This window comes from Thiohalorhabdus sp. Cl-TMA (assembly GCF_041821045.1).
Taxonomy (GTDB): domain Bacteria; phylum Pseudomonadota; class Gammaproteobacteria; order Thiohalorhabdales; family Thiohalorhabdaceae; genus Thiohalorhabdus; species Thiohalorhabdus methylotropha.
In genome coordinates this window covers 229,630-341,159 of the sequence record NZ_JBGUAW010000001.1, presented here as the reverse complement: position 1 = coordinate 341,159, position 111,530 = coordinate 229,630, and the positions used below count along the sequence as shown (strand labels likewise).

Genomic DNA, 111,530 nt, shown 5'->3' with positions numbered 1-111,530 from the left:
CATTTTCCTAAACTCTTTCTTTTCTCCCTCTGGAGCCCTATCAAAGTAATCTTCTACCCCTTCGGGAACATCTAAACCAAAAAAGTTTTCCGCTACTTGCCCATCCCCTTGAAAAACAAAATCTTCGAGGTTCGGAAGCGAATAATCTTCATTATTATCCTCCAAGACATCTCGAACTATCCCTTTGATAATACTAATATTGTCTGCAATATTTTTGTATTTATCCTCTAAATCATCACCCCAGTATTCATACACATCAAAAAAATCCCGATTTTCCCCCTCTAGTTCTTGTACGTAATTAAAAATCAGAGAGGCTATTGGGGAACGGTACTTCGCATAATCTCTTTCCAAGGCCCAAAGGTCCTCAATTTCACGTATAACCCTTGGGTAGTACCTGTATATTTCGTCTTCTGCCCATTCTTTATCCAAAATTAATGTTCGTTTTAGGGTAGACAATTCTTCCCTAGCTGCTCGCAATATCCAATCACCTAATATTTCCTCACTTGCAATTGAGCTCATTTTCTTTCGGATTAAATCATGAAGGATTAAATTAATTAATAGCAAAGTAGAAAGTCTTTGCTGCCCATCAATAATGGACATTACCTGGCCCGGCGCCTCCAATCTTTGGTGGGCCGGTATAGCTCTATTATCCTGCACCCTTATAGTGATTACGCTTCCTAGAAATTTTAAACCAACTTTGCCGTCGGCAATTTGGTTTGCCTCATAGCTAATATCTTCGAATAACCTTTTTATATTTTCCTGATCCCAAGAATAGGGACGTTGATACGATGGGATAAAGAGCCCCAAACCTTCAGTTTTTAGGAACTCGGACACAGTTTGAGCGTTTGCATCAAAAATCTGTCTTACTTGAGCGGGTCGCATACAAGAATCCCTTTCACAAATGGCAAATCGCACAACTATCTATTTCATCTGGATTTTTAACTTGGTACCTTTCCTCTAAGTTTTCAATTTGGCCTAGAGAGCGATCCTGGTTCCAAGTAAAATGCTTTCCTGATTCTATTTTTTCGTATTTTTTAGCCTTCTCAAATAACTCAGGATGGTTTTCCTGTAATCCCTGCCATTCCCCTAATTGCTGGTAGAAGCAGAAGTAACAACCAGACCTTGAACGCCATTCGTAATAATCGGGCAGGCCCACTCCGTTAGCTTCTAGGACGCTCTTGATATCCGCAATACCTAGCTCATCATCCTTAAACGGATAGACGGGGACGATATTGTTTTTATCCGATATCTTTGGAGGCTTTTGGTCCTTTCCCAGATACCCTTCCCGATCCTCGTCCCCCCTGATCCCGATGTAACTGAAGGCCCTGTCCTCGCCGATATAATCCTCAAAAGGCTTAATCTTCAGAACGCGGGTACACCAACGGGCCCCGGGATTGGGCAGATAGCCCCCGTAATATTCATTGAGCCAAATATCGAAGGGATTACGGCCCGGCTTTTTCTTCATGCCCAGGAGGTCCAAGGCATTCAGGCGCACGATCTCCTGACCCAAGATCGCTTCTAGGCGGTCCAGGTATTCATAGGTTTCCGGAAGCTCCACCCCCGTATCACAAAAGACATATTCTGCAGGGAGCTGCGGATATTCTTGAGCCAGGTAAATTGCTAGGGCCGCCGAATCCTTGCCGCCGCTGATATTCACAATGTGGCGGAAGCTTCCGTCTTCTATGGTTTCTAAGGCCTCATTAAGAGTCGCCATTTTCCGGCTCCGATTTGCGCACCTGGTTTCGCAGGAAGCGTTCGGTTTCTTCGGGGCCGAGCAGGCGAGTCAGGCGGTCAACCAGGGTGCTTACCCGGTCCTCCACCAAACCGGCCAAGGCGTCGGCCCCTTCCGTGTTCGGGTCCACCTGTCCTACGGCGGAAAGGGCTGCATCTTCCGCCTTGCGGGCCGCCCGCTCGAAATCCCGTTCGAAGGTATGTCGCGTGCTGTCATCCCACCGCTTTAGGGGTTTCCCGAGCAGGCCTTGCGATAGAGCATTCAAAAGGAGCTCGTCGCTTTTGTAACTGCGGGCCATCTGCGTAATCAAGGCCTTTACCGACGCGTCCTTAATCTCGTCGACGACAAATTTCGGAAAAGCATTGGCCCACTCATTGGCCACCACGGACAGGGGCAGGTCGGTTTCCTTGCCGGGGGCAATTACCTTGCGCATGGATTCGCCGGCCATTTTCCCCAGGTAGAGATGGACGCTTTCCAGCTCTTCCTTTACGTCCCGCAATCCAGCCAAGGCCTCATTCGGCGTTTCCTCCGAAACCCCGAGGATTTTTGGGATTTCACTGAAGAGAAGGCGGACGGGATCCAATTCCGCCTGGATGGCCTTCTGGAAGGCGCGAGCCTCTTTGCTCAATTGGCTGGAATAGTAGGCCGCCACCGGAAGGTCCAACTTCCACGCCTGGAAGGCCTCGAAGCAAGTCCGTATCAGGTCGTCGACCCGATCCTCTTCGGCCAAATCTTCGCCAGTAAAAATTTCGTAGAAGCCAAGCAAATATTGGGTCTTGGCCTCGTCGATGCCCAACACCTGGAGCCGATACCGCTCTGGGCTGCGGAATATCGTCTCGACTTCCGAGGGGAGGATGTCCTCCACATACACCCCATCCCGGAGCAGGGATATGGCATTGGGGAAGGCCTTGAAGGCCGCTGCTAAGAAGACCGGGAACAGGCCATTGCGAACGCCATAGGGAGGCTGTTTTAGGCGGGTAAACAGGTCTTCAAAGGCCTTGGGGTAATCCTCCGGTTCAGTGAAGAACGCCTCGAATTCCTGCCAAACCTTGGTTAGGCCCGGGTCCTGTAGCTCATCCGCGCGCGCAAAACGGTTCGTTTCCCCATCCGGCCCATAGAGACCGGTCTGGGCCAGCACGGTTCGATACATGGAGACATCAGGCGTCTTGCCCTGCAGGCCTAGATCCTCCGTTCCGGCCCGCTCCAGGATGCCCAGGACCAACTTCTTCCGGGCATTGATGATGATCCGAGAAGGCTTTTTGCGGACGATCAGCTCATTATTGATGCGCGGCGTATCCGGGTAGGTCTCCCGCATGATCCCGGAAAGGGTCTTGCGGAGCTTCTTGGCGTTACCTATCGCGACCTCTCTACCCCGGTGGTACCACGTCGGTCCCTCGGCGCCGGGATAAAGCAGGCGGTGGGCCATCCGCTTCAGATGCGCGCGGGCGTCGTCGGCCATCTGGCGAAGCTCGGGAAGGATCAGCGGGTCCGCTCCCACCAGCTCGCTGTCATGCTGCATATGGGTAAGGCACCAAACCTCCAAGGCCGCTTCTGTTAGGGGCAGGGCCTCCGAAGGGAAAGCGAACACCAGGCGGGAGTTCGTCTCCTGGCCCTTCAGGAGCTGTTCCGCTTCGCTCAGCTCCTTTGGCGACTCCACCAGCAGATACAGGACCTTGCCGTCCGTATCGAGCGGCAGGGCCACTGGATGCGCCTCGGTATCCAGGTAGGGGGTAATGGTGTCGAGGGTGTGGAATTCCCCAGTGAAGTAGCGCCGGATCCGGTAATCGTCGTTGTACTCCACTGGGCGCCAGGCCGGGGCGGGAAGCTCTTCCTCCAGGAAGGCGCGGAGATCGAACTGCGCCCGTTTGGCGGCCTTTTCTTCTTCGAGCTTGCCGCGCAGGTCGGCATCCGTTCCATGCCACACGGAGACGGAATCGCTATGACGCCGGTGCAGGAGCAGCTTTTGCTCGATTAGGGCGTTGATGGCCTCTTCGGCCTCCAATTCCTCGTTCCGATACCCCCCAACGGCGGTTACCAGGAGCGGATGATTGGCCCGGGCCCGCTCACCGCTCGCGCCCAAGCCGAGCAGGCAAGTGGTCTTAAGGGCATCCCGCGTCAGGTCACTGTCCCCCACCTTGGCGAGGGCGCTCTCCGTTTCCAGCCATTGCCGGTAGGTCCCGCCCACACCGGTGTCGGCCCGCATGGCCTCCGAGAAGTAGTCGTACAGATCGGCTGGCGTGATTGGGCCATCCAACCGGGTTTGGTAGAGGAACCCGAACAAGGTGCGCTCGTTCTGGGCCACCCGCCCGGCGACTCGGGGGAGAAGCTCCAGGGTGAGCGGCTCCAAGGGATAAGCATCGGCTAGGAGAGCCGCCAACTCTCCTTGCGAGAACTCCTTGAACCGGCCTAGCTCCTGTAGCTTCCGGGCCGCCTCGGGAAAATCCGATTCGGGCGGTGTATCGAAGGGGCGCTGTTCCGTTGCGATCTGGGCGATCAGCCGATAGATCTCCTTGCTGTCATCCAGATACTGGATGCTCTGGAAGCGGCCTTCGATCTTGGTCCATTCCTTCCGCACGCCTTGAGGGATTTCCGAGGCGTAGTGAAGGAGACCCTGGTGCAGGAAGAGCCCCAGGGTAACGGGGGGGTCTTGGGTCCGGGCGGCGTATTCCGCGAGCACCTGGATATCCACCAGGTCGGCGGCTTTGCCTTCGGCCACCAAGGAATCCACATGCCGCCCGAACTCATCCCACAGGATGGCGATACGGTCGTAGCCCTTCTCGACCCCCTCTTCCTGGAGCCATCTCAGGATGGCCACCGCCTCGTCCATGGTGCCCACCTGCTCCTTCTCCAACTTGCGGGCCTCCCGGCCGAGCTTCACCCGGCGCATGGCGGCGAGGGCGGCTTCCTTTAGGGCTTCCGGCAGGGAAGGGCAATAGCCGTGGAGGGCGAGAACCAAGCCGCCCGCTTGGTCCTCGCTGCGGGCCTGTGCAAATTCGCCCAGGCCCCCATCCACATCAGCCAGCCGGGCGCTGATGTTGTTAAGAACCGGCCGGGCCTCTTTGCGGTTCTCGATGAGGTGCAAGGCATAGGCAGCCGTCAGCGACTTCCCGGAGCCATACGGGGCAATAACGAAGTAAGCCCGATCTGCTTCCTGGCCCAGCACGGCCCGGAGCAGGGAGACGCATTTGCTCGTGGGGTAGAAGTGGGCGATGCGCTCAGGGGCGTCCGCATCGTAGGGGAGGTTGATGGAGCGCAGGAACGCCTCGCGGCCTTCCGGATTGTCCGAGGGCCAAAGGGAGTCTTGGTTAGGCGGCATCTTCGGTTCCCTCTTCCATCCGGTCGTAGTAACGAGCAAGCCATTCCAGGGGCGTCCGCCGGGTAATTCGTACGGCCCGTTCTCCGGCAAGGCCGCTAATCTGGATTTCTCCCCCTCCGGACTCCCGCTCGGCCTCTAAGATCGTGTCGAACAAGCCTTCCGGGGTAAGCACGAAGACCCGCCCAGGTCCCCCTGTATTGCCTTGGGCATCATCGAGGCGGATATCGATGCGTCCTTCGCCCTCTTGGGCGTCCGGAAACGCGGCGGCCAAGGTGTAGCCGAGGAGCTCGAAGGGGACGGGCTTGGTCTCCCGATTGAGCTCGTAGTGGCCGGAGGAGCGGTAGTGGCGTAGCAGGTCCAGGTCGACGAAGGGGCAATGCGGCTCTTCTTCAGGGTCTTCCTGCCGGGGCGGGATTCCCTGGGCATAGGAATGCAGGAGACAGGTAAGGTCCCGTTCCAGGGTGTTCAGGCTGGCCTGCCTCACCTGGCGGAGCTGGAGGAATTGGCGCAGATTTTCCAGGCAGGCACTGCGCTCGAACCGCGAAAGGTTGAAGAAGTTAAAAAACCAGAACCAGGAGCCAGCCTCGGTACCGTTGACCAGGTTGGCGTGCAAGGCCCAAAGGGACCCCGGTTCGAGGAAATAAGGGTCCCGCTCGCGGATTAGCTCGGCTAGTTCGGTTGGATGCATCAGGCGGGGGCCAGAGCCGGAGGGCTTGGGGCCAAACTCGGCTAAGTCAGTCACTTGCAGCCAGTGACGAATGGATTTGGCCATGTTCTGGCCGACACCAAGTTCATCGGCCGCATTGGGACCGACCAAACCCTCCGGGTCTTCAAACAGGAGCTCAAGGCCTTTATGAAGCCAGCCCTCCCGAATTGGAAAGGTTTCATGGCCACTAAAACGCATCTTCAACTCCCTTTGGCTTAGGCCCCGAACCGGAGAAAGGCCCGCAGACGCTCTACGATCTCTGCAACCTGGTCGACCGCCCGATCCACTTCATCCGCGGTATTCAGCTCCGAGAAGCTGAACCGCACCGAGGCATAGGCCTCCTCTTCGGGAAGGCCCATGGCACGAAGGACATAAGAAGGCTCCGGACGGCTGTTTGTACAAGCGGAGCTTTGCGAACAGAGGATGCCGCTTTGGTCCAAGCGGGCCATTAAGGCCTGGCCCTCTACCCCCCGAAAGAGCAGATTGGAGGTGTTGGGAACCCGCTGTTCAGGGGCACCATTCACCTCCACCTCGGGGACTTCTTGAAGGACCCCCTTTTCAAAGCGGTCCCGGAGCCGGGACATTTTCTCGCAAATGTCCGCCAAACGCTGCCCCCGCATTGCGGCAGCCTGTCCAAAGCCGACAATGCCCGGGAGGTTCTCCGTACCGGGCCGCCGGCCGGATTCTTGCCCTCCACCATAGAACAAATTGAGAACCTCTGCACCCGGATGCGCAACTAAAGTACCGACTCCTTGGGGACCGTGTAGCTTGTGGGCGGTAAAGGTTAGATAGTCGGGGGCCACCTGGTCCCAAGCCATGGGGCCCTTGCCGATTGCCTGGGCGCCATCCGTATGAAAAGGCACGCCCTGTTCTCGGCAAAATTGGGCGATCTCCTCGACGGGCTGGAACACCCCCGTCTCGTTATTTACCCATTGCACCGAGACCACCGCGGTATCCGGGGTTACAAGTCCCTTCAGCCCTTCCAGGTCAACTTGTCCATCAGGCCTAACCGGGACATAGCACACCTCCATCCCCTTGGCCTGTTCAAGATGGCGGACCATGGCCAGGACGGAGGAGTGCTCAATGGGGGTGGTAACCAATCGCTTGCGGTCCGGGTGCTGGGCGACGGCGGACAAAATGGCCCAGTTGTTCGCCTCCGTCCCGCTTCCGGAAAAGTAGAGATTTTCCGGCCTAGCCCCTGCCAGGGTGGCTACTTGCTCGCGGGCATTGTTCAAAAGGCGCTTTCCACGTCCACCTAAGGAATGGGCGCTGGAGGGATTTCCGAACTCCGCGCCCATGGCCGTTAACATGGCCTCACGGACTTCCGGCAAGGGCGGCGTTGAGGCATTGTTATCGAGGTAGATTTCTTCGAATTCAGCCTGACTCATAATTCGCCTCAAGCCCGCGTATCAAGGACAAGCGGTTAATTAACTCACCGAAACTGGGCAGGGGCTCACCGCCAAGAACCTAGTTTGGGTGACTCCCACCATCTAACAGGTTTTCCACAGGATTTTGTATCCTGTCTCCACAGGACCTCAAGATTTTGGGGTATACCGCCCCTTGCCGCATACGGTGCACCCTGTTTTTCACAGGTTCAACCTCCCCCAGAAACCTCTCGATAAGGGCCCTGACGATGACGGTTCAACGTGAACGGGCAGCAAAATTCCGCGGAGAAGTTTCCCGACCAGCGCGGCTCGTGTTGGAGACCGGCCTACTCAGGGAAGGAGACCGGTTTTTCGATTACGGGTGTGGGCGCGGGGTGGATGTCCACTGGATCTCCAAGCTGGGCTTCTCAGCCCATGGCTGGGATCCGGCCTACGCCCCGGATGAAGCATTTATCGAAGCCGAAATCGTCAATCTGGGCTTCGTCATCAATGTCATAGAAGACCCGGATGAGCGAAGGGAAACCCTCCGTTCGGCTTGGGAATTAACGCAGCGCGCCTTGGTGGTGGCGGTGCGGCTTCACTCCGAGAAGGGGGAGGAGAATTGGGAGCCCTATCGCGACGGTTGGCTTACGGCTTGGAAGACGTTCCAGAAACTATTCAGCCAGCAAGAGCTGAAGGATTTCGTCGAATCCACCCTGGGGGTGCAGCCGGTCTCCCTGGCTCCCGGAATCGTTCTGGCATTTCCCGATCCCGCCGACCGGCAGCAATTCCTGCAGGAGGGCCGCTCCCACCGCCTGGCCGGGCAACTTGCTCCCCGCCGCAGTGACGAGCTATTCGAGAAATACCAGACGGAACTAGAGTCCTTAACCCGCTTCCTCGAAGCCCATGGAAGGCTCCCGGAACCAGACGAGTTCTCCACCGGAGCTCAGATCCTTGAAGAGCTAGGCAGTATAAAAAAGGCTGCCGGGATTATCCGGCGGGTAGCGGGCGACGAGGCGTGGGAGGAGGCCAGGGAAGCTCGGACCCAGGACCTGTTAGTGCACTTGGGTTTGGAACGGCTTTCCGGCTTGCCCAAATTCTCCGATCTGCCCGTCGCCCTTCAGCGGGATATCAAGGCCTTCTTCGGGAGCTACAAAAAAGCCCAGGAGGAAGCCGAAAAACTCTTATTCAAAGCGGGGAGCACCGAAGAGGTGGCCAAGGCCTGTAAGGAGGCCCAATGCGGCAAGCTCACCCCCGAAGCCTTGTATCTCCATAAAAGCGCCGTGGAAACCCTGCCTCCGGTGCTCCGAATCTATGAAGGGTGCGCCCGGGTGCTGCTTGGTGACATCGAGGCCGAATATCTAATCAAGCTAAACCGAACTAAGCCCAAGATCTCCTACCTCCTTTATCCGGAGTTCGAACAAGACCCTCATCCGGCCCTAAAGGAATCCTGGGTGGTTTCCCTCCATGAGCTTTCGGAAAAGCACTATAGCTTTGAGGAGCGGGAGAATCCGCCCATCCTCCACCGCAAGGAAACTTTTATTCCGGAGAGCCACCCTTTTTGGGAGAAGTTCGCCCGGCTCACAAGGCAGGAGGAGAAGTGGGACCTGTTTGATGAGCCCCAAGCCATCGGAACCCGAAATGGCTGGGCTGCAAAATTGGAAGAGAAGGGAGCGCAGCTCCGAGGGCACCGTTTGGTGCGGCAGTGAGCATTTTTTTTACCCATCGGAGCCCGCCTCGTAGACAATATCGAACTGCTTCACCTTATAGCTCTTGGTGATCACCATCAGATGGATGTCCGTGCGGCCGTTGTCCCAGTCCACCTTGTAGCCCTCGCCGCTGCTGGTCCTTTTCGTCGGCTCGCCGTACTTGCGGCTCAGGGCGTCGCGGACTTTTTCGGTCTTCTTCAGGCCCTCGCTGAAGGTCATCTCGCCCTGCGGGATCAGCTCCAGCACCACGCGCTCCAGCCGGCCGTCCCGGAAGTAGAAATGGCCCCTATAGGGATCCCCGGCGATCTGAACGCGGGGGATGCGTACCAGCTCCTCGCCGCCTTCCGGGCCCTTCTTGGCGCGCTGGTCGGGGCTCGTACGCTGGGCTTCGGGGAAGAAGCGGAGGATTTCCTCCGGGCTCATGCCGGTGTAGGCATCCTCCCAGAGCGGTATTCCCGCCGGGGCCGCCGTGGCAGGCAGCGCTACCAGGAGGGCGGCTAACAGAATCAGGGTCCGCATCACGGCAATCTCCATACTGAACCGGTGCGCATGGGCCAACGGATCGGATTCCGGAGACATCCAAGCGCAATCTTGCGGTACGAGTCTAGTGGGGGGCCCGGTCCCCGTCCATGCCTGGGCCCGCCCGGCGCGATGGTTGCGCCGTTGCACGGCGTTCATGTTGGACTGAAGGTTTCCCAGCCTGGCCCCGGAACGGGCCGGCCGGGGGCTTGTATTCACCACCGGCACGGAGGGAGCGCATCCCATGGCGGAAGAGGGCTCGGAGGACATTCGCCGCATTCTCTACGAGATCGCGGCCGAGCGCGGGGGCGGCAAGACCATCGACGCCCTGCGGGATGGCTACGCCGAGCTACTGGAGGAGATCCTGGAGGCGGCGCAGGACGATATCGGCCGCAGCGCCGCCGCCTCGGCCCTGCATTCAGCCATGGTGCGGGCCGGGCTGGACGAATAGGCCGGCGAGGAAGGACCGGCTTAGAGGGAGAAGCGGGGAAACGGCAGGCGCTCAGGGCTCCTCGCAATACTGGCAGAAGGCCTGCGCGGCCTCGGAGAAGTCCTTGCCGTAGAATTTGCGGTCCTTCTCCTTCACGTAGGCCCGGCTTTTCCGGCAGAAAGCCGACCACCCCTCCCGCTCCTTCTGTATCTTTCCCGCCCGGGTACCGTTTATGTACATCTCGTGGACGGTTTCGCCTTTCAGAGGGGAAGTACAGGTCCAACCCCGCGCCGGCCCCGCCAGGCATAACGGTAGAACGGCGACCAAGAAAACAAGCCGCATCGGCATAGCTTGCCCCTTTTGCCTACGAACCCCCCTCAACGAAAATATACCCGCATCCACTCCCGGGCAACACCCTCAAGTCGTTGATCAGTTTTACTTTTCCCTATTTTTCTTTTGCCCCCGAGCGCCGCACCAGTGCGCAGAGCGTCTCTACATACCTGTAATGCAGCCCTTGGAACCGCCCTTCATTGCCTCTCCCCCAGCGGATCACCCTTCCCGACCCTCTCCCGTACCCGGTAGCCCACCGGATAGACGGCCTCGCGCGGGTATGGCCCATTGGTATAAAGGGTTTATATTCACCTTGAAAGACAATGCGCTATCCCCATCTTCCCGAATGCGCAATAAACCAGTAACCGCCCCGGGAGGTTCCCCATGGCCGGAGCGAGCGAGTCGTATCACGAGCCACTGGATCGGCTGTCCGAGCACACCATGAACATGCATCGGGCCCTGGTCTCTCTCCAGGAAGAGCTGGAGGCCGTGGACTGGTATCAGCAGCGTGCCGACGGCACGCCGGATCAGGCGCTGAAGGAGATCCTGCTGCACAACATGCGGGAGGAGATCGAGCACGCGTCCATGGTTCTGGAATGGCTGCGGCGCAGCAGCCCCGATTTCGACGCCCAGCTGCGCGACTATCTGTTCACCGAAGGGCCCATTACCGAACTGGAAGAAGAGGCCAACGGCGGCGGGGAGGATTCCGGCGACGAGGATGGCCCCGACGAGCGCCAATCCACCATCGGTCCTCTGAAAGGAGAGTGAGCCGTGAGCTACCTGAATCGAGCGCAGGCCGCGTTGCCGCAAGAGCTGTGGGGCCAGATCGATGAAACCGCCCGCAGCGCCGCCCGGGACCGGCTAACCGGCCGCCGCTTCCTGGACCTGGACGGCCCCTACGGACTCGGCCTGACCTCCATCGAGGTGGGAACGGACGATTACTGCCGCACGCCGGGGAAGGGCGAGGCCGGGGCGGTAATGAGCCACGCCATCTCCGTGCCCATGCTGCGCAAGACCTGCCAGCTTTCGGTGCGGCGGATCCAGGCGTACATGGACATGGGCCAGCTCCTGGACCTTTCCCCGGTGGAGGACGCCGCCGAGGCGGTGGCCGACCGCGAAGAGGAGTTCATCTACTACGGCCAGCCGGACTTCCATCTCTACGGCCTGATGAACGCCCCGGAACGCCACGAGGGCAAGCTCAGCGACTGGTCCCAGAGCGACCAGGCCCTGAACGACGTGCTCGCCGCGGTGGAAAAGCTGGAGGAATCCGGCTATCACGGGCCCTACGCGCTGGTGGCCGGCCACACCTACTACAACAACCTGTTCCGCCGCTACGAGAACACCGACATGCTCCAGCTCCAGCACCTGAACAACCTGTGCGAGCTGGGCGTCTACAAGGCCCCGGTGGAGGGTGTGGCCGTGGTGGACTCCCATGTGGGCCGCCTGGTGCAGGGCCAGGACCTCATGGTGGGCTACGAGTCCAACGACGGCATCCACTACCACCTGTTCGTCAACGAGAGCATCGTGCTCCAGCTCCAGGAGCCCCAGGCGGTGTGCACCATGACCGACTGAGGGGCGCTCCGTAGGCTCGACGGGCGCGGCCGTCCCGCCGGGACGGCCGTTTTCCGTCCCAGCGGCGAAATCCGCCGCCCTTCCCGCCCGCGCACCCCCGTTCGCTCCCAAAAACTTCCTGCCATTTTTCAATTACATGCCTTCTCCTCCGCGTGCCGGATTTGATCCCGAACAGGTGGAGGGACACGCACCGTTGTCAGGCCCCGGGAACAGCGCCAACTTGTCTGAATGTCCCCGGGCTTCGCCATGCCCGGCATCGAAAGGGGGGTAACATGATCGGGAAACGCGTGCTCGCGGCGCTGACGCTGGTGCTGCCGGTGGCCTCCGCCGCGGACAACGAGGAAGGTATCGGAGCGCATATGGACGCCAATTCGGTAACGGCCGAAACCCCTACCAAATGCATCCGGGACGGCGATTCCTGGACCTATTCGGTAACCGGATTCTTCGCCGGCGGCTTCCGGGTCTGTCCCCTATCCGGGAAGCTGCGCTATGCCGCCTCTTCCAGCGCCCGCGTGGTGCCGGAGAGCCCGGAGGTGCTCGCCCTGTCCTACGACCTGGACCTGGCGGGCGGGGGCCGGCCCTTCCCGGACCGGGGCGTGATCTACCTCCACCAGCACCGCGACGGCACCCTGGTGGAGCACGGCACCGAGGCCGACGGCTGGATCGAAAGGGGACCCGTCCAATACCTGCCCGGAACCCTGTCCACCGGCTTCCGCAGCGAGCGGGATTTCACCTACGTCAACGGGGCCGCGGAGCGCGGCGTCATCAATGTCGCCGCCTTCCGGGAGATCGAGACCCCTGCCGGGGAATACAGGGGCTTCAAGGTGGAGGACCGCCACAGACGCACGGAGCCGGACGGCGCCTATTCCAAGGTCAATGACACGGGCTGGTTCGTGCCGGAGCTGGGCTTTTTCGCCCGGGGCACGGTCACCATCCGAAGCTACGACGCCCAGGGCCGATTCCAGCACTTCCAGCTGCACGGGTTCCAGCTGGAGCGCACCACCGTCACCGAGTGATCGGCGTAGGGGAGGGGGGACGGACCCGCACCCGCCCTCCTCCCCGTTTATTTCGACCACCGCCTAGCCGTCGATGGCGTGGGCCTTGAGGTCCGCGAGCCGTACCACCTCCAGGGCGTTCTCCTCCGTGGACGCCAGGCGGACGGGCGGGGCCTGTCCCGCCTCCAGGGCTTCCTGCCAGCGCGCGGCGCACAGACACCAGCGGTCACCCGGCTCCAGGCCCGGGAAGCCGAACTCCGGGACGGGCGTGGCTAGGTCATTGCCCCGGGCGGCGGTGTACTCGAGAAAATCCTGGGTCACCTCGGCGCATACGGAATGGTTGCCGAGATCCTGAATGCCGGTATCACAGCGGCCGGTCCGGTAGAAGCCCGCCGGCGGATCGATCCCGCAGGGCTCCAGCTCGCCGCCCAGCACGTTCCGCGCTTTCTGTTCGCTCATGTCTCCCTCTCGGCTCTGCAATTTTCTCCGGCCGTTGCCGGAGCCACTTGATTCGAGTCTAGTCGGGCAGGCACATGCCCTTCAATCCGGCCGGACACGCCCGGCGCGCTAGCGGCGGGCCGGACCCGATTCCTTGTGGATTGGTTATGATGGCATTTATGTTCTTCGGCGCCGCCGCCGGGCGGACCGCCCCTTCTCAACCCAGCGTAACGGAACCGACCCATGTCCGAGGGCCCCATCGGACCCATCCTCTTCGCCCGCGGCGCGGACGCGGAAAGCACCGCCTTCTCGGCCCTGCTGGTGCTGCCGGAGGATAGCCCCGCACCGCCCCTGCACCCCGAGGGCGGGGAGGCGGTACCCCCCGAGCAGATCCACCACTGCGTTGGCGTCCGGGCGTGGCGCTATGATTTCCGCCTCCCGGCGCGCCGGAGGGCCACCTATGCGCTGGAAGGGCGGAGCTACGAGGTGGCCACCGACCTCACCGGCGACCTGCGCATCGCCTACGTCTCCTGCAACGGCAAGGAGGACGGGGACATGGACCGTCCCGCCGCGGAGCGCAACGCGCTGTGGCGGATCCTGCGCGAGGAGCACGACGCCGACCCGTTCCAGCTCATGCTCCACGGCGGCGACCAGCTCTACGCCGACGAGGTCATGGACGCGCACCCCGATCTGCACGCCTGGCACCGCAGCGACCAGGAGGAGCAGGAGCGGGGCCGGTTCACCCGCGACATGGCGGATTCGGCCGCGCGCTTCTTCCTGGCGCGCTACCGGGATGTCTACACCGCCGAGGACACCGCCTACCTGGTGGCCCGGGTGCCCTCCATGATGATGTGGGACGACCACGACATCATAGACGGCTGGGGCAGCCATCCCCGCTGGTACCACGACAACGACGTGGCCCAGGGCGTCTTCCGGACCGCCCGGACCTTCTTCCGGCTCTTCCAACAGGGAGAAGGGCCGGCCACCCTGCCGGCGGAGTCCGACGCGGAGAACCACCCCTCCCTGACCTGCTGGTGGCGTTTTCCGGGTCTCGGGGTGATCGCCCCGGACCTGCGCTCCCAGCGCCTGCCCAACCGGGTGATGGACGAGGACGGCTGGGGCCTCTTCGAGCAGGGCCTCGCGGAGCTCGCCGGCGAACCCCGAGTACTGGTGCTGTCCAGCGTCCCCGGACTCGGCCCGCGTCTGTCCTACGTGGAGCGCTTCCTCCACCTCATTCCCGGGGCGCAGAAATACGAGGACGACCTCCGCGACCAGTGGCAGAGCCCCGCCCACCGGGCGGAATGGTGCCGATTCCTGGAGGCCCTGGAGGAACAGGGCAAGCGTCCCGGCCACCGCCTCACCCTGCTGTCCGGCGAGATCCACCTGGCCACCCGGGGCGTGCTCCTGACCGAGCCCGAGCCCATCCACCAGCTGGTGTCCTCCGGCATCGCCCACCCCCCGCCGCCGACCCTGTACGCCCGCGCCCTGGGCGCCCTGGCCAGGCTGGGCGAGGACCCCCTGCCGGGCCGGCCCATCCGCATGTACCCCCTGCCCGGACGCAAGGGCATCTACACCAACGAGCGCAATTTCCTGGTGCTGACCCGCAGGAACGGGAAGTGGACCGCTTATTGGGAGACCGAGGGGGGAGGTCCCACCGGGCCGTTGGCGATCTGACCCTTGGAAAGCACCTTGCCCCTTTGCCCGCTAGAGCAGGCGCCTACCGGGCTTCGCTTGGCAGTGTGATATGGAAGGCGGCGCCGGGGCCGGGCTCGTTGGCCCCCACCCACAACCTGCCTCCATGTTTCTGGACCACTGACCGGCAGATGGACAGTCCCAGACCCGTGCCTTCCTCCTTGGAGGTGAACAAGGGCCGGAAAATCTCCTCCTCAAGGCCGGGCGGGATCCCCGGGCCGTTATCCCGGACCACCACTTCCACCTCGCTGCCTCGGCGCCGGGTGGTGATGGCGACCCGGCCCTCGGCCCCCCGGTTCGACCGGACCGCATCCACGGCGTTATTCACCAAGTTCAGCAGGCACTCCTGCAAGGCGATGGGGTCGCCCGGCACATCGGCAAGGTCGGCGGCGAGGTCCAGCTTGAAGTGGCAGGGCGGCTCGGTGGTGGCCGGGCCACGCGCCGGGAGTACCGAGCGCAGCAGGGAGTTGATGTCCGTGGGCCGCAATTCAGGCCGTTCGCCACGCAGGTAGTGGCGGACATCGTCCACGATGCCGGAGGCCCGTTCCACCTGGCTCCGCATCTCGCGTAGGCCCCGCTCTAGCTCGCCGAGATCGGGGTGCTCCCGGCGCAAACGCTGCAGGGCCCCCTCCACGTAGGAACCGATGGCCGCCAGCGGCTGGTTGAGCTGATGGGCAAGGATGCGTCCCATCTCACCGACGGAGGATGCGCGACGCTGGCGTTCGCTCTCCAGCAGCTTGCGATCGGTCAGGTCGGAGAAGGTGGCCACGTAACGGGCCACCCGGCCTGACTGGTCGGGCACCGCCGTGATGGTCTGCCACTGGGGGTAATGGCTGCCGTCCTTGCGGCGGTTCCAGATCTCCCCCTCCCAATAGCCTTCTTGCTCCAGCTGCTTCCAGAGCGCCCGGTAGAACTCTTCGCCATGAAAGCGGGATTTCAGGAACCCGGGGGTCCCGCCCAACACCTCCTCGGGGCGGTAGCCGGTCACCTCGCAGAAGCCTTCGTTGACGCGCAGGATCCTTCCCAGGGCGTCGGTAATCATGACGGCGTTTCCGGCGCGAAACACCTGCGCCAGCAGCCGCAGCTCCTCGAGCAGCTCGCGGTTTTCGGTGACATCCTCCACCATCCCCAGAAACCAGGGCCTCTGCTGGTCGTTCCATCCGGGAAGGGTGGAGGCGGACAGCCGCCCCCACACCACTCGCCCGTCCCCGGTCAGGTAGCGCTTCTCCATGCCGTAGCTCTCGCGGCGCCCCGCCACCAGCTCCTCGAAGGCCTCGCGGTCGGCTTGCCGATCCTCCGGGTGGGTTACCTCCAGGAAGCTAGTACTCGTTAGCTCCTCGGCAGAGCGCCCCAGCATGCGCTCCAGTGCGGGGTTCACGCGCCATGGGTGCCCCTCCGGGTCCACCACGGCAATGCCGAGGGCGGCCCGCTCGAAAACGGCGCGGAACCGCTGTTCGCTGACCCGCAGGTCTTTCTCGGCCCGTTTTTGCTCGGTGATGTCCCGGTAGAACCAGGACCGCCCCCAGTAGCTACCCCGCTCATCCTGCACACCGCGGGAATGGCGCTCCAGGACCCGACCGTCCTTCAAGGTGATTTCCACCTGGGTCTCGGCCTCTTCCAAATGTTCATAGAGGCGTTTGATCTCCGCCCGGAACGGCTCCGGCTCGACCACTTGGTCGAGTACCCTCTGTACGGCGGCGCGGCCGTCTCCAGCGGCCATCACCTCCTCGGAGATTCCCCACATCTCCCGGAAACGCCGGTTCCAAGTCAGCATCCGATAGTGCCGGTCGGCAACCAGGATGCCATCGGGGGAGGTCTCCAGCTGGGCGTTCAACAGGGCGTTGGAATAGAGCAGCTGCTCTTCGGAATGAGCCTTAGGGTCCTTGCTTCGCACGGCAAACCTCTTCCGGGGGGCGAACCTGCAAATCCCTATTGGGAGTAATGCCTATTCCTTTAGAGAGTATTCCGGTGGAAAAAGGTTCACTCAGTAAGAGGGTCGGAAGAGTCTGCAGTAAGGCTTGCCAGCGAGGGTGAACGGAGATCCTAAAGGGGGGACTCCCTAGGGGATTGCCCAGACTTCACTCCACAGGAGCAAACGGAATGTCAAGGGCCGCGTGGATTCAGCACACGCGGGAGATTACGATTAAGGCTCTGTTTTTTAAGGATTTTTTCTGCACAGATTCTGGGCAGCCCCCCATACCCCCCGTCCAGCCGCCCTTTCCGCAACCTTCTTCCACAGAGTTTTCCACAGGCTGGGTGGAAAACTCCCATCGGAAAGGAGCCAGCCCCTAGGGGCTAGCGCTTCTCCAGGGCGAGCTCCTTGTTGGCCTTGTCCAGGGCGAGGAGAGCGCGGGCGATGTTCGCCCGGCATTCGGGATCGAACCGCAGCTCCAGCCGCTTCTCCAGGCCCGCCCGGCGATAGGCGGCGCGGAAGTCGGAGAACAGGGCGCGGATGACGAGGAGGTACTGGGACCAGCTGAACAGCAGCTCGGGATCCTCGTCCGCCTCGCCCACCGGCAGGGTATTGATGATGCGCTGGGCGAAGAGGCCGTAGTGCTGCGCGGGGTTGGTGAACAGGGGCGCCACGTGGGCGACGAAGTCATTGACCAGGTCCCGCGCCCGCGGGTCCTCGGCCAAATGCTCCCAAAGGCCGCTGCTGCCCTGCTCGGTGACGATCTCCTCGCAGATCTCCCGGGCCCGCTCCCGGCAGCCCTCCAGGAAGGCCGTCCCCGCCAGGTCCTCCAGCGCCCGGAACAGGCCCGGAAGGAGGCGGCGGGAGATGCGGGGCTCCTCCGGACTGGTAAGGCCCGGGGGCACTTCCTCCAGGAAGGCCTCGAACCGCCCCACCACGATGCGCTCGAACAGGAGCTGGCGGCGGTTGGTCAGCATGCCTTCGCTACCCATGGCCGAGAGGTAGGCGGGCCCCTTCAAGTGCCCGAGCTCCTCCAGGAAGGCATTGGTGATCCGGGCCAAGGCCTCCGGGTCCAGACGATGGTCGGGCTCCTGCATGGCCGCCGACACCAGGCGGTTGCGCAGCAGCTGCACGGCCTGCTCGGCGGTTCCGCAACTGGTCAGGGACGGGCAGTTGCTGGGGGGACAGAGCTGTCCGGAGGCATAGAAGGAGTGCGTCAAGGCGGCCTACCTGCCAGTGAGCGTGGAAGAATTTTGTCCGCGTCAACTATAACGCAAAAATTCTTCCCCTTGCCTCCCCCGCCCGGTCGCTAGGGCAGCACTCCCAGGGTTCGACCGACGCCACCGCGCCCGGTGGTGTAGAAGGTCTCCAGCACCCGGATCAGGGCCCCGTGGTCGAAGGTTCCCGCGCTCTCGCGCAGGGAGTGCATGGCCCACATGGGATTGCCCACGTCCACGGTGCGCAGGCCGAGCCGGGCGGCCATCATGGGTCCGATGGTGGAGCCGCAGGGCAGGTCGTTGCGGTGGATGTACTTCTGGCAGGGTATGCCCGTCTCCTCACAGAGGCGGGCGAAATAGGCCTCCCCCAGCTCGTCGGTGGCGTAGCGCTGGGCGGCGTTGATCTTGATCACCGGCCCCTCGTTGACCTTCACGGGATGCTGGGGCTCGTGATGGCTCGGGAAGTGCGGATGGGTGGCGTGCGCCATGTCCGCGGACAGCAGCCAGCTCCGCGCCAGGGCCGCGCGGTACTGGCCCTCGCTGAGCGACAGCTCCTCGGCGATGCGCGCCAGGATGCTCTCCAGGAAATTGCCCGCGGCCCCCTTGTAGGACTCGCTGCCCACCTCCTCGTGATCGAACAGCGCCGCCACGGCCACCCCGGCGTCGGCGGTCTCCTCGGGGAGGGCGGCCAGAGCCGCGTGACAGGAGGCCAGATTGTCGAGCTGACTGTTGGCGATGAACTCATTCTCCGGGCCCCAGAAGGCGCCGGCCTGGGTATCCGCCACCGCCAGCCCCCAGGAGACCAGCTCCTCGGGATCGGCGCCCGCCTGCTCCGCAAGGAGGCGCCGGAACTTCTGCTCCGGCGGCAGCTCCTCGGACAGGGCGCTCAGAAACAGGGGAAGCTGCTCCTGGTAGTCGAACTTCAGGCCCTCCCGGTTCACGTCTCGGTTCATGTGGATGGCCAGGTTGGGCAGGCGCAGCAGCGGCCGGTCGAAATGGACGAGCCGGGGCGAGACACCCGATTCCGCGTGCTCGTCGCGGACGAAAACCCGCCCGGCCAGGGTCAGATCGCGATCGGCGAAGGTTGCCAGGATGGGGCCGCCGTAGATCTCCGTGCCCAGCGCGGCGAGCGGGCCCTTGGCGTGGGCGGCGTTGGGCTTGACCCGGAAGCCGGGGGAGTCCGTGTGGGCGCCGACGATCCGGAACCCGGCGTCCTCCAGGGCGGCGTCGCCGATGCGGAAGGCGATGAGGCTGGAGTCGTCGCGGACCACGTAGTAGGCCCGCCCGGGATGCAGATCCCAGGTCTCCGCCTCCCGCAACCGCTGGAACCCGCGGCGGTCCAGGATTTCCATGGCGTTGGCCACGGCGTGCCACGGGCTGGGGCTGGCATCGATGTAGCCGAGGAGGTCCCGGGCGGTCTGGTGGCGATCCTGCTCGTTCATTCCCTGCGCCTTTTGCGGTGAAAGCCCCCATCCTACCCCACAATCCCCGGGGGCGAGGACCCGGGCCGGTGCCGACGCGCGCGGGCCCTTCCTTGCCTTGTACGGCACCGTTCGGGCCTTGGGAAGGGCCGCGGGTGCAGTTGCTCCCCGCAGCCCGTACAATTGGCGCCCTCCGGAACCGATGGAAGCCCATGCGCGTCGACGAATTCGATTTCCACCTCCCCGAGGACCACATCGCCCAGCACCCCGCCCGGCCGGCGGATGCCGCGCGGCTGCTCGAGGTGCGTCCGGACCGCTTCGGCGACCATGGGGTCCGCGACCTGCCGGGCCTGTTGCGACCGGGCGACCTGCTGGTGTTCAACGATACCCAGGTCATCCCGGCGCGCCTGGTGGGCCGCCGCGACGCGGTGCGCATCGAGCTGACCCTGCACAAGCCCCTGGCCGGACCGCGCTGGGCGGCCTTCGCCCGGCCCGCCAAGCGCCTCAAGACCGGCCAGACGGTGCGCTTCAGCGAGGATTTCACCGCCGAGGTCGCCGAGAAGCGCGAGGGCGGCGAGGTGGTGCTGGAATTCGACCGCGACGGGGCCGCCCTCATGGCGGCCCTGGAGACCCACGGCCACATGCCCCTGCCGCCCTACATCCGCGGCGGCGAGGACGAGGCGACCGACCGCGCCGACTACCAGACCCGCTTCGCCGCCAAGCCCGGGGCCGTGGCCGCCCCCACGGCGGCCCTGCATTTCACCGACCGGCTCATGGCCGAGCTGGAGGCCGCCGGCATCGCGTGGACCACCGTAACCCTGCACGTGGGGGCGGGGACCTTCCTGCCTGTGAAGGTGGAGGATACGGCGGAGCATGTCATGCACGCCGAGTACGGGGTGGTGGAGGCGGCCACCGCGGAGCGCATCAACGCGACGCGTCGGGCCGGCGGGCGGATCGTGCCGGTGGGCACCACGAGCCTGCGGCTGCTGGAGACCGCGGCGGGGGAGGACGGGGAGCTGCGGCCCTGGAGCGGCGAGACCGACATCTTCATCACCCCCGGCTACCGCTTCAAGCTGGCCGACCTCATGATCACCAACTTCCACCTGCCCAAGTCCACGCTGCTCATGCTGGTGGCCGCCTTCGCCGGCCTGGAGCGCATCAAGAGCGCCTACGCCCACGCCGTCGAGGCGGGGTACCGGTTCTATTCCTACGGCGACGCGTGCCTGCTGCACCCGGCCGGTGACTGAAAAGCCAAGGACGGCTAACGGCTAAAGACGGTGAAAAATGCCCAAACGTTGTAGGAGCGGCCTCCCGGCCGCTCCTACGGGACCCATTACCAACATTTGGCGATTCACACCGGAGTCGCCGTTTTTCGGATTTTTCAGGGATCTCCGTGACCGATACCCCCGACTTCCAATTCCACCTCCTCGCCACCGACGGCGCGGCCCGGCGCGGGCGGGTGCAAACCGGGCGCGGCCCCATCGACACCCCCGCCTTCATGCCGGTGGGCACCGGCGCCACGGTGAAGGGCATGCTTCCGGACCAGGTGGCAGCCACCGGCGCCCAGGTCCTGCTCGGCAACGCCTACCACCTCATGCTGCGCCCGGGCGCGGAGCGGGTGGCGGAGTTCGGCGGCCTGCACCGTTTCATGAACTGGGACGGCCCCATCCTCACCGATTCCGGGGGCTTCCAGGTGCTGTCGCTCAGCAACCTGCGCAAGCTGGACGAGAACGGCGTCACCTTCCGCAGCCACATCGACGGCAGCTACTGGGAGATGACTCCGGAGTCCTCGGTGGAGATCCAGCGCCTGCTCGACGCCGACATCACCATGGTCTTCGACGAGTGCCCGCCGTACCCCTGCGAGGCGGACGAGGCCAAGCAGTCCCTGGACCTCACCATGCGCTGGGCGGAGCGCTCCAAGACTGCTTTCGAAGAGCGGCCCGGCTACGGGCTGTTCGGCATCGTTCAGGGCGGCGTGCACGACCATCTGCGCGAGGAATCGGCGCGGCGGCTGGTGGAGCTGGGCTTCCACGGCTACGCCGTGGGCGGCCTGGCGGTGGGCGAGCCGGCGGAAGAGCGCAACCACACCCTGGAGGTGACCACCCCGGTCCTGCCGGCCGACAAGCCGCGCTACCTCATGGGAGTGGGCAAGCCGCTGGACCTGCTGGACGCGGTGGAGCGCGGCATCGACATGTTCGACTGCGTGCTGCCCACCCGCTCCGGCCGCCGCGGCCTGGCCTTCACCTGGGACGGGGACCGCAAGCTCACCAACGCCCGATATCGCGACGACCACGAGCCCCTGGACCCGAATTCAAGCTGCCCCGCCTCCCGCGACTACTCCAAGGGCTACCTGCACCACCTGTTCCGTTCCGGCGAGCTGCTGGGCTGGGTGCTGCTCACCTGGCATAACCTGCACTTCTACCAGGAGCTCATGGCCGCCATGCGGGCGGCCGTGGAGGAGGGACGATTTGAGGACTTCGCCGCCGCGCTCCGGGAGCGGCAGGCGAAGCCGAGGCAGCCCCGGGAATAGGGCCCGCCGCCACCATGGGGCCGGACGCCCTTCAGCGGTAGCGCCCTCCGGCCGCTCCCTCCCCATCTCCCCAAGCCGGCCACCCCACCGCGCGTCCCTACCCCATATGCTGAAGGCCACCCGGCGGACCGCTCGGGATGCACGCTTCCGCCCCAGCCCCCTCCCCTCACGGGAGTGCCGAATTTTCCGATCAAAACGTTCACGCAACTGCCCGGCGCGCAATTATCTTATGGAAGTGACCACGTACAAACCTGGATAAAAATAAAAATTTATTCGGAAATTTTATTGACGGGGGTCCCGGGCGGTGGTAGCTCTATGCACTCAAAACGTTCAAATCGTTCACATGCATAGCACAGGAGCCAGCCCATGGAACGGGTAAGTTTCGATCAGGCGGACGTGGACAACGCCCTCGCCAATATGGACGACCGCGACCTCGACAATCTGGCCTTCGGCGCCGTCCAGGTGGATGCCCAAGGCAAGATCCTCGCCTACAACGCGGCGGAGAGCGACATCACCGGGCGTCAGGCCGGGGACGTAATCGGCAAGAACTTCTTCGAGGAAGTGGCGCCGTGCACCAAGAGCCCCGAATTCCAGGGCAAATTCAAGGAAGGGGTGGAGAAGGGCGAGCTGGACGCCATGTTCGAGTACACCTTCGACTACAACATGCAGCCTACCAAGGTGAAGGTGCACATGAAGAAGGCGCTCGTCGGTGAATCCTTCTGGATCCTGGTGAAGCGGATCTGAATAGCGATACCGGGGCTCCGGCCCCGGCCTTTCATCGGAGGCACAGCATGCTTCTATCCGAATCCGCCCTGTTCCGCGTCCTGCGGGACCTGGTCACCAACGAGCTGCCGCACACCCACGCCACCGACGCCACGCCCCTGGATTCCGCCGCCTGGACTCTGGCCACCGCCCTCGACGGCGACCGGGTAGGCGCCGACTCCCTGGATCTCACCACCCTGGCCACGGCCGTCAATGAGCGCTTCCGTATTCACGAGGTGGGAATCGAGGACTTCCTGCTGCGCTACCGGACCCTGGGCGATTGGGTTGGTGTCGTTCGCGAGGCCCTCAAGGAGGGAACCAGCGGGATCGGTTTCCGCACCTCGGGGACCACCGGCCCCGCCAAGCTGATCACCCACCCGTGGGAGGCCATGGAAGCCGAGCTGCAGGCCCTCGTGCACCTCTTCCCGGAGGTCCGGCGGGTGGTGGCCCTGGCGCCGGCCCACCATATCTACGGCTTCCTCTATACCGCCGCCCTGCCCGACCGCTGGGGCGTTCCCGTGCTTGACGGCGAGGCGGCCTGGGCCACGGCCCACTCGGACCTCCAGGCCGGGGATCTGGTGGTTACCTTTCCCGAGCGGTGGCGCTACCTGGCCAGCGTCCATGAGCGCTTCCCCGCCGGGGTGCGCGGCGTCTGCTCCACCGCGCCGCTGCCGGAGGCGGTCTTCCAGACCCTGCTGGAACGGGGGCTCCATTCCCTGCTGGAGGTATACGGTGCCACCGAGACCGGCGGCGTGGGCTACCGCACCCGCCCCGGCGACTCCTACACCCTGCTTGCCCATTGGAACCCCGGTCCGGACGGGGGCCTCCTCCGCGACCGCGGGACCGAGGGCGCGGCGGAAGCCCGCCCCATGGACCACCTGCGCTGGACGGGCGCCCGAACCTTCATTCCCGAGGGCCGCGCCGACGGCGCCGTCCAGGTGGGCGGGACCAATGTCCATCCGGGGGAGATCGCCCGCCGGCTGCGCGAGCACGCCTGGGTGGCGGAGGCCACGGTCCGCCCCATGGCCCCGGAGGAGGGCCAGCGGCTCAAGGCGCACATCGTGCTCACCGGCGATGCCCCGGGCGAGGAGACCGCCCGCCCGGAGCTGCAGCGCTGGATCGACGGCGAGCTCCCGGCGCCGCAGCGTCCCCGCCTGCTGACCTTCGCCACGCGGACTGCCCCGGAGCCCACCGAACCATCCCCCCATCCGCCGCGGGAGGCCCCCAGTGGAGCTCCGGCCCGATAGCTGCCCGACGCCCGAGGACGTGGAGCGCCTCGCGCGCGGTGAGGAAGGGCTCACCCTCCACGCGGAGGCCCGGCACCGAGTCGCCGAAAGCCACCGCTTCGTGGGCCGCCTGCAGGCCGAGAACCGCCGCATCTACGGGCTGACCACGGGGTTCGGACCCCTGGCCGATACCCGGGTGGCGGGGCACCAGGACGGCCGTCACCAGAAGAACCTGATCTACCATCTGGCCACCGGCACGGGCCCAGCCCTGGCGCCGCCCACCGCCCGCGCGGTGCTGGCCACCCGGATCCTGAGCCTGGCCCGCGGCCACTCGGGCATCCGTCCGGAGGCCCTGGATCTTCTGGTGGCGGTGCTGAACGGCCATCTGGCGCCGGCCATCCCCGCCCGGGGCACCGTGGGCGCCAGCGGCGATCTGACACCGCTCTCCCACCTGGCCCTGGCGGTCATGGGGGAAGGGCAGATGGTGGGGCCGGAGGGCCCGGAGCCCGCGGACCGCGCCCTGGAAGCCGCCGGCCTGACGCCCCTGGTGCCCACCGGGCGGGACGCCCTGGCCCTGGTCAACGGCACCAGCGCCATGACCGGGATCGCCGCCCTGAACGCGGCGGAGGCGGCCCGCGCCGTGGAGCTGGCTGCCCTGCTGGCCGCCGTCAATGCCGAGGTGTTCGGTGCCCATGCGGGATTCCTCAACCCCGGGCTGGGGCAAGTCCGTCCCCACCCCGGCCAGGCCTGGGCGCACCGGGCCCTCGGCGCGCTGACCGCCGACAGCGGGCGGCTGCAGCCGGACCGTCAGCCCCCGCCGCCGCTGGAAGGCCTGCCGGAGGAGGGGGCGGGCGTCCTGCCCGGCCAGTCCCTGCCCCAGGACCCCTATACCATCCGCTGCGCGCCCCAGCTCCTCGGCGCGGTGCGCGACAGCCTGGACTTCCACGCGCAGACGGTGACGCGGGAGCTGCAGGCGGTCACCGACAACCCGGTCTTCGCCCACGAGGTGGAGGAGGTCTGGCACGGCGGCAATTTCTACGGCCAGCACGTTTCCTTCGCCTCGGATGCCCTGGCCAACGCCGCCATCAAGCTCGCCGTGCACGGCGAGCGGGTCGTCGCCCGGCTCACGGACCCGGTGCGGAACAACGACCTGCCAGCCTTTTTGCAGGGCGACGCAACCGGCCTGCAGAGCGGCTTCATGGGCGCCCAGGTCTCCGCTTCGGCGCTGGTGGCGGAGATGCGGAGCCTGGCCACCCCGGCCTCCATCCAGTCCATCCCCACCAACGCCGACAACCAGGACGTGGTCACCATGGGCACCATCGGCGCCCGGCAGGCGGCGGACCTCCTGGGCCTGTTGTTCGAGGTGCAGGCCATCCAGGCGCTGACGCTGACCCAGGCCATGGAGCTGACCGCCGAGCGCACGGGATGGGCCGACTTCTCCACCGCCGCCTGCGACCTGCACCGCCTGGTGCGCGGGCACGCCGCGCCGCTGCGGCGGGACCGCCCCCTCTCCGCCGAGATCACCCACCTGGCGTCGGTGCTCCGCGCGCCCCGGCGCCGGACCGATATCCTCGCCCCCATCCCCTAGACCCTTGCCGGCATCGCCCCCGCTCCGTAGCGTGGACCTATGGTCCCTCGCCACGGAGCGCGCTATGGAGGGCAACGCCCGCCTGCTGATCACCTGCACCGACCGCCCGGGGATCGTTGCGGCCGTATCGGGCTTCCTGACCCAGTACGGCGGCAACATCACCGAGCTCGATCAGCACACCACCGACCCCGACCGGGGCTCCTTCTTCATGCGCGTGGCCTTCCGGATCCGGGATGCGGAGCCGCCGGCCCATTGGCTGAAGACCGAGTTCCGCCAGGAGGTGGCCGAGCCCTTCGGCATGGACTGGCAGCTCTCCTTCACCACGGAGCACAAGCGCACGGCCATCCTGGTATCCCGGCCGAACCATGCCCTGCTGGAGCTTCTGTGGCGCTGGTCGCGCCGGGAGCTGCCAGCGGCGCTCACCGGCGTGATCAGCAACCACCCCGACCACCGCGAGCCGGTGGAGGGCTTCGGGCTGCCATACCGGCACATACCGATGGAGCAGGGCGGCCAGCAGGCCGCCGAGGCGGCCATGCTCGAGCAGCTGCGCGACTGGCGGGTGGATCTGGTGGTGCTGGCCCGCTACATGCGCATCCTTTCGCCGAGCTTCATCGCCCACTATCCCAGCCGCATCATCAACATCCACCATTCCTTCCTGCCCGCCTTCGCCGGCGCCGACCCCTACCGGCAGGCCTTCGAGCGCGGCGTGAAGCTCATCGGCGCCACCGCCCATTACGCCACCAGCGAGCTGGACGCCGGTCCGGTGATCGACCAGGACGTCATCCGCGTATCCCATCGCGACGACGTGGCCCACCTGCGGGAGCGCGGTCGCGAAGTGGAGCGCAGCGTCCTGGCCCGGGCGGTTCGCTGGCATCTGGAGGACCGCATCGCGGTTTGGGGCAACCGTACCGTGGTCTTCGGGACCTGAACCCCGCCCTCATCCCAATTGTTCAGCCCCGGACGACCTGCTAACTGCTTGGAGAGCTCTTGGCAATTCGGGAGGAATGCCCCATGGCACGGGCGCTGATTACCGGGGCGAGCGGCGACCTTGGGCGGACGCTCGCCGATCGCCTCCACGCGGCGGGCTGGCAATTGGCCCTTGCCACCCGGACCCCGGAGGCCATAGCCGACCACGCGTCGGCATGGGACGCCCAGCTCCTGCACGAGGATGTGGCCACCCCCGAGGGCGCCCAGGCCGCGGTGGCGAACGCCACCGATGGGGACGGACCGCCCCGGGCGCTGGCCCATTGCGCGGGCAGCCTGCTCACGCAGCCTTTTCATCGCACCGATGTCGCCACCTACCGGAACTGCCTGACGGCCAACCTGGACAGCGCTTTCTTCACCCTGCAGGCCTGGATAGCCGCCCTGCGCCAGGCCGGGGGCGGCGGGGCGGCGGTGCTGGTAAGCTCCACGGCGGTCGGTACGGGGGTGCCCAGCCACGAAGCCATGGCCGCGGCCAAGGGCGGGGTGGAAGGTTTGGTCCGCAGCGCGGCGGCGTCCTACGCCCGGAGCGGCATCCGGATCAACGCCATCGCGCCCGGCTTGATGCGCGGACCGGCCACCGAGCGCCTGTTCCGCTCGCCCCAGGCAGAGCAGGGTATCGCCGATCAATACCCCATGGGTCGCTACGGGACCTCCGCCGATGCCGCCGCGGCCATGGCCTGGCTCCTTTCCGGGGAAGCGAGCTGGATCACCGGGGAGGTGCTCGCCGTGGACGGCGGCTTTGGCAACCTGCGGACCCCGGCGGGCCGCTCCCGGTGAGGACCTTGCCGGGCCGTCCGCAGCCCCGTAGCGTGGGAAAAAGATATTCAGGGAGCGCTGCATGGCCGTCGTTCTCGCGCCCAAGCTAGCCTGGCCGCGGCAGGGAGCCCCCCGCCCCGGTTTCGACATAGGCATCGTGGCCCGCGCACGGAGCATGGAGGCGTGACGGTCGGTGCCATGGGCGCGGCCATGTGGCTGGGCAGAAACGCCCCCATTACCGTCCCGCCGCCACCGGAGGTGCCCTCGGAGCCCCGGGCCCTGGAGCGCTACCTCGCCGAGCACGAGGCCGCCGTATCCCGCCTGCGGCCCCAGCTGGCGAAGACCGTCCGATGGGCGGAACCGAGCCGGCCCGCGCGCACGCCCGTTTCCGTGGTCTACCTGCACGGCTACGCCGGCTCCCATTACGAGCTGGACCCCGTCTGCGCGCGTCTGGCCCGGGGATGGGGCGCCAATGTCTTCTATACCCGCCTGGCCGGACACGGGCGCGACGGCGCGGCCATGGCGGAGGTGGGCATGGCGGATTGGCTGCACGACGCCCGCGAGGCGCTCGCCGTCGGCCAGCGGCTGGGGGAGCGGGTGGTGGTGGTGGGTACCTCCACCGGGGGCACGTTGGCGGCCTGGCTGGCGGCCAACGTGGACCAGACGGGGGTGGCAGGGTACCACCTGATCTCGCCCAACTTCGGCCCCCGCCATCCCCTGGCGGAGCTCCTGCTCCTGCCGGGCGCGGAGACCTGGTCGACCTGGATCCACGGCCCCGTGCACCGCTTCAATCCGGTGACCGAGGACCACGCCCGCTACGCAACCGCCGAATTCCCCACCCCGGCCCTGATCCCCATGATGCGGCTGGTGGCGCGGGTCCGCGCCCTGGACCTGGGCAGGGCCTGCCGCCCGGTCCAGGTGCTGTACTGCCCCCGGGACCGGGTGGTGGCGCCGTCCACCATCCGGGCCGCCTACCAGCGCCTGGGCGGCCCCCGCAAGGAGCTGTTGGCCGTGGAGGACCCGGGGGACCCCGCCCTGCACCTGCTCGCCGGGGACCTGCTGAGCCCCGGCACCAACCGGCAGGTGGTGGAGGCCATGCGCGCCTTCATGGACCCGGTTGTGTCCGAAACGGCCGCCCCGGCCTGAGCTCCGATCGGGTATGCCCGCCCCCCAGGCCGGAAGGACCCGCAACAAGCACCACCACCCCGGTGACCAGCAACAGGAAAGAGGCCTGTAGCAGGGCCTGTCTGGGACCGAGACCCAATGCCTCGCCGGTGAAATTCGCCGCGAAGTGGAAGACGATGGCCGCCAGCACGGACCCGCCGGTATGATTGTAGACCCAGGCCATGAGCACCGACAGGGCCAGCAGGACCGGTACGAAATCGCCCCAGAAGCGGATGGTGCCGAGACCGATGACGGCCTCCTGGTAGGTACCGGGGATGAGGAAAAGAGGCAGGTGCCACAGGGCCCACAGGGCGCCCAGCAACAGCGCCGCCCCCAGCGCGGGGAGGCGCTCCTGAAGCCGCTCCAGGGCGTAGCCCCGCCAGCCGGGCTCCTCGGGCAGCGGCCCGAAAACCAGCAGGTACCCGGTCATGATGGTCAGGGAGGCGGGCTCCCCCAGCCAGGCGGCCGGGGCGGCCCCCCGGGCGCCCGGAAGCCCCTGGTCCACCAGGAGCGCCGCCAGCGCGGTGGCCGGCGGGATACCCAGGGCGGCGGCCCAGAACGGTCCCGGGACGCGGTGCGGGTCCACCAGACGGCGCAGGAAGTCCCGCCGGGCGGCGGGTCCCTCGCGGGCCAGCCGGACACCCGCCGCCAGCGCGGGGCCCAGACCGCCGACGGCGATCAGCACCGCCACCTCCGCCCCCGAAAGGAGCCCGCGGGCGGCCGCGGCCGTACCCCAGAAGAGCCACGTCCAGCCGAAAGCGAACAGAAAAAACGCGACAACCGGCCACTGCCGAACAGGCATGGCATCCCCCCCTTATTGTAGCCTCCGCGCCGATTCTAGCGGCTATGGCCGTCGGCCGGGAGCCCGGGGGAGCGAGGCCCGTCGGTTCCGCAAACGCAGGAGGCGATCATGCCCATCACCCGAATCGACGATACCCGCCTGGATGCCTTGCGCGGGGAGGCCCGCGACCGGGACCGGCTGCGGGCCAACGACAACCTGCACCCGGAGCTGACCGACCCCGTGCAGCGCATGCTGAACGCCTTCGAGCCGGGCACCTATGTGCGCCCGCACCGCCACGGCTCGCCGCCCAAGTGGGAGCTGTTCCTGGCCCTGTCCGGGGCCGCGGCCTGCCTGACCTTCGACGATTCGGGGATGGTGACGGAGCGCTGCGAGATCCGCGCCGGCGGCCCCCTGTACGGGGCGGAGATCCCGGCCGGTACCTGGCACAGCCTCGCGGCCCTGGCGCCGGGTACCGTCCTGTTCGAGATCAAGCCGGGGCCGTACGCGCCCCTGACGGACAAGGACTTCGCCGACTGGGCCCCGGAGGAGGGCGGCGCGGAGGCAGCGGCCCTGGAGGCCTGGATGCGCGGCGCCGAGGAAGGGGAGCGCTGGTCGAGATAAGGCCGGGGAGTCAGGAGCCGCGGGCGTTGTACACGGCCCCGCCGCGGGCCACATAGTCCCGGATCACCTGGGCGGCCTCGTTCCGCAGGACGTCGCGGTGCACGGCGATGCCCCGGGCCTCCAGGTGCGCCACCCAGTCCGCGGGCTTGGGACCCTCGTCGAAGCCCACTGCCTCGGCGTCCGCGGAGCGCGCGCCGCACACCACCGAGCGGACCCCCGCCCAGATGGCGGCGCCGAAGCACTGGATACAGGGCTCCGCGCTGGTCACCAGCTCGTAATCCCACTCCGGACGGCCGCCCAGGTCATAGCTGCCGAGCCGCTGCTGGGCGAGGGACAGGGCCACCACCTCGGCGTGGGCGATGGAGAGATTGGCCGGCTCCACCAGGTTCACCCCGGAAGCCACCAGCCGCCCGCTGGTCCGCTCCACCACCACCGCGCCGAAGGGGCCGCCGCCGTGGGCGACATTGGCGTCGGCCAGCGCCACGGCCAAGCGCATGCGGGCCTCGGCGTCGGGCATGCAGGCGTCGCGGGGCGCCATGGCCTCCAGCCATCCGGGGATATCGAGCTGCAACCGGTCGTCTACCATGGGAATCCTCGCCTCGGCATTGCGCGGGCATTCTCCTACAGGGCCGCGTGCCGGGCCAGACTTTACGCGGGCCGGGCGCCGGAGGGGTCAGGGATCGTCCACCTCTTCCAGGTGGGCCACCGTCATGGTCTGGTTGTGCAGGAGGCTGCGCGGCTCCCGGCGGCCGGGACACATCTCGCCGTTGGAATAGAACCCGGTCAGGACCGCCTCGGGGCCGAAGGCCCGGCTCACCGCTTCCACCTCATCGGCCACCCGCCGACCGAGGACCAGCTTGCGCCCCACGCAGCTCACCAGCAGGGCCAGCCCGGAGCCGGAGCCCGCTTCCCCCAGCGCGCTCCGCCCCGACTCCCCGGCGCTCTGGATGAGCTGGTGCTCGGTGCTGCGGCAGATCCGGATGCGGGCGTCCTGCTTGATATTGCCGGCGAAGACCAGGCTCTGCTCCTTCTCGTCCACGCCCAGCAGCGTCCGGACCAGCTGGATCTCCGCCTCCTCCCCAGCGCCCTCGCCATCCATCACCGCTACCGGGTAGGAGAGCCCGCTGCCAGGAAGCCGGCCGGCCTCGGTGCCCAGGTACTCCTTGTACACCTCCAGCGCGGGCCGCCCGTCGATCTCGTAGACCGTATTGCGCAGCGAGCGCGTCACCGTGTGGAGGGCACCGAAGGGCTCCCAGCCGCTCAGCGACCCGGAGCCGACCCGCAGACCCCGGCCGTAGAGGCCCACGGCCACGGCGTATCCGGACTGCACCCTGTCGTTATGCAGGACCACGGTGTGCGTGAAGGCCGCGTTGTCCCCGGCCAGTCCGCCCAGGACGGGCACCTCCGGCGGCAGGACCTGCTGCAGGCCCACCAGCAGGTCCGAGCCGTTCACCGCCAAGCCGTCCGCCAGCAGCAGGACGGCGGCCAGATCCGGCCCCGCGAGCCGCTCTCCGAGCTGCCAGCCGGCGTTGAAGGAAAGCCCCATGTCCCGAGCTCGTGCCTCCTCCACCCGCATGTGCGTGCGGCTCCAGTGGACGGCGGTAACCGTCACCGGGTCCTCGGTGACCCCCTCCGCCGAGCTGATCTCGCCGGAAGTGCTGCAGCCGATGACCTCCGCATCGGGATAATGCTCCCGAAGGAGCCTGGGGAGACCGCTGCTCTGCATCTTCTTCAGCGGCCCGAAGACCATGACCAAGTGGGCGTCGGACAGCGCGTCCTGGAGCATGGACTGCCTACCGAACTTGAACGCCGGGATCTTGCCCGGAATGACGGCCTGCTGGACCTGCATTTCCCCCCTCCTCCGTTCTTCATCGCCCCGGTACAACCGCAGCTCAGGGGCAGAAGCATGTTTTATGGGCCTATTTCTACTTCTAGTGACAGATGGGAGCAACCATGGACCCACTTCCGTCCGTATGTCGGGGTATCCACGGACGGTTCGGCCCGGCCCTTTCGGGAACCTCCGGGCAGGCAAGCGCTGACTAAACCGGTACCATGCGAGGTGCCCGGGGACCCCGCCCGCCGGCATTGCGATGATTTCCAGCCACACGAGGCCCGCACCGTGCACGACTGCAAGGACGCCATCCGCGCCAAGGCCCTGGAAGTGGGCTTCGACGCCGTGGGCTTCGCCCGCGCCGAGCTGTCGGAGCAGGCCCGGGCGGGGCTGGCCGACTACCTGGCCCGGGGCCGCCACGGGGACATGGGCTGGCTGGCCCGGCATGCGGACCGGCGCGGCGATCCGCGCACCCTGTGGCCGGAGGCGGCCACGGTGATCGTCGTGGGCATGAACTACGGCCCCGACCATGACCCGCTGGAGGACCTGGAGCACCCGGATACGGGAATGATCTCCGTCTACGCCCGCGGCCGGGACTACCACGACGTGATCAAGAAGCGGCTGAAGCAGCTGGGACGCTGGCTCATCGCGGAATTCGGCGGAGAGATCAAGGTGTTCGTGGATACCGCCCCGGTCATGGAGAAACCGCTAGCCCAGGCGGCCGGGCTGGGCTGGCAGGGCAAGCACACCAACGCCGTCTCCCGGACGTTCGGCTCCTGGCTGTTCCTGGGAGAGGTCTTCACCACCCTGGCGCTGGAGCCCGACGACGCGGAGGCGGACTTCTGCGGGAGCTGCCGCCGCTGCCTCGACGTCTGTCCCACGGACGCCTTCCCGGCGCCCTATCAGCTCGACGCCACCCGCTGCATCTCCTACCTGACCATCGAGCACGGCGGCCACATCCCGCGGCCGCTCCGTCCCGCCATGGGCAACCGGATCTACGGCTGCGACGACTGCCTGGCCGTCTGCCCCTGGAACAAGTTCGCCGCCACCGCCCGCAACGAGTGGCTCCAGGCCCGGGAGGCCCTGAACCGCCCCGCCCTGGCTGAGCTGGCACGCCTCGACGACGACGCCTTCCGGACCCTATTCTCCGGTTCTCCCGTCAAACGCCTGGGCCGTGACCGCTTCGTGCGCAACGTGGTGATCGCCGTGGGCAACAGCGGCGACCGGGGACTGGTGCCGGTGGCGGCGGAGCTGCTGGACGACGGATCCGAGCTGGTGCGGGCCATGGCGGTATGGGCCCTGGGACGGCTCTCCCCGGAGCGGCTGGAGGCGGAGGCGCCGACCCGCCGGGACACGGAGGCGGACATGGCTGTCCGGGAGGAATGGGAGGCGGCGCTTGCGGAGTGCGGAAGCTAGGAGAGTGTGCCATTCCGGCGAAAAATAAGTAACTACAGATAATTACAATAAGGCTGTAGCCCTTGCCGCCGGGCCGGGCCTTTCCCACCTTCCCCGCGGGCGCCGTTCTACGTTTTCATTTTTAAGGGAAAACCCCTAGGGGTTTTCCCTTATTCCTGGTACAAACGGACTACTCCCGTTCAGCGGTACCGGATGGGGGTCCGGTGCCCAAAAGGACTGTTATGCCCGCATCCCTGGAGCACCTTCTCGGTCAGCCGCTTCTGCAAGAGACACCCAACGCAGTGGTGCTCATCGATGACCGGCAGCACATACGCTACTTCAACCCGGCGGCGGAGCGGATTTTCGGCTATTCCCGGGACGAAGTCCTGGGCCGGCCCCTCGACTGGCTGATCCCCGACGCGGTTCGCGCGGTTCACCGGGATATGGTGGATCGCTTTGTCCACGGCGGGGAGGGGACGCGCCGCATGGGCGAGCGGGGGGAGATATGCGGCCGCCGCAAGGACGGGATCCTCTTTCCCGCGGCGGCCAGCATCGCCCGCATCCAGCTGAACGGTGAGCCGCACTTCGTGGCCATCCTCAACGAGCTCACCGACCAGCGGAGCCTCCAGGAGCAGCGTCAGCGCCTGGCGGAGATCCTGGAGGCCACCCCGGATTTCGTGGGCATCGCGGACACGGACGGCCGGGTCCTCTACCACAACCGCGCGGCCCAGCGGCTTTTGGGGCTCCCCGAGAAGGAGCCCATCCGGCAATGGCGCATGGCCGACTCGCATCCGAATTGGGCCATTCAGACCATTGCCCACAAGGCCCTGCCCGAGGCCAGGGAGGTGGGCTACTGGGAGGGGGAGACCGCCTTCCTGGACGCGGGGGGCACGGAGATCCCGGTCTGGCAGACCATCCTGGCCCACCACGCGCCCGACGGCACGCTCCGCTATTTCTCCACCATCGCCCGCGACCTGCGCCCCTCCCGGGAGGCCCAGGAGGAGCTACGCAAGCTGTCCCGGGCCCTCAACCAGGCCGCGGACATGGTCTGGATCACGGACACCGACGGCCGGCTGGAATACGTCAACCCGGCCTTCGAGGCGGCCACCGGCTACGCCGCGGAGGAGGCCCTGGGGCACACGGTGGGCGAGCTGCTGCAGTCGGGGTGGCACGACCAGAGCTTCTACGCCCGCCTTGGCAAGAATCTCCGCCACGAACAGCCCCACCGGGAGATCTCCATCAACCGGACCCGGGACGGCCGGAAGATCCATATCGACGAGACCATCTCCCCGGTGCACAACGAGGCTGGGGAGGTGACCCACTATATCGCCACGGGCCGGGACGTGACGGAGCGGCTGGCCCTGGAGGAGCGCCTGCGCCAGCTGGCCTATTTCGACCCGCTGACGAGCCTCCCCAACCGCGCCCAGCTCGAGGAGCGCCTGACGCACGCCCTCACCGAGCGGACCGGCGAGCATCAGGCCCTCATCCTGCTGGACCTGGACCGTTTCAAGTACCTGAACGACACCCTCGGCCACCCCGCGGGGGACGACCTGCTGCATCAGGTGGCCCGGCGCCTGGAGGCCCAGGTGCGGTCCACGGACCTGGTGGCCCGCCTCGGCGGGGACGAGTTCGTCCTGTTCCTCGATCACCTGGAGGGCACGGAGGGCGCCGTGCAGGTGGCGGAGAAGGTGCTCACCGTCCTCCGTTCGCCCTTCGAGGTGGCGGGCCATTCCCTGTTCGCGGGGGCCAGCCTCGGCATCTCGCTGTTTCCCGATGACGGGCAGGACGCCCCCACGCTCCTGCAGCATGCGGACACGGCCATGTTCGAGGCCAAGAAAGCGGGCGGCAGCCAGTACCGGTTCTTCTCCCGGGGCCTCTCGGAAGCCACCGCGGAGCGGTTCTTCGTGGAGAAGGGCATCCGCCGGGCCCTGGACAACGGGACGGTGCAGGCCTACTTCCAGCCCATCCTGGATCTCGCCCGGGGGCGCATCGTCGGCGCCGAGGCCCTGGCCCGCTGCTGGTTCTCCGACGAAGGCTGGATCCCCCCCGGCCGGTTCATCCCGGTGGCCGAGGAAACGGGGCTGATCCACGAGCTCGGCGAGCAGATCCTGGACCAGGCGTGCGCCGCCTTCCGAACCTGGTGGGACAACGGCTTCCTGCTGGAACGGGTGGCCGTGAACCTCTCGCCCATCCAGCTGGACTCGGAATCCCTGCCCGACCGCATCCAGGCCATCCTCGACCACCACGACCTGGCGCCCTGCCACCTGGAGCTGGAGGTCACGGAGGAGGCCCTCCTGCGCGACGAGTCGGCCCACCTCCACCAGCTTCGCCGCCTGCAGGGCATGGGCGTCGCCATCGCCCTGGACGATTTCGGAACCGGCTTCTCGTCGCCGGCCTACCTGAAGCGCTTCCCGGCCAGCCGCATGAAGATCGACCGCACCTTCATCAACGGCATCGACGCCGACCCCGACAATCAGACCATCCTCCAGTCCCTGCTCGTTCTGGCTGACGGATTCGGCTTCCGCGTCACCGCCGAGGGCGTGGAGACCCAGGCGGAGGCGGACTACCTGGCGGACCTCTTCTGTCAGGAGGTGCAGGGCTTCCTGTTCGCGCGGCCACAAGCCCCGCAGGATTTCCAGCGCACCCTCCAGCGCATCGGCACCTCCCCCGGCTCCTGAGCCGCGGCCGCCCGTCCGCGCCCCGGACCGCCTAGCGGCAATGGGGCGCGTCTATGCGATAATTCCGGAACCTTGGCGCGCCGCTCCGCTCCAAGGAGAAGCTTCCCACGCAAGGATACGGACGCATGCCGACGCTGGTGGTCTGCTCGGGTGGACTGGACTCGGTTACGCTCGCGGAGATGGTGGCCGCCGAGGGCGACCTGGCGGGTCTGGTCACCTTCGATTACGGCCAGCGCCACCGCAAGGAGCTGGACTTCGCCCGGCGCGCCGCCGAGCGGCTGGGCGCCTCCCACGACGTGGTGGACCTCGCCGCCCTGGGCCGGCACCTCTCCGGCTCTGCGCTCACCGATACCGTGGACGTGCCCGAGGGCCATTACGCCGCGGAGAACATGGCGGTTACCGTGGTGCCCAACCGCAACGCCATCCTGTTCACCATCGCCTTCGGCATGGCCAATGCCCGGGGCTGGGATCGGGTGGCGGCCGCGGTGCACGGCGGCGACCACTTCGTCTATCCCGACTGCCGGCCGGGATTCGTGACGGCCTTCGCCGAGATGGAGAACCGCGCCCTGGAGGGGCTGGGGGAGGTGGCCTTCCACACCCCCTTCGTGGAGCGCTCCAAGGCGGAGATCGTCGCCGAGGGGGCGCGTCTCGGCGTACCCTTCGCGGAGACTTGGTCCTGCTATCAGGGCAGGGAGCTGCACTGCGGGCGCTGCGGCACCTGCGTGGAGCGCCGGGAGGCCTTCCACCTGGCGGGGGTAACCGACCCCACCCGCTACGCCGACCCGGATTACTGGCGGCAAGCCCTGCGCGAGAGAGCCTGAGCCATGTTCACCCTGGCCTTCACCCGCCGCTACAGCATGAGCCACCGGCTCCTGTCCCTCTACAACGGCCCGTGCGGCGTGCCGCACGGGCACAACGAGCTCGTCACCGTCCGCCTGCAGGCGCGCCACCCCGAACCGCTGGACGGCCAGGCCAACATGGTCACCCCCTTCCATGCCGCCAAGAAGCGCTGGCACGCCTGGATCGACGAGCGGGTGGACCACACCCTGCAGCTCTCCGACCAGGATCCGCTCCTGACCTATTTCCGCGAACAGGAGCCTTCGCTGCTCGATCGCATCCTCGTCACCCCCGGCGACCCCTCCACGGAAGCCCTGGCCGCCTGCTTCATGGCCAAAGTGAGCACCTTCCTGGCGGAGCAGGGCGGCGATCTGCGCTGCGTGGAGGTGACCATCGAGGAGACCCCCACCAATACGGTCACCTTCGAAGGCGATCCGGACCTGGTCCTGCCAGCGGACCGCTTTCCGGAGCCGCCCTGGTGGAAGCGCCCGGACGGCAGCATCAATGACCTCTAGCGCCGGCGCGCCCGGCCGGGAGGAGCGCCTGCGCATCTCGGAGATCTTCGGCCCCACCGTCCAGGGGGAGGGACGGCACATGGGCCGGCCCACGGTGTTCGTCCGCACCGGGGGATGCGACTACCGCTGCAAATGGTGCGACACGCTGTTCGCCGTGCTCCCCGAGCACCGCCAGGAATGGACCTCCATGGCCGCCGGGACAATCCTGTCCGAGGTGGACCGCCTCGCGGGCGGGCCGATCCTGGTGAGCGTTTCCGGGGGCAATCCGGCCCTGCAGCCCCTGGGCGGCCTGATCGAGGCCGGCCACGAGAGGGGCCATACCTTCACCCTGGAGACCCAGGGCTCCGTGGCCGCGGACTGGTTTTCCGCCCTGGACAGCCTGACGCTGTCCCCCAAGGGCCCGTCCAGCGGCCATGTCACCGGCCTCGCCGAGCTGGAAGCCTGCCTGGACGCCGCCGGGAACGGTCCAGAGACCACCTTCAAGGTAGTGGTCTTCAACGAGGCCGACTACGGCTACGCCCGGGAGCTGGCCGCCAACTATCCCGGGCACCCCTTCTACCTCCAGGTGGGCAACCCCGAGCCCGCGGGCGCGCCCGACTCGGAGGACCTCATGGACCGCTTCCGCTGGCTGGTGGAGCGGACCAACGCCGACCGCTGGTACGCGGCCTCCGTGCTTCCGCAGCTCCATGTCCTGGCCTGGGGCAACCGCCGGGGCGTGTAGTCCGTCCCGACCCCGGCCGGTGTAGGGGCTCTCCCGCCCTTCCCGGGAGCCCGTCCCAATTGGTGTCCCCGTCAGCCGTGCCTAGAGTGGATAAGACATTCGGGACTTCGAGGACGGGGACCAATCATGCGCATCCGCAAGCGCCACATGGGCCTGGGCGCCGCCCTCCTGCTGGCTTCCGGGGGCGCGGCGGCGCAGTACGCCGATCATCACCACCGGCAGCTGGGCTGGCAGGGCTTCTACCTGGGAGCGGGCGCCGGCGACTTCCGCTATGAGGAAGAAGGCCGAGTGCAGGACAACACCTACACCTTCGATGAGTCGGACACCGCCTACAAGCTGTTCGCCGGTTTCCGCTTCAACCCCTTCCTCGGCATCGAGGCCGCCTACGCCGACCTGGGCGAGCCCGGCGGCAGCGTGGGGGGTGACGTATTCGGAGGCCGCAACAAGGTTGATATCCAGGCTTGGTTCGGCTACCTGGTGGGGTATCTGCCGGTGTCGGACGGCTTCGATTTCTTCGGCAAGGTGGGCGCCGCGGTCTGGGAAGTGGACACGGACCTGGAAACGGGAAATAACCAGGCGGACTTCAGCGTCTCCCATGACGGCACGGACTTCGCCTGGGGCCTCGGGGCGCAGGTGAATCTGCCCTGGCCCATTTCCATCCGCGGCGAGTACGAACAGATCGAGCACGACGGCAACGAGGAGCGGATCCGCAGCCGCGACAGCTCCCTGATCAGCGCCTCCCTCCTGTTCCACTTCTGAGCACGCCGGGGCGGGGCGCTTTCCCCGCCGCCTCCTGGTATCATGGCCCGCAGCGGGAACGGCCCGCTGCGGGCCCCTCCGCGGGCCCGTCGACGCAACCCAACCCCGGCCTTCGTCGATCATGCCCGACTACCAAGACCTGCACTACCTCGGCGGTACGGATTCGCCGCTGCCCGGGAGTCCGGAGGAGGCCCGCCTGGAGGCGGTTCCGGACCCGCACGCGGATAGGGATTACCTGGTCCGCTTCACGGTGCCCGAGTTCACCTCCCTGTGCCCGGTGACGGGCCAGCCGGATTTCGCCCACTTGATGGTGGACTACGTGCCCGACGGGTACATCGTGGAGAGCAAGTCGCTGAAGCTGTTCCTGGGCGCCTTCCGTAACCACGGCGCCTTCCACGAGGACTGCACCCTGACCATCGCCAAGCGCCTCCAGGCCGCCGTCCGGCCCAAGTGGCTTCGCATCGGCGGCTACTGGTATCCTCGGGGCGGCATTCCCATCGATATCTTCTATCAGACCGGGGAGCCGCCCGCGGGAGTATGGATCCCCGAGCAGGGGGTGCCCAGCTACCGCGGCCGGGGATGACACCGAAGACGAGGCCATGACCACCGATCACCGCGCGCGGGATCCCTACAGCCAGCTTGCGGACACCGAGGATTGCGGCCTGCGCATCCTGCGGCGGGCCGTGGACGCCGCGCCCAACGGGATCCTGATCACCGACAACACCCGGCCGGACAACCCCATTGTCTACGCCAACCCCGCTTTCGAGCGGATGACCGGGTACACCGCCGGGGAGATCCTGGGCCGCAACTGCCGCTTCCTGCAGGGCGACGACCGGGACCAGCCGGGGATCGCCGAGCTGCGCGCCGCCTTCACCGCCGGCGGAACCGCCACCGTCCTGCTGCGCAACTACTGCAAGGACGGCTCCCTGTTCTGGAACCGTCTGCACATCTCGCCAGTCCGCGACGACCAGGGGGCCCTCACCCACTACGTGGGCATCCAGGAGGACGTCACCCGCGAACGGGAGGAGGAGGCCGCCCGCCGCCAGCTCCTGGAGATCGTCGAGACCACCCCCGACCTGGTGGTCATTACCGCCCCCGACGGCACCATCCTCTACCGCAACCGCAGCGGCCTGGCGGCCATGGGCCTGAGCGGGACCGCCCCCGAGCCCGGCGAAACCCTGGAGGACCTGCTCGCACCATGGGCCCGCCAGCGGCTTCGCGAGGAGGGCCTAGCCACCGCCGTGCGCGAGGGCTTTTGGCAGGGTCCCGGTGCCCTGCTGGATTCCGGCCGCGAGATCCCGGTCTCCCTGGTACTGCTCGCCCACTACGACGGCTACGGCGAGGTGGAGCGCCTGTCGGCGGTCATGCGGGCCGGCGACAGCGCCGCCGAGCCGCCGAGCGCCGCCTCCAGCCAGGCCATGTACCGGGAGATCGTGGAGGCCGCCCGCGAGGGGTTCGACCGCATGCGCCGGGAGGATACCGGGCCGGGCTTCCACAGGCTGCCGGTGGACAGCAGCGGCGACATCGCCTTCCTCGATCCCGAGCGGGTGCGCTTCTTCCAGGCGGAGGGCAACTACGCCTTGGCCTTCACCGAGCGCGACCATCACCTCGCCAACCTGTCCCTGGCCGATCTGGAACGCCGCCTTGAGAGCCGGGGCTTCCTGCGCAGCCACCGCAGCTACCTGGTGAACCTGGACCACGTGACCACCCTCAAGACCCTGGACGGCCAGACCTATCTGGTCATGGACACCGAGCAGGGCGACCGTGTCCCGGTGAGCCGCCGCAACCTGGACACGGTACGCACGGCCCTCGGTCTGGCCTGATCCCCCCGCCGCCGCTCATCCGCGCCGGACACCGCTGACATTCGTCCGGCCGCCGTCCGTCACTCCGTCCTTCCCGACCGTGCCCCCTCCGGATAATATCCCGCCTGCAGAAAGGGGGCCTTCGAGCACTGCGGGAGCCATCACCATGCGCTGGAACACCATCGCCATCCGCGCCAGCCTCACCGGCGGCGCCATCTTCGCTATTATCATCGCCGTCCTGTTCGCCCTCTACAGCGCCGACCAGTACCGCAAGGCGGAAGAGGCCGCCACCACCGAGGCGCGGGCCCTGGTGCTCATGGCGGAGGCCACCCGCAACCAGGTCGCGGAGAAATGGGCGCAAGGCCTGTTCTCCACCGAGCGCCTGCGCCGCTGGATGGCCGAGGCGCCCAGCCAGGAAGCCGGCATGGAGAAGGTGCTGTCGGCGGTGCCGGTGGTAACCGCCTGGCGCGCCGCCCAGGCCAAGGCCGAGGAAGCCGGCTTCGAGTTCCGGCCCATCCGCGAGAACCCCCGGGACTCCGACCACAAGGCCACGTCGACCGAGATGCGGGCGCTCCGCCACTTCCGGGACAACCCGGGTGCCGAGGAGTATTCCTTCGTGGACAAGTCCGCCAACGCCGTACGCTACTTCCGCCCCGTTCGCCTGGGCGAGGTCTGCATGAACTGCCACGGCGACCCAGCGCGCTCCGAAGAGCTATGGGGCAACTCCGACGGCACGGACATCACCGGTCACAGGATGGAAGACAAGGAGGTGGGCGACCTGCACGGCGCCTTCGAGGTGATCATTCCCCTCGACAAGGCGGACGCCCAGGCAGCGGCCAGTATGTGGCGCGGGGCAGGGGTCTCGGTGCTGCTGCTGGTGCTGGGGCTGGGCGTACTGGCGTGGTCCCTGCGCCGCACCGTCTCGCAGCCGGTGAACCAGGTAGTGGAAGGACTGCGCCACGTCACCGACGACTGGGACCTGACCCACCGGCTGCCGGAGAAGGGCCTGGCGGAGGTTCGCGCCCTGGGCCACGGCTTCAACCACTTTACCGATTCCTTGGGGGGCATCCTCCAGGACTGGCGCGACCGCAGCTCGCAGCTGGCCTCCGCCAACCAGGAGCTGTCCGCCACCGCCGACGAGCTGGCCAGCAGCGCTTCCGCCGCCAACCAGCGGGTCGATGACGTGAGCAGCTCCGCCCAGGAGGTCAATCAGGTGGTGCAGGACGTTGCCAACAACATCCAGGAGGTCTCGCAGTCGGCCTCGGCCAGCACCGAGCAGACCCGCAGCGGCATGGAATCGGTGGAGCAGGCCTCAGACCGCATCGGCCAGCTGCAGGAGTCCAGCAAGCGGGTGGACCAGATCATGGAGACCATCCAGAGCATCGCCAAGCAGACCGACCTGCTGGCCCTCAACGCCGCCATCGAGGCGGCCAACGCCGGCGAGCACGGCAAGGGCTTCGCCGTGGTGGCCGACGAGGTGCGCAAGCTCGCCGAGCAGACCTCCCAGGCCACGGAGCAGGTGAGCGACATCGTCTCCGAGCTGCGCAGCCAGTCGGATTCCTCGGTATCGGCCATGAGCCACGTCACCGAGCAGATGCAGGGGGTGATGGAGCAGATCCAGAGCACGGAGGGCAACGCCAACCAGATCGCCACCGCCGCCGAGGAGCTCGCCGCCACCATGGGCGAGACCACCGACAACATGGGCGATATCTCCGGGAACGTGGACCAGGTGGCCGGAAGCGTTTCCCAGCTCGAATCCGCGGCCCGGGAGCTGGAGGAGCTGGCCAGCGGCCTGGACGGCGACCTCAACAAGTTTCGGCTGGAGTAGTCCATGTCGACCCGACTACCGATCCAGCTGGCCGGCGCGCTGGTGGAGCGTCTTCCGGATCCGGTGGTGACCGTGGATCCCGCGGGCCGGATCCAGGCCATCAATCCCGCCGCGGGACGGTGCTTCGGCTGGCAGCCGGAGGAGGCGGCAGGCCAGCCCCTGGAGCTGCTGCTGCCGGTGGCCCCCGAGATCCTCGGGCTGGACGGCGAGGAATCGGCCCCGGAGCCGGACCTGCCCCTGACCCTGCGCGCCCAGAGCCGCACCGGCCGCCCCTTCCTGATCACCCTGACGGGGCTGATCCGGGACGGGCTGACCGCCCTGCTGCTGTCCCCGCCGGCCGCCCCCGCGGACCATGCCGAGGGCCGCCACCGGCTCCTCGGCCAGGCCCTGGAGCAGCTGGGCGATATGGTCTGGATCACCGACCGGCGGGGGCGCATCGAGTACGTGAACCCTGCCTTCGAGCGGGTTACCGGCTACACCGCCTCCGAGGCGGTGGGCCAGCCCAACGCGGAGATACTCGGAGCCGATTACGAGGACGACGCCTTCTACCGGCGGCTGAGCACTGCCCTGGAGGCCGGGCGCGCTTTCCGCGACGTCTTCACCAACCGCACCCGGTGGGGCGAGCTGGTCTACCTGGACGAGACCATCACCCCTGTTCTGGAGCCGGACGGCAGCATCAGCCGCTTCGTGGCCACCGCCCGCGACATCACCCGGCGGCTGGCGCTGGAGGAGCGCCTGCAGCGGATGGCCTTCCACGACCCGCTTACCGGGCTGGCCAACCGCGACCTGCTCCTCAACCGGGCCGACCGGGCCATCATTCGGGCCCGTCACGACCAACAGGCGGTGGCCCTGGTGCTCGTGGACCTGCGGCAGTTCCGCGACATCAACCAGAGCCTCGGCCACGCGATAGGCGACGAGGTGCTGAAGGCAGTGGGCGAGCGGCTCCAGGAGGGTCTGAGCGAGAGCGACACCGCCGCCCGGGTGGGCTCGGACCGTTACCTGCTGCTGCTCGAGGGACTGCACAGCAGCCGCTGGGCCTGCCGCATCACCCAGCGCCTGCTGGGTCGGCTCGAGGAGCCCCTGGAAGTGGCCGACCAGGAGTTCTTCCTGGGAGCCTGGTGCGGGGTGGGGGTCTATCCGGAGGACGGCGACGACGCCGCCTCGGTGCTCAGCCGGGCCGAGACCGCCCTGGGCCGGGCCCGCAGCGAGCGCGTCCGGGGGCCGGTATTCTTCTCACCGGAGCGGGACGAGCAGGCCCAACATCGCCATGCCCTGGAGGTGGAGCTCCACCGGGCCCTGGAGCAGGACCAGCTCCACCTGTGCTACCAGCCTCAGTACCGGCTGAGCGACGGCGTTCTGGTGGGCGTAGAGACCCTGCTGCGCTGGCGGCACCCCCGTCTGGGGCCGGTCTCTCCCGCGGAGTTCATCCCGCTGCTGGAGGACACCGGCCTGATCCATCCGGTCGGCGACTGGGTGCTGCGCACCGCCTGCGCGCAGATGGCCCGGTGGCGGCAGGAGGGCCTGACCGGGGTGGACCTGGCGGTGAACCTCTCCCCCGAGCAGTTCCGCCACCCCCGGCTTCTGGCCCGCATCCAGCAGATCCTGGAGGAGACCGGCATGGCCGAGGAGCGGCTGGAGCTGGAGGTCACCGAGAGCCTGCTGATCGAGAACCCGCCGGACGTGCTCCGCAACCTGCAGGTCCTGCGCGGCATGGGGATCACCATGGCCCTGGACGACTTCGGCACCGGCTACAGCGCCCTGAGCTATCTCCAGGACTTCCCCATCGACGTGCTCAAGCTGGACCGCTCGCTGACCGACGGCCTGGAACGCAACCTGGCACGCAGCCCGGGCCTGATCCGGGGGGTTATCGAGCTGGCCCAGAGCCTGGGCATGGCGGTGGTGGCGGAGGGGATCGAGTCCAACGCGCAGCTGCAGTTTCTGCAGTCGCTGGCCTGTGAGCGGGGGCAGGGCTTCGGCCTGGAGCGGCCCAGGCCACCGGAGGCCATCCCGGCACTGGCCGGGGCGGCGCCTCCGGGCGGGGCGTTCTGAAGGGCGGCCTCAGGCGGACTGCTGCGGGGGCTCGGACTGGGCGAAGCAGTAGAATGGCAGGGCGATGGCCGCCAGCACCACGACCGTTGCGAGGCCGAAAGGCACGTTGGCCGCGATCACCATGAGGATCGCCTCGATCACGAGCTGAACCGGGAACTGACAGAACGCCTTGGGCTGCTGGGGAGCCTCCGTGGTCATTTGCGTCTCCGCTTTGTGGTGGATTCGGGGGCCAATAGACTAGCCATTTCCGGTGGGCGGGGTCGACCCCCTTTGGACATTTTTGCCGCGGTGACCGGGATATTGGCCCACTAGCCCATGGCCACGCGCTCCACCGCGGTTTCCAGACCGCCGTCCGCGCCCAGACGGAGCCAGCGGAAGCCGGGCGGCCGGTCGTCGTAGCTGGATACCGCGGCTCCGGGTCTGAACTGCAGGCAGGTGGAGGGGCTGGCCAGGTAGCGCACGCCGTTGCGGACGGTCTCGAATTGCTGGTGCACATGGCCGAAGACCACCGCCCGCACCGCCGGATGACGGTCGAGCACCTCCAGCAGCGCTGGCGCGTTGTCCACCCGCATGGCGTCCATCCAGGGGCTGTTCACGGAGACCGGCGGGTGGTGGAGCACCACCAGGGCAGCGCGGTCCGGGTGCTCCGCCAGGCAGGCCTCCAGGAAGGTCAGCTCCTCCGCCTCGAGATGTCCGCCCGGCTCCGGCGGCCGTGCGGAATCCAGCAGCACGAGCTGCCATCCCGGCACCAGGATCCGGCGGTCGCACCGCAGCCGCCCCCGCGCGCACTGCTCGGCGAGGAGCGCCTTGTCCTCGTGGTTGCCCGGCAGGCAGTAGACCGGGGCGGGCAGGGCGGCCAGGTGCTCGTCCAGGCGCGTGTAGCTGGCCGCCACCTCCTCTTGGGCCAGATCCCCGCTGGCCAGGACCAGCTCGGCGTCGCCGTGGTCGCGCCGTACGGCGGCAAGCACGGCGGTCAGCGACGCGTCCACGTCCACCTCCCCGAGGCGGCCGTGCGCCTCGGCGAAGAGGTGCGTATCCGTGATCTGGACGATCTTTGTCATGGGGCTCCCCCGCTAGGGCCGGCTACTTATTCCTTATTTGAATTACTTATTTCCGGGTTGCATAGGCTTCGGCGGCCTGCTAAACAATGCGTCCTTTTGAATACTCCCAGGAGCCGAGATGAATAGAGAGGGGGATTTCCAGGCCCCGCTCGAGCCCACCTTCGAGCGCATCGCCACCCCGTTCGAGGAGTTCATACACCAACAGACCACGAGCGGCCTGCTGCTCATCGCCACCACCCTGCTGGCGCTGGTGGCCGCCAACAGCGTGGTGGCCCATTTCTACCAGGAGCTGCTGCACACCCATATCGCCATCAGCCTGGGACCGTGGGTTCTGGACCACACCCTGCACCACTGGATCAACGATGGCCTCATGGCCCTGTTCTTCTTCGTGGTGGGGCTGGAGATCAAGCGCGAGATCCTGGTGGGCGAGCTCGCCTCCCTGCGCCAGGCCGCCCTGCCCATCGTGGCGGCCATCGGCGGCATGGTGGTGCCGGCGGCGCTGTACGTCGCCCTCAACCCCTCGGGACCCATGGCCGCGGGCTGGGCGATCCCCATGGCCACGGACATCGCCTTCGCCGTGGGGGTGATGGTCCTGCTGGGCTCCCGCATCCCCAAGGCGCTGTTCACCTTCCTGGTGGCCCTGGCCATCGTCGACGACCTGGGCGCGGTGGTGGTGATCGCCCTGTTCTACACCGAGAACATTGTCCTCGGCGCCCTGGGCTGGGCGGCGCTGTGGCTGGCCGTGCTGGTGGCCTTCAACCTGTTCGGCATCCGCCGGCCGCTGCCCTATTTCCTCGTGGGCGGGCTGCTGTGGCTGGCCATGCTGGAATCCGGCGTCCACGCCACCCTGGCGGGCATCCTCACCGCCTGGACCATTCCGGCGCGTCCCAAGTTCGACCCCCGCACCTTCAGCAAGCTGGTACGCGAGCTCATGGACCGCTTCGATCGCAAGACGAGCCCCGGTTACAGCCTGATCCACAACCCCGACCAGCGCGCCCTGGTCCAGACCCTGGAAAACGGCGTCCACAAGGTGGAAACCCCCCTGCAGCGCCTGGAGCACCTCTTCCACCTGCCCGTGGCACTGCTGGTGATTCCGATCTTCGCCTTCGCCAACGCCGGCGTCCCCCTCCATCCGGAGCAGTTGGGCACGGTACTCACCCAGCCGGTGACCCTGGGCATCATCCTGGGCCTGGTGCTGGGCAAGACCGTCGGCATCGCCGGCAGCGCCCTGCTGGCCGCCCGGCTGGGCATCGGTCAGCTGCCCACGGGCACCGGACCGGCCCACATCATCGGCGTGGGCCTGCTCGGCGGGATCGGCTTCACCATGTCCATCTTCATCGCCAATCTGGGCTTCGCGGGCATGGAGGAGACCATCGTCCTCGCCAAGACCGGCATCCTGGCCGCCTCCCTGGTGGCGGGCCTGGGCGGGCTGCTGTGGCTCGCCCTGGTGCCCGGACGCCCTCGACCGGCCTGACCGCCGGCCTACGGGCCCGCCCGGGCCCGGGCCGCGCGGCTGTCGCCCAGCCGCAGTCCGAGCAGGGCCAGGAGCAGGGCGCCGGCGATATAGGCGAGCAGCAGCAGGGCCACCGCCTCCATGCTGACCCCCGCGTCGATCAGCACCCCCACGGCGGCGGGCGAGGCGGCGGTGGACAGCACCATGGCCGACTGCACCACCGCCCGGATGGCGCCCAGATGGGCCACGCCGTAGAGCTCCGGCCACAGGGCGCCAAGCAAGGTGCCCGTAGCGCCCATGGATAACCCGGTGAGGGTCAGGTAGACGGGGGCCGCGGCGAAGTGATCGAAGCCCGCCAGCACCCCCAGCCCGACGGCCATGGGCAGCAGGAACACAGGAAGCAGGCGACGGGCACCGAAACGATCCACCACGGGCCCGAAGAACAGCAGCCCGAGCACGTGGGTGGCGGCGAAGCCCACGAAGCTTGTGGCCAGCCAGGCCAGGGTCCAGCCCTTGGCCGCGGCCAGGTGGACCTGGTGGAAGAACAGCGCGGTAACGATGAAGGGCGCCGCCAGCACCGCCGGCAGGATCAGATAGAAGCGTGGATCGCGCAGCACCTGCCCCCGGGTCCACTGGGCGCGCTCCGGCTCCCCGCCGCCGTCCCGGCCCGCCTGCCGTTCCTCCAGGGCACTGCGGCGCGTGCCGTGGCCGCGCAGCAGCCACAGGAGCAGGGGCAGGGCGCCGCCGGCCAGCAGGACGGCCGCGAGGCTCCAGGTGCCCCGCCAGCCCAGGGCGGCGGTCACGGCCACCGCCGCGGAGGGCAGTACCGCCTCGCCCAGGGGCAGCCCCATGCCGGCAATGCTCACCGCCTTGCCCCGTCCCGCCTCGAAATAGCGGCCCATGGTGGTGAAGGCCATGTGGGTCATGAGCCCCTGTCCGGCGAACCGGAGCAGGAACATGGCCCCGCCGACGGCCGCCACCGAGCCCGCCGCCGCCATGAGCAGGCTCCCCGAGGCGACGCCCAGCACCACGAGCACCGCGAACACTCGCAGATCCAGGCGATCCAGCTGCTGGCCCGCCCACAGAAGGAGCACCCCGCTTCCCAGCGTAGCCGCCGAGTACAGCAGGCCGAAGTCCCCGTGGCTCAGGGCATAGGCCGCGCGGATCTGTCCGCCGAACAGGGAGATGAAGTAGGTCTGTCCGAATCCGGACAGGGCCACGGCCACCAGGCCGAAGGCGAGGAAGCGGGCATGGCCGCGGACGAAGTGCAGATATTCCAAGAAGGTGCCCCCGAGAGCCCGGACGGAACGGGCTCCGGATTGTACAGAAAAGGGGCTTCCCGGACATCGCCGGCCGGGTCAATTGACGCCGCATTGCGCCGGACCGTACGTTGCCAGTAGGGGGCTCGGACACGCCCCCGCAATTCAGTCCCTCGCCCCGCCCCGGGAGCGAGGACGAAAGGGAGGCGTCATGGCGATTAACCGCGTTGCAGCGAGCCGGGGATTCGGCTGGTACGCCGAAGGGTGGTCCGCCTTCCGGGAGGCGATGGGCTCCTGGGTGCTGGCCGCCGTGGGCTACCTGCTCATCATGCTGGTCCTGAACTTCCTCCCCCTGCTGGGCCCCATCGTCGGGGCCATGATCGGTCCCGGGCTGCTGGCGGGCTTCCTGGTCATGGCGCGGGCGGCCCGGGGCGCGGAGGAGGTGCGCGCGGGCATGCTGTTCCGAGGCCTGTCCAACGGGGACACCCGCGGGCCGCTCCTGGTTCTGGGCGCGGTGGCCCTGGCCGGGACCCTGCTGGCCGGCCTGATCCTGGTCTACACCAGCACCGGCGAGATCGCCCCGGGCGGCGCGGGCACCGGCACTCCGCAGACCGGGGGTGCCATGCCGGCGGCCTCCGCCTCGCTGGGCGGGATCATCGGCGCCGTCCTGGTGGCCCTGCTGGTGACTTTCGCGCTACTCTTCGCCATCCCCCTGGTAACCTTCCAGGATATGGACCCGGCAACGGCCATGCGCCAGAGCTTCATGGCCAGCATCCGGAATCTCGCCCCGGTGCTGCTGTTCCTGGTGCTCTATCTGATCCTGGGATTCATTGCCATGATTCCCGTTGGCCTCGGCTTCCTCGTGCTCCTGCCGGTGGGGGCGGCCGCTGCCTATCAGGGATACCGGGAGATCTTCCCCGAGCCCGCGCCGGCCGATTAGCCCTTGCCGGGGCGCCGGCCCCGTCCGGTGGCCAGGAAGACGAAGGGCAGGGCGAGCGGCCCGAAGAAGAAGCCCAAGCCGCCCCACAGGACGGGGTTCCCGCCCCGGCGGGCGGCCAGCCAGGCCAGGAGGGCGGCGAAGGCCGCCGAGGCGAGCCAGATCCAGAGATTGCCCACGGGGATGGCGGCTCCGTGCATCGGCCATGCCTTCCTCCACGATGCACGTTCCCGAGCATCTCGTCACCGGAGGTGTCCATGTACGCCATCATTGTCCACGGCGGGGCCGGAAGCTGGCCTCCGGAACGTGAGCGGGAGCTCACCTTCGGCGTCCGCACGGCGGCGGAGAACGGCGGCAAGCGGCTGGCGGAGGGCAGCTCCGCCCTGGAGGCGGTGATCTCCGCCGTCGGCGTCCTCGAGGACGACCCGCTTTTCAACGCCGGGACCGGATCCACACTGAACCTGACGGGTGAGGCAGAGATGGATGCCGGGGTCATGTGGGGCCCGACCCTCGCCGCGGGCAACGTCGCCGCGCTCACCCGGGTGCGCAGCCCGGTGCGGGTGGCCCGGTCGATCATGGAGCACACCGACCACGTCCTGCTCGCGGGCCCGGCGGCCCTGCGCCTCGCCCGGAGCCTGGGCTATCCCGACTACGATCCGATCACCTCCGCCGCCCGGAACCGCTGGAACCGGCTCCGCGCCCGCATGGACGACGCCCCGGAGGAGTTCGGCCGGCTCCCCGGACTGCTGCGGGACCACCCCGACCTGGGCGGTGACACCGTGGGCGCCGTGGCCCTGGACAGCCAGGGCGCCCTGGCATGCGCCACCTCCACGGGCGGCATCGCCCTCAAGCTCCCCGGGCGGGTGGGGGACGCTCCCCTGCCCGGGGCGGGCCATTTCGCCGATGCCCATTGCGCGGTGGCCGCCACCGGCCACGGTGAGCTGATGATGCGGCACGGCACGGCGCGCGCCGTCACCTGCCGGGTCGCTGCAGGCATGCCGCTGGAAGCCGCCCTCTCCGAGGTGCTGGACGAGCTGGGCCGGGAACTGGGCTCGGAGGCGGGGCTGATCGGCATCGACGGCAACGGGGCTCCCTGTGTCGACCACCGGTCCAAGCACATGCCCCACGCCGTGGTGCGCTCCGGGGTGGAGGGCATCCACGGCGCCCTGAAGGTCGGCGGCGAAGACGGGGCGTAGGCCCTCCCCATAGCAAGCTTCGCGCTCCCCCGCGCATGCACCCATCCACAAGCGAGCATTCACTTAGCCAGGCTCCCCGGCAATTCATTGCGATTCAGTTACATGCACACAAATAACTGTTTTTAAAAAATAAATATAATGCCTACAAACTGATCCAAACCGCCCCGGCGCCATCCGGATGCGGCTTCAGGGGCACTATCCCGGGAGTTTCCACAAGGTTTTCCACAGGACCTGTGGGGAAACGGATACTCCGGATTCCCCCCTGTCGCGCTGCGGGTTTCCCCGGCGTACGCTTCCAACCGGCTCCCGCAGCCCGCAGGGAGGCCACACCAGTCACTGGGTCCCCGGACGCTGCACGGGCGGGCCGTCCGGCGCTCCCCTTTCGGGTACCGAGGTCCGGGCAGGCCCGTGCCCCGCTGTCTCGTCCGCCTAGGGGGACCGCCGGTACGGGCCCCGCCCATTCACCCATCCACAAGCGAGTATTCACTTATTCCTCCGGCCGCAGGATCCGGACCGAGCCTGGAGCGGAAACATAAGATACTGTTATTAAAGTGATATTTTTATGCCTAGAAATTGAGCCAATCCGCCGGAGCGCCCACCTGCCGGGGCTTCAGGAATGCTTTCCCGGGATATTCCACAAAGTTTTCCACAAGCTCTGTGGGGAAAAAACGACTCGGGCCTCCTCCTATCACTCATCCGGGAAAGCCCGGAATCATCCGTCCCACCCCGTAGGGGATAGCCACGCCCGTCAGGGGCCGGGCCTACCCGCACCAACCGTCCTCATCGCCCCAGGATCCGCGTACAATACGGCGGCACCGAAAACCGGACCGCCGCCCGCGTTTCCGAAGCGGGCGAAAAGGGAAGCTTCATGGAACCGCAACGAATCGGCATTGGCCGGGCCTTTTCCTGGTTTGGCGCCGGGTGGCGCAATTTCCGCGCCCAGCCGGCCCAATGGATTGCCCTCATCCTGCTGTACGTGGTGCTGCTACTGGTCCTGAACCTGGTACCGGTGCTGGGCGGGCTGCTGGGCACGGTACTGACCCCGGCCCTGGGCGCCGGCCTGCTGCTCGGGGCGCAATCCGGCGCCCGCGGCGACCCGGTGCGCCTCGACCACCTGTTCGCCGGCCTGACCGATTCCCGGACCCGGCTTCCGCTATTGCTTCTCGGGGGCCTCGCCCTGGCCACCACCTTCCTGCTGGCCGCGCTCTATCTGAGCATGGCGGATGCCCTTCCCGCCCCGGGAGCCCCCGCCCACGAGGCGCCCTTTGCCCTGGAGAGCGGCCTTGGTGGCCTGCTCGTCCTCGTGCTTGGACTGGTTGCCGTGCTGGCCTTCTACTTCGCCGCTCCGCTGGTGGTCTTCGCCGCCCTCGGAATCCCGGCCGCCCTGGGGACCAGCCTACGGGCCGCCGCACGCAACCTGCTCCCCATCGCGCTGTTCGGTCTGGTCTACGCTCTGTTGGCCGTACCGGCCGCCATCCCCTTCGGACTGGGGTTCCTGGTGCTCGGCCCGGTGGGGATCGCCGCGACCTACGCCGCCTTCACGGAGATCTTCCCCGGGCCCCCTGGTACCGAGGCCGGGCACTCCGCTTGAGCGCCGGAGCCACCACGGCGATACCGTATTCCTCCACAAAGTTGTCCACAGGCCGGTGGGAAGTGAAACCCGCTGACCCGCAGAGGTCTTGCCCACTACAGGGCTTACCTCTAGGGTAGCTGGAAAACCTCGGGTACCAAGTAAAGGGGGGGACCCGATGCGCACGGACCGCTGCACCAACCACACGGAGCAGCCGGCGGAGCGGTACTGCTCCGCATGCCGACGGCCGCTTTGCGATCGCTGCCTGACCGATGACCCGCCACATTGCCCCTGCCGGCGGGAAACACCGGAGCCCCCGGAGGCGCAGGGACCGACCCGGGGCGAGGGGATGCTGCGGCTGCTAACCTTCCCGTTCCGGCCCCGGCCCCTGGCCTTGCTGGCGGGATCCGCCGCCCTGGCCCCGGCCACCGTCATCCCCGCCGGCGGCCCGGCAGTGGGCCTGCTCATGGCCGTGACCCTCCTCCATTTCGGGTTCCGCCTCCTGGACCAGACCGTCCTCGGCATGGCTCCCGCGCCGCGCCCCACCCTGCGTCCGGACGGTCCGGCGCTGGTCCGGACCGTTGCCCTGTTGGGGACGCTCATGGCCTACGGGGCCCTGGGCCTGACCCTGCTGGTCCTTACCAGGCCGGTGGTGCTGGGCCTGTTCCTGCCGATGATGGCCGCCCTCCTGCCAGCCGTCATCCTGGTGACCGGTCGGGAGCGGCGTCTTTTTTCCGCCCTGCTCGCCGGGCTGCATCCGGTGCTGCTGGGGCGCACCATCCGACTCCTCGGCCGCCCCTATTGGGCCCCGGTGGCCGTCCTGCTCCTGCTCGTCGCCGGCGGGGCGGGGGCCGCGCTCGCCGAGCCGCTGCCCCTGTGGGCCCTGCTGGCCGGGGGCGGGTTCTGGGCCGGCTACGGTATGCTGTTCCTCTTCCGCGCAGCCGGCGGGCTCGGCGCGGTGTGGGCCCGCGGGCTGGGCTATCCCGCCGTCGGCCGGCCCGCCGTGCTGCCGACTCCGCCCGCGAAGGCGGAGCCCGTGCGCCGCGAGCGGGTGGCCGAGCTGGTGCGGGAGAACCGCCTGACCGAGGCGGCCCGCCTGTTGCGGGAGGAGGTCCTGGAAGCCCCCGAGGACCTGAATCGATGGGAGCGGCTCTACGGCGTGCTGCGGGCCCTGGAGCAGGACGGCCCGTTCCTGGCGGGAAGCCGCGCCTTCATTACGGCATTGCTGCGGGCCGGGCGCGAGGAGCGGGCCCTGGAGGTGGCCCAGGACGGCCTCAACCGGGACCCGGCCTTCCGCCCCAGCCGTCCCGAGCAGGTGCACCCCCTGGCCCTGGCCGCCCGCACGGCGGGACGCCCCCGGCTGGCCCTGCGGCTGATGAACCGTTTCAGCCACCGCTACCCGGACCATCCGGACGTGCCCGCCGTGGTGCTGCTCTCGGGGCGTATCCTCAAGGAGGATTTCCGGCAAGGGGAACGGGCCCGCAGGACGCTGGCGTCCCTGCTGCGGCGCTATCCCGACCACCCCGCGGCCGCGGAGGCACGGACGCTGCTCAGCGGGCTTGCGGAGGCGTCCTGAGCACCCCGGCGCGCCGAGTCAGTTGCCGTCCAGGGCCGCGTCGACCCATTCCACCCAATGGCGGACGGGACGGTCGGAGCCGGCGGCCAGATGATGGAGGCAGCCGATGTTGGCGGTGAGGATGGCCTCCGGATCGCCGGCGGTGAGAGTGGCGAGCTTGCGCGCACGCAGGGAGCCGGCCAGCTCCGGCTGCAGGATGGAGTAGGTACCCGCGGAGCCGCAGCAGAGATGGGGCTCGTCGACCGGGGCCAATTCCACCCCGAGGCGCCGCAGGACCCCCTCCACCACCCCGTTCAGGCCCTGGGCATGCTGCAGGGTGCAGGGGCACTGGAAGGCGATGCGGCCCGGCCCGGCGGGCTGAAGGGGGGTGAGGTCCTCGTCGGCCAGGATCTCGCCCAGATCCCGGGTGAGCGCGCTGATCCGGGCGGCCCGCTCCGCGTACTCGGGATCGTCGCGGAGGTGGTAGGCATACTCGCGCACCAGCGCCCCGCAGCCGCTGGCGGTCATTACCACGGCCTCGGCCCCGGCCTCCACATGGGGCCACCAGGCGTCGATGTTGGCGCGCATGCGGTCGGCCGCCGTATCCGGGGCTCCCAGGTGCTGATCCACGGCGCCGCAGCACCCCGCCCCCGCCGCCGTCACCAGGGAGATGCCCAGGCGGTCCAGCACGCGGGCCGCCCGGGCATTGATCTGGGGCGACAGGGCGGGCTGCACGCAGCCCTCCAGGACCAGCATCCGCCGCGCGTGGCGCGGCTCGGGCCAGGCGGGCGCCTCGACCCGCTCCGGCACCTTCGCCTTCAGGGCGGCAGGCAGGAGCGGCCGCACCGCCTGCCCGGTGTGCAGCAGCGGCCCGAAGCGGCCGGGCTCGGGCAGCACCCGGCGCAGCACCCCCCGGAACAGGCGCTCGTGCCAGGGCCGCTTCACCCGCTGCTCCACCATCTCGCGGCCGATATCCACGAGCTTGCCGTACTCCACCCCCGAGGGACAGGTGGTCTCGCAGTTGCGGCAGGTTAGGCAGCGGTCCAGGTGCCGCTGGGTGCGTTTGCTCACCTCGCCGCCCTCGAGCATGTCCTTCATCAGGTAGATGCGCCCGCGCGGGCCGTCCAGCTCGTCACCGAGGAGCTGGTAGGTGGGGCAGGTGGCGTTGCAGAAGCCGCAGTGCACGCAGTTGCGGAGTATGCGCTCGGCCTCCGCGCCCTCCACGGTCTCCTGCAGCTCTTCGAGGATATTGGTCTGCATGGGAAGAGGCCTGTTTATAATTAACCGCCAAGGACACCAAGCGCGCCAAGAACGGCGGGAGAAAACGCCAAGAAGCCAAGCAAAGGCAAAATGAGAATTATGGGCTCGCTGCTTCTTCCCTGACCTTGGCTTCTTGGCGCCCTGGGATTTTCAGGTCTTTTCTCTTGGCGTACTTGGCGTTTCGCTAGAGCCAGCCGTACATCCGGCCCGGATTGAACAGTCCGTGCGGATCCAGGGACCGCTTGAGGTTGCGGTGGACGGTCATCAGCGGACCGCTCAGCGGCGCGAATACCTCGCCGGTACGGTCCCCACCCCGGAACAGGACGGCGTGGCCGCCGGCCTCCCCCGCCGCCTCCCGGATGGTCTCCGCCGGCGCCTCGCTGCGCAGCCAGCGCTGGGCACCGCCCCAATCGATCAATAAGGGCTCCCGGCCTTCGCCGAGGGGTGCGGCCGGGGGAACGCTCAGCCGCCACAGGGGTGTTTCCCCGGCGAAGAAGGGCAGTCGCTGCTCGCGCAGATCCATCCAGAAACCGGTGCCGTCCGCCGGCTCCTCGCCGCCCAGACGCTCCCCGGCCTCGGTCACCGCCGCCTCGTTGCCCGCCAGACGCAGGTACAGCCGGCCGTCGAGATGGGCGGCGCCGGTGACGGGCAGAGGCTGACGGCCCCATGGGGCGAGGCGCTCCAGGGCCTCCCGGCCGTCCAGCTCCAGCACCCGGGTGCAGACCATGGCCGGCCGGGGAAGGACCTTCAGGGAGACCTCCAGGAGCACGCCGAGGGTCCCCAGGGAGCCGGCCATCAGCCGCGACAGATCGTAGCCGGCGACGTTCTTCATGACCTCGCCGCCGAAGCGCAGCACCTCGCCGGAGCCGTTCAGCAGCCGCGCGCCGAGCACGGCGTCCCGCACCGCGCCACCCCAGGGCCGCCTCGGCCCGGCCAGACCGGCGGCCACCATGCCACCTACAGTGGCCGCCGTCCCGAAATGCGGCGGCTCACAGGCGAGCTGCTGACCGTGCTCGGCCAGCAGGGCCTCCAGGTCGGCGAGCCGGGTTCCCGAGCGCACGGTGACCACGAGCTCGGTGGGATCGTAGTTCACTATCCCGGAGTGGCCACTCACTTCTAGCGGCTGGCCGGTGCCCGCTCGACCGTAGAAGGCCTTGGTGCCGCCGCCGCGAACGGCCAGGGGCTCCCGGTCGGCCAGGGCGGCGCGCACGGCGGCCTGGAGCTCCTCGGTGCGGTCGTTTTCGGGGATCTCGGGCATGATTCACCGTATCGGTTTTTGAACCGCCAAGCGCGCCATGAATGGCGGGAAAAAACGCCAAGAAGCCAAGACACCTAAGGAAAACACAGAAAAATCTGTCCATAATTGCCGTTTCCGTGCTTGGCTTCCTGGTGCCTTGCCGTCTTTGGGTCGTTTTTCTCGGCGGTATTGGCGTCCTTGGCGGTTACATAAGCCGTTTTTCAGAACCGCGGCAGCTCCGGGAAGGGCAGCTCGCCCCGGTGTACGTGCATGCCGCCGTACTCGGCGCAGCGCTTGAGGCTGGGCACCGCCTTGCCGGGGTTGAGGAGCCCCTGAGGGTCGAAGGCCGCCTTGATCGCATGGAACTGCTCCAGCTCCGGCCCGGCGAACTGGCCGCACATGGCGTCGAGCTTCTCCACGCCCACGCCGTGCTCGCCGGTGATGGTGCCACCCTTCTCCACGCACAGCTGCAGGATTCGCAGTCCGGCGACCTCCGCCCGTTCCAGGTCCCCCTCCTTGTTGGCGTCGTAGAGGACCAGGGGATGGAGGTTGCCGTCCCCCGCGTGGAAGACATTGGCCGCCTGCAGGCCGTGCTCGCGGCAGATCTCGCCGATGCGGGTGAGCACCTCGCCCAGGTGCTTGCGGGGAATGGTGCCGTCGATGCAGTAGTAGTCCGGCGCCAGGCGGCCAGTGGCCGGGAAAGCGGCCTTGCGCCCCGACCAGAAGGTGGCGGCCTGCTCCGGGGTCTCCGCCGTCCGTACCTCGGTGGCCCCCGCGCGGTTGAGGATTTCGCGCACCCGCGCCACTTCCTCGGAGACCTCGCGGTTGGTGCCGTCCAGCTCGCACAGGAGGATGGCGGCCGCATCGGTGGGGTAGCCGGCCCGTACGTAGTCCTCGGCGGCGCGGATGGCCGGATTGTCCATCATCTCCAGCCCCGCCGGCAGCACCCCTTCGGCGATGACGTCCGCCACCGCCTGGCCGGCGGCCTCCAGGTCGTCGAAGGCGGCCAGCAGGACCTGCTCCCGCTCCGGCACCGGCGTGAGGCGCACGGTGGCCTCCATCACCAGGCCGAGCATGCCTTCCGAGCCGTTCATCAGGGCCAGCAGGTCGTAGCCGGGGCCGTCCGGGCCCTTGCCGCCCAGCTCCAGCCATTCGCCCTCCATGGTGAGCACCCGGAGGCCGAGGACGTTGTGCACAGTGAGTCCGTATTTCAGACAATGCACCCCCCCGGAGTTCTCCGCCACGTTACCGCCGATGGTGCAGGCGATCTGGGAGGAGGGGTCGGGGGCGTAGAACAGCCCGTGGGGCTGGGCAGCCTGGGACACGGCCAGATTGCGGACCCCCGGCTCCACGCGGGCGCAGCGGTTATCCGGGTCCACTTCCAGGATGCGGTTGAACTTGGCCAGGGAAAGGAGCACGCCCCGCTCCAGGGGCATGGCGCCGCCGGACAGGCTGGTTCCCGCCCCGCGGGCCACCACCGGCACCCGGAGCTCGCTGCACACGGCGAGCACCTGGCTGACCTGGTCGTGCGTCTCGGGGATCACCACCACCATGGGCAGCTGCCGGTAGGCGGAGAGCCCGTCGCACTCGTAGGGACGCAGCTCTTCCTCCTCCGTGATCACCGCTTCCGGGGGCAGAAAACGCCGGAAGCGACGGGCCAGGAGATCTATCTCGGCGGATTCCGGGGCTTCGGCGGTTCGGGGCATTGGAGACGCACGTATTCCTCAGAGGGGAGGTCAAGTATAATCCACCACCCGAACCATGAACAGCCGGGTGGATCTGATACCGTCTTTTTATGAACCATGCAAGATGGGGCGCGCCCCCAGCTTGCTCCGGTTTCATGGGCAACTTTAAAATCATTCCCATTTTCCGAGCCAAGCAAACGACTACACAAGGCATTCCCCATGACTGCTAATTCCTTCCACCCGCCGGAACGCACCCTGATGGGACCCGGACCCTCGGATGTCCATCCGCGCATCCTGGAGGCCCTGTCCCGCCCCACCATCGGCCACCTCGACCCGGTCTTCGTGGGCATGATGGAAGAGGTGAAGGGCCTGCTGCAGTATGCCTTCCAGACCGAGAACCCCCTGACCTTCCCGGTCTCCGCCCCCGGCTCGGCGGGCATGGAGATGTGCTTCGCCAACCTGGTGGAGCCGGGCGACACCGTCGTGGTGTGCAAGAACGGCGTGTTCGGCGAGCGCATGAAGGAGAACGTGGAGCGCTGCGGCGGCACACCGGTGATGGTGGAGGAGGAATGGGGTGCCCCGGTGAATCCGGATCGCGCCGAGGCGGCGCTCAAGGAGCACCCCGAGGCCAAGATACTGGCCTTCGTCCACGCCGAGACCTCCACCGGCGCCCAGTCCGACGCCGCCGCGCTGGCCAAGCTGGCCCGGGACCATGACTGCCTGACCATCATGGACACGGTCACCTCCCTGGGCGGCTCCCCGCTCAAGGTGGACGAGTGGGACGTGGACGCCGTCTACAGCGGCACCCAGAAGTGCCTGTCCTGCGTCCCCGGCATATCCCCGGTGACCTTCAGCCAGCGCGCCGTGGACGCCATCGAGGCGCGGTCCACCAAGGTGCAGAGCTGGTTCCTTGACCTCAACCTGGTGATGGGCTATTGGGGCAGCGGCGGGGGCAAGCGTGCCTACCACCACACCGCGCCCATCAACCCCCTCTACGCGCTCCATGAGGCCTTGACCATCCTCCAGGAGGAGGGGCTGGAGAACGCCTGGGACCGGCACCAGCGCATGCACCAGGCCCTGAAGGCCGGCATCGAGGCCATGGGGCTGTCCTTCTTCGTGGAGGAGCCCTACCGCCTGCCGCAGCTCAACTCCGTGACCGTCCCGGACGGCGTGGACGAAGCGGCGGTGCGCTCCCGCCTGCTGGAGCAGTACAACCTGGAGATCGGCGCTGGGCTCGGCTCCATGGCCGGCAAGATCTGGCGCATCGGCCTCATGGGCCACTCCGCCAACCCCACCAACGTGCTCAACTGCCTGGGCGCGCTGGAGGGCGTGCTGTCGGACATGGGCGCCGACATCACCACCGGCAAGGCGGTTTCCGCGGCCATGGCCAAGCTCGGCTGAGCCGGACGCCATGCCATCGAAAAAGGCGGCCTCCGGGCCGCCTTTTCTGTTTCGGGCCCGAACATGCGGGGCACTTGGCGATCCCGGGCATCGCCCGAGCCCGAGGGGCATTTCCGGAGGAGCGCGGGCCGCCGCGGACGGCTTCGGCAGCCCGCGCTTTCGACCCTCAGTGTTGGGAATCGGAGCCTTCGGAGGGGGGCATGTTGGCGAACAGCTGCTCGGCGTCCACGGCATCGAAGACGTAGGCCTTGCCGCAAAAATCGCAGTTCACCCGCACCTCGCCCTCCTGTTCCAGGGTCTCCTGGACCTCCCGGCGCCCCAGACCGCGCAGCATGCCCGCCACCTTCTCCCGGGAGCAGCCGCAGCGGAAGTTCACGTACTCGGGGTCGAAGACCCGGACCTCCTCCTCGTGGAAGAGCCGATAGAGCAGGTCGTTGGTGGGCAGCCCCAGGAGCTCCCGGTCGGTTAGGGTGCTGGCGAGATGCACGGTCCGGTCCCAGGCATCCGGATCCTGCTCGGCCTGGTCGGGCATGCGCTGCAGGAGCAGACCGCCAGCCTGGCCGTCGTCGGTGGCCAGCCAGATGCGGGTGGGGAGCTGCTCGGAGCGAACGAAGTACTCTTCCAGGGCCGCGGCCACGCTGCCCCCTTCCAGGCCCACGATGCCCTGATACATCTGCCCCTCGTCGGCCGGCTCCAGCGTCAGCACCAGGTAACCGCTCTCGCCCATGCGCTCCTCCAGGCCGCCGTCGGCGGGCACCGGGCCCTGCCAGCGGGCCAGACCCCGGACGGTTTTCTCGCTGGAGGCCTGGACCACCACGAGGGACAGCGGGCCGTCGCCGCGCGCTTCCACCTTCAGGGTGCCCCGGAACTTCAGGGTTCCGATGAGCAGCACCGAGGCGGCCATGAGCTCGCCCAGCACCTCACGCACCGGCGCCGGGTAGTCGGTGTTCTCCAGGGCCGCCTTCCAGGTGGCGTCCAGGGCCACGTGCCGGCCCCGGACGTTGGTGTTGTCGAACATGAAGCGGTTGAGGGTATCGTGCATAGTGCCTTCTACGACGGGCCGGTGAATGGGAAGTCCCCATTTTCCCCCACATGGAACCGGGGGTCGATCTTCCGGGCCGGCACGCGAAGCGCCCGGCGGGCCGGGCCCGCCGGGCGCATGCCGAGCTGCCGCGGGGCGTGGCGGCTATTCCACGGTGATGTGGCGCCGCTTGGCCTGCTCACGCTTGGGCAGGGTCAGCTCCAGGATGCCGTCCTCGAACTTCGCCTTGGCGTTATCGCTGTCCACCTCGGACGGCAGGGCCACGGTCCGGGAGAAGGCGCCGGTGGAGATCTCGCGGCGATAGTATTCGCCCTCCCGCTCGCCTTCCTCTTCCTCCCGGCGGCTGGTGGCCTTGATGGTTACCGTGTGCTCGGAGAGGGACACGTCCAGGTCGTCCTTCTTCACCCCGGGCAGCTCCGCGCGCACCAGGATTTCGCTCTCTTGGTCCTGCACATCCACCCGCGGCCAGCGGCCCTCGAAGGCCTCCATCTCACCGAGGCGGGGCCAGCCGCCGCGGAAGGGCCGCATCCAGCCGCGCGGCATGAGCTCCTCGAACATCCGTTCCATTTCATCGAAGGGGGTCATCCCCCGGGAAGGGACACGCTGTACCTCTTGTTGACCCTGCTGCTGTCCTTCCGCCATGGCACATCCTCCTTACAGTTGTGGCCGTCGTCTCGACCCTGTGTACTCTCGAATTAAGGTCCAGACCTTGCGAAGACAACCCCCGGGAAGCCCCCTAAAGGGACTCCCTAAAAGGCGGTGGCGCCGCCGCCGGCTACTTGGCACCCATCTCCCTTGCGCTGTTGACCCGCTCGGAAAGGCGCTGATGGGGCGGGCGGAGGTGGCCGGTCTCCACCTCCCAGATCCAGCCGCTCACGGTGACGTGGTCGGGAATCAACGGATGGCCGCGCACGTACTCCATCTGCTGCGCGCAGATGTCGTCCACCGAGTGGCTATCGAACATGCGGATCCACTTGCCGAACGCCCCCTGTTCCAGCTTGAGCTCCGGGGTAGCGGGATCCACCTGGACACCATCCGTGTCCATGCCCATGTCCTTGAAGGCCTGCAGGAGGGTCTCGGTGTGCGCCGACATCATGCCGCATTCGGTGTGGTTGATGATTACGATCTCCTCCGTTCCGAAGAAGTTGCAGGTGAGCATGGCCGAGCGGATGGCATCGTCGGTGATGATGCCGCCGGCGTTGCGGAAGACGTGGGCGTCGCCATGGTCACCCCGGATGCCCAGGGCCTCGTCCACGGGCAGCCGCTCGTCCATGCAGGCGCATACCCAGAGGCGGCGGTTGTTGGGAATTCCCATCTGGCGGCGGAGGGACCAGTTGCTCTGCTGCCGGAACTCGCTTTCGAGCTGATGCTTGAGGGTCATGGCATGCTCCTTCGAAACGGGGAAGAACGGTCGGGTCCGGCCCTTCTTTCCGTACCAGCATACGGCGCCCTTTCCCACAGACCCATCAGGGTTTCTACCATCCAGGATCGGGAGGGAGGCACCGCGCGGCGGGAGCCGAAAGGGGAGCGGTATTAGGCGGGCTCGGAGTCCGAATCCTGCCGGAACAGGCGCGGGTTCTTCGCCACGAGGCGGCGCAGCAGGCGATCCGCCACCAGGGAATCGCCGTCGCGGACGTAGTGGAAGCCGATCCAGGCGGCCACGGCCGCGCCGCCCACGTCGACCATGAGGTCGGTCATGGTGTCGGGGAGCCCCGACTTCTGCATGTTGAAGCCGAATCCCCAGTCCATGAGGAACTCGAAGATCTCCCACAGGGTGCCGAGGGTCACGGCGAAGCCGAAGGCGGTAAAGGCGAAATAGAGGGGCGGCAGCACCACCCGGCGGGTCTGGTGGAAGGTGTAGACCAGCAGGAAGCCGATGATGCCCATGACCAGGGCGGAAACGCTGTGCAGCAGGAGGTCCCACCACCAGAAGCGGTGATAGAACCGCTGGACCTCCCCCAGGCCGAAGGCGGCGTACAGGAACAGGCAGGTGGCCAGGGTGAACTCGATGGGGAGCTGGATGGCCAGCTGACGCTCGATGACGGCGGGCAGGTAGGTGAGCACCAGGACCACCAAGGCGGTGAAGGCCACCAGCCAGCGCTCCTCCTCCAGGGCGCCGAAGAAGACGCCCAGCAGGGCGAGCTGCAGCAGCAGGGCGATCAGGAACTGCAGGCGCTCCGGCCATTCCCACCCGGCCCAGCGGGCCTTGAACCGACTCCAGGGACCGCGCGTGGTGTTCATCGGCGCCTCCGGGACTCTTCCAACGGCAACCAACGCCCTCATGACACCACGGTCCGGCGGCCGCTACTACCCGGGAGCCCGGCGCGAAAACGGCGTCGGGGAGGGGGATAGCCCGGCAGGCTCAGCCGGTTAGGAGCTCGGCCAGGGCAACTCCGGGATCGGGGGCGCGCATGAACCACTCCCCCACCAGGAAGGCGGGAATGCCGGCGGACCGGAGCTGGTCGATGTCGGAACGGCTGTGGATGCCGCTCTCGGCCACCAGGGTGATGCCTTCCGGAGCACGGTCGGCCAGCTCCAGGCTGGTGGCCAGCCGGGTCTCGAAGGTATGCAGATCGCGGTTATTCACGCCCACCAGCTCGGCGCCCAGGCCCAGGGCCCGGTCGAGCTCGGCGGCGTCATGGACCTCCACCAGGGCGGCGATGCCCTCTTCGGCGGCGCGGTCCAGGCAGGCGGCCAGGGTATCGTCGTCCAGGGCGGCGACGATGAGCAGCACACAGTCCGCGCCCAGCAGGCGGGCCTCGCTCACCTGGTAGGGATCGATGGTGAAGTCCTTGCGCAGGGCGGGCAGGCCGCTGGCCTCGCGGGCCTGGCGCAGGTAGTCGTCGCTGCCGCCAAAGAAATCGCGGTCCGTGAGCACGGAAAGGGCGGCGGCCCCGCCCCGGGCATAGGCGGTGCCGATGGCGACGGGGTCGAAGTCGGTGCGGATCACGCCCGCCGAGGGGCTGGCCCGCTTCACCTCGGCGATCACCGCCGGTCGGGCCTGGCGCTCCTTGGCCTGCAACGCCCCCATGAAATCCCGCAGAGGCGGGGCATCTCCCGCGGCCAGCCGCTCCCGCAGCTCAGGCTCGGGGAGGGCGGCGCGGCGCTCGGCCAGCTCCTCCGCCTTGCGGCCCAGGATCTCCTCCAGGATGGTGGCGCGTCCGCTGCCGCTCATTCCGCTTTCCGAGCCGCTTGGGTGAAGTCGGCCAGCTGATCCAGCTTGCCCTTGGCCGCGCCGCTGTCGATGGAGCGGGCGGCCGCCTCCACGCCCTCCTCCAGGCTGGCGGTCACGCCGCTGGCGTACACCGCAGCGCCGGCGTTCAGGAGCACGATGTCCCGTTGCGGCCCGCCTTCCCCCGCGAGCACGCCGCGCAGGATAGCGGCGTTCTCCTCGGCATCCCCGGCCCGCAGGGCGGCGGGATCGGGCCGTTCGAGGCCGAACTGCTCCGGATCCACGTCGTGGTGGAGGATGTCGCCGTCGAAGAGCTCCGCCATGCGGGTGGGGCCGAGGGTGGAGAGCTCGTCCATGCCGTCGTCGGCGTGGACCACCAGCACGTGGTGGCTGCCCAGCTCCCGAAGCACCTGGGCCAGCGGCTCCAGCCACGCGCTGTCGAACACGCCCAGCACTTGGTTGGGGGCGAGCGCCGGGTTGGCCAGCGGCCCGAGCACATTGAACAGGGTCCGGACGCCCAGCGCCTGGCGTGGCCCTACGGCGTATTTCATGGCGCCGTGGTGGCGGGGTGCGAACAGGAAGCCGATGCCCACTTCCTCGATGGCCCGGGCCACTTCCTCGGTCTGGATATCCAGGTCCACGCCCAGGGCCATGAGCACGTCGGCGCTACCCGACTTGGAGGACACCGAGCGGTTGCCGTGCTTGGCAACGGTGGCCCCGGCGCCGGCGGCCACGAAGGCGCTCGTGGTGGAGATGTTGAAGGTGCCCTGCAGATCGCCGCCGGTCCCGCAGGTGTCCACCAAATGGGGGCGGTCCACCTCGATGCGCGTGGCGAACTCCCGCATCACCGAAACCGCGCCGGTGATCTCGTCCACCGTCTCGCCCTTCATGCGCAGCGCGGTCAGGAAGCCGGCAATCTCCTCCGGCGCCGCCTGGCCGCTCATGATCTCGCGCATCACCGCTTCCATGTCCGCCCGGGGCAGGTCCTCACGCTCAACCAGGCGGGCGATGGCCGATTTGGTGCGGGCTGCCAGCTCCATTTCGCGGGGCATACACATACTCTCCGTCTGCGGGAATTCCGGGGCGGACCCTCCGCGCCTTCGCCGGCGCTAGGCCTCCACCGGCCGGGCTGCGGCCGGGTGGCCGGTCCGAGCCAGGAAGTTGGCCAGCAGGTCTTTGCCGTAACCGGTGAGAATGGATTCCGGGTGGAACTGCACCCCCTCCACATCCAGCTCGCGGTGGCGAAGGCCCATGATGATGCCGTCCTCGGTCCAGGCATGAACCGCCAGCTCCGCGGGCAGGGTGGCCCGTTCCACGATCAGGCTGTGGTAGCGGGTGGCCTCGAAGGGATTGGGCAGGCCGGTGAACACCCCGGTGTCCTCGTGGAGGATCTCCGAGGTCTTGCCGTGCATGACCTCGTCGGCGCGCACCACGTCGCCGCCGTAGGCCGCGGCGATGGACTGGTGACCCAGGCACACGCCGAGGATGGGGATCCGGCCGGCGTAGGCCTTCACCGTCTCCACCGAGATCCCCGCCTCGCTGGGCGAGCAGGGGCCCGGGGAAATGACGATGCCGTCCGGGGCCATATCCGCGATGTCGGCCACGCCGATGGCGTCGTTGCGGTGCACCCGCACCTCCGCGCCCAGCTCGCCGAGGTACTGGACGAGGTTGTAGGTGAAGGAATCGTAGTTATCGATCATCAAGATCATGGCGGCCCTGACCTCCTGGGTTGCCGGGGCCCGGCCCGGGAAGGCCGGGGACCCGCCCCCGCTCGCCCTCCCTTGCCGGCGGGGAGGGAAGAAACCGGGCGGAGGCATAAAATGGTATCACGACCGTGGACGGCGGGGGTGCCTGGAAGTCCAGGCGGGCAGGGCGGGCTCAAAAGCCATTCTCGGCGGCCGCTTCCCGGAAGCGGGGGCTGGTGAGGGCGCGCAGGAAGGCCACCAGGTCCTCCTTCTGTTGCTCGGTGAGCCCCAGGGGCCGGATCCGGCGGTCCAGATAGGGATTGTCGTTGCCACCCTGGTTATAGAACTCCACCACCTCCATCAGGGTCGCCATGCTGCCGTCGTGCATGTACGGCCCGGTGGCGGCCACGTTGCGCAGGGTGGGGGTCTTGAAGGCGCCGATGTCCGCTTTTTCCAGGGTAGCGGCGAACCGGCCATCGTAGCCCTGTTCGAACCACCAACGGTCGAAAGGCGAATTCCCGGCCACCAGGGTCCGCTCGTAGGCGGCGATGGCCTTGGCCACGTGCCGCATAGTGATCTCCCGGGGGGCCACCGTGGTTCCCCTGGCGAACGGTAGCAAAGCCGTCTGGCTAGCGTGCCGTGGAATCGGGCACCGGCAAGGAGCTCTTCGCGCCGGTGGGCACCACGGACTCCGCGCCGAGGGCACGGCCCACCGCTGCACCGGCCAGGCCCCCCTCCCTCGCACAGCAATGCCCAGAAAGCGGCGTCGTCCGGGCTTCGGATCGGGATTGCGCATGGCGGTCTCCCCTGGCTATCAGCCCCGTTTGGAGGGGCGCATACTCGGGGCTTCCCAACCCCGAACGGGGCGCAGGGCTCCGATCAGGTTCCGGATATTGCTCGGAAAAGGACTGCGGCGCCAAGTGCTGTAGGCGGGGAAATCCCCGCGGGCGCTTCAGCCTACGGGGCGGAAGGGGTCTCCAGGCCCTGGGCGGCCATGGCCGCCGCCCGGAACAGGGCCCGGCTCTTGCTCATGGTCTCCTCGTATTCCGTGGCCGGGTCGGAGTCGGCCACGATGCCCGCGCCGCTCTGCACATGGAACCAGCCGTCCTTGATCACGGCCGTGCGGATGGCGATGGCGGTATCCATCTGGTGGGATGCGTGGCTGATGTGGCCCACGGCGCCGCCGTATACCCCGCGCCGCAGACCCTCGAGCTCCTCGATGATCTCCATGGCCCGTACCTTGGGGGCCCCGGACAGGGTCCCCGCCGGAAGCGCCGCCCGCAGGGCATCGAAAGCGTCGCAATCGGGACGGATGTGGCCGGCCACGTTGGATTCCATGTGCATGACGTGGGAGTACCGCTCCACGGAGAAGGGATCGTCAACCGCCACGGTCCCGGTGACCGAAACCCGGCCCACGTCGTTGCGCGCCAAGTCCAGCAGCATCAGATGCTCGGCCCGTTCCTTGGGGTCGGCGAGCAGCTCCTGCTCCAGGTAGCGGTCCTCCTCCTCGGACCGGCCCCGGCGCCGGGTGCCGGCGATGGGCCGAACCGTTACCCGCCCGCCCTCCAGGCGCACCAGGATCTCCGGGGAGCTGCCGACGATCTGGGCCTCGCCGGTATCCAGGAAATACATGTAGGGGCTGGGGTTCAGGGTCCGCAAGGCGCGATAGACGTCGAAGGGCGGTGCGGAGAAGGGCACCGAGAAGCGCTGCGAGAGCACCACCTGCATGATGTCTCCCGCCCGGATGTACTCCTTGGCGCGCTCGACGCCCGCCTCGAAATCGGCCCGGCTGGTGTGGTGGTGAAAATCGCTCTCCCGCATGGCCATCGGCGAGGGCATGGAGCGCTCGGGCAGGGGACGCCGCAGGGCGGCCACGCTCGCCTCGATCTGCTCGCAGGCCCCCACGTAGGCGGCCTCCGGATCATCCCCGGGGTCGGCGGGCTGGATCAGCTGCAGCTTGCCGGTGAGATTGTCGAACACCAGCAGCTGCTCGGTCCGCACCAGAAAGGCGTCGGCCATGCCCAGGGGATCCGGGTTGGCCTCCGGGATGGCCTCGATGTAGCGCACCGTATCGTAGCTGAAGTAGCCCACGGCCCCGCCGGCGAAGCGCGGCAGGCCCTCCACCGGCGCCACGTGCACGCCGTTCACCCACGCCCGCAGCCGGCCCAGGGGATCCTCCTCGGTCACCTCCTCCACCACTCGCCCGTCGAAATAGCGGGTGAAGGTACCGCCGCGCAGGGTCACCCACTCCCGGGCGGGGAGGCCGAGTATGGAGTACCGCCCCCATTTCTCGCCGCCCTCCACGGACTCCAGCAGGAAGGAGCGCGGCTTGCCCGCCAGCTTGAGGAAGGCCGAAACCGGGGTCTCGAGGTCCGAAAGGATCTCGCGCACCACCGGAATGCGATCGTAGCCCTGCTCGGCGTAGGCGCGGAACTGTTCCCGGGAGGGGGTGTACATGGGGCGGTTACCGATAGCCTTGGCAGTGTCGGTGCTCAGGCGGATTCGACGGCGCGGTCGCCCGGCTGGATGAGATCCCGGACGGCCGAGAAGCTGTCCACGAGCCGCTGGGCGCCCAGGGTGGAGACGTCCTCGCCCCGGTTGTAGCCGTAGGTGACGCAGACCACCCGGCATCCCGCGGCGAGCCCCGCCTCCACATCGTTGCGGGAATCGCCCACCAGGACGGCCTGATCGGCCTCCAGGCCCATCCGCTCCAGGGCGGCCCGGATCGGGGCCGGATCCGGCTTCTTGCGCGCCACGCTGTCACCGGAGATTATCACGTCGAGTCGCGCGGAAAGGCCGGTGGCCTCCAGGAGCGGCTCGGTGAAGGCGGCGGCCTTGTTGGTGACCACGGCCAGGGAAATCCCGGATTCCCGAAGGTGGTCCAGGGCTTCCACCACCCCGGGGAAGGGGTGGCTGCGGTCGGCGAAGCAGTCGCCGTAATGGACCATGAAGCGTTCGTGCGCATCATCGAGCAGGGCGTCGTCGCAGCCGCCCGTGGCCTCCAGGGCGAAGCGGACCAGCGCCCGGACGCCGTCGCCGATCCAGGTGCGCACCCGCTCCTCGCTCACCGCCTCCCGTTTGAAATCCGCCAGGGTGCGGTTGGTGGCGGTGGCGAGGTCCCCCACCGTTTCCAGGATGGTCCCGTCCAGGTCGAGGAGTACCCCGCGTGCCGGCATGACTCCCACCACTGCCTCCTCCGTGCTCATCAGCGCTTCACGCCGCTCAGGGCGTTGCGGAATTCCTGCATCCGCGCGGCATAGTCGTCGGCCTTGAAGATCCCGGAGCCGGAGACGAAGACGTCGGCGCCGGCCTCCGCCACCCGGGCGACGTTGTCGGCCTTGATGCCGCCGTCCACCTCCAGCTCGATATCCCGGCCGCTGTTGTCGATTCGCTCCCGGATGGCGCGGATCTTGTCCATGGCGGACTCGATGAAGGCCTGGCCGCCGAAGCCGGGATTCACGGACATGACCAGGATCAGGTCCACCTCGTCCATGAGGTAGTCGAGCACCTCCACTGGCGTGCCGGGATTGAGGGAGATGCCGGCCCGGCAGCCCTGGCTCTTGATGAGCTGGATGGTGCGATGAGGGTGGCGGCTCGCCTCGGGGTGAAAGGTGATGATATTGGCCCCGGCCTTGGCGAACTCGGGAACGATCTCGTCCACCGGCTCGATCATCAGGTGCACATCGAGGGCCATGTTGGTCACCGGCTTCAGTGCCTCGGCGACCATGGGGCCGATGGTCAGGTTGGGGACGTAATGGTTATCCATCACGTCGAAGTGGCAGTAGTCGGCCCCGGCCTTCTCCACGGCCTGGACCTCGACACCCAGATTCGCGAAGTCCGCCGACAGGATGCTCGGAGCAATCTTGAAATCCGCCATGACCCTTCCCCGTTCGATTCGATGTTCCGTTCTATGAATAGGCTTGCCCGGCCGGGGCCGGGCCATTTCTCGCTCGCGGGTCGAAAGGGGCAGATTTTACCGGGAAGCGGGGGGTTTTGCGAACGCTCAGCGTGCGTTCGAATAATCGGCTATCCACTATGCCTTAAAGGGCATTCCCTTTAGACGCAGCCCGCCCCCGGCACCTGGCGTGGCGCCGGGTGGGCGCCCGGGTCCCCCTAGGAAGGACCCCGGCAATCTTTTCCGGGCCGGAACGGGCTTTCGGACCCCCGGCTCAGGCGTACCGGTCCATCCTGCCGGACTTGCCCTCCCGCCCCGCCTCGTCCTCCTTGGAAGCGGTCCGGGCAGTGCCCTTCTGGTCCTCCTTGGGAGCCGCGCTCGCTTCCTTTCCCTCCTTGGCACGGCTGGCCGCATCCGAGGCCGTCGCCCCCGATTTCCGGGACTCGGTTTTCTCGGTCTCGGCGCCACGGGGAGGGCCATCAGCGGCGCCCTGCTGAAGCTTCTGCATCAGCCTGGCGATATTGGGATCCGAGGGCACAGAGCCAATAGACATTGTTACCTCCACTACGCTGGGGTGTTCCGAAAAGCGCCGGTTGCAGACCGGGATGTACTGCGGCTTGGAAAGCAAGAACCGGGCCAAAGGAACTGGCCCCAAACTGCGGGGCGAGACGTTTCCCTGCTCGCCGTCCACCGCTTTTTCCCATGTGTAATTTAGGCACATGCGCCACATGCCCTTCCGGATACCGGCCAGATGCCTGGGCCAGTGGGGTCCGAGGCAAAGGAAGCCCTTGGAAGGGATTGGTGATTGATGGCTCAAAGCAAGACAAACAAATAGCCCCGCCCGGAGGGGCGGGGCCATTTACCAGGGATCAGGTCCGCCTTCAGGCGGCCTTGCTCTCCATGTCCTCGGAATACTCGCCCTCGGAGGCCAGGCTGTTGAGCTTGGCGCGGAAAGCGAAGTTCTTCTGGGCCTCCTCGGTGTTGGACATATCGGAGCCCCAGCTGCCCAGGGCCGGGTTCTGCAGGGCGCGGGCATAGGAGAAGGTCATCCGCCACGGCACCTGGTTCTTGTACTTCTTGTTCATGACATCCAGATGCTGGGTGGCCTCCACGTCGCCCTGACCGCCGGAGAGGAACACCACGCCGCCCAGGGCCGGCGGCACCACGCGCTGCAGCGTCTGCACCGTGCGCTCGGCGACCTCCTCCACGCCGGCTCGGCTGGGCGCATCCAGGCCGGAGATCACCATGGAGGTCTTGAGCACCACGCCCTCGGGCATGACGTTGTGGCGATACAGCTCGTCGAACACCATATGGAGGTTCTCTTCGGTGATTTCCTCGCAGGCGTCGATGCTGTGGCTGCCGTTGATCAGCACCTCGGGCTCCACGATGGGCACCAGGCCGTTTTCCTGGCACAGCGCGGAGTAGCGGGCCAGGGCGTGGGCATTGGCCTCCATGCACTGGCGCGTGGGCATATCCTCGCCGGGGGTAATCACGGCGCGCCACTTGGAGAAGCGGGCACCCATGTTGTAGTACTCGGCCAGGCGCTCACGGAGGCCGTCCAGGCCTTCGGTGACTTTCTCGTCCGGGGAGCCGGCCAGCGGCTTGGCGCCGGTATCCACTTTGATGCCCGGAATGATGCCGCGGCCCTTCAGCAGCTCGGGGAAAGCGGTGCCGTTATCGTCGGCCTGGCGGATGGTCTCGTCGTAGAGGATCACCCCGCTGATGTACTTGTCCGCCTCCGGGGCCGTGAACAGCAGCTGCCGGTACTTGCGGCGGCTCTCCTCGGTGGACTCGATGCCCACCTCCTTGAGGCGCTTGCTCGCCGTGTTATTGGATTCGTCCGCCGCCAGGATGCCTTTGTAGTTGGCCACCATGGACTGGGCGGTCTGCTTCAGCTCTTCCGCGTGCTTCCAGGAATAATTGGCCATGGTCCCGACCTCCCTTTGTGGGTCTGGTCTAACCGGTGAGAATGAAAAGGGATAACCCATTTTGACTTACAGTAACGTCTCGCGTTCCTGAGCCGCTTAGGCTGCCTCGGCAACGCAGCCAAGACAACCCCCTTTGTGCAAGCAACCCCGCTCGGCATTGCCGGCAGCTACATCATGGGCGCCCTTTTTTAACGAAGCTCCTCGTTACATTGGGATTATCCCCCGCTCCTTCAAGGTGTGCGTAGGGGTCGGGCGAGCGGTGGAAGTTACGCCGGTCAAGAAGCCGCGAAAAATCGTGGGTAAGCGGAAGGGGAGTAGGGGAGCGAGCCGCCGGAGGGACAACGAAAAAGGCCCGGCGCGGGCCGGGCCTTTCCATGGCGGCTTGGCTGACAGGCGGTTACTTCACCCGGGGATCCAGCTCGCCGGCCTCGTAGCGGCGGACCATCTCTTCCTCGCCGATGGCCTTGATCTTGGAGGCGTTGCCGGCCGTGCCGAACTGCTCGTAGCGGTCCTTGCAGATCTGCTTGGCGGCCTCGTACGCCGGGATCAGGAACTTCCGCGGGTCGAAGTTAGCCTTGTTCTCGCCGAGGTGCTTCCGGGCGGCGCCGGTCATGGCGAGCCGGATGTCCGTGTCGATGTTCACCTTGCGGACACCGTGCTTGATGCCGTTCTGGATCTCCTCCACCGGCACGCCGTAGGTCTCGGGGATCTCGCCGCCGTACTGGTTGATGATGTCGATCCACTCCTCCGGCACGGAGCTGGAGCCGTGCATCACCAGGTGGGTGTCCGGAATGCGCTCGTGGATCTCCTTGATCCGGTCGATGCGGAGCACCTCGCCGGTGGGCTTGCTGGAGAACTTGTAGGCGCCGTGGCTGGTACCGATGGCCACTGCCAGGGCGTCCACGGAGGTGTCCTTGACGAAGGAAGCGGCTTCCTCGGGGTCGGTGAGGAGCATGTCCTCGGTCATCTCGCCCTCGGCGCCGTGTCCGTCCTCCTTGTCCCCGGTCATGGTCTCCAGGGAGCCCAAGCAGCCGAGCTCGCCCTCCACGGAGACGCCCACCGAATGGGCGGCATTCACCACCTCGGCGGTGACGCGGACGTTGTAGTCGTAGGAAGCGGGGGTCTTGCCGTCGGCCTCCAGGGAGCCGTCCATCATCACGGAGGTGAAGCCGGAGCGGATGGAGCGCAGGCACACCGCCGGGCTGGCGCCGTGATCCTGGTGCATGGCGATGGGGATCTCGGGGTACTCCTCGGCGGCCGCCTGGATCAGGTGCCGCAGGAACGGCTCCCCGGCATACTTCCGGGCACCCGCGGAGCCCTGCATGATGACGGGGGAGTCAACCTCGCGGGCGGCATCCATGATGGCCCGGACCTGCTCGAGGTTGTTTACGTTGAAAGCGGGAAGGCCATAGCCGTTCTCGGCGGCATGGTCCAGCAACTGGCGCATTGATACCAAAGGCATTGGTTGGTTGCCTCCTATACGATCATGCAAAGATTAGCGACGTGAAAATCTATCCAAACCATTCAAGGGGCTACGGCGTCGTGTCCCCGACACGGACCACCTTCACCGTATTGGTGGACCCTTCCTTACCGAGCGGCTCGCCGAGGGTAAGGATCATTAGATCCCCTTCCCGCACCGCGCCCTGTCTCCGCAGCTCCTGCTCCGCGGTGACGATCAGCTCGCGGGGGGTATGCTTCTCCGGGTCGATGGGGAAGCTGATGGGGTAGACACCCCGATACATGGTCACCTGACGCCGGGTGCGCTGCTCGGGGGACAGGGCGTAGATGGGCGCCCGGGTCCCGCCGCGCGACATCCAGAGGGCGGTCCGCCCGCTGGTGGTGAAAGCCGCGATGGCGGAGATCTCCAGCTTGTTTGCGATGGCCAGGGCCGACTGCGCGATGGACTCGTCCACAGTGCTGGCTTCCTCGGTGCCGAAGCCGGTGAGGGTGCTGGGGTTCTCCTCGAAGGCGGAGCGCTCCGTCTCCCGGCACACCCGGTCCATGGCCCCAGCGGCCTCCACCGGATAGTCCCCGGTGGCCGTCTCCCCGGACAGCATCACCGCGTCGGTGCCGTCCAGGACCGCGTTGGCCACATCGGACACCTCGGCGCGGGTGGGGATGGGCGCGTGGGTCATGGACTCCATCATCTGCGTGGCGGTGATCACGGCCTTGTTGGCCATGCGCGCCTTGTGGATGATGCGCTTCTGCACCGGGGGCACGGCGGCGTCGCCGATCTCCAGGCCGAGGTCGCCCCGCGCCACCATAATGGCGTCGCTGGCGGCGATGATCTCGTCGATGGCCGCCACCGCCTCCGGGCGCTCGATCTTGGCCAGCAGGCGGGCGTGCCCGCCGGCCTTGTCCACCAGCTCCCGTGCCTTGTTGACGTCGGCCGCCGAGCGCGGGAAGGAAACCGCCAAGTAATCGGCGCCGATCTCGGCCACCGTATGGATATCCCGGCGGTCCTTCTCGGTGAGCGCCTGGGCAGTGAGGCCGCCTCCGGCGCGGTTGAGGCCCTTGTTGTCCGACAGGATCCCGCCCTTGACCACGCGGCCGATGATCTCCTGGCCGCGAACCTCCTCCACCCAGATGGCCACCAGGCCATCATTGAGCAGCAGGGTGGCGCCGCGCTCCACATCGTCGGGCAGGCGCTTGTAGGTCACGCCCACCCGGCTCTCGTTGCCCAGCTCCGTGAAGGTGTCCAGGATGAACTGCTGGCCTTCCGCCAGCTCCACGGCACCGTTCTCGAAGCGCCCGATGCGGAGCTTCGGCCCCTGGATATCGGCCAGGATCCCGATGGTTCGGCTGTGGACCTGTGCCCGGGAGCGTACCTCCTGGGCACGGCGCACATGGTCTTCGGACTCACCGTGGGAGAAGTTGAGGCGAAATACATCCACCCCCGCCTCGATCATGCGGTCGAGGACTCCCGGCTCGTCGGTTGCCGGCCCGAGTGTCGCGACGATCTTGGTTCGCCTCATGCCTGTTCGGCCGCCCTCTCCTCAAGGATCGCAATTGCCGGAAGCTTTTTGCCTTCCACCCATTCCAGGAAGGCACCGCCGCCGGTGGAGATATACGAGATCTTGTCGGTGATGCCCGTCATGGCGATGGCCGCGAGGGTGTCCCCGCCGCCCGCCGCACTGAAGGCATCGCTATCGGCGATGGCGTGTGCCAGCGTTCGGGTGCCCTCGGCGCACTTGGGCAGCTCGAAGGCGCCCAGCGGGCCGTTCCACAGCACCGTGCCGGCACCCTTGACGATCTCCGCGAAGCGCGCGGCGGTCTCCGGGCCGGCGTCCAGGATCATCTCGTCGTCCTGCACATCCTCCACGCCGCAGGTGCGCACCGGGGCGTCCGCGGAGAACTCCTTGGCCACCACCACGTCGGTGGGCAGGGGCACCTCGGCACCCTTGGCCCGGCAGGCGTCGATGACGCTCTTGGCCTCGTCCACCAAATCCGGCTCCGCCAGCGAGCCGCCGATGTTGCAGCCCTCGGCGAGCAGGAAGGTGTTGGCGATTCCGCCCCCGACGATGAGCTGGTCCACCTTGTCGGTGAGCGCCTTCAGTACCTCCAGCTTGCCGGAGACCTTGGCACCGCCGACGATGGCCACCAGGGGCCGCTGCGGGCTCTCCAGCGCCGCGGTGAGGCTGTCGATCTCCTTGGCCAGCAGCGGACCGGCAGCCGCCACGGAGGCGAACCTGGCCACCCCGTGGGTGGAGGCCTGGGCGCGGTGCGCCGTGCCGAAGGCGTCGTTCACGTAGACGTCGCACAGGCTGGCCATCTGCTTGGAGAAGGCCTCGTCGTTCTCGGTATCGCCCGGGTGGAACCGGACGTTCTCCAGCATCACCACCTCGCCCTCGCCCAGGTTGGCCACCTGGTCGGGCGTGCCCTCATACCAGTCCTCCACCAGGGGCACCTCACGGCCGAGGTGCTCGCCCAGCTTCTTGGCCACCGGCGCCAGGGTATACTTGGCGTTGCGCTCGCCCTTGGGGCGGCCCAGGTGGGCCATGACCAGCACCTTGGCCCCGGCCTCCAGGGCCTGCCGAATGGTCGGCAGGCTGGCCTGGAGGCGGGTCTCATCGGTGATGTTGCCGTCATCGTCCTGGGGGACGTTGAGATCCTCCCGGATCAGGACCCGCTTGCCGCGCAGGTCCAGATCCGTCATCCGAATGATACTCATGGAGACGCGCTCCCTTACTTGCCGCCCATCAGGGCTTGCGCGGTGTCGATCATCCGGTTGGAGAAGCCCCACTCGTTGTCATACCAGGAGGTCACCTTGACGAAATTGCCCTCCAGCAGGCGGGTCAGGGGCGCCTCGTAGATGGAGGAGCGGGAATCGTGGTTGAAGTCGTGGGAGACCAGGGGCTCGTCGTTATAGCCCAGGATGCCCTTGAGGGCGCCCTCGGAGGCCTCGCGCAGGGTCTCGTTCACCTCGTCGACGGTGGTATTGCGGCTGGCCTGGAAGGTCAGGTCCACGAAGGAGACGTTGGTGGTGGGCACCCGCACGGCGAAGCCGTCCAGCTTGCCGTTGAGGTCGGGCAGCACCTTGCCCACGGCGGCGGCGGCGCCGGTCTGGGTCGGGATCTGCGACTGGGTCGCGGAGCGGGCCCGACGCAGGTCCTTGTGGTAGACGTCCACCAGCACCTGGTCGTTGGTGTAGGAGTGGATGGTGGTCATCAAGCCGTGATCCACACCGATCTTCTCATGCAGCGGCTTGACCAGGGGCGCCAGACAGTTGGTGGTGCAAGAGGCGTTGGAGACCACCTGGTGCTTGTCCGGGTCGATCATGTCCTGGTTGACGCCGTAGACGACGGTGAGGTCGTCGCCCTTGCCGGGGGCGGAGATCAGCACCTTCTTGGCGCCGGCCTCCAGGTGCATGGCGGCCTTGTCGCGCTCCACGAACAGGCCGGTGCACTCCATGACCACGTCGACGTCCATGTCGCCCCAGGGCAGCTTGGTGGGATCACGCTCCGCCAGCACGGAGATCTTGTCCCCGTTCACCACCAGGTTGTTGCCCTCCACCTCGACGGTGCCGGGGAACTTGCCGTGGACGGTGTCGTACTTGGTCAGGTGGGCGTTGGTCTCGGCATCCCCCAGATCGTTGATGCCGACCACCTGGACCTCGTTCTGCCGGTTGGCCTCGTAAATGGCGCGCAGGACGTTGCGGCCGATGCGGCCGTAGCCGTTAATGGCGACGCGGATGCTCATTTTGCTACCTCCACAGGCGTCGAAATGTTGATGCGTGAATTCGGTGGCGGTTCTCGCGCTCAGCCCAGCTCGTTGTAGGCGTTGACCACGGCCTCGGGCACGAAGCCGAACTTCTCGAACAGGGTTCCGCCCGGAGCGGACTCGCCGAAGCGATGGATGCCCACGGCCTTGCCGTCACGGCCCACATAGCGCTCCCAGCCCATGGTCTCGGCGGCCTCCACGGCGACCCGCTTGCTCACCGAGTCGGGGAGCACGGACTGCTTGTAGGCCTCGTCCTGGGCGTCGAAAAGCTCCCAGCACGGCATGGACACGACCCGGACCTTCTTACCCTGCTTGGCCAGCTCGGCCTGCGCGTTGAGGGCCAGATCCACCTCGGAGCCGGAAGCCAGGAGGACACCCTCCGGACTGCCGCCCTCGGCCTCCGACAGAACGTAGCCACCTCTAGCAATATTAGCCACGGTCTCGTCGGTGTGGTCCAGGGCACCCGTCTTCTGTCGAGTCAGCACCAGCGCATAGGGATGGTCGCCGCTGCTCAGGGCCAGCTTCCAGCCCACGGCCGTCTCCACGGCGTCGGCGGGCCGGAACACATGGACGCCGGGGATGGCCCGCAGGCTCGGCAGCTGCTCGATGGGCTGGTGGGTGGGGCCGTCCTCGCCCAGGCCGATGGAATCGTGGGTGAACACGTAAGTCACCGGCTGGTGGGTGAGCGCCGACATCCGGATGCCGTTGCGCATGTAATCGGAGAAGATCAGGAAGGTGCCACCGTACGGGCGGTAGCCGCGATGCAGGCTGATGCCGTTCATGATGGCGGCCATGCCGAATTCGCGGACGCCATAGTGCAGGTAGCGCCCATGCACGCCCTTCTGCTCGCGAGCGGGCGTGATGATGGGGGCGTTTTCCCACTTGGTGTTATTGGAGGGCGCGAGGTCCGCGGAGCCGCCGAGCACCTCGGGCACCTGCTCGGCGATGGTGTTCAGCATCTTGCCGGAGTGCTTGCGGGTGGCGTCGCTGGCTTCCTTGGCGCGCCAGTCGGCGATCAGGGCATCCATCTTCTGCTCGAAATCGGCGGGCACCGTCTGCTTCATGCGGCGCTCGAGCTCGCTGGCCAGCTCGGGGTAGTCCTTGCGGTACGCCTCGAAGCGCGCCTGCCAGTCCTCCTCGGCGGCCTGTCCGGCCTTGCGGGCATCCCAGCCCCCGGCGATGTCCTCGGGCACCTCGAAGGGCGCGGCCTCCCAGCCCAGGGCCTGGCGGGTGGCGGCTACCTCATCGTCGCCGAGGGCGGCGCCGTGGGTCTCCTCGCTGCCGGCCTTGTTCGGGGAACCGTAACCGATGGTGGTCTTGCAGGCGATCAGGGTCGGCTTGTTGGGCTCGGCCTTGGCCTGCTCGATGGCCTTGGCCACGGCGTCGGGGTTATGGCCGTCGATGGCCATGGTCTGCCACTCGTACCCTTCGAAACGCTTGAGGGTATCGTCGGTGAACCAGTCCTCGATCTCGCCGTCGATGGAAATGCCGTTGTCGTCGTAGAAGACGACCAGCTTGCCCAGGCCCAGGGTGCCGGCCAGGGAGCAGGCCTCGTGGCTGACGCCTTCCATCAGGCAGCCGTCACCCACGAACACGTAGGTATTGTGATCGACGATGGTGTGGCCGTCGCGATTGAACTCGTTGGCGAGCTCCTTCTCGGCGATGGCCATGCCCACGGCGTTGGCCAGGCCCTGCCCGAGCGGGCCGGTGGTGGTCTCCACGCCGGGGGTCACGCCGTTCTCCGGATGGCCCGGGGTCTTGGAGCCCCACTGGCGGAAATTCTTGAGCTCCTCCATGGGCAGGTCATAGCCGGTGAGGTGGAGGAGGCTGTACAGGAGCATGGAGCCGTGGCCGTTGGAGACCACGAAACGGTCCCGGTCGGCCCAATCCGGATTGGCGGGGTTGTGCTTCATGTAGTCGTTCCAGAGCACTTCCGCGATATCCGCCATTCCCATGGGCATGCCGGGGTGGCCGGAATTCGCCGCCTGCACCGCATCCATGGAAAGAAAGCGGATGGCATTGGCCAACTGCTTACGGGAAACTTCAGCCATTCGAGATTACTCCTTGCAAGGCGATTCGGTATTCGGTGCGTCTGGCGAATGGGCCCGCGACCGGGTTTGCACGGACCCGAGGCCCACCTCCGGCGGGCCCAGACCGACCTCAGCTGCTGACCGGTTTCTCTGTCCGAATACGCTGGACCGTGCCGTGGGCACCGGTGATAACCATGGTGTCGGTGGTGATGAGGTCACCGTAATCCTGGACCCCGTCCAGGATGTCGCTGGAGGTCAGGCCGGTAGCCACGAACAGGACGTTGTCGCCCTTGATAAGGTCGTTCATGGTCAGTACCTGACCCGGCTCGAGGCCGAATTCGCGGATCTGCTTCTCCTCATCGTCCTTCTGCGGGGCCATGGCGCCGAACATGTCGCCGCCCACTGCCTTGGCGGCGCAGGCCGTGATCACGCCCTCGGGGGTGCCGCCCACGCCCATGAGCGCGTCCACGGACTCGCCCAGGGCGGCCATGACGCCACCGCTAACGTCGCCGTCGGTTGCCAGGCGCACGCTCGCGCCCGCGGCGCGGACCTCCTGGATCATGTCCTGGTGCCGGGGCTTGTCGAGGACGAAAATGCGGAGATCCTCCACCTGCTTGTCCAGGGCGCTGGCCAGATCGCCGAGCTTGGAGGCGAGCGGGGCGTTGGGGTCCAGCTTGCCCTTGGCGGCCGGCGGCACAACCAGCTTGTCCATGTAGAACCCGGGGCCGGGCCGGAACATCTGGCCCTGCGGGGCCGCCGCCAGCACCACGATGGAGCCCGGCATGCCCTTGGCGAGGAAGTTGGTGCCTTCCACGGGGTCCACGGCGATGTCCACCTTGGGGCCCTCGCCGTTGCCCACCTGCTCGCCGTTGTAGAGCATGGGGGCCTCGTCCTTCTCGCCCTCGCCGATGACCACCTCGCCGGCCATGGGCACGGCGGTCATGGCCTGACGCATGGCCTCGACGGCGGCGCCGTCCCCCTGCTCCTTCTCCCCCCGACCGATCCAGTCCGTGGCGCCTCGGGCGGCCGCCTCGGTCGTACGGACGAGTGGCATGGTCAGCTGTTCCATGGGCATAGCCTGTCCACCTATTTAGATTGGGAAATTCAAGACGTATCCGGTTCGCTCCGTGGCGACGGGTCCGCGCCCTCCGGCAAGCCACGAAAACGGCGGCGTCCGGGCCGCATGCCTGCGGCCCGGACGCGTGCCGATCGGTTCCGGAAAGCGCGGCCAGCCCTCTATCTCTGTCCCGGACCCTCGTCGGGACAGAGATAGGGGGCCAATTCCGCGCGCAGATTGCCCTCCGCCACGGCGAGGATCGAGCGACGCAGGATGTCGCCCTCGAAAAGCGGCTCGCCGTCCATGGTGGCCACGTCCGCTCCCGCCTCGGCGGCGATAAGGGACCCGGCCGCAAAATCCCATAAATTTTGCCCGCCATGAAGGTAAAAGTCCACCCGCCCGCAGGCGAGCCAGCACCACTCCAGCACGCTGGAGCCGAAATTGCGCTGGCTGTGAAAGGGCTGCGATGCCGCCAAGCCCCGCGCCACATCGCGGGACAGGCGCTTGAAATCGATACAGCCCACGGCCCGCTCCAGCGGGCCGGTGTCGCGGACGGTGATCGGCTCGCCGTTCAGGAACGCCCCGCCCCCCCGAACGGCGGTGAACAGCTCGTCGCGCACCGGGTCCAGGACCACGCCCAGCACCGGGGCGCCCCGAACCAGCAAGGCCACGGAGATCCCGAATATGGGGATACCCACGGCGAAGTTGCTGGTGCCGTCCAGAGGATCGAGACACCACAGGCCGCAATCGGCGCTCTCCAGGGCCCGGCGGTGCTCGTCGGGCTCCATCTCTTCGCCCAGGAAGCCCACCTCCGGATAGGACTCCGCCAGGGCGCCGCCGATGGCGTCCTGCATGGCGTTATCCGCCTCGGTGACCAAACCGCCGCAGGACTTGAGACGCGCCGGCGCCCCGCCCCCCGAGAAACGGGGCAGCAGATGCTCGGCGGCGGCGTCGCGCAGGATGCCGGCGACGCGCTCCACCAGATCGGAATCCACCACGGGGGCCTGGGTCATACCTCTAACCTTGGAGCGGCAAGCCGCTTCAGCCGTCGTCCTTCCACTTGATGGAGCAGCCCATGGAGGGGATTTGCTCCTCCGGACCCTGACCGGTCTGGGCCACCTGCTTCATGCCCTCGAAGAGCTCGCGCTTGGCGCCGGTCACCGGCTCCTTGCGGCTCTCGTCCAGCCGGCCGCGGTACTGCAGGTAGCCGCTCGCGTTGAAGCCGAAGAAATCCGGCGTACACACGGCCCCGAAGCGCTTGGCCACCTCCTGAGTCTCGTCGAAGAGGTAGGGCATGGGATAGGCCTTTTCCTCCCAGCGGGCCCGGAGGTTCTCGAAGGAGTCCTCGGGATAGTCCGTGGGGTCGTTGGACATGATGGCCGCCGTGCCGATGCCGAGCTCCTTGAGGTCGCGCACGTCGCGCAGGATACGGTCCTCCACCGCTTTTACATAGGGGCAGTGGTTGCACATGAAGATTATCAGGAGACCGTTCTCGCCGCGCACATCCTCCAGGCGGTGGCTCTTGCCGTCCACCCCGGGCAGCTCGAATTCGGGGACCATGAAGCTTCTATCCACAACCGGCGTTTCCGTCCGGACCATTTCCGCTCCCTCTCAAGCCGATGCAAAACCCCAACGTGAAACTATATATTATGCCTTGCCACAATGACGGACCCAAACCCGCCCTCAGGGAGGAACCCCATGCGCATTCCCCGGGTCTATCTGCCCGAGGCCGCCGAGCCCGGTGCCGAGCTGCCCCTGCCCGAGGAGGCCGCTCGGCACCTGGTGAAGGCCCTGCGCTTGGCGCCGGGCGACCCGGTAACCGTCTTCAGCGGCGCCGGCGGCGAGCACCAGGCGGAGCTTGCGGGGGACACCAAGCGCCCGGTGGTGCGTCTCGGCGATTTCCGAGCAGTGGAGCGGGAATCCCCCCTCGGCACGGTGCTCTGGGCGGGCCTGTCCAAAGGCGAGAAATTCGACTGGGTGGTGCAGAAGGCCACCGAGCTCGGCGTCACCGAGATCCGGCCGGTGCAGACCGCCCGCAGCGTCCGGCGCCTGGAGGGCCCCAAGGCCGCGAAAAACCGGGACCGCTGGCACAGGATCGCTGCCTCCGCCTGCGAGCAGTGCGGGCGCAACCGGATTCCGGAGGTAGTCGAGCCGGCCCCCCTCGAGACGGCCCTGGCCTCCGGGGTGGTCCACGGTCTGGTCCTCGACGAGGCGGGCGACCCGCCCGTCGGACCGCCAGCGGGTGGCCCGTTGCACCTCCTGGTGGGCCCCGAGGGCGGCCTCAACGACGAGGAGCTGGTCGCGGCGGTGGAGGCCGGCTTCGTCCGGGCGGCCCTGGGCCCCCGCACCCTGCGCACCGAAACCGCCGCGGTGGCCGCCCTGGCCTGGGCGCAAGCCGTATGGGGGGATTTCCCCGGCGTCGGGGCGTAGCCGGAAGGTCCATCGCCCCGGAGCGCCCCGGGCTGTCGCGGCCGGAGGCCGCCCCCAAAACTGCCGCCAACGGTCTTTTCCCCGCCTCTGCGCGGGGCAGCGTGGCGGCCTCCGGGGTTCGCCGCCGCGGCCACGCGGGGCACAATAAGCATCCAAGCATTCACTTTCCAGGAAAGGCCCATTTGCCATGAGTGCCAGCCTCGGCGTCGTCATGGACCCCATCGGCGACATCCACATCGGCAAGGACACCACCTTCGCCATGCTCCTGGAGGCGCAGCGGCGCGGCTACCGGCTCTACTATATGGAGCCCGGACACCTGTTCGGCCGCGACGAGGCGCCCTGGGCGCGCATGTATCCGCTGGAGGTCCGGCGCGAGCCGGGGAGCCACTACAGCCTCGGCGGCGAGGAGCGCCGCGCGCTCACCGAGCTGGACCTGGTGCTCATGCGCAAGGACCCGCCCTTCGATATGGAGTACATCTACATGACGTACCTCCTGGAGCGGGCCCTGGGGTCGACGCTGGTGAGCAACCATCCGGCCACTCTGCGCGACGCCAATGAAAAGATGTTTACGGCCTACTTTCCCGGTCTCGCCCCGCCCACCTTGGTGGCGCGCGACCCCAAGGAGTTCTACGCCTTCCTCCAGGAGCGCGAGGCCATGGTCCTCAAGCCGCTGGAGGGCCGGGGCGGGGAGGGCATCTTCCTGGTGCGCGCCGGCGACCCCAACTTCAACTCCGTGGTGGAGAGCCTCACCCACCGCGGCACCCGCTTCGCCATGGCCCAGGACTACCTGCCGGAAGCCGCCCGGGGCGACAAGCGCATCCTGCTGGTGGACGGCGAGCCGGTCCCGCACGGCCTGCTGCGGGTTCCCGGAGGCGGTGATTTCCGGGGCAACATCTCCGCCGGCGCCACCACGGAGCTCGCCGAGCTGACGGAGCGCGACCGGGCGATCTGCGCAGCCCTGGGCCCCGAATTGCGCGCCCGCGGCCTGACATTCGTGGGCATCGACGTCATCGGGGGCTATGTCACCGAGATCAACGTCACCAGTCCTACCGGGGTGCAGGAACTGGATCATTACGCCGGCATCAATATCTGCGCGGACCTGTTCGATGCCCTGGAGCGCCGGCTGGCCCGGGGCGCGCCCTTCCATGATCCCCAGTAAGGGCCGGTTTCCGAGACTCCGGGCTTTCGCCGCGCTGCTCCTGGCCATCCTGGCCCTGACGGCCTGCGACCGCGCCCCGGAAGCGCGCCAGGACCAGGCCTTCGTCCTGGGCACCCTGGTGGAGATCACCGCGGTGGGCATGGAGAAGGAAGCGTTCCACGCGGCGGCGGGCGCCGCCTTCCGGGAGATGCGCCGTATCCACGACGCTCTGGGCCCGACTGACGAGGACAGCGCGCTCGCGGCCTTCAATCGGGCCGAGCGGGGGGAGTGGACACCCCTGGACGGGCCCCTGTCAGCGCTACTGCCCCGGGCGCTGTCGGTGCAGCGGGCCAGCGCCAACGCCTTCAACCCCCATCTCGGGCGTCTGGTGGCCCTGTGGGGCTTCCGCGCCCCGCCGTTTCCGGAGGCGCCGCCCGCCGGCGAGGCGGTGGACGCCCTGCTGGACCAGGGCGCCGGGGATCGGGCGCTGGCCCTGCGGCGGCACGACGCTCTTCTGGCGCGCCTGACCCGGCCCGGCGCGGCGCTGGACCTGGGGGGCATCGCCAAGGGCTATGCCGTGGACCGGGCCACCGCGGTTTTGGCGGCGCATGGCGTGGAGAACGCCCTGATCAATGCCGGCGGCGATCTGCGGGCCCTCGGCAGCCACGGGGGGCGCCCCTGGCGGGTGGGCATCCGGAATCCGCGCGACCGGGACCGGGTGCTGGCGGTGGTGCCCCTCCACGACGGCGAGGCCATCGTCACCTCCGGCGACTACGAGCGCTTCTTCCGGCACGAAGGACGCCGCTACCATCATCTCCTGGATCCGGCCACCGGCGCCCCGGCCCGTGCCGCCCGGCAGGCCACCGTGCTCGGGCCCCGGGCCACCGAGGCCGACGCCTGGAGCACCGCGCTGTTCGTGGCGGGCGCACCGGGGTTCCAGCGGCTGGGCAAGGAGCAGCCGGCCCTGGTGATCGATACCGCCGGAAAGGCCCATGCCAGTCCGGCCATGAAGGCACGGCTGGACTGGCGCTCCGAGGAGGTTGCCGCCCCGTGAAGGCTTGGCTCCGCTTTCTGCGCCGCGCCACCACGCCCTGGGACCGGACCGTGCTCGCGCTGGTCTGGGTGGGCGCGATCACCGGGACGGTGGCCGCCTACGGGGGCGGCGCACCCGGGGCCCGGGCCGAGATCGTCGCCGGCGGCGAGGTGGTGGAGACGGTTTCCCTCGGCGAGGAGCGGGAGCTCACCGTGGAAGGGCCGCTGGGGACCTCCCATCTCCGGGTCCGGGACGGCGGCATCCGCTTCGTGCCGCCCTCGCCGGCACCGCGCAAGATCGACCTGCGGGCCGGCTGGCAGCGGCGGGTCGGGGATACCGCCGCCTGCGTTCCCAACGAGGTCCTGGTGCGCGTGGTCGGCAACCGGGAACGGCCCTGGGATGCCATCAATTACTGAGGGCGCGCTCCGGGAGCCCCCGGCCCTGAGCCGGCTGCGCCGGGATACGCACTTGGCCTGGATGGCCGCCTTCGCGGTGGGACTCCACCTGCTGGAGGCGGCGCTTCCGCCCATCATCCCCGGGCTCAAGCCCGGACTGGCCAACGTGGTGACCGTCACGGCACTCTGCCTGTGGGGATGGCGCACCGCCGCCATGGTCACCCTGCTGCGGGTGGTGGTGGCGGCCATCTTCCTGGGCACCCTGCTGGCGCCCGGATTCTGGCTGTCCCTGGGCGGCGCCCTGGCGGCCCTGGCCGCGCTGGCGCTGGGCAGCCTCCTCCCGGGACGGGGGCTGGGTCCGGTGGGGTACAGCGTGCTGGCCGCGGTGGCGCATATCGGTGGTCAGCTGGCCGTGGCCTACGCCCTGTTCGTGCAGCACGCGGGACTGTTCGCGCTGGTGCCGATCCTCGGGCCGGGCGCGGCCATAACGGGTACCATCAACGGCCTGGCGGCCTATGCACTGGTGCAGGAGTGGGAATCGCGAGCGGATGACGCACATGGCCTGGCCTCCCCCTGAAAACACTCTTGACCCCCGGCTCCTGGTGGCCTTGCTGGGATCCGCACTGCTGCACGCCGCGGTGCTGGGCCTGGTCGGCTTTACGGCACCGGAGCCCGAGTCGTCCTCGGGCCCGATGCTGCGCATGGTGGAATACCGGCCCATGCCCGCCCGGGAGACCAACAGCCCGGACCGGGACGCTCCCGCCGCCAGCCGCAGCCAGAAGGCCGCCGGAAAGGACGAGAAACGCAAGGAGGCGGCCAACCCCTTCGCCGGACGCAGCAACGTCCCGGCGCAGGAAGCTCCCGCGCCCACACCACCCGAGCCGGACCCGAAGGCCGAAGCGGAGAAAGCACCGGCCAAGCGGACGCCCACCGAGGCGCCGCAGAAGCAGCCCGCACCCGCACCGAAGGAGGAGGAGCTGCTCAGCAGCCCGGAAGCCCCCGAAAAGCGGGCCAACGGAGAATCCTCCGGAGGTGCGCGGAGCGCCCCCGCCACGCCGGAGAAGGATTCCTTCCAGCTCTACCCCTCCAATCGGCAAATGGCCCAGTGGGACCGGAACAATCAGGAGCGCCGCAACACCGCGCGGGAAACCGCGGACCGGGCGCGGATGGCCACGCGCGAGGACAAGGCCGCTTCCTACATCTCCGCCTGGATCGCCAAAGTGGAGCGCATCGGCAACCTGAACTACCCGGAGGAGGCCCAGGAGCGCGACCTGACGGGCAAGGTGCGGGTGGAGGCGGTGGTTCGTCCGGACGGCACACTGGCGCACCTGCGGATCCTGGAATCCTCGGGCAGCGACATCCTGGACGCCGCGGCCAAGCAGATCATCCGCCTCGGGGCCCCCTACAGCACTTTCCCCGATGCGCTGGAGCGCCGCTATGCGGACGGCCTGCCCATCCGGCACCATTTCAATTTCACCCGCGGCTCCGATCTGCGCGCCCCGGACCGGGGCTGAGCCGGGTTCCGCACCAACCCCTGGGAGCGGCCCATGATCGTCATACTCAAGACCGGCGTGGACGAAAAGGACCCCGAGTACCAGAGCCTGCTCACCTATCTGGCGGCGAAGCCCGACATCGAGGTCCGGCATCACCGGGAGCACGGCACGCGGGAGACCGTCACGGAGCTTTACCTGATCGGCGATACCTCGGCGCTGGACGCCGACGAGATCGCGGGGGAGCCCGCGGTGGAGCGCGTGGTCCGGGTCTCGGACCGCTACCGCCTGCTCGGCCGCCACCGCGGCCAGGTGGAGCCCGTGGGCTTCGACTACAACGGCCTGCATTTCGGGCAGGACACCTTCCACCTGTTCGCCGGGCTGTGCGCGGTGGACAATCGGACCAACACCGAGCGCATGATGGCCGCCCTGCGCGACCACGGTCTGGTGACCACCCGCATGGGCGCCTACAAGCCCCGCACCAGCCCCTACGACTTCCAGGGGCACGGCGCCGACTGCCTGCCCTACGTATTCGAGCTGGCGGGCAACTACGGCATACGGGTGGTGACCATGGAGGTGACCCAGGCGGAGCAGATCGAGGAAATCCGGGACAACCTGGAGCGGGCGGGCAATCCCACGGGGGTCATGCTGCAGGTGGGCACCCGCAACGCCCAGAACTTCGAGCTGCTCAAGGAGGTGGGGGCGCAGAACCGGTTTCCGGTGCTCTACAAGCGGGGCTTCGGCATCAGCCTGGAGGAATCCCTCAACGCCTGCGAGTACATCGCCGCCAGCGGCAACCGCAACATCGTGTTCTGCCTGCGCGGCGTGAAATCCCACATGGGCGCGCCGCACCGCAACCTGGTGGATTTCGCCCACGTGCCGGTGGTGAAGCGCCTCACCCGCATGCCGGTATGCGTGGACCCCAGCCACTCCGTGGGCAGTCGCGAGCGGGCGCCCGACGGCCTGCTGGAGATCCAGCACGTGGCCGCGCAGGGGGTGATCGCCGGTGCCAACATGGTCCTGACGGACTTCCATCCCGAGCCCGAACGAGCCCTGGTGGACGGCCCCCAGGCGCTCCACCTGGAGGAGCTGCCCTATTTCAGTCGGGATCTTGCCATGGTGGAGGAGGCCTATCGGAACCGCGTCCACCTGGCGGCGAACATGCCGCGGTTCTAACGTCCGGCCTCAGGGGACCGGACACACCGCCTCCGCGACTTGACAGGGCTGGTACTGTATAACGTCTTCCTCCCCCTCCGCCCGCACCACTCGAAGGAGCCGTCATGCAGCTTGGCCCGCGTCTGCTGGCCCGCTTCGCGGCCATTCTGGCCTGGTTGCCGGCCGCGGCCACGGCGGCTTCCCTGGACCTCGTCGCCACTATCCCGCCCTACGCCATGACCGCCCGCGCCGTCGCCGGAGGGGCGGCGGAGGTGCACGTCCTGGTGCAGCGCGGCCAGGATCCCCACCATTTCGAGCCTTCCATCGCCGAGATGGCGCGCATCCAGGCTGCGGATCTGGTCATCCGCAACGGCATCGGCCAGCAGCGGGTGGAGGGCTACCTGACGGAGGCGGTATCGTCCGGACAGCTGTTTACCGTGTCCGAGACGGTTTCCTTCGACGCCATACGGGACGAGCGGGGAGCGGTCAACGGCCACATCTGGCTCGAACCGGAGGTCATGATCCGGGCCGCCCGGGCCCTGGCCGAGCGCCTCGGCGAGCTGCTTCCCGACCGCGCGGAGGCCTTCGCCGCCAACGGCGAACGGTTCATCGCGGCGATCCGGACCGCGGACCGCAAGGCCGACGCCCTGCTCTCCGGCCTGCCGGTCCGCAAGGTGGTGACCTACCATCCGGCCTTCGAGTACTTCTTCCGCCACTACGGTCTGGAGGTGGCAGGTACCTACCTGGACCTCGCCGGCAACGAGCCCGCCCCCCGGAAAATCCGCGACCTGCTGGCCACGATCCGCCGCGCCGGCATTCCCGCCGTCTTCCGCGAGCCCCAGCTGCCCGAGTCCGCCGTCCGGGCCCTGGCCCGCGAGGCCGGCGTGCGGGTGGCGGTCCTCGATCCGCTGGGGTTCGACCCCGCCATTTCGGGCTACCCCGAGCTCATCCGCTACAACGCCCGGCAGGTCCACGATGCCTACACCCGCTGATTCCACCGGCGACCCGCTGCTGGAGGTGGAAGACCTCACCGTGCGCTACGGCGCGGTGACCGCCCTGGACCACGTCAGCTTCCGGATCCGCAGCGGGGCTTTCCTCGCCATCCTGGGGCCCAACGGCTCCGGAAAGACCACCCTGTTCCGCTGCCTGCTGGGGCTGGAGGGCTACACGGGGACCATCCGCAACCGCGCCAAGCGCATCGGCTACGTGCCCCAGCTCAAGACCTTCGACCGCACCTTTCCGGGCCGCGCGGTGGAGGTGGTGATCTCGGGGATCACCGGCTCCTGGCCGGGATGGCGGACCGGCGCCCGCCGGGACCAGGCTCGGCGGGCCCTGGACCGGGTGGGGGCGGGGGAGTTCGCCGACCGCCCCCTGGCGGCCCTTTCGGGCGGCCAGCTCCAGCGGGTCTACCTGGCCCGCGCCCTGGTGGCCGAGCCGGACCTGCTTCTGCTCGACGAGCCGGCGGCCGGGGTGGACCGGGTGGGCGAGCACGACCTCTACCAATACCTGGAGGAATACCAGGCCGATCACCCCGAGGTAGCCATCGCCATGATCACCCACGACTGGGAGGTGGCGCGCCACCATGCCCACAGCTGCCTGATCCTCAACCATCGGGTCATCGGCTGCGGTCCCTCCGCGGAGGTGCTTACGGAGGCCTGCCTGCGCGAGGCCTTCGGCCACATGGGGCACGCCCATGTGCTGGGACCGGATCATGCTTGAGCTCCTCAGCCTGCCGTTCCTGCAGCGGGCCCTGGCGGCGGCAGCCATAACCGGGCTGCTGGGCGGGCTGCTGGGGGTCTTCCTGGTCCAGCGCCGGATGAGCTTCCTTGCCGCCGGGGTGAGCCACGGCGCCTTCTCGGGCATCGGCCTGGGGCTATACCTGGGCGTGGCGCCCTTCCTGGTGGCGGTCCCCGTGGCCGTGGGCCTGGGCCTGTTGATCGCCTATCTGCGCCGCCGCGGAGCGCTAGCGGAGGACACGGTAGTGGGCGTCTTTTTCGCCGCCGGCATGGCCACGGGCGTGATCCTACTCTCCTTGTCCGATGCCAATGCCTCCCTATCCGCCTACCTGTTCGGCTCCATCCTGGCCATCCAGTGGAGCGATCTCCTGTGGCTGGGTGCGGTGGCGGTGGCGGTGCTGGCCTTCCTGCTCCCCGCCTGGGGGGCGCTGACCCTGATCACCTTCGACCGGGAGCTGGCCCAGGCGTCCGGACTCCCGGTGCGCGTGCTGGATTACGGTTTCTTCGGACTCAGCGCCCTGGCCATAGTCGCCTCCGTGAAGCTCATCGGCATCGTGCTGGTGGCCAGCTTTTTCGTGGTCCCGGCCGCCAGCGCCCGCCTGCTGGGCGCAACCTTCGCCTGGGTCTCGCTCCTGGCCGCGCTGCTGGGTCTGGCCACCGCTGTGGGCGGACTGCTGCTCAGCTATCCCCTGAACGCCCCCGTGGGGGCACTCATCGTGCTCCTGCAGGCCCTAGTGTTCGCCGCCCTGCTGGTGGCGCGCCGCGCCGGGTAGGGGGCGCGGCCCGGCTCCGCACCCTTTCGGGGCATGCGGCGCCGCCACCGCCCCCGATTGGTGCAGCGGCCTCTTCACCGCCCTCATGCCCGGGCCGGCGCACCTTGCATTTGAGCCACATGGGACCGGGCCACCAGCGTTCCGGGGACCCGCGACGTGTCCTCCGCCTCCTCCGGCAGACGGTAGACAGCCAGCGAGCGGCGCAGCCCCAGCGCCAGCTCGCCCAGCTCCCGGGAGGCGCCCCGGACCTCCTCGCCATGGCGGGCCACGGTCCCCACGCTCTCCGCGATCCCTGCCGTTTCCCCGGCCGCTTCGTGCATGGTGGCGGCGAGCTGCTCGGCGCCCCCGGCGATCCGGTCGGCGGATTGGTCCGTCTGGTCCACCATGGCGGCCATGTCCTGCATGGCGGTCTGGAGCCCGTCCACCGCCTCGGCGGAATCGGACGCCCGCTGCTGTAGCTCGGCCAGCAGCCCGCCCACCTCCGAGGTGGCCTGGGCGGTCTGATGGGCCAACGCCCGCACCTCGTCGGCCACCACCCCGAAGCCCTGGCCGGCCTCTCCGGCGTTCGCAGCCTCGATGGCGGCATTGAGGGCGAGCAGGTCGGTCCGCTCGGCGATATCCCGGATGGTGCGGTTGGCACCCTCCACCCGTTCGCCGGCGGCGCGCAGCTCGCGGATGCCCGTGGCCGCGCGCTCCACGGCCTGCCGACCCGTCTGTGTCCGCTCGTTGGCGTGGCGGGCGGAGCGGGAGACTTCCTGGATCTGCGCCACCACGTCCTGCACCACCGTATCCGCCTCCGAGACCGAGGCACGGACGCGCTCCACACGATCGGCGGAGTCCCGAGCGCTGTCGGCGATGGACTCCGCCGATCCCGCCAGCTGATCCCCGGCCGCGGAGACCCGGCCCGTCTCTCCCTGCCAGGCGCCGAAGGTCCCGGCGAATTCCTTGAGCAGCCCGTTCAGGCCCTGGGCCACCTCGCCGGCTTCCGTGTGGGGCTCCACGGGCGCCCGCTGCGACAGGTCCCGTTCGCGGGCAATGGCCTGCATGGTCCGTAGGGTGTCCAGCCACACCGTGCGGGCACCGTGCTCCGCCTCGTTGAGCCCCCGCTCCTCGTCCTCCTCGGGGACCCGCAGCCGGCCCATGGCCCGCAGCAGCCCGAACACCACCGCCCCCGTACCCAGACCCCACGCGGCCACCGCCAGCACACCGACCCCCTGGACACCCAGCTGGGCCAGGCGGTCCCCCATGGGGAGCTCGGCCACCGGGGCGAACAGCGCCACGGCCAGGGTACCCCAGGCGCCCGCGAAGGCATGGGCCGAGACCGCCCCCACCGGATCATCCACCCGCAGGACATGGAGCACGAACCATTCCCCCGCGACCACCACACCGCCGGCGACGAGGCCGATAAGGATGGCGCCCCCGGGGGAGACGGCGGCGGCGCCGGCGGTAATCCCCACCAGTCCGCCCACGATACCGTTCAGGACGCCGGAGATGGCCCGGGTGCCCGCGTTGTGGGGGATAAGGAGGAGGGCGGCGATGCCACCCGCGGCGGCGGCGAGGAAGGTATTCACCAGGACCACGGCGATGCTGCCATCGGCGCTCAGGGTGCTGCCGCCATTGAAGCCGAACCAGCCGAGCCACAGGATGAATACACCGATGGCCGTGAGCAGGAGGTTGTGGGGCGGGATCTCGCGCGCAGTCCCGTCCGGTGCGAGGCGGCCCAGCCGAGGGCCAAGGAGCCAAGCCCCCACCAGACCCACCCAACCGCCCAGCGCGTGGACCACCGTGGAGCCGGCGAAATCCACGAATCCCAATCCCGCCAGCCAGCCGCCGTCGCCCCAGACCCAATGCCCGGATACCGGATAGATGAGGCCCGTGACGGCGGCGGAGATGACCAGATAGGCGCCGAAGCGCATGCGCTCGGCCACGGCACCGGAGACGATGGTCGCAGCGGTTCCGGCAAATACCAGCTGGAATAGGAAAAAGGCGTATTCGAAGGGGGTTTCCACGCCGCCCAGCAGGAAGCCGCTGGTCCCGAAGAGACCGTCGGCGCTATCGCCGAACATCAGCGCGTAGCCCGTCAGGAAGAACAGAAGCGCCGCCACGAGGATGTCCCCGGTGTTCTTGGCGGCGACGTTGAGGGAGTTCTTGGCCCGGATCATGCCGGTTTCCAGGGCCGCGAATCCGGCCTGCATGAAGAAGACCAGGGCGCTGGCGATCAGGATCCAGGCGAGGTCCAGGTTGCTCTGGACCGCCTCGGGGCTCTGCCCGGCGCGGGCGATCATCCCGCCTCCGAGCAAGTACAGGGCGAGGAACCGACGCACGACTAGCTGCATGAAAAATGTATCCCTTTTACAAAATAAGTATTCCCTTATGAGTAATAAGCAAAGGAAATGCCAGCATTCGAAAGAAGGAAAAGGGACCCGGGAAGATCGCCCCGACGCTTAGCCGACGGGTAGGCGGGAACGGGTGTGCATGGCATCCCGGCGGGGCAGCAGCCGCCGGTTTGCACCACCCTGGGGCACGGTTTGCACGAGGATAGACGCGGGACCCGTCCAGGGACGGGCCCGGAAAGCTCAGGTCTCCGAGAAGCGCGGCATCATCTCGGCGAAGTTGCAGGGGCGGGTGCGGTAATCGAGCTGGGGGATGATGAGGGCGTCCATGGCCAGCCGGCAGGCGCCGGAGCTGCCGGGGAGGTTGAACATCAGGGTGGTCCCGGCCAGGCCGGCCTGGGCCCGGGACTGGATGGTGGAGGGGCCGATCTCCTCGTAGCTGAGCCAGCGGAACAGCTCGCCGAAGCCGGGGATGGCCTTGGTGTACACGGCATCCGCCGCCTCCGGGGTCACGTCGCGGCCGGTGATCCCGGTACCCCCGGTGGAGATCACCACCGCCACCTCCGGGTCCGCCATCAAGGCCCGGAAGGCTTCCTCCAGCTCGGCGCGCTCGTCCTTGACGATGCGGCGGTCCGCCAGCCGATGGCCGGCCTGCTCCAGGCGCTGGGCCACCAGATCGCCGGAACGGTCCGTCTCCGGGGACCGGGTGTCCGACACGGTCACCACGGCGCATCCGAGGGGCTGGAATTCGCGTTCACTCACTGGACTCTCCTTGCCCGGCAGTCGCCGGAAAAACAAGGGGCCTTCCGCACGCCGGAAGGCCCCCGATCCGTCCTCCGAAGGACGGGATCAGTCTTCTGCCATCTGGCGCTCTTGACGCTCCTGGGCTTCCTTGGCCTCGATACTCAGGGTCGCGACGGGACGGGCCTCCAGGCGACGCACGCCGATGGGCTCGCCGGTCACCTCGCAGTAGCCGAACTCCCCGTTCTCGATCCGCCGCAGGGCGGCATCGATCTTGTTGAGGAGGCGCTGCTCCCGCTCCACGGTACGCAGCTCGGTGTAACGGTCGGATTCCTGGCTGGCCCGATCCAGCTCATCGGCCTGGTTTTCGGAATCATTCATGTGCTGACGCGTATGCGTGGTGTCTTCCACGATCTGGTTGCGCCAGTCAAGCAGCTTGCGGCGGAAAAACGCCAGCTGCTTTGGGTTCATGTAAGGCTCGTCGTTGCTGGGCCGGTAATCCGGCTCCAGTTCGATTTCGTCCAGGTCGACCTTTTCGGTCATTGCGTTCCTCCCAAATCCACGCCCTGTCCGAGGCTTGCCAAAGCCCAATCATGCCGCCCCCCGGGGGCCTTGGCAACCCCGGAAGGACGACCCCCAATCGCAATGGGGAGTGAAGCGTATTGCCTTTGGATAACGAAAACGGCCCCGGGTTCCCGGGGCCGTTTTTTTCCGTCGGGACAAGGGGGACATCTAGCGCACGAGAGAGTCAATTCCCTCGCACAGTTCATCCTCTTCCATGTGGGGCGGCACCACCAGCAAGGGACAGGGCAGATCCGTGGTCAACCGGTCGCCCAGATGGCGCGCCAGGGAGCCGGCCACCACGGAGCGCCGGTGACCCTGCTCGCCCGAGGCCCCCACCACGACCATGCGGATGGCCCGGTCCTCCTGGGCGGTCTCGATGATCCGCTCCCGGGGCAGCCCCTCCAGGATGAAGAACTCCGGCATGATGCCGCAGGATTCCTCCACACCCTTGGCGATCTCGCCGACCATGGCCTCGGCCTGCTCGCGGATCTCCCGCTTCATCTGGCTCTTGATATTCACCCAGTGACTGAAGGTGGGCAGGTGGAGGACATGGAGGAGGCTGAGGTGGGCCCCGGTCAGCCGGGCCAGGCGGGCCGCGAAAGCGGCCGCCACGCGGCTGTTCTCCGAGCCATCCACGCAGACCAGGATCTTCCGGTCCCTGGTTCCGGCCGCGCCTTGTCGTTTCTCGTCTTCCGCCATCAGTGCTCTGCCTCCCCGCGGGTCACCATTCCGACCAGCCAGCCGGCCAACAGCGCCACCGCCACGGCCAGCGCGCCGTAGGTGGCCGGATTATCATGGGCCAGGTCATACAGCCACTTCTCGATGCCCACCTTGGATACCGAGAGCTTCTGCATGTCCCGGTGGGTTATCTCGCCATTATGAATGACCCGGGTGACGATCTCATAGTCGCCCACCGGAACGCGCGCCGGCAGCTCCACGGAGGCCCGGAACAGCCGGTTCTTCTTGACCCGGATGCCGTCGGGCCGTACCTGATAGAGGCTGAGCTCCCGCATGTAGTCGACCAAACCCCGGAAATAGGCCTGCGGCGACTCCTTCTGATCGTCCACTTGCCACTCCGAGGCCCGGAACAGCGCCTCCGGGCCCAGGCCCAGCGCCCCGCGGCGCTTCTCGCTCAGTATCCGCTCCAGGGGTACGTCGCTCAGCGCCGCGTAGAAGCCCGGCACGCTCTTGAACCGCATGCTCTCCACGTTCATCCACAGGCCCATCACCTGACCCTTGCGCTGGATGGTGCGGGGCTGATCCGGCCCGCGGATCTCGATGAGCACGTGGCCGGGGCCCTCGGGCAAGCTGCCGAACAGCAGGAGCTTTTCCCCCTGATAGCGGTAGGAGACCGAAACGGTGTCGTCGGAGACGTCGGTAACCAGCTCGGCCGCGGCCCCGCCGCTCGCGGCGAGCAGTCCCAGCCACAGCATGACGCGCAATAGCCGCATTAGTGCCCTCCTCCGCCGCCGACCACGAACATGTCACTGGGGGCCATGACCAGATCCAGCAACAGCTTGAAGGCGGTCGCCAGCACGATCAGGGCCAGAAGGATGCGCAGCTGTTCGCCCTGCAGCTTGCTGCCCATCCGGGTTCCCACCTGGGCGCCCACCACCGAGCCTATGAGGAGCAGGAGCGCCAGGACGATATCCACGGTCTGGTTCTGCACCGACTGCCAGAAGGTGGTGTTGGCGGTCGTGAACAGGATCTGGAACAGCGAGGTGCCCACTACCACCTGGGTGGGCATGCCGATCAGGTAAATCATGGCCGGTACCATGATGAACCCGCCCCCCACGCCCATGATGGCGGCGAGCACACCGACGAAGCCGCCCACCCCAAGCGGCACGAGCACGGAAGTTTCCAGCCCGGAGGTGGGGAACTCGGTGCGGAGGGGCAGGCGGATGCGCGGCTCCTTGACCGGCTTCGCCGATCCTTCCTTGACCGGCCCCCCGCGCCAGGCGCGCAGGCCTTCCACGAACATGAAGCTGCCGATGGTTCCGAGCATGACCACGAACAGCACCGTGATCACGAAATCGATCTGACCCAAGGCCTTGAGCCATTCCACGGCCCCCACGCCGAGCTTGCTGCCGACAAGCCCGCCCACCACCATGTAGGCGCCCATCTTGAAATCCACGTTCATCCTGCGCATGTGGGCGATGGTGCCGGAGATGGAGGCGGCCACGATCTGGTTCGCATCGGTGGCCGCAGCCACCGGCGCGGGTATGCCCAGCATCATCAGCAGTGGAGTCAGCAGGAATCCGCCGCCGACGCCGAACAGGCCCGACAGCACTCCGACAATCCCGCCAAGGCCCAGCAGGACGAAGATGTTGACGCTCATCTCCGCTACGGGCAGGTAGAGATTCATTCAGAATACCTCGATGTTCCGATATAAGGGCCGAACCCAGCCCAAGAAGCCTCGAAATGATGGGAATCATCCCACCGGATGTCCAAGGTAGACTTCTTATAGATTAATTCCTTTTTAGAATAATAATGGCGAACACGAGCCACCGAACCGATTTACCCAGCCGCCGCGCCTTCCCGAAGTCCGCCATGCTTCTCGACCCCACACGAGCCATCGGGGCCCTCGATGCCGTAACCGGACGTTCTGGCATTCGTACCAAGCTTGCCGCCGTCAAGCATCCCCATCGCCCGCCTGAACGGATAGAATCCCGGTCAGTCCGACAAACCGCCCGCGGACAGGGACAGGCCTTCGGGAATCGGCTACCCGAAGGCGGGGAGGTCCATTAAAGAATAAGCCGATACAGTTATGACTCTGCTTTGTATCTCCCGAGATCCGTTGTATCATCCGGTTCTTTAGGGATGCTGTCCGATTCGGGCTCCAAAAAAGGGATTCCTTAATGGAATGGCAACGCCGGGTCCCGCCAATCCGGGGCCTCATGGCCCTCCGCGCCGTGTCCGAGGCGGGCACCTTCACGGGTGCCGCTCGCTACCTCGGCTGGAACCAGCCCAATGTCAGCAAGCACCTCCAGGCCCTCGAGACGGCGCTGGACGCCAAGCTCCTCCACCGGGAGCACAGCGGGAACAAGCTCACGGAGGCGGGAGAGCGGGTCCTGGAGCACGCCACCGCCATTACCGACAGCTACGCCGCCCTTGTGCGGGAACTGGAGCGCATGCGCGCCGCCGAGACCGGTCGGCTGCGGATCGCCGCCAGTCTTACCATCGGCGACCACTGGCTGCCGCAGGTACTCATGCAGTTCGGGGAGATGCACCCCCATATCGCCGTGGAGTCGCGGGTGCTATACGGCCGGGAGGGGCTGCGACAGGCCGCGCAGGGCCTGGCCGATGTGGCCCTGGTGGAGGGAGACCCCGGGGAAAGCGGCCTGACCGCCCAGAAGGTGGGAGAGGACATGCTGATGGTGGCCTGCGGCCAGGACCATCCCTGGGCCGCGAAGGGCAGCCTCACCCTGGAAGAGTTCACCCAGGGCCGCTACATCCTCCGCGAGCGGGGCTCGGGGACCCGGGACACGCTGGACCATTACCTGGAGGAGGCGAACCTGCCTCCCATGCAGCCGGAGCTGGAGGTGGGATCCAACCATGCCATCCTCCAGATGCTGAAAAACGGCGAGCATCTGACCGTGCTTTCTTCCCTAACCCTGCAGGACGCGCAGCATAGCGGCTTCCTGGTGCTGCTTCCGGTGCGCGGCCTCAACCTCAAGCGCGCCTTTTGGGCGGTACGCGCCCCGCAGGCGCGCAGCCTGCCTGCGGCGGACACCTTCATCGACTTCCTGCGCAACAATCCGCCCAATCAGGAGCTCACCCCCGCCACGGGCCCCACCGAGACCGCGCAGCCCACCTGAGCCCGGGCGCCAGGGCACGCTCAGTCGAAGACGCCCGCCAGCGCCTCCTGGACGCCTGCCGCGGCGCCGGGCCCGAACCGGACCCCCGGCGTATACCGGTCGGTGAATACGTACTCGTACTTCAGATCCTGCAGCCCCAGGGCGCCCATCACCCGATTCTCCCAGGACCAGTCATCCCCGCGGGGCACCAGGGTGGGCCAGCCCGACTCGCCCGGCTCCAGAATCGGTCCCAGGAACAGGAACCCCGGTCCCCGCTTGCAGAACAGGGCGGTGCTGCCCCGGGTGCGGCCGGACATGCTATAGAACACCAGGGTCCGCGAGAGCCGGATGCTGCCGTCCAGGGGCCGGTCCACGGTTCCGGCGATATCCGGCACCTCGTCCTGGCCCGCCAGGGCCTCCGCACCGAGCGCCGCCCGCCACCGGTCCAGCTCCAGGGCGCCGTGCCGGCTCGGCAGGAACAGGAAGCGCACGGCGCCGTCCGCCTGAACGCGCTCCGCCAGCTCGGAATCGAATACGGGTGTATTGACCAGGATCCCACCGGCCTCGCGGTCCCTGATCAGATAGACCGCCGGGGCCTCCACGCCCCCGGTCACGTGCCATACCGCGCGATCACGGGCTTCCGCCAGAAGTTCCATGGGCCTGCACTCCGGTATGCGGACACTGTCCGGAAGCGTTGACACTCCCGGGTGGCGGGGCTACATTCCCCTTTTAACAAAAGGGTTATTAGGCGATTCCGCCCGTTACCCTCCGACGAGAAGGAGAGAGCATGCTCGACCTCCTGTTAGGCAGCCCCGTCGGCATCCTGTCCCTGATCACCGTATTCGGGGCCATCGCCATCGTCGTTGGCTGGGTCTTCATCTGGGCCTACTGGATGCGCAAAGAGAAGTAGGGCCGGCGGCTACAGCCCCAGGCGAGCCTTGACGAACGGCACCGTGAGCCGGCGCCGTTCGGCCAGGGCGGCGGCGTCCAGCTGTTCCAGGGCCGCCACCAGCTGATGCAGATTCCGGCTGTAATGGCGGAGCAGGAACCGGCCCACCTCGTCCTTCAGGGTCAGGCCCCGGGCTTCCGCATGCCGCCGCAAGGCCTCGAGGCGCTCACCGTCCGCCAGGCGCCCGAGGAGGTAGCTCCCCCCCCAGTGGAGCCGGGTCCGCAGCTCTTCGCGCAGCAGCCCCAGGGAGTTGGGATTGGCGTTGGCCGCGGCCAGCAGCCGGCCGTCCTCCTCGTTGACCTGGTTGTAGAGGTGAAAGACCGCCGCTTCCCAGGCGTCGTCTCCCGCCACGGCCTCCACGCCGTCCAAGGCCACCAGTCCCGGCGCCAGGCCCGGATCGAGCACCCGCTCGGGATCCAGGCCGGCCGCCGACACCTCCCCGTGCATGGAGGCCAGATCGAGGTAGCTGCCCCCGGCCGCGCGGGCGGCACCCTCCAGCAGGTGCGTCTTGCCGCTTCCCCGCTCTCCCCAGATGAACACGAACCGCTCCTCCCCCCGGACCACTGCCTGCACGCGGGACCAGGCCTCGCGACCCGCCTCGCCGGGCTCGAAGAGCTCCAGGCGATGCCGGTCGGGCCGATCGAGTACCAGGGGGAGCTGGCCGGCCATGGCCGGTTACCTTCCCGCCTCGTAGGCCCAGGCCTTGCGGAGCCAGACCACCACGTACTGCAGTCCTGAGGCCACGGTGGTTACCAGCACAAGCACGGCGAGCCAGTCCACCCAGACATGGACACCCATCGGCAGGGCAGCCTCCACCAGCACCAGGGTCACCAGGGCAAGCTGCAGGGCCGTATTGAGCTTGGAGAGGAAGGTGGGGACCATTTCCAGGGCCCCGGTCAGGTAATGGTAGGCCAGGGCGCCGCCGACGATGATCAGGTCCCGGGAAACCACGGCCACCACCAGCCAGAAGGGGATCAGCGCCACCCAGGCGAGCGCCACGTACACGGTGACCACCAGCGCCTTGTCGGCGATGGGATCCAGCACCTTGCCCAGCTGGGTCTCCTGGCCGAAGCGTTTGGCCACGAAGCCGTCGACGGCATCGCTGATGCCGGCCAGCACGAACAGGACCAGGGCCTCCCGGTAGCGGCCCTCGTGGAGCAGCAGCACCAGGAAGGGCACCGCCGCCAGCCGCAGCAGGGTCAGGGCATTGGCGACATTCATGGGCGATAGGTGAAGTGCAGCGGGGCCCGGTCCTCGGTCTCCTCCGTATCGGGCCGCTGCCGGGGCTCCAGGAGGTCGAGCAGCCCGAGGATGTGATCCGCGCCCTCCACCGGTCCCTGGAAATGGAACCGGAAGCGGGCCTGCTCCCCATCCACCCGCACCGGGGTTACCGAATCGATGGCAGCAAGGCGGGCAAGGCCGCGCTCCACGCGGGCGTATTCCTGCAGGTCACGGATGCCGTCCACCGCCGCCTGCATGGTTACCGGCTGCCCCGGGAACACCGCGTAATCGCATGCCAAGCGGGCCAGGATGCGCTTCAAACCATCCCGGAACGCGGCCTCTGGGCCTTCCCCGCCGGTGGTGAAGGTGCGGACTTCCCCGTTGCGACGCAGCACCCACTCCGCATTGGATGACCCGCTGTCCGGGCTTCCCAGACGTAGCAGCAGCACCGCGTCCGGATCGTAGCGTTCCGAGGCCGAGCGGATGCGGTTCCAGTCCTCGAACAGCAGATCCCGTCCGGAGAGGCGGCGCCGGTCCATGCTGTCCATGAGCGGCACGAGCAGGGGAAGGCCGTACCGCTCCGCCGTCTCACGCAGGGCCTTGAAGAGCTCCGGCGCAACGTCCGGGGAGGCCAGGTTCAGGCCGCCGGCCCCGCGCTGGGCCACCCAGACCACCACGCCGGGCCGGTACCGGCCCCATACCGGCCAGCCCGTTTTCCACAGGGCCTCGCGTACCGCCTGTCCGTTGAACTGCACCCGTAGCCTCGGCTGGGAAGATCCGCTGCCCACGAATTGGTAGCGGTTCACGAACCCCTCGGCGGAGGCCAGCAGCTCGGCCTGCACCAGGGGATCGGCCGCCACCTGCGAGGTCCCGCTGAGCCGGATCAGCACCCGCGCCAGGGCGGCCCGCATCAACGCCTCCCGGCGCGCCTGGCGGGAGTCGAAGGCGGGAGCGAGCTCCTCGCCGTCGTACGCGTCGAGCAGGACCAGGTCCGCGCTGCCCACCTCGGCGCGATACAGGCCTTCTACCTGGGCCGCCGGGACCGGGGCGGCGAGGCCCGCCATCGCCAGGGCGAGGAGCGCGCATAGGGTTCTGAGGGGATAGGAGTGCATGCGCGGAAACCTAGGTCACCCCCCGCCCCGCGTCAACCATTGGATGTCGGGACGGCTTTTGACCGCGGGGGATTTGCTTTACCATTGCCCGAATCCGCTTGCGAGGCTGTCCGTACGGAACCGCGGCGCCGGCCCGGAAAGCCTCGCGCAGGGCACCGATTCCCTTCCTCTTTATTGAATTCCCCGCGAGCGCGCAAGTGGCCGAAGACCGAGGCAAACCCCTTACCTACAGAGATGCGGGCGTGGACATCGCCGCCGGCGATGCCTTCGTGGACCGCATCAAGCCTCTGGTCAAGCGCACATCCCGGCCCGAGGTACTGGGCGGCCTGGGCGGATTCGGCGGCCTGTTCCGGCTCGCCTCCGAAAGCTATCGGGACCCCGTCCTGGTGGCGGGCACCGACGGGGTGGGCACCAAGCTGCGCCTGGCCATCGAGCTGGACCGCCACGACGGCGTGGGGGTGGATCTGGTGGCCATGTGCGTCAACGACCTGATCGTATGCGGCGCCGAGCCCCTGTTCTTCCTCGATTACCTGGCCACGGGCAAGCTGGATCCGGAACGGGCCGCTGCGGTTGTGGAGGGCATCGTCCGCGGCTGCGAGGCGGCCGGGGCCGCGCTGCTCGGCGGCGAAACCGCCGAGATGCCCGGCATGTACGCGGCGGCCGATTACGATCTTGCCGGATTCGCAGTGGGCGTGGTAGAGCGCGACGCCCTCATCGACGGCAGCCGCGCCGCCGCGGGCGATGTGCTCGTCGGCCTGCCGTCCTCCGGGGTGCACAGCAACGGCTTCTCCCTGGTGCGCCGCCTCCTCGAGCAGACGGGGGCCGCCCTGGATATGCCCTTCGAGGGCACCACCCTGGGCGAGGCGCTGCTCGCCCCCACCCGCATCTACGTGAACGCCGTGCGCGCGCTCCAGGACGCGGTGGACGTGCGCGCCCTGGCGCACATCACGGGGGGCGGGCTGCCGGGCAACCTGCCCCGCAGCCTGCCCGAAGGGCTGGGCGCCCGAATCCGGCGTGGCGCCTGGCCACGTCCCCCGATCCTGGACTGGATCCGGGAGCGGGGCGAAATCGCGGAGGAGGAGATGCTCTCCACCTTCAATGCCGGCCTGGGCATGGTGGTCGTGATTCCCGCCCACCAGGCCGACGCCGCCCTGGAGGCGCTGGACGCCGCCGGGGAGACCGGGTACCTCGTCGGCCAGGTGACCGCCGACGCCGAGGAGCAGGTGCGCCTGAATGACTGAGGGCTGCAAGTGCGTGGTCCTCGTCTCCGGCAGCGGCAGTAACCTGCAGTCCCTGCTGGATCGGTATCGCGAGGGCCGCCTGGGGGCGGAGGTGGCCGCTGTGGTGAGCAACCGACCGGACGCCTATGCGCTGGAGCGGGCTCGGGAAGCGGGCGTGCCCGCGCGAGTGGTGGACCATACCGGCTTCCCGGACCGGGAGTCCTTCGATATCGCCCTGCGGGAGGCGGTGGCCGAGTTTAGGGCGGACGTGGTGGTCCTCGCCGGGTTCATGCGCATCCTGACGCCGGAATTCCTCACCCCCTTCAGCGGGCGCATGATCAATGTCCATCCCTCCCTGCTCCCCGCTTTCCGCGGCCTCCATACCCACCGCAAGGCTTTGGAGGCGGGATGCCAGGTGCACGGGGCCACCGTGCACCTGGTCACGGAGGACCTGGACGCCGGACCGATCATCGCCCAGGGTGCCGTGCGGATACGCGGCGACGACACGCCGGAAAGCCTGGCCCAGCGGGTCCATACCGTGGAGCACCGGCTGCTGCCGCAGGCCGTGCGCTGGTTCGCGGAAGGCCGGCTGGAAGTATCGGGGAACCGGGTCCAGGTACGCGGACACGCGGACACGCCCGGGGAGCTTCTGGCGCCCGACGTGGAACCGGACCCCAGTCTGTAACGTTCGCCGGCGCCTACCCCCGGTGGGTTAGGTTAGGCCCGGAGCGGACCAGGAACGTGTACAATACGGGCACCCTCCGCATATGCCCGCGCGGGAAGGCCAAGGACACGCGATAGCTCATGCCGGAAACCATCCCGGAAGATTCCGTCGGTCTCGTCGAGGGGGCCGTCGAGTATTTCGAAGAGCCGCTGGAGCTGGAGAGCGGCGAGCGCCTGGAGCGCTACGAGCTGGCCTACGAGACCTACGGCACGCTCAACGCCGCCCGGTCCAACGCCGTGCTCGTCTGTCACGCCCTGTCAGGGGACCAGCACGCCGCCGGCTACCAGTCCATGGAGGACCGCAAGCCGGGCTGGTGGGACAACATGATCGGCCCCGGCAAGCCGGTGGATACCCGGCGCTTCTACGTGGTCTGCGTAAACGTCCTGGGAAGCTGCAAGGGCTCCACCGGTCCGGCGAGCCCCAATCCCGCCACCGGCGAGCCCTACGCCCTGGATTTCCCCATCGTTACCGTCAAGGACTGGGTCGCCTCCCAGCGCCGACTGATGGAACGGTTGGGCATCGAGAAATGGGTGGCGGTCATGGGCGGCTCCCTGGGCGGCATGCAGGCCCTGCAGTGGACCATCGACTTCCCTGAATGCCTGGATGCCTGCCTCGCCATCGCCGCCACCCCCAAGCTCTCCGCGCAGAACATCGCCTTCAACGAGGTGGCCCGGCAGGCCATCATGACGGACCCCGAATTCCACGGCGGCCGCTACTACGACCGCGACAATCCGCGGCGGGGCCTGGCGCTGGCGCGCATGATCGGCCACATCACCTACCTCTCCGAGGACGCCATGCGCGACAAGTTCGGTCGCGACCTGCGCAAGGGCCAGCCCCTGTCCTACGGCTTCGACGTCGACTTCGAGGTGGAGAGCTACCTGCGCTATCAGGGGCGGCGCTTCGTGGACCGCTTCGACGCCAACAGCTACCTCTACTTGACCAAGGTCCTCGACTACTTCGACCCGGCGGGCGCCCACGAGGGCGACCTGGCCCGAGCTTTCGCCGACTCGGACAACCGCTTCCTGGTGATCGCCTTCTCCAGCGACTGGCGGTTCTCCGCCGAGCGCTCCCGGGAGATCACGCATGCCCTGTACGCCAATAACCTCGACGTGACCTTCGCGGAGATCGAGGCTCCCCAGGGCCATGACGCCTTCCTCCTGAAGATCGCCCCGTACCACGACATGGTCCGGGCCTACATGGACCGGCTGGCGGGGGAGGCCGGGCTATGAGGAACGCGGGCATGCGCTTCCGGGTGGACTTCGACGTCATCGAGAACTGGGTAGCGCCCCAGGCGCGCATCCTGGACCTCGGCTGCGGCGACGGCACCCTCCTGGCCCGGCTGCGCGACACCAAGCACATCTCGGGCTACGGGGTCGAGATCAACATCAACAACATCATCGCCTGCATCGAGAAGGGCGTTCCGGTGATCCAGACGGACCTGGACACGGGCCTGGAGGACTTCGAGGCCGACTCCGTGGACTTCGTGGTCCTGTCGCAGACCCTGCAGGCGATCCGCTACCCCCACTTCCTGCTTCGGGAGATGCTGCGGGTGGGGCGCGAGGCCATCGTCTCCTTCCCCAACATCGGCCACTGGCTGGCCCGCTTCCAGTTGTGCGCGGGCGGGCGCATGCCGCGCACCCCGAGCCTCCCCTACAACTGGTACAACAGCCCCAACATCCACCTCCACACGCTGCGGGACTTCGAGTCCCTGTGCGTGAAGGAGGACATCGAGATCCTGGAGCGGCGCGTCCTCGACCGACGCGGTCACTCCGGACTGCTGGCCCGGGAGTTCCCCAACCTCTACGGGGCCACCGCCATGTACCGCATCCAGCGCGGTCCGGGTATGAGCCTGTAACCGGTTCTTTCCCCTGGCAAGGCGCACAGTGTCGGCCTACACTGAAAGGACATCCGGTCGCTACCGGTTCTCCGGCGAAAGGAGTGTCCCATGCGCCATGTGCGACTGTTCCTGACCCTCTGCCTGTTCCTGGCCGCCCTCCCGGGCTCCGCCCACGCCCAGAAGCTGTTCGGCGACTACATCATCCACCACGGCACCATGCTCACCTCCAACCTAACGCCGGAGGTGGCACGCCAGTACGACATTGTCCGCAGCGACCATCGCGGGCTGGTTACGGTGGCGGTCCGTCAGACGGCGGACAAGGGGAATAAAGCGGTGCGCGCCAAGGTCTGGGCGGTGGCGGTGAACCTTTCCGCCCAGCGCCGGACCCTGGAGATGCGCGAGATCGACGAAGGGGAGGCCATCTACTACATCTCCGCCTTCCGCATCGATCCGCCGGAAACGGTCCGGCTGGAGATCCATGTCCAGCCCGAGGGCACGGACAAGGAGCACGTCTTCGAGATCTCCCGGCTGTTCCCCGCCGAATAACCGCCGCCCGGCCGCGGGCCCTTTCCGGGCCGGGCTCATACCCGGCCCCCCACTGAAAAACCCTTTGAATTGATCGCGATTATCTCCGCCTTCCAATCACGCTGCTAAACTTGTCCAAATTGTCCCGTTTCGAGCCCAGAGACACCCCCAGTAACCGACACCCATCGAGGAGCTTCACGAATGCGGCCTATCGCGCTCCGGCTGGCGACCGGCCTTCTCCTAGCGGCGGGACTGCTGACCCTGCTCCCGCAACCGGCCGCCGCCATTCCCGCGTTCGCGCGGCAGACGGGGATGAGCTGCAATACCTGTCATGCCGCCGTTCCCAAGCTGAACAGCTTCGGCGAGGATTTCGCCGCCAACGGCTATCGGCTTCCCAATTGGAAGGAAAATCGGGAAAGCTTCGGCGATGAGCGCCTGGCCCTGCCGCCCTCCGTGCCCTTGGCGGTCCGCATCCAGGGCTTCGGCCAGCTGCGCGAGGCGGATCGCGCAGCCGCCGACGAGGAGGCGGCCAATGCGGACTTCCAGGCGCCCTATTTCATCAAGCTTCTGGGCGGGGCGCCGCTGACGGAGCACATCAACGCCTATTTCTACGGCATCTTCGCCGAGAAGGGCGAGAACGGCAGCGTGCTCATCGAGGATGCCTGGATCCGCCATGACGACATTTTCGGAACCGGCGTGGAGCTGCAGCTCGGCCAGTTCCAGGTGTCCGACCTGATGTTCCCGCGCGAGGTGCGCCTGCCCTTCCAGGACTACATCCCCTACCGCATGGCGGGAATCACCTACGACCGGGGCCTCCTGCTCGGGCGGGGCTTCGGACCGGTGAGCCTGTCCCTCGGGGTCACCAACGGCAACGGCATCGACGAGAGCCGCACCCTCACCGCCAGCGGCTACGAGCGCCCCGACCACAGCTTCGACAACAATGACCAGAAGGCGGTATTCGGCCGCCTGGGCTTCGATATCGCCGGGGTGGGTCTGGGCCTGTTCGGCTACACCGGCCAGCAGCCCAATGCCTTCCAGCAGGAGATGGACAACATCGATGGCAGCCCCACTTTGCCCGAGCATATCGCCGACAAGCGCATCGTCGGCCTCGATCTGTCCGGGCAGGTCGGAGGCAGCGTCTACTGGTACTTCCAGGGGCTGTACAACCAGTGGAACGACTTCCTGGTGGAAGGGGAGGACTACAGCTGGTGGGGCGGCTTCGCCGGCGTGGACTGGATCCTGAGCCGGGAGTGGGCCTTCTCGCTGCTGTACAACTACGCCGACGCCGACGATTTCGACGAGGTGCGGCTGTCGGACAATCTGGCCGGGCTGCAGGCCACCGACTTCGACACCTCAGTAGGTGGGGATCCCCTGGCCGACACCCGCTACGACGGCATCAACCTGAACACCCTGACCCTCACCGGCTCCTACTACTTCGCCACCAACGTGCGGGGTGTGGTGGAGGCCAACTACGACTTCCAGGATACCGATGACTTCGCCCACCTGGAGCGTTCCCACTACCTGCTGCTGGGACTGGACGCTGCATTCTGAAGGCAAGGGCCCGGCGGTCCTCCGCTCGGAGCACAAAAAGGCACCCCCGACGGGGTGCCTTTTTAAGCTTCTCGACACCAGAAGGCGCGGCGGGGCCTTTTTTCATTGCCGCTCTTGGCGCAGCTTGGCGGTTTGGCGATTTCCGCCGTTCGTCCCTAGTCGTCGCCGTCGAGCAGACCCTGCCACTCTAGCGGCAGCTGGTATTTCTTCTCGGCATTGCAGTCGGGACAGCAGGGCACCACATTGCCTTTGGTGGTTTCCCCGCCGCGGATGATGGGGACTACATGGTCCATGGTCAGCTCCCGGGGCGGGAAGGATTCGCTGCAATAGTGGCAGACCCCCTTGCCGCGGCGCCGTTTCCACCACTGGCTCCGCCGCAGCTCGCGGGCTTTTGCCTTCTCCCGGGCCACATGCTCCTCGGAAGCGGGTATGAAGAAGAGGGAATCGTCGTCCATGGGCACTCGCAGTCGCGGAAATTAGTGGTGGTGCCGACCCGATGCGGAAGCATATCCGAAAGTGCCGCCCCAGCCGCCCCGCCTCCGGTAGTCCAGCCGCAGCCAGCGCGGCACGAAGGGACCGGGACGCCGGAGGGGGAAATCCACCAGCCGGTGGACCTCGCCGGGCCCGCTCCGACGGCCCGTTACGGGCCGGAAGCGCAGCTCCAGCCAGCCCGAGGCAGCTTCGGCGGTGCTGTCGGCATCGCGGAGCGGCCTCGTCTCCGGGCCGAAATGAAGACGCTTGCGCAGCAGGCAGCCGAACGACAGTTCCATCTCTACCGCCAGCGGCTCCCTCCGCTCGCCCAGCGCGTCCCAGGCAGTGGGCGTAAGCCGCACCTCCAGGGGACTGCCGTACAGGTAGATCTCCTCCGTCAAACCCCGCGGCGGCTCCTCCGGACTGTCCTCCCCGGGGTGGAGAAGCACCGCTTGCAGCGCTCTCGGGACAAGCATAGCACCACCTCCTCTGCCTATTGAGTGAGGCAACCGCGGGATACACCCGGTTCCCTCATCTCCGGCGAGTCAGGCGATGGCCTTCCAGAATACCTTGGAGCGGCGGTCCAGATTGTACAGGGCGCGGCGCTCCACCGGCAGGGCGTCCAGACCCGTTTCCGCGAAGCCTCGCTCCAGAAACCAGTGGGCGGCCCGGGTGGTGAGGACGAACAGCCCGTGCAGACCCTGGCCCCGGGCCCGCTCCTCCACCTGCCCGAGCAGCACCTCGCCCCGGCCGCCACCCCGGTAATCCGGGTGCACGGCGAGACAGGCCAGCTCGGCCACACCCTGTTCCGGAAAGGGGTGCAGGGCGGCGGTGGCCACCACCGCGCCGTCCCGCTCCATGACCAGGAAGTCCCCGATCTCCGTTTCCAGACGCTCGCGTCCCCGGCGTACCAGAACGCCCTCCGCCTCCAGCGGTTCGATAAGCTCCAGGATGCCGCCGATGTCGTCCTCGTGGGCCGGCCGGGTATCCTCGTAACGCTCGCCGGTGATCAGCGTCCCCACCCCGTCCCGCGTGAACAGCTCCTGCAGCACGGCGCCGTCCCGGTGGCGGCTCACGAGGTGCACGCGCCGCACCCCGGCGGTGCAGGCGTGAAGGGCGGTCTGCAGGTGGAGGGCGATCTCCTCCGGAAGGTCTGCGCGCGCCTCCAGGACCCGGGAAACCTCTTCCGGGGCGAGATGGCCCTGCAGCCGGCCATCGATATCCTCCAGGCCGGGCGTATCCACCAGGAACAGCAGCTTATCGGCGCCCAGGGCCGCCGCCGCGGAGGAGGCCACCTCCTCCGCGCGCAGGTTGAACAGCTCCCCCGTGGGCGAGGCGCCCACCGGGGACAGAAGCACCATCTCGTCGGCGTCCAGGCAGCGCCCGATTCCCTCCACGTCCACGCTGCGCACCTCGCCCGTGTACTCGAAGTCCACGCCGCCGCGCACACCCACGGGACGCGCCCGCAGGAAATTGCCGGAAACCACCCGCAGTGCCGCCCCCGCCATGGGCGTATGGGCCAGCCCCATGGACAGCGCCGCCTCGATCTCCAGACGCAGCCGCCCCACACCTTCCTTCACCGCCCCGAGGGCCGCGGCATCGGTGACCCGCCATCCCTGCTCGTACCGCAGCTCACCGCCATGGGCCGCGATCCGCTCCTCGATCTGCGGACGGGCGCCGTGCACCAGCACCAGCCGGACGCCGAGGCTGTTCAGCAGCGCGAGATCGTGGGCCAGCGCCGTGAATTGGCCCTCGGCCACCATCTCGCCGCCGAACACCACCACGAAGGTTCGGCCACGGAAGGCATGCACATACGGCGCCGCATCGCGGAAAGAGCGCACAAAGCGGGGCGTGGAACGGTCTGCCATAGTCTTGGGGGCTCCCTTCGCCGGTTTGGCGTAACCGTATCAAAAGGCTGCAAGGAAGGCATGCCGGTTCAGTAGGAAATTCCCCTTATGCTATTGGGGGATTTACCTATTCCCGATACAATTATTCCATTCCCTTACCCGGTCTAGTTTTTTTCGTCGCCACCGGTGGCACTCGTTCCCCCACCCGCACCCGGAAGCGCAAACATGCACAATCTCCCACGGCTCGGCATCGGAACGCGCATCGGCCTGTTCGCCGGTGCCAGCATGGCATTACTGGCAGCCCTCCTGCTCACGGGCTACGCCTACAAACAGAAGGAAACCATCGTTTCCGGCGAGGTGAAGGCGGCCCGCCAGCTCGTGCTCATGGCCGAATCGGTCCGGGAGCAGGCCGCCCACAAATGGGAGCTCGGCGTCTATTCCCCCGAAAAGCTGCGCAAGTGGGCCGAGCAGGCCAAAGACCGGGAAGCGCTCGAGGAGCGGGTGCTCGATGCCGTGCCCATCGTCAACGCTTGGCGCGCGGCCCAGGCCAAGGCGGAGCAGGGGGGCTTCCGGTTCAAGCCCCTGCGGCGGAATCCGCGCGACGAGGAGCACGCGCCGAAGAGCCCCATTGAAAAGCGGGCTCTGCGCCACTTTGAGGAGAACCCCGACGCCCGGGACTTCTACGCCGTGGACGAGGCGGAGAACGCCGTCCGCTATTTCCGGCCCATCCACCTCTCGGAGACCTGCATGAACTGCCACGGGGATCCCGCACGCTCCGAGGAGCTGTGGGGCCGCAGCGACGGCAGGGATCTCCTCGGCTACAAGATGGAAGGATGGGAAGAAGGAGAGCTCACCGGCGCCTTCGAGGTGATCCGGCCCCTGGACCAGGCGGAGGCGCGGCTGATAAGCAACCTCTGGCGCTCCTCCGGCACCGCCCTCGCGCTGCTCATCCTCGCAGTGGGGGTACTGGTGTGGTTCATTCGCCGACAGATCTGCAGGCCCCTGCACGCCACCATCGACAACATGCAGTGCATCGCCGACCACGGCGACCTCAGCGCGCGCCTGCCTTCCGCCAGGCTGCCCGAGATGAAGGCCCTGGCGGACAGTTTCAACCGCTTCGTGGACAGTCTGTCCTCTACCTTCCGGGACTACCGCAGTCAGACCGCGCAGCTCGCCTCGGCCAGCGAGGAGCTCTCGGCCACAGCCGAGGAGATCAGCGGCAACGCCCAGGCCTCCAGCCAGCGGGTGGAGCAGGTTTCCGGCTCGGCCCAGGAGGTCAACAACGTCGTTCAGGACGTGGCCAACAATATCCAGGAGGTTTCCGAATCCGCCAACCGCACCACCCAATCCACCCAGCAGGGCAAGGAAGCGGTGGATCAGGCGGCGGAGCGGCTCGATGCGCTCAAGAGCTCCAGCAGCCGGGTGGACGAGATCATCGCCACCATCCAGGATATCGCCAAGAAGACGGACCTCCTGGCCCTGAACGCCGCCATCGAGGCGGCCAACGCCGGCGAGCACGGCAAGGGCTTCGCGGTGGTGGCCGACGAGGTGCGCCAGCTCGCCGAGCAGACCTCACAGGCCACCACCCAGGTGAATGGGATCATCTCGGAAGTGCGCGGGCACTCGGACTCCTCCGTGGAGGCCATGCAGCAGGTACAGGAGCGCATGGACGAGGTGCTCGCCAATATCGAGCACACCGACCAGTCCGCCAACCAGATCGCGGCGTCCGCCGAGGAGCTCGCCGCCACCATGGGCGAAACCACGGACAACATGGGCGAGATCAGTGGCTCGGTGGACCAGGTGGCCGACAGCGTGGTGCAGATCCAGGACGCCTCCCAACAGCTTGGAGACCTGGCCAGCGACCTCCAGCATTCCCTGGAGCTGTACCGACTGGAAAGCTCGGAGAGCGCCGCCAGCACCGGCGGCGGCGTAACCTTCCGCAAGGCCAAATCCGACCATTTGGCCTGGCGGACCAAGCTGCGCGATCTGCTGAACGGCAAGGCCAGTTTGTCCCTGGAGGAAGCCACCTCTCACGAGCATTGCCGGCTCGGGAAGTGGATTTACGGCGAAGGTCTGGAGCGCTACGGCCACCTCCAGGAGATGAAGCACCTGGAATCCACCCATAAGGCGCTGCACCAATCCATCAAGGCGGTCATCGACCACAAGAACCGCGGCAGCGCGGAGGAGGCCAACCGGGAGTTCGCGCGGTTCCAGGAATACAGCGAGCAGGTGATCGCCGACCTGGACGGCATGGCCGCCCGCCTGGAGTAGGGCGGTTTTTCCGGGGCCGCTGGCCTCGCGCCCGAAGGTCTCTGCTACGATGGAAAAAATCGCCCTGAACGCCATCCATCCGGGAGAAAACCATGAGCCAATCCACTAGCGGCCTTCTGGATAACCTTGCACGAGAGATCGGCGGAGCCCTGGGCCGCCTGGGTCTGCCCCCCGAGCGCATGGAGCAGGCCGTCCGGGACGCCATCCGTCCCGTTCTGGATCGCATGGACCTCGTCACCCGGGAGGAATTCGATCGCCAGCAGCAGGACCTGGAGACCACGCTGAAGCGGGTCGAGCAGCTGGAAGCCCAGCTCGGCATCCAGCCGGGGGAGCGCGCCGAGACCCATTTCAATGTGGAGCCGTTGGCCAACGACCCGGAGGATCCCTCCACCGACTGGGATCCCAACGAGCCGCGCAAGTAGCGAACACCGCAAGAAAAGCCGAGCGAAAGGGGGGAGCATGGGGCACGCGGTGGTGCGCACCCGCGCCCTGGCCGGCGTGGATTCGCCGGCCGTGGAGGTGGAAGTCGACCTGGCTGGGGGACTGCCGTCCCTGGCCATCGTCGGGCTTCCGGAGGCGGCGGTGAAGGAGGCCAAGGACCGGGTGCGCTCGGCCCTGGTCAACAGCGGTTTCGATTTCCCCACCGCGCGGGTGACGGTGAATCTCGCCCCGGCGGACCTGCCCAAGGAGGGCGGGCGCTACGACCTGCCCATCGCCCTGGGCGTGCTGGCCGCTTCCGGCCAGCTCCCGGCCGAGGCCTTGGCCGGCTGGGTGCTCCTCGGCGAGCTGACCCTGGACGGGCGCCTGCGCCCCGTCCACGGCGCCCTGGCCGCGGCCCTGGCCATTGACGAACCGGACCAGGCCCTGCTGGTTCCCTCGTCCAACGCCCCCGAGGCGGCGGTGGCGGGAACCGCTTCCGTGCACGGCGCCGATTCCCTCACCGCGGTGACCGCCTTTCTGCGCGGCCAGACCGAACTGGCGCCCGCCGTCCCCGGCGCGCCGCCCCAGCACCATCCCCCGGACCTGGCGGACGTGCGTGGCCAGGCACCGGCCAAGCGGGCCCTGGAGGTGGCCGCGGCCGGCGGGCACGGGCTGCTGCTCTCCGGTCCGCCGGGGGCCGGGAAAACCCTGTTGGCGCGCTGCCTGCCCGGCATCCTACCCACCCTGGATCCGTCCGCACAGGTGGAGGTGGCCAAGATCCGCTCGGTACGCGGCGAGCGCATTTCCGGCCTGGACCCGCATCCACCGTTCCGGGATCCGCACCATTCCGCCTCCCTGCCGGCCCTGGTGGGCGGCGGCTGTGAATTACAAGAGTAGTTGAAACTATACAAAAGAAGTTGAGACTGGGAACCATGGCAAACCCAGCCCCACATACTTGGGATGGTCACCAGACC

The 111,530-nt window shown here is 67.7% G+C and carries 108 protein-coding genes (2 of these 108 only partly in view); 53 read left to right on the top strand and 55 right to left on the bottom strand.

The window, feature by feature from the left end; all coding sequences use genetic code 11:
* The 5 genes in view from ACERLL_RS01555 to ACERLL_RS01535 are tightly spaced (at most 17 nt apart) and all read right to left on the bottom strand, a layout consistent with a single transcriptional unit that may run on beyond the window.
* A protein-coding gene (locus tag ACERLL_RS01555) for a DUF262 domain-containing protein (RefSeq protein ID WP_373654297.1) crosses the window boundary here: on the bottom strand, positions 1–882 show its start. The gene continues 1,437 nt to the left of window position 1, outside the view; the window shows 882 of its 2,319 coding nt (coding positions 1–882); its start codon is at positions 880–882; the stop codon falls past the left edge of the window.
* A 13-nt stretch (positions 883–895) separates the two neighbouring features.
* A complete protein-coding gene (locus ACERLL_RS01550) occupies positions 896–1,714 on the bottom strand; it encodes a phosphoadenosine phosphosulfate reductase family protein (protein ID WP_373654296.1) in 819 nt (272 codons plus the stop codon).
* On the bottom strand, positions 1,701–5,048 hold the full coding sequence (locus ACERLL_RS01545; protein WP_373654295.1) for a hypothetical protein: 3,348 nt from the start codon (positions 5,046–5,048) through the stop codon (positions 1,701–1,703). Before ACERLL_RS01545 ends, ACERLL_RS01550 begins: the two co-directional genes overlap by 14 nt.
* On the bottom strand, positions 5,038–5,952 hold the full coding sequence (locus ACERLL_RS01540; protein WP_373654294.1) for a DUF4007 family protein: 915 nt from the start codon (positions 5,950–5,952) through the stop codon (positions 5,038–5,040). Before ACERLL_RS01540 ends, ACERLL_RS01545 begins: the two co-directional genes overlap by 11 nt.
* Positions 5,953–5,969: 17 nt before the next feature.
* Complete coding sequence (locus ACERLL_RS01535; protein ID WP_373654293.1) at positions 5,970–7,142, bottom strand: cysteine desulfurase family protein; 1,173 nt, start codon at positions 7,140–7,142, stop codon at positions 5,970–5,972.
* 245 nt (positions 7,143–7,387) lie between these two features.
* Between ACERLL_RS01535 and ACERLL_RS01530 the strand changes: the two genes are divergently transcribed.
* Entirely contained in the window at positions 7,388–8,827 is a 1,440-nt protein-coding gene (locus tag ACERLL_RS01530) for a DNA phosphorothioation-associated putative methyltransferase (RefSeq protein WP_373654292.1), read from the top strand.
* A gap of 9 nt (positions 8,828–8,836) precedes the next feature.
* On the opposite strand, the gene ACERLL_RS01525 is transcribed toward ACERLL_RS01530, so the two are convergent.
* Positions 8,837–9,346 carry a hypothetical protein gene (locus ACERLL_RS01525; protein WP_373654291.1) on the bottom strand — a complete coding sequence of 170 codons (510 nt, stop codon included), beginning with the start codon at positions 9,344–9,346 and terminating at the stop codon, positions 8,837–8,839.
* 244 nt (positions 9,347–9,590) lie between these two features.
* Between ACERLL_RS01525 and ACERLL_RS01520 the strand changes: the two genes are divergently transcribed.
* Complete coding sequence (locus ACERLL_RS01520) at positions 9,591–9,797, top strand: hypothetical protein (RefSeq protein WP_373654290.1); 207 nt, start codon at positions 9,591–9,593, stop codon at positions 9,795–9,797.
* Positions 9,798–9,848: 51 nt separating this feature from the next.
* Here the strand turns inward: ACERLL_RS01520 and ACERLL_RS01515 are convergent, their stop codons facing one another.
* Complete coding sequence (locus tag ACERLL_RS01515; RefSeq protein ID WP_373654289.1) at positions 9,849–10,016, bottom strand: hypothetical protein; 168 nt, start codon at positions 10,014–10,016, stop codon at positions 9,849–9,851.
* Positions 10,017–10,490: 474 nt separating this feature from the next.
* Between ACERLL_RS01515 and ACERLL_RS01510 the strand changes: the two genes are divergently transcribed.
* From ACERLL_RS01510 to ACERLL_RS01500, 3 genes are all read left to right on the top strand, one after another.
* Entirely contained in the window at positions 10,491–10,874 is a 384-nt protein-coding gene (locus tag ACERLL_RS01510; protein ID WP_373654288.1) for an encapsulin-associated ferritin-like protein, read from the top strand.
* A 3-nt stretch (positions 10,875–10,877) separates the two neighbouring features.
* Positions 10,878–11,678, top strand: coding sequence for a family 1 encapsulin nanocompartment shell protein (locus ACERLL_RS01505; protein ID WP_373654287.1), 801 nt, complete (start codon positions 10,878–10,880; stop codon positions 11,676–11,678).
* Positions 11,679–11,950: 272 nt separating this feature from the next.
* Complete coding sequence (locus ACERLL_RS01500; protein WP_373654286.1) at positions 11,951–12,694, top strand: hypothetical protein; 744 nt, start codon at positions 11,951–11,953, stop codon at positions 12,692–12,694.
* Between the two features lie 63 nt (positions 12,695–12,757).
* On the opposite strand, the gene ACERLL_RS01495 is transcribed toward ACERLL_RS01500, so the two are convergent.
* Positions 12,758–13,132 carry a DUF2237 family protein gene (locus ACERLL_RS01495; protein WP_373654285.1) on the bottom strand — a complete coding sequence of 125 codons (375 nt, stop codon included), beginning with the start codon at positions 13,130–13,132 and terminating at the stop codon, positions 12,758–12,760.
* A gap of 222 nt (positions 13,133–13,354) precedes the next feature.
* Between ACERLL_RS01495 and ACERLL_RS01490 the strand changes: the two genes are divergently transcribed.
* Positions 13,355–14,785 (top strand): alkaline phosphatase D family protein, encoded by a 1,431-nt coding sequence (locus ACERLL_RS01490; protein ID WP_373654284.1) that lies wholly within the window; start codon positions 13,355–13,357, stop codon positions 14,783–14,785.
* Positions 14,786–14,828: 43 nt separating this feature from the next.
* On the opposite strand, the gene ACERLL_RS01485 is transcribed toward ACERLL_RS01490, so the two are convergent.
* From ACERLL_RS01485 to ACERLL_RS01475, 3 genes are all read right to left on the bottom strand, one after another.
* The gene (locus tag ACERLL_RS01485; RefSeq protein ID WP_373654283.1) at positions 14,829–16,697 is read right to left on the bottom strand and encodes a PAS domain-containing sensor histidine kinase; all 1,869 of its coding nucleotides are present in this window, start codon (positions 16,695–16,697) and stop codon (positions 14,829–14,831) included.
* 401 nt (positions 16,698–17,098) lie between these two features.
* Positions 17,099–17,935, bottom strand: coding sequence for a hypothetical protein (locus ACERLL_RS01480; RefSeq protein WP_373654282.1), 837 nt, complete (start codon positions 17,933–17,935; stop codon positions 17,099–17,101).
* Positions 17,936–18,024: 89 nt separating this feature from the next.
* A complete protein-coding gene (locus tag ACERLL_RS01475; RefSeq protein WP_373654281.1) occupies positions 18,025–19,374 on the bottom strand; it encodes a M18 family aminopeptidase in 1,350 nt (449 codons plus the stop codon).
* A 191-nt stretch (positions 19,375–19,565) separates the two neighbouring features.
* Here ACERLL_RS01475 and queA point away from each other — a divergent pair, with 191 nt between their 5' ends.
* From queA to ACERLL_RS01435, 8 genes are all read left to right on the top strand, one after another.
* On the top strand, positions 19,566–20,600 hold the full coding sequence (gene queA / locus ACERLL_RS01470) for a tRNA preQ1(34) S-adenosylmethionine ribosyltransferase-isomerase QueA (RefSeq protein WP_373654280.1): 1,035 nt from the start codon (positions 19,566–19,568) through the stop codon (positions 20,598–20,600).
* 140 nt (positions 20,601–20,740) lie between these two features.
* Positions 20,741–21,883: a tRNA guanosine(34) transglycosylase Tgt gene (gene tgt, locus ACERLL_RS01465; protein ID WP_373654410.1), complete on the top strand. Its 1,143-nt coding sequence runs from the start codon at positions 20,741–20,743 to the stop codon at positions 21,881–21,883.
* 366 nt (positions 21,884–22,249) lie between these two features.
* The gene (gene pyp, locus ACERLL_RS01460; protein ID WP_373654279.1) at positions 22,250–22,627 is read left to right on the top strand and encodes a photoactive yellow protein; all 378 of its coding nucleotides are present in this window, start codon (positions 22,250–22,252) and stop codon (positions 22,625–22,627) included.
* Between the two features lie 47 nt (positions 22,628–22,674).
* The gene (locus ACERLL_RS01455) at positions 22,675–23,892 is read left to right on the top strand and encodes an AMP-binding protein (RefSeq protein WP_373654278.1); all 1,218 of its coding nucleotides are present in this window, start codon (positions 22,675–22,677) and stop codon (positions 23,890–23,892) included.
* A complete protein-coding gene (locus tag ACERLL_RS01450) occupies positions 23,873–25,459 on the top strand; it encodes an HAL/PAL/TAL family ammonia-lyase (protein WP_373654277.1) in 1,587 nt (528 codons plus the stop codon). The genes ACERLL_RS01455 and ACERLL_RS01450 overlap by 20 nt, the downstream gene beginning before the upstream one ends.
* A 64-nt stretch (positions 25,460–25,523) precedes the next feature.
* On the top strand, positions 25,524–26,387 hold the full coding sequence (gene purU, locus ACERLL_RS01445; protein ID WP_373654276.1) for a formyltetrahydrofolate deformylase: 864 nt from the start codon (positions 25,524–25,526) through the stop codon (positions 26,385–26,387).
* Positions 26,388–26,470: 83 nt separating this feature from the next.
* Positions 26,471–27,220: an SDR family NAD(P)-dependent oxidoreductase gene (locus ACERLL_RS01440; RefSeq protein ID WP_373654275.1), complete on the top strand. Its 750-nt coding sequence runs from the start codon at positions 26,471–26,473 to the stop codon at positions 27,218–27,220.
* 162 nt (positions 27,221–27,382) lie between these two features.
* Positions 27,383–28,345, top strand: a complete 963-nt coding sequence (locus ACERLL_RS01435) for an alpha/beta hydrolase (protein ID WP_373654273.1) — start codon at positions 27,383–27,385, stop codon at positions 28,343–28,345.
* Here the strand turns inward: ACERLL_RS01435 and ACERLL_RS01430 are convergent.
* Complete coding sequence (locus tag ACERLL_RS01430) at positions 28,305–29,165, bottom strand: CPBP family glutamic-type intramembrane protease (RefSeq protein WP_373654272.1); 861 nt, start codon at positions 29,163–29,165, stop codon at positions 28,305–28,307. The two genes, ACERLL_RS01435 and ACERLL_RS01430, sit on opposite strands and share 41 nt — an antisense overlap.
* A gap of 108 nt (positions 29,166–29,273) precedes the next feature.
* Here ACERLL_RS01430 and ACERLL_RS01425 point away from each other — a divergent pair, with 108 nt between their 5' ends.
* Entirely contained in the window at positions 29,274–29,765 is a 492-nt protein-coding gene (locus ACERLL_RS01425; RefSeq protein WP_373654271.1) for a WbuC family cupin fold metalloprotein, read from the top strand.
* 10 nt (positions 29,766–29,775) lie between these two features.
* Here ACERLL_RS01425 and ACERLL_RS01420 read toward each other — a convergent pair whose 3' ends face one another.
* Both ACERLL_RS01420 and ACERLL_RS01415 read right to left on the bottom strand, forming a co-directional pair.
* On the bottom strand, positions 29,776–30,351 hold the full coding sequence (locus ACERLL_RS01420) for a nucleoside deaminase (protein WP_373654270.1): 576 nt from the start codon (positions 30,349–30,351) through the stop codon (positions 29,776–29,778).
* 87 nt (positions 30,352–30,438) lie between these two features.
* The gene (locus ACERLL_RS01415; protein WP_373654269.1) at positions 30,439–31,614 is read right to left on the bottom strand and encodes an FIST signal transduction protein; all 1,176 of its coding nucleotides are present in this window, start codon (positions 31,612–31,614) and stop codon (positions 30,439–30,441) included.
* A gap of 270 nt (positions 31,615–31,884) precedes the next feature.
* On the opposite strand from ACERLL_RS01415, the gene queG reads away from it, so the two are divergent.
* The 10 genes from queG to ACERLL_RS01365 all read left to right on the top strand — a co-directional run bounded on the left by queG (position 31,885) and on the right by ACERLL_RS01365 (position 44,180).
* Positions 31,885–33,012, top strand: a complete 1,128-nt coding sequence (queG, locus tag ACERLL_RS01410; protein ID WP_373654268.1) for a tRNA epoxyqueuosine(34) reductase QueG — start codon at positions 31,885–31,887, stop codon at positions 33,010–33,012.
* A gap of 221 nt (positions 33,013–33,233) precedes the next feature.
* Entirely contained in the window at positions 33,234–35,669 is a 2,436-nt protein-coding gene (locus ACERLL_RS01405) for a sensor domain-containing protein (protein WP_373654267.1), read from the top strand.
* A gap of 125 nt (positions 35,670–35,794) precedes the next feature.
* Entirely contained in the window at positions 35,795–36,490 is a 696-nt protein-coding gene (queC, locus tag ACERLL_RS01400; protein ID WP_373654266.1) for a 7-cyano-7-deazaguanine synthase QueC, read from the top strand.
* A 3-nt stretch (positions 36,491–36,493) separates the two neighbouring features.
* Positions 36,494–37,021: a 6-pyruvoyl trahydropterin synthase family protein gene (locus ACERLL_RS01395; protein WP_373654265.1), complete on the top strand. Its 528-nt coding sequence runs from the start codon at positions 36,494–36,496 to the stop codon at positions 37,019–37,021.
* Positions 37,011–37,742: a 7-carboxy-7-deazaguanine synthase QueE gene (queE, locus tag ACERLL_RS01390; protein ID WP_373654264.1), complete on the top strand. Its 732-nt coding sequence runs from the start codon at positions 37,011–37,013 to the stop codon at positions 37,740–37,742. The genes ACERLL_RS01395 and queE overlap by 11 nt, the downstream gene beginning before the upstream one ends.
* A gap of 126 nt (positions 37,743–37,868) precedes the next feature.
* Positions 37,869–38,501 (top strand): outer membrane beta-barrel protein, encoded by a 633-nt coding sequence (locus ACERLL_RS01385; RefSeq protein WP_373654263.1) that lies wholly within the window; start codon positions 37,869–37,871, stop codon positions 38,499–38,501.
* A 121-nt stretch (positions 38,502–38,622) separates the two neighbouring features.
* Positions 38,623–39,084, top strand: a complete 462-nt coding sequence (queF, locus tag ACERLL_RS01380; protein WP_373654262.1) for a preQ(1) synthase — start codon at positions 38,623–38,625, stop codon at positions 39,082–39,084.
* Between the two features lie 16 nt (positions 39,085–39,100).
* Positions 39,101–40,324: a PAS domain-containing protein gene (locus ACERLL_RS01375; protein WP_373654261.1), complete on the top strand. Its 1,224-nt coding sequence runs from the start codon at positions 39,101–39,103 to the stop codon at positions 40,322–40,324.
* A gap of 145 nt (positions 40,325–40,469) precedes the next feature.
* Positions 40,470–42,131 (top strand): methyl-accepting chemotaxis protein, encoded by a 1,662-nt coding sequence (locus ACERLL_RS01370; protein WP_373654260.1) that lies wholly within the window; start codon positions 40,470–40,472, stop codon positions 42,129–42,131.
* A gap of 3 nt (positions 42,132–42,134) precedes the next feature.
* Positions 42,135–44,180, top strand: coding sequence for a putative bifunctional diguanylate cyclase/phosphodiesterase (locus ACERLL_RS01365; protein WP_373654259.1), 2,046 nt, complete (start codon positions 42,135–42,137; stop codon positions 44,178–44,180).
* 9 nt (positions 44,181–44,189) lie between these two features.
* On the opposite strand, the gene ACERLL_RS01360 is transcribed toward ACERLL_RS01365, so the two are convergent.
* Together ACERLL_RS01360 and cpdA are read right to left on the bottom strand one after the other, a co-directional pair.
* Positions 44,190–44,378, bottom strand: coding sequence for a hypothetical protein (locus ACERLL_RS01360; RefSeq protein WP_373654258.1), 189 nt, complete (start codon positions 44,376–44,378; stop codon positions 44,190–44,192).
* Between the two features lie 110 nt (positions 44,379–44,488).
* Positions 44,489–45,241, bottom strand: coding sequence for a 3',5'-cyclic-AMP phosphodiesterase (gene cpdA / locus ACERLL_RS01355; RefSeq protein ID WP_373654257.1), 753 nt, complete (start codon positions 45,239–45,241; stop codon positions 44,489–44,491).
* A 118-nt stretch (positions 45,242–45,359) separates the two neighbouring features.
* Here cpdA and nhaA point away from each other — a divergent pair, with 118 nt between their 5' ends.
* Positions 45,360–46,715: a Na+/H+ antiporter NhaA gene (gene nhaA, locus ACERLL_RS01350; protein WP_373654256.1), complete on the top strand. Its 1,356-nt coding sequence runs from the start codon at positions 45,360–45,362 to the stop codon at positions 46,713–46,715.
* 8 nt (positions 46,716–46,723) lie between these two features.
* Here nhaA and ACERLL_RS01345 read toward each other — a convergent pair whose 3' ends face one another.
* A complete protein-coding gene (locus ACERLL_RS01345) occupies positions 46,724–47,974 on the bottom strand; it encodes an MFS transporter (RefSeq protein ID WP_373654255.1) in 1,251 nt (416 codons plus the stop codon).
* Between the two features lie 190 nt (positions 47,975–48,164).
* On the opposite strand from ACERLL_RS01345, the gene ACERLL_RS01340 reads away from it, so the two are divergent.
* Complete coding sequence (locus ACERLL_RS01340; protein WP_373654254.1) at positions 48,165–48,893, top strand: BPSS1780 family membrane protein; 729 nt, start codon at positions 48,165–48,167, stop codon at positions 48,891–48,893.
* On the opposite strand, the gene ACERLL_RS01335 is transcribed toward ACERLL_RS01340, so the two are convergent.
* The gene (locus tag ACERLL_RS01335; protein WP_373654253.1) at positions 48,890–49,090 is read right to left on the bottom strand and encodes a hypothetical protein; all 201 of its coding nucleotides are present in this window, start codon (positions 49,088–49,090) and stop codon (positions 48,890–48,892) included. The two genes, ACERLL_RS01340 and ACERLL_RS01335, sit on opposite strands and share 4 nt — an antisense overlap.
* A 57-nt stretch (positions 49,091–49,147) precedes the next feature.
* Here ACERLL_RS01335 and ACERLL_RS01330 point away from each other — a divergent pair, with 57 nt between their 5' ends.
* The 3 genes from ACERLL_RS01330 to ACERLL_RS01320 all read left to right on the top strand — a co-directional run bounded on the left by ACERLL_RS01330 (position 49,148) and on the right by ACERLL_RS01320 (position 53,232).
* On the top strand, positions 49,148–50,086 hold the full coding sequence (locus ACERLL_RS01330) for an isoaspartyl peptidase/L-asparaginase family protein (protein ID WP_373654252.1): 939 nt from the start codon (positions 49,148–49,150) through the stop codon (positions 50,084–50,086).
* Positions 50,087–50,954: 868 nt separating this feature from the next.
* The gene (locus ACERLL_RS01325) at positions 50,955–51,677 is read left to right on the top strand and encodes a BPSS1780 family membrane protein (protein ID WP_373654251.1); all 723 of its coding nucleotides are present in this window, start codon (positions 50,955–50,957) and stop codon (positions 51,675–51,677) included.
* A gap of 328 nt (positions 51,678–52,005) precedes the next feature.
* On the top strand, positions 52,006–53,232 hold the full coding sequence (locus tag ACERLL_RS01320; protein WP_373654250.1) for a tetratricopeptide repeat protein: 1,227 nt from the start codon (positions 52,006–52,008) through the stop codon (positions 53,230–53,232).
* 18 nt (positions 53,233–53,250) lie between these two features.
* Here ACERLL_RS01320 and glcF read toward each other — a convergent pair whose 3' ends face one another.
* The 3 genes from glcF to ACERLL_RS01305 form a co-directional block, all read right to left on the bottom strand.
* Complete coding sequence (gene glcF / locus ACERLL_RS01315; protein ID WP_373654249.1) at positions 53,251–54,471, bottom strand: glycolate oxidase subunit GlcF; 1,221 nt, start codon at positions 54,469–54,471, stop codon at positions 53,251–53,253.
* A 184-nt stretch (positions 54,472–54,655) separates the two neighbouring features.
* A complete protein-coding gene (gene glcE / locus ACERLL_RS01310) occupies positions 54,656–55,729 on the bottom strand; it encodes a glycolate oxidase subunit GlcE (RefSeq protein ID WP_373654248.1) in 1,074 nt (357 codons plus the stop codon).
* Positions 55,730–55,929: 200 nt separating this feature from the next.
* Positions 55,930–57,414 (bottom strand): FAD-linked oxidase C-terminal domain-containing protein, encoded by a 1,485-nt coding sequence (locus ACERLL_RS01305; RefSeq protein WP_373654247.1) that lies wholly within the window; start codon positions 57,412–57,414, stop codon positions 55,930–55,932.
* Positions 57,415–57,612: 198 nt separating this feature from the next.
* Between ACERLL_RS01305 and ACERLL_RS01300 the strand changes: the two genes are divergently transcribed.
* Positions 57,613–58,794, top strand: a complete 1,182-nt coding sequence (locus tag ACERLL_RS01300; RefSeq protein WP_373654246.1) for a pyridoxal-phosphate-dependent aminotransferase family protein — start codon at positions 57,613–57,615, stop codon at positions 58,792–58,794.
* A 166-nt stretch (positions 58,795–58,960) separates the two neighbouring features.
* Here the strand turns inward: ACERLL_RS01300 and hslO are convergent, their stop codons facing one another.
* From hslO to ACERLL_RS01195, 21 genes are all read right to left on the bottom strand, one after another.
* Complete coding sequence (gene hslO / locus ACERLL_RS01295; RefSeq protein ID WP_373654245.1) at positions 58,961–59,836, bottom strand: Hsp33 family molecular chaperone HslO; 876 nt, start codon at positions 59,834–59,836, stop codon at positions 58,961–58,963.
* 144 nt (positions 59,837–59,980) lie between these two features.
* Entirely contained in the window at positions 59,981–60,478 is a 498-nt protein-coding gene (locus ACERLL_RS01290; RefSeq protein ID WP_373654244.1) for an Hsp20/alpha crystallin family protein, read from the bottom strand.
* 133 nt (positions 60,479–60,611) lie between these two features.
* On the bottom strand, positions 60,612–61,217 hold the full coding sequence (locus tag ACERLL_RS01285; protein ID WP_373654243.1) for a beta-class carbonic anhydrase: 606 nt from the start codon (positions 61,215–61,217) through the stop codon (positions 60,612–60,614).
* 152 nt (positions 61,218–61,369) lie between these two features.
* Entirely contained in the window at positions 61,370–62,077 is a 708-nt protein-coding gene (locus ACERLL_RS01280) for a DUF2238 domain-containing protein (RefSeq protein ID WP_373654242.1), read from the bottom strand.
* Positions 62,078–62,198: 121 nt separating this feature from the next.
* On the bottom strand, positions 62,199–63,011 hold the full coding sequence (gene trpC / locus ACERLL_RS01275; protein WP_373654241.1) for an indole-3-glycerol phosphate synthase TrpC: 813 nt from the start codon (positions 63,009–63,011) through the stop codon (positions 62,199–62,201).
* Positions 63,008–64,060, bottom strand: coding sequence for an anthranilate phosphoribosyltransferase (gene trpD / locus ACERLL_RS01270; protein WP_373654240.1), 1,053 nt, complete (start codon positions 64,058–64,060; stop codon positions 63,008–63,010). The genes trpC and trpD overlap by 4 nt, the downstream gene beginning before the upstream one ends.
* Positions 64,061–64,117: 57 nt before the next feature.
* Complete coding sequence (locus tag ACERLL_RS01265; RefSeq protein ID WP_373654239.1) at positions 64,118–64,717, bottom strand: anthranilate synthase component II; 600 nt, start codon at positions 64,715–64,717, stop codon at positions 64,118–64,120.
* Between the two features lie 169 nt (positions 64,718–64,886).
* Positions 64,887–65,489 carry a cytochrome-c peroxidase gene (locus ACERLL_RS01260; protein ID WP_373654238.1) on the bottom strand — a complete coding sequence of 201 codons (603 nt, stop codon included), beginning with the start codon at positions 65,487–65,489 and terminating at the stop codon, positions 64,887–64,889.
* Positions 65,490–65,650: 161 nt separating this feature from the next.
* A complete protein-coding gene (gene trpE / locus ACERLL_RS01255; RefSeq protein ID WP_373654237.1) occupies positions 65,651–67,150 on the bottom strand; it encodes an anthranilate synthase component I in 1,500 nt (499 codons plus the stop codon).
* Positions 67,151–67,185: 35 nt separating this feature from the next.
* Complete coding sequence (locus tag ACERLL_RS01250) at positions 67,186–67,899, bottom strand: phosphoglycolate phosphatase (RefSeq protein WP_373654236.1); 714 nt, start codon at positions 67,897–67,899, stop codon at positions 67,186–67,188.
* A complete protein-coding gene (rpe, locus tag ACERLL_RS01245) occupies positions 67,899–68,570 on the bottom strand; it encodes a ribulose-phosphate 3-epimerase (RefSeq protein ID WP_373654235.1) in 672 nt (223 codons plus the stop codon). The genes ACERLL_RS01250 and rpe overlap by 1 nt, the downstream gene beginning before the upstream one ends.
* 292 nt (positions 68,571–68,862) lie before the next feature.
* The gene (locus ACERLL_RS01240; protein WP_373654234.1) at positions 68,863–69,141 is read right to left on the bottom strand and encodes a hypothetical protein; all 279 of its coding nucleotides are present in this window, start codon (positions 69,139–69,141) and stop codon (positions 68,863–68,865) included.
* Positions 69,142–69,469: 328 nt separating this feature from the next.
* Positions 69,470–70,516: a class I fructose-bisphosphate aldolase gene (locus tag ACERLL_RS01235; RefSeq protein ID WP_373654233.1), complete on the bottom strand. Its 1,047-nt coding sequence runs from the start codon at positions 70,514–70,516 to the stop codon at positions 69,470–69,472.
* A 397-nt stretch (positions 70,517–70,913) separates the two neighbouring features.
* On the bottom strand, positions 70,914–71,978 hold the full coding sequence (gene fba / locus ACERLL_RS01230) for a class II fructose-bisphosphate aldolase (protein WP_373654232.1): 1,065 nt from the start codon (positions 71,976–71,978) through the stop codon (positions 70,914–70,916).
* A 70-nt stretch (positions 71,979–72,048) separates the two neighbouring features.
* A complete protein-coding gene (pyk, locus tag ACERLL_RS01225) occupies positions 72,049–73,491 on the bottom strand; it encodes a pyruvate kinase (RefSeq protein ID WP_373654231.1) in 1,443 nt (480 codons plus the stop codon).
* Positions 73,488–74,687 (bottom strand): phosphoglycerate kinase, encoded by a 1,200-nt coding sequence (locus tag ACERLL_RS01220; protein ID WP_373654230.1) that lies wholly within the window; start codon positions 74,685–74,687, stop codon positions 73,488–73,490. Before ACERLL_RS01220 ends, pyk begins: the two co-directional genes overlap by 4 nt.
* A 14-nt stretch (positions 74,688–74,701) precedes the next feature.
* Positions 74,702–75,715: a type I glyceraldehyde-3-phosphate dehydrogenase gene (gene gap, locus ACERLL_RS01215; protein ID WP_373654229.1), complete on the bottom strand. Its 1,014-nt coding sequence runs from the start codon at positions 75,713–75,715 to the stop codon at positions 74,702–74,704.
* Between the two features lie 59 nt (positions 75,716–75,774).
* Positions 75,775–77,787: a transketolase gene (gene tkt / locus ACERLL_RS01210; protein WP_373654228.1), complete on the bottom strand. Its 2,013-nt coding sequence runs from the start codon at positions 77,785–77,787 to the stop codon at positions 75,775–75,777.
* A gap of 109 nt (positions 77,788–77,896) precedes the next feature.
* Positions 77,897–78,841 carry a class II fructose-bisphosphatase gene (glpX, locus tag ACERLL_RS01205; protein WP_373654227.1) on the bottom strand — a complete coding sequence of 315 codons (945 nt, stop codon included), beginning with the start codon at positions 78,839–78,841 and terminating at the stop codon, positions 77,897–77,899.
* A gap of 161 nt (positions 78,842–79,002) precedes the next feature.
* Positions 79,003–79,836, bottom strand: a complete 834-nt coding sequence (locus ACERLL_RS01200) for an inositol monophosphatase family protein (protein ID WP_373654226.1) — start codon at positions 79,834–79,836, stop codon at positions 79,003–79,005.
* Positions 79,837–79,864: 28 nt separating this feature from the next.
* On the bottom strand, positions 79,865–80,422 hold the full coding sequence (locus ACERLL_RS01195) for a thioredoxin family protein (RefSeq protein WP_373654225.1): 558 nt from the start codon (positions 80,420–80,422) through the stop codon (positions 79,865–79,867).
* 99 nt (positions 80,423–80,521) lie between these two features.
* On the opposite strand from ACERLL_RS01195, the gene ACERLL_RS01190 reads away from it, so the two are divergent.
* From ACERLL_RS01190 to ACERLL_RS01145, 10 genes are all read left to right on the top strand, one after another.
* Positions 80,522–81,253, top strand: coding sequence for a 16S rRNA (uracil(1498)-N(3))-methyltransferase (locus ACERLL_RS01190; RefSeq protein ID WP_373654224.1), 732 nt, complete (start codon positions 80,522–80,524; stop codon positions 81,251–81,253).
* 187 nt (positions 81,254–81,440) lie between these two features.
* Entirely contained in the window at positions 81,441–82,412 is a 972-nt protein-coding gene (gshB, locus tag ACERLL_RS01185; protein ID WP_373654223.1) for a glutathione synthase, read from the top strand.
* Positions 82,399–83,445, top strand: coding sequence for an FAD:protein FMN transferase (locus ACERLL_RS01180; protein WP_373654222.1), 1,047 nt, complete (start codon positions 82,399–82,401; stop codon positions 83,443–83,445). Before gshB ends, ACERLL_RS01180 begins: the two co-directional genes overlap by 14 nt.
* Entirely contained in the window at positions 83,442–83,840 is a 399-nt protein-coding gene (locus tag ACERLL_RS01175) for a NusG domain II-containing protein (protein WP_373654221.1), read from the top strand. The genes ACERLL_RS01180 and ACERLL_RS01175 overlap by 4 nt, the downstream gene beginning before the upstream one ends.
* Entirely contained in the window at positions 83,824–84,396 is a 573-nt protein-coding gene (locus ACERLL_RS01170) for a Gx transporter family protein (RefSeq protein ID WP_373654220.1), read from the top strand. The genes ACERLL_RS01175 and ACERLL_RS01170 overlap by 17 nt, the downstream gene beginning before the upstream one ends.
* On the top strand, positions 84,377–85,333 hold the full coding sequence (locus ACERLL_RS01165) for a TonB family protein (RefSeq protein ID WP_373654219.1): 957 nt from the start codon (positions 84,377–84,379) through the stop codon (positions 85,331–85,333). Before ACERLL_RS01170 ends, ACERLL_RS01165 begins: the two co-directional genes overlap by 20 nt.
* A gap of 33 nt (positions 85,334–85,366) precedes the next feature.
* Complete coding sequence (locus ACERLL_RS01160; RefSeq protein ID WP_373654218.1) at positions 85,367–86,485, top strand: 3-deoxy-7-phosphoheptulonate synthase; 1,119 nt, start codon at positions 85,367–85,369, stop codon at positions 86,483–86,485.
* A 104-nt stretch (positions 86,486–86,589) separates the two neighbouring features.
* Entirely contained in the window at positions 86,590–87,456 is an 867-nt protein-coding gene (locus ACERLL_RS01155) for a metal ABC transporter substrate-binding protein (RefSeq protein WP_373654217.1), read from the top strand.
* Positions 87,440–88,183, top strand: a complete 744-nt coding sequence (locus ACERLL_RS01150) for a metal ABC transporter ATP-binding protein (protein WP_373654216.1) — start codon at positions 87,440–87,442, stop codon at positions 88,181–88,183. Before ACERLL_RS01155 ends, ACERLL_RS01150 begins: the two co-directional genes overlap by 17 nt.
* Entirely contained in the window at positions 88,176–88,973 is a 798-nt protein-coding gene (locus tag ACERLL_RS01145) for a metal ABC transporter permease (RefSeq protein ID WP_373654215.1), read from the top strand. The genes ACERLL_RS01150 and ACERLL_RS01145 overlap by 8 nt, the downstream gene beginning before the upstream one ends.
* Before the next feature lie 83 nt (positions 88,974–89,056).
* Here the strand turns inward: ACERLL_RS01145 and amt are convergent, their stop codons facing one another.
* From amt to ACERLL_RS01115, 6 genes are all read right to left on the bottom strand, one after another.
* Positions 89,057–91,309 carry an ammonium transporter gene (gene amt, locus ACERLL_RS01140; RefSeq protein WP_373654214.1) on the bottom strand — a complete coding sequence of 751 codons (2,253 nt, stop codon included), beginning with the start codon at positions 91,307–91,309 and terminating at the stop codon, positions 89,057–89,059.
* A 240-nt stretch (positions 91,310–91,549) separates the two neighbouring features.
* Positions 91,550–92,068 (bottom strand): molybdenum cofactor biosynthesis protein B, encoded by a 519-nt coding sequence (moaB, locus tag ACERLL_RS01135; RefSeq protein WP_373654213.1) that lies wholly within the window; start codon positions 92,066–92,068, stop codon positions 91,550–91,552.
* A gap of 87 nt (positions 92,069–92,155) precedes the next feature.
* Positions 92,156–92,590 carry an RNA polymerase-binding protein DksA gene (dksA, locus tag ACERLL_RS01130; RefSeq protein ID WP_373654212.1) on the bottom strand — a complete coding sequence of 145 codons (435 nt, stop codon included), beginning with the start codon at positions 92,588–92,590 and terminating at the stop codon, positions 92,156–92,158.
* A gap of 189 nt (positions 92,591–92,779) precedes the next feature.
* Positions 92,780–93,310 carry a universal stress protein gene (locus tag ACERLL_RS01125; RefSeq protein WP_373654211.1) on the bottom strand — a complete coding sequence of 177 codons (531 nt, stop codon included), beginning with the start codon at positions 93,308–93,310 and terminating at the stop codon, positions 92,780–92,782.
* On the bottom strand, positions 93,310–94,062 hold the full coding sequence (locus ACERLL_RS01120; protein ID WP_373654210.1) for a TIGR02186 family protein: 753 nt from the start codon (positions 94,060–94,062) through the stop codon (positions 93,310–93,312). The genes ACERLL_RS01125 and ACERLL_RS01120 overlap by 1 nt, the downstream gene beginning before the upstream one ends.
* Positions 94,062–94,976 (bottom strand): sulfite exporter TauE/SafE family protein, encoded by a 915-nt coding sequence (locus ACERLL_RS01115; protein ID WP_373654209.1) that lies wholly within the window; start codon positions 94,974–94,976, stop codon positions 94,062–94,064. The genes ACERLL_RS01120 and ACERLL_RS01115 overlap by 1 nt, the downstream gene beginning before the upstream one ends.
* A 493-nt stretch (positions 94,977–95,469) precedes the next feature.
* Here ACERLL_RS01115 and ACERLL_RS01110 point away from each other — a divergent pair, with 493 nt between their 5' ends.
* Positions 95,470–96,429, top strand: coding sequence for a LysR family transcriptional regulator (locus ACERLL_RS01110; protein ID WP_373654208.1), 960 nt, complete (start codon positions 95,470–95,472; stop codon positions 96,427–96,429).
* A gap of 20 nt (positions 96,430–96,449) precedes the next feature.
* On the opposite strand, the gene ACERLL_RS01105 is transcribed toward ACERLL_RS01110, so the two are convergent.
* A complete protein-coding gene (locus ACERLL_RS01105) occupies positions 96,450–97,064 on the bottom strand; it encodes an MBL fold metallo-hydrolase (RefSeq protein WP_373654207.1) in 615 nt (204 codons plus the stop codon).
* A 131-nt stretch (positions 97,065–97,195) separates the two neighbouring features.
* Between ACERLL_RS01105 and ACERLL_RS01100 the strand changes: the two genes are divergently transcribed.
* Complete coding sequence (locus tag ACERLL_RS01100) at positions 97,196–97,318, top strand: DUF3149 domain-containing protein (protein WP_373654206.1); 123 nt, start codon at positions 97,196–97,198, stop codon at positions 97,316–97,318.
* Between the two features lie 9 nt (positions 97,319–97,327).
* On the opposite strand, the gene hda is transcribed toward ACERLL_RS01100, so the two are convergent.
* Genes hda through ACERLL_RS01085 form a run of 3 tightly spaced genes read right to left on the bottom strand, consistent with a single transcriptional unit; the run spans position 97,328 to position 99,690 of the window.
* Positions 97,328–98,026: a DnaA regulatory inactivator Hda gene (gene hda / locus ACERLL_RS01095; protein ID WP_373654205.1), complete on the bottom strand. Its 699-nt coding sequence runs from the start codon at positions 98,024–98,026 to the stop codon at positions 97,328–97,330.
* 6 nt (positions 98,027–98,032) lie between these two features.
* The gene (locus ACERLL_RS01090) at positions 98,033–98,578 is read right to left on the bottom strand and encodes a CDP-alcohol phosphatidyltransferase family protein (RefSeq protein ID WP_373654204.1); all 546 of its coding nucleotides are present in this window, start codon (positions 98,576–98,578) and stop codon (positions 98,033–98,035) included.
* A complete protein-coding gene (locus ACERLL_RS01085; protein ID WP_373654203.1) occupies positions 98,575–99,690 on the bottom strand; it encodes a DUF2066 domain-containing protein in 1,116 nt (371 codons plus the stop codon). The genes ACERLL_RS01090 and ACERLL_RS01085 overlap by 4 nt, the downstream gene beginning before the upstream one ends.
* A 197-nt stretch (positions 99,691–99,887) precedes the next feature.
* Here ACERLL_RS01085 and purM point away from each other — a divergent pair, with 197 nt between their 5' ends.
* The 6 genes from purM (at position 99,888) to ACERLL_RS01055 (ending at position 105,547) form a co-directional block, all read left to right on the top strand.
* Positions 99,888–100,931, top strand: a complete 1,044-nt coding sequence (gene purM / locus ACERLL_RS01080) for a phosphoribosylformylglycinamidine cyclo-ligase (protein WP_373654202.1) — start codon at positions 99,888–99,890, stop codon at positions 100,929–100,931.
* Positions 100,924–101,595, top strand: coding sequence for a phosphoribosylglycinamide formyltransferase (purN, locus tag ACERLL_RS01075; protein WP_373654201.1), 672 nt, complete (start codon positions 100,924–100,926; stop codon positions 101,593–101,595). The genes purM and purN overlap by 8 nt, the downstream gene beginning before the upstream one ends.
* A 119-nt stretch (positions 101,596–101,714) precedes the next feature.
* Positions 101,715–102,863, top strand: coding sequence for a homoserine O-succinyltransferase MetX (gene metX / locus ACERLL_RS01070; protein ID WP_373654200.1), 1,149 nt, complete (start codon positions 101,715–101,717; stop codon positions 102,861–102,863).
* A complete protein-coding gene (gene metW / locus ACERLL_RS01065) occupies positions 102,860–103,489 on the top strand; it encodes a methionine biosynthesis protein MetW (protein ID WP_373654199.1) in 630 nt (209 codons plus the stop codon). Before metX ends, metW begins: the two co-directional genes overlap by 4 nt.
* A 90-nt stretch (positions 103,490–103,579) precedes the next feature.
* Positions 103,580–104,017, top strand: coding sequence for a DUF4426 domain-containing protein (locus tag ACERLL_RS01060; protein ID WP_373654198.1), 438 nt, complete (start codon positions 103,580–103,582; stop codon positions 104,015–104,017).
* 180 nt (positions 104,018–104,197) lie between these two features.
* Entirely contained in the window at positions 104,198–105,547 is a 1,350-nt protein-coding gene (locus ACERLL_RS01055) for a hypothetical protein (protein WP_373654197.1), read from the top strand.
* Positions 105,548–105,702: 155 nt separating this feature from the next.
* Here the strand turns inward: ACERLL_RS01055 and ACERLL_RS01050 are convergent, their stop codons facing one another.
* The 3 genes from ACERLL_RS01050 to argA form a co-directional block, all read right to left on the bottom strand.
* Complete coding sequence (locus ACERLL_RS01050; RefSeq protein ID WP_373654196.1) at positions 105,703–106,002, bottom strand: HNH endonuclease; 300 nt, start codon at positions 106,000–106,002, stop codon at positions 105,703–105,705.
* 21 nt (positions 106,003–106,023) lie between these two features.
* Complete coding sequence (locus ACERLL_RS01045) at positions 106,024–106,494, bottom strand: hypothetical protein (RefSeq protein WP_373654195.1); 471 nt, start codon at positions 106,492–106,494, stop codon at positions 106,024–106,026.
* A gap of 69 nt (positions 106,495–106,563) precedes the next feature.
* A complete protein-coding gene (argA, locus tag ACERLL_RS01040; RefSeq protein ID WP_373654194.1) occupies positions 106,564–107,886 on the bottom strand; it encodes an amino-acid N-acetyltransferase in 1,323 nt (440 codons plus the stop codon).
* Between the two features lie 204 nt (positions 107,887–108,090).
* Here argA and ACERLL_RS01035 point away from each other — a divergent pair, with 204 nt between their 5' ends.
* The 4 genes from ACERLL_RS01035 to ACERLL_RS01020 form a co-directional block, all read left to right on the top strand.
* Positions 108,091–110,136, top strand: a complete 2,046-nt coding sequence (locus ACERLL_RS01035; RefSeq protein ID WP_373654193.1) for a methyl-accepting chemotaxis protein — start codon at positions 108,091–108,093, stop codon at positions 110,134–110,136.
* 92 nt (positions 110,137–110,228) lie between these two features.
* On the top strand, positions 110,229–110,558 hold the full coding sequence (locus ACERLL_RS01030; RefSeq protein ID WP_373654192.1) for an accessory factor UbiK family protein: 330 nt from the start codon (positions 110,229–110,231) through the stop codon (positions 110,556–110,558).
* Between the two features lie 37 nt (positions 110,559–110,595).
* Positions 110,596–111,453, top strand: coding sequence for a YifB family Mg chelatase-like AAA ATPase (locus tag ACERLL_RS01025; protein WP_373654191.1), 858 nt, complete (start codon positions 110,596–110,598; stop codon positions 111,451–111,453).
* Between the two features lie 35 nt (positions 111,454–111,488).
* Positions 111,489–111,530, top strand: the 5' end (the start) of a protein-coding gene (locus tag ACERLL_RS01020) for a TniQ family protein (RefSeq protein ID WP_373654190.1). The gene runs 1,179 nt beyond the window's last position; only the first 42 of its 1,221 coding nucleotides appear in the window; the start codon lies at positions 111,489–111,491; the stop codon falls past the right edge of the window.

What these genes read in the sequence shown, in the direction of transcription:
- argA (WP_373654194.1), bottom strand. Translation starts at nt 107,886, where the DNA reads ATGGCAGACCGTTCCACGCCCCGCTTTGTGCGCTCTTTCCGCGATGCG.
- queE (WP_373654264.1), top strand. Translation starts at nt 37,011, where the DNA reads ATGACCTCTAGCGCCGGCGCGCCCGGCCGGGAGGAGCGCCTGCGCATC.
- glpX (WP_373654227.1), bottom strand. Translation starts at nt 78,841, where the DNA reads ATGCCCATGGAACAGCTGACCATGCCACTCGTCCGTACGACCGAGGCG.
- ACERLL_RS01550 (WP_373654296.1), bottom strand. Translation starts at nt 1,714, where the DNA reads ATGGCGACTCTTAATGAGGCCTTAGAAACCATAGAAGACGGAAGCTTC.
- pyp (WP_373654279.1), top strand. Translation starts at nt 22,250, where the DNA reads ATGGAACGGGTAAGTTTCGATCAGGCGGACGTGGACAACGCCCTCGCC.
- ACERLL_RS01280 (WP_373654242.1), bottom strand. Translation starts at nt 62,077, where the DNA reads ATGAACACCACGCGCGGTCCCTGGAGTCGGTTCAAGGCCCGCTGGGCC.
- queF (WP_373654262.1), top strand. Translation starts at nt 38,623, where the DNA reads ATGCCCGACTACCAAGACCTGCACTACCTCGGCGGTACGGATTCGCCG.
- ACERLL_RS01490 (WP_373654284.1), top strand. Translation starts at nt 13,355, where the DNA reads ATGTCCGAGGGCCCCATCGGACCCATCCTCTTCGCCCGCGGCGCGGAC.
- tkt (WP_373654228.1), bottom strand. Translation starts at nt 77,787, where the DNA reads ATGGCTGAAGTTTCCCGTAAGCAGTTGGCCAATGCCATCCGCTTTCTT.
- ACERLL_RS01165 (WP_373654219.1), top strand. Translation starts at nt 84,377, where the DNA reads ATGGCCTGGCCTCCCCCTGAAAACACTCTTGACCCCCGGCTCCTGGTG.
- ACERLL_RS01055 (WP_373654197.1), top strand. Translation starts at nt 104,198, where the DNA reads ATGCGGCCTATCGCGCTCCGGCTGGCGACCGGCCTTCTCCTAGCGGCG.
- ACERLL_RS01260 (WP_373654238.1), bottom strand. Translation starts at nt 65,489, where the DNA reads ATGCGCAATCCCGATCCGAAGCCCGGACGACGCCGCTTTCTGGGCATT.
- ACERLL_RS01420 (WP_373654270.1), bottom strand. Translation starts at nt 30,351, where the DNA reads ATGGTAGACGACCGGTTGCAGCTCGATATCCCCGGATGGCTGGAGGCC.
- ACERLL_RS01195 (WP_373654225.1), bottom strand. Translation starts at nt 80,422, where the DNA reads ATGGTCCGGACGGAAACGCCGGTTGTGGATAGAAGCTTCATGGTCCCC.
- pyk (WP_373654231.1), bottom strand. Translation starts at nt 73,491, where the DNA reads ATGAGGCGAACCAAGATCGTCGCGACACTCGGGCCGGCAACCGACGAG.
- ACERLL_RS01190 (WP_373654224.1), top strand. Translation starts at nt 80,522, where the DNA reads ATGCGCATTCCCCGGGTCTATCTGCCCGAGGCCGCCGAGCCCGGTGCC.
- nhaA (WP_373654256.1), top strand. Translation starts at nt 45,360, where the DNA reads ATGAATAGAGAGGGGGATTTCCAGGCCCCGCTCGAGCCCACCTTCGAG.
- ACERLL_RS01365 (WP_373654259.1), top strand. Translation starts at nt 42,135, where the DNA reads ATGTCGACCCGACTACCGATCCAGCTGGCCGGCGCGCTGGTGGAGCGT.
- ACERLL_RS01110 (WP_373654208.1), top strand. Translation starts at nt 95,470, where the DNA reads ATGGAATGGCAACGCCGGGTCCCGCCAATCCGGGGCCTCATGGCCCTC.
- ACERLL_RS01150 (WP_373654216.1), top strand. Translation starts at nt 87,440, where the DNA reads ATGCCTACACCCGCTGATTCCACCGGCGACCCGCTGCTGGAGGTGGAA.
- ACERLL_RS01440 (WP_373654275.1), top strand. Translation starts at nt 26,471, where the DNA reads ATGGCACGGGCGCTGATTACCGGGGCGAGCGGCGACCTTGGGCGGACG.
- purU (WP_373654276.1), top strand. Translation starts at nt 25,524, where the DNA reads ATGGAGGGCAACGCCCGCCTGCTGATCACCTGCACCGACCGCCCGGGG.
- fba (WP_373654232.1), bottom strand. Translation starts at nt 71,978, where the DNA reads ATGCCTTTGGTATCAATGCGCCAGTTGCTGGACCATGCCGCCGAGAAC.
- ACERLL_RS01045 (WP_373654195.1), bottom strand. Translation starts at nt 106,494, where the DNA reads ATGCTTGTCCCGAGAGCGCTGCAAGCGGTGCTTCTCCACCCCGGGGAG.
- ACERLL_RS01545 (WP_373654295.1), bottom strand. Translation starts at nt 5,048, where the DNA reads ATGCCGCCTAACCAAGACTCCCTTTGGCCCTCGGACAATCCGGAAGGC.
- ACERLL_RS01220 (WP_373654230.1), bottom strand. Translation starts at nt 74,687, where the DNA reads ATGAGTATCATTCGGATGACGGATCTGGACCTGCGCGGCAAGCGGGTC.
- ACERLL_RS01265 (WP_373654239.1), bottom strand. Translation starts at nt 64,717, where the DNA reads ATGATCTTGATGATCGATAACTACGATTCCTTCACCTACAACCTCGTC.
- ACERLL_RS01515 (WP_373654289.1), bottom strand. Translation starts at nt 10,016, where the DNA reads ATGTACATAAACGGTACCCGGGCGGGAAAGATACAGAAGGAGCGGGAG.
- ACERLL_RS01060 (WP_373654198.1), top strand. Translation starts at nt 103,580, where the DNA reads ATGCGCCATGTGCGACTGTTCCTGACCCTCTGCCTGTTCCTGGCCGCC.
- dksA (WP_373654212.1), bottom strand. Translation starts at nt 92,590, where the DNA reads ATGACCGAAAAGGTCGACCTGGACGAAATCGAACTGGAGCCGGATTAC.
- amt (WP_373654214.1), bottom strand. Translation starts at nt 91,309, where the DNA reads ATGCAGCTAGTCGTGCGTCGGTTCCTCGCCCTGTACTTGCTCGGAGGC.
- ACERLL_RS01340 (WP_373654254.1), top strand. Translation starts at nt 48,165, where the DNA reads ATGGCGATTAACCGCGTTGCAGCGAGCCGGGGATTCGGCTGGTACGCC.
- hslO (WP_373654245.1), bottom strand. Translation starts at nt 59,836, where the DNA reads ATGCACGATACCCTCAACCGCTTCATGTTCGACAACACCAACGTCCGG.
- ACERLL_RS01475 (WP_373654281.1), bottom strand. Translation starts at nt 19,374, where the DNA reads ATGAACGAGCAGGATCGCCACCAGACCGCCCGGGACCTCCTCGGCTAC.
- ACERLL_RS01025 (WP_373654191.1), top strand. Translation starts at nt 110,596, where the DNA reads ATGGGGCACGCGGTGGTGCGCACCCGCGCCCTGGCCGGCGTGGATTCG.
- ACERLL_RS01370 (WP_373654260.1), top strand. Translation starts at nt 40,470, where the DNA reads ATGCGCTGGAACACCATCGCCATCCGCGCCAGCCTCACCGGCGGCGCC.
- ACERLL_RS01320 (WP_373654250.1), top strand. Translation starts at nt 52,006, where the DNA reads ATGCTGCGGCTGCTAACCTTCCCGTTCCGGCCCCGGCCCCTGGCCTTG.
- ACERLL_RS01145 (WP_373654215.1), top strand. Translation starts at nt 88,176, where the DNA reads ATGCTTGAGCTCCTCAGCCTGCCGTTCCTGCAGCGGGCCCTGGCGGCG.
- ACERLL_RS01395 (WP_373654265.1), top strand. Translation starts at nt 36,494, where the DNA reads ATGTTCACCCTGGCCTTCACCCGCCGCTACAGCATGAGCCACCGGCTC.
- rpe (WP_373654235.1), bottom strand. Translation starts at nt 68,570, where the DNA reads ATGGCGGATTTCAAGATTGCTCCGAGCATCCTGTCGGCGGACTTCGCG.
- hda (WP_373654205.1), bottom strand. Translation starts at nt 98,026, where the DNA reads ATGGCCGGCCAGCTCCCCCTGGTACTCGATCGGCCCGACCGGCATCGC.
- ACERLL_RS01520 (WP_373654290.1), top strand. Translation starts at nt 9,591, where the DNA reads ATGGCGGAAGAGGGCTCGGAGGACATTCGCCGCATTCTCTACGAGATC.
- ACERLL_RS01385 (WP_373654263.1), top strand. Translation starts at nt 37,869, where the DNA reads ATGCGCATCCGCAAGCGCCACATGGGCCTGGGCGCCGCCCTCCTGCTG.
- ACERLL_RS01415 (WP_373654269.1), bottom strand. Translation starts at nt 31,614, where the DNA reads ATGCAGGTCCAGCAGGCCGTCATTCCGGGCAAGATCCCGGCGTTCAAG.
- gshB (WP_373654223.1), top strand. Translation starts at nt 81,441, where the DNA reads ATGAGTGCCAGCCTCGGCGTCGTCATGGACCCCATCGGCGACATCCAC.
- trpD (WP_373654240.1), bottom strand. Translation starts at nt 64,060, where the DNA reads ATGCCCCGCGAAATGGAGCTGGCAGCCCGCACCAAATCGGCCATCGCC.
- gap (WP_373654229.1), bottom strand. Translation starts at nt 75,715, where the DNA reads ATGAGCATCCGCGTCGCCATTAACGGCTACGGCCGCATCGGCCGCAAC.
- ACERLL_RS01180 (WP_373654222.1), top strand. Translation starts at nt 82,399, where the DNA reads ATGATCCCCAGTAAGGGCCGGTTTCCGAGACTCCGGGCTTTCGCCGCG.
- metW (WP_373654199.1), top strand. Translation starts at nt 102,860, where the DNA reads ATGAGGAACGCGGGCATGCGCTTCCGGGTGGACTTCGACGTCATCGAG.
- ACERLL_RS01360 (WP_373654258.1), bottom strand. Translation starts at nt 44,378, where the DNA reads ATGACCACGGAGGCTCCCCAGCAGCCCAAGGCGTTCTGTCAGTTCCCG.
- queA (WP_373654280.1), top strand. Translation starts at nt 19,566, where the DNA reads ATGCGCGTCGACGAATTCGATTTCCACCTCCCCGAGGACCACATCGCC.
- ACERLL_RS01090 (WP_373654204.1), bottom strand. Translation starts at nt 98,578, where the DNA reads ATGAATGTCGCCAATGCCCTGACCCTGCTGCGGCTGGCGGCGGTGCCC.
- ACERLL_RS01285 (WP_373654243.1), bottom strand. Translation starts at nt 61,217, where the DNA reads ATGACCCTCAAGCATCAGCTCGAAAGCGAGTTCCGGCAGCAGAGCAAC.
- glcF (WP_373654249.1), bottom strand. Translation starts at nt 54,471, where the DNA reads ATGCAGACCAATATCCTCGAAGAGCTGCAGGAGACCGTGGAGGGCGCG.
- ACERLL_RS01500 (WP_373654286.1), top strand. Translation starts at nt 11,951, where the DNA reads ATGATCGGGAAACGCGTGCTCGCGGCGCTGACGCTGGTGCTGCCGGTG.
- ACERLL_RS01200 (WP_373654226.1), bottom strand. Translation starts at nt 79,836, where the DNA reads ATGACCCAGGCCCCCGTGGTGGATTCCGATCTGGTGGAGCGCGTCGCC.
- ACERLL_RS01335 (WP_373654253.1), bottom strand. Translation starts at nt 49,090, where the DNA reads ATGCACGGAGCCGCCATCCCCGTGGGCAATCTCTGGATCTGGCTCGCC.
- ACERLL_RS01525 (WP_373654291.1), bottom strand. Translation starts at nt 9,346, where the DNA reads ATGCGGACCCTGATTCTGTTAGCCGCCCTCCTGGTAGCGCTGCCTGCC.
- ACERLL_RS01240 (WP_373654234.1), bottom strand. Translation starts at nt 69,141, where the DNA reads ATGTCTATTGGCTCTGTGCCCTCGGATCCCAATATCGCCAGGCTGATG.
- ACERLL_RS01540 (WP_373654294.1), bottom strand. Translation starts at nt 5,952, where the DNA reads ATGCGTTTTAGTGGCCATGAAACCTTTCCAATTCGGGAGGGCTGGCTT.
- ACERLL_RS01535 (WP_373654293.1), bottom strand. Translation starts at nt 7,142, where the DNA reads ATGAGTCAGGCTGAATTCGAAGAAATCTACCTCGATAACAATGCCTCA.
- ACERLL_RS01235 (WP_373654233.1), bottom strand. Translation starts at nt 70,516, where the DNA reads ATGGCCAATTATTCCTGGAAGCACGCGGAAGAGCTGAAGCAGACCGCC.
- ACERLL_RS01330 (WP_373654252.1), top strand. Translation starts at nt 49,148, where the DNA reads ATGTACGCCATCATTGTCCACGGCGGGGCCGGAAGCTGGCCTCCGGAA.
- glcE (WP_373654248.1), bottom strand. Translation starts at nt 55,729, where the DNA reads ATGCCCGAGATCCCCGAAAACGACCGCACCGAGGAGCTCCAGGCCGCC.
- ACERLL_RS01405 (WP_373654267.1), top strand. Translation starts at nt 33,234, where the DNA reads ATGCCCGCATCCCTGGAGCACCTTCTCGGTCAGCCGCTTCTGCAAGAG.
- queC (WP_373654266.1), top strand. Translation starts at nt 35,795, where the DNA reads ATGCCGACGCTGGTGGTCTGCTCGGGTGGACTGGACTCGGTTACGCTC.
- ACERLL_RS01050 (WP_373654196.1), bottom strand. Translation starts at nt 106,002, where the DNA reads ATGGACGACGATTCCCTCTTCTTCATACCCGCTTCCGAGGAGCATGTG.
- ACERLL_RS01125 (WP_373654211.1), bottom strand. Translation starts at nt 93,310, where the DNA reads ATGGCGGAAGACGAGAAACGACAAGGCGCGGCCGGAACCAGGGACCGG.
- ACERLL_RS01100 (WP_373654206.1), top strand. Translation starts at nt 97,196, where the DNA reads ATGCTCGACCTCCTGTTAGGCAGCCCCGTCGGCATCCTGTCCCTGATC.
- trpC (WP_373654241.1), bottom strand. Translation starts at nt 63,011, where the DNA reads ATGAGCGGCAGCGGACGCGCCACCATCCTGGAGGAGATCCTGGGCCGC.
- ACERLL_RS01115 (WP_373654209.1), bottom strand. Translation starts at nt 94,976, where the DNA reads ATGAATCTCTACCTGCCCGTAGCGGAGATGAGCGTCAACATCTTCGTC.
- ACERLL_RS01375 (WP_373654261.1), top strand. Translation starts at nt 39,101, where the DNA reads ATGACCACCGATCACCGCGCGCGGGATCCCTACAGCCAGCTTGCGGAC.
- ACERLL_RS01495 (WP_373654285.1), bottom strand. Translation starts at nt 13,132, where the DNA reads ATGAGCGAACAGAAAGCGCGGAACGTGCTGGGCGGCGAGCTGGAGCCC.
- ACERLL_RS01510 (WP_373654288.1), top strand. Translation starts at nt 10,491, where the DNA reads ATGGCCGGAGCGAGCGAGTCGTATCACGAGCCACTGGATCGGCTGTCC.
- ACERLL_RS01035 (WP_373654193.1), top strand. Translation starts at nt 108,091, where the DNA reads ATGCACAATCTCCCACGGCTCGGCATCGGAACGCGCATCGGCCTGTTC.
- ACERLL_RS01300 (WP_373654246.1), top strand. Translation starts at nt 57,613, where the DNA reads ATGACTGCTAATTCCTTCCACCCGCCGGAACGCACCCTGATGGGACCC.
- ACERLL_RS01530 (WP_373654292.1), top strand. Translation starts at nt 7,388, where the DNA reads ATGACGGTTCAACGTGAACGGGCAGCAAAATTCCGCGGAGAAGTTTCC.
- ACERLL_RS01030 (WP_373654192.1), top strand. Translation starts at nt 110,229, where the DNA reads ATGAGCCAATCCACTAGCGGCCTTCTGGATAACCTTGCACGAGAGATC.
- ACERLL_RS01290 (WP_373654244.1), bottom strand. Translation starts at nt 60,478, where the DNA reads ATGGCGGAAGGACAGCAGCAGGGTCAACAAGAGGTACAGCGTGTCCCT.
- metX (WP_373654200.1), top strand. Translation starts at nt 101,715, where the DNA reads ATGCCGGAAACCATCCCGGAAGATTCCGTCGGTCTCGTCGAGGGGGCC.
- ACERLL_RS01120 (WP_373654210.1), bottom strand. Translation starts at nt 94,062, where the DNA reads ATGCGGCTATTGCGCGTCATGCTGTGGCTGGGACTGCTCGCCGCGAGC.
- ACERLL_RS01425 (WP_373654271.1), top strand. Translation starts at nt 29,274, where the DNA reads ATGCCCATCACCCGAATCGACGATACCCGCCTGGATGCCTTGCGCGGG.
- ACERLL_RS01430 (WP_373654272.1), bottom strand. Translation starts at nt 29,165, where the DNA reads ATGCCTGTTCGGCAGTGGCCGGTTGTCGCGTTTTTTCTGTTCGCTTTC.
- cpdA (WP_373654257.1), bottom strand. Translation starts at nt 45,241, where the DNA reads ATGACAAAGATCGTCCAGATCACGGATACGCACCTCTTCGCCGAGGCG.
- ACERLL_RS01105 (WP_373654207.1), bottom strand. Translation starts at nt 97,064, where the DNA reads ATGGAACTTCTGGCGGAAGCCCGTGATCGCGCGGTATGGCACGTGACC.
- ACERLL_RS01305 (WP_373654247.1), bottom strand. Translation starts at nt 57,414, where the DNA reads ATGCCCCGAACCGCCGAAGCCCCGGAATCCGCCGAGATAGATCTCCTG.
- ACERLL_RS01325 (WP_373654251.1), top strand. Translation starts at nt 50,955, where the DNA reads ATGGAACCGCAACGAATCGGCATTGGCCGGGCCTTTTCCTGGTTTGGC.
- purN (WP_373654201.1), top strand. Translation starts at nt 100,924, where the DNA reads ATGACTGAGGGCTGCAAGTGCGTGGTCCTCGTCTCCGGCAGCGGCAGT.
- ACERLL_RS01155 (WP_373654217.1), top strand. Translation starts at nt 86,590, where the DNA reads ATGCAGCTTGGCCCGCGTCTGCTGGCCCGCTTCGCGGCCATTCTGGCC.
- ACERLL_RS01170 (WP_373654220.1), top strand. Translation starts at nt 83,824, where the DNA reads ATGCCATCAATTACTGAGGGCGCGCTCCGGGAGCCCCCGGCCCTGAGC.
- ACERLL_RS01160 (WP_373654218.1), top strand. Translation starts at nt 85,367, where the DNA reads ATGATCGTCATACTCAAGACCGGCGTGGACGAAAAGGACCCCGAGTAC.
- trpE (WP_373654237.1), bottom strand. Translation starts at nt 67,150, where the DNA reads ATGTACACCCCCTCCCGGGAACAGTTCCGCGCCTACGCCGAGCAGGGC.
- ACERLL_RS01085 (WP_373654203.1), bottom strand. Translation starts at nt 99,690, where the DNA reads ATGCACTCCTATCCCCTCAGAACCCTATGCGCGCTCCTCGCCCTGGCG.
- ACERLL_RS01250 (WP_373654236.1), bottom strand. Translation starts at nt 67,899, where the DNA reads ATGAGCACGGAGGAGGCAGTGGTGGGAGTCATGCCGGCACGCGGGGTA.
- ACERLL_RS01455 (WP_373654278.1), top strand. Translation starts at nt 22,675, where the DNA reads ATGCTTCTATCCGAATCCGCCCTGTTCCGCGTCCTGCGGGACCTGGTC.